The organism is Nocardia sp. NPDC050175 (assembly GCF_044459885.1).
Taxonomy (GTDB): domain Bacteria; phylum Actinomycetota; class Actinomycetes; order Mycobacteriales; family Mycobacteriaceae; genus Nocardia.
Map to the genome: position 1 here is coordinate 57,672 of NZ_JBITJI010000004.1, position 110,034 is coordinate 167,705.

At 65.9% G+C, this 110,034-nt stretch carries 124 protein-coding genes, 1 tRNA gene and 1 pseudogene (2 of these 126 running past the window's edge); 56 read left to right on the forward strand and 70 right to left on the reverse strand.

The features are described 5' to 3' along the window. Both ACIBK2_RS14655 and ACIBK2_RS14660 read right to left on the reverse strand, forming a co-directional pair. Positions 1-334 carry the 5' portion of a winged helix-turn-helix domain-containing protein gene (locus tag ACIBK2_RS14655; RefSeq protein ID WP_396967339.1) on the reverse strand. Its footprint begins 116 nt before the window's first position, so the window shows 334 of its 450 coding nt (coding positions 1-334); it begins with the start codon at positions 332-334; its stop codon lies off the left edge, out of view. 286 nt (positions 335-620) lie between these two features. Beyond that, positions 621-1,181: an MFS transporter gene (locus ACIBK2_RS14660; RefSeq protein WP_396967341.1), complete on the reverse strand. Its 561-nt coding sequence runs from the start codon at positions 1,179-1,181 to the stop codon at positions 621-623. A gap of 16 nt (positions 1,182-1,197) precedes the next feature. On the opposite strand from ACIBK2_RS14660, the gene ACIBK2_RS14665 reads away from it, so the two are divergent. Next, positions 1,198-1,353, forward strand: a complete 156-nt coding sequence (locus tag ACIBK2_RS14665; RefSeq protein ID WP_396967343.1) for a hypothetical protein — start codon at positions 1,198-1,200, stop codon at positions 1,351-1,353. Between the two features lie 4 nt (positions 1,354-1,357). On the opposite strand, the gene ACIBK2_RS14670 is transcribed toward ACIBK2_RS14665, so the two are convergent. From ACIBK2_RS14670 to ACIBK2_RS14680, 3 genes are read right to left on the reverse strand one after another with little or no spacing between them, the layout of a single operon-like run. Next, on the reverse strand, positions 1,358-1,918 hold the full coding sequence (locus ACIBK2_RS14670; protein ID WP_396967345.1) for a tetratricopeptide repeat protein: 561 nt from the start codon (positions 1,916-1,918) through the stop codon (positions 1,358-1,360). Between the two features lie 55 nt (positions 1,919-1,973). Next, positions 1,974-2,333: a hypothetical protein gene (locus ACIBK2_RS14675; RefSeq protein WP_396967347.1), complete on the reverse strand. Its 360-nt coding sequence runs from the start codon at positions 2,331-2,333 to the stop codon at positions 1,974-1,976. Next, a complete protein-coding gene (locus tag ACIBK2_RS14680) occupies positions 2,330-2,713 on the reverse strand; it encodes a hypothetical protein (protein ID WP_396967349.1) in 384 nt (127 codons plus the stop codon). Before ACIBK2_RS14680 ends, ACIBK2_RS14675 begins: the two co-directional genes overlap by 4 nt. 263 nt (positions 2,714-2,976) lie before the next feature. Here ACIBK2_RS14680 and ACIBK2_RS14685 point away from each other — a divergent pair, with 263 nt between their 5' ends. Beyond that, positions 2,977-3,951, forward strand: a complete 975-nt coding sequence (locus ACIBK2_RS14685; protein WP_396967351.1) for a hypothetical protein — start codon at positions 2,977-2,979, stop codon at positions 3,949-3,951. Here the strand turns inward: ACIBK2_RS14685 and ACIBK2_RS14690 are convergent. Together ACIBK2_RS14690 and ACIBK2_RS14695 are read right to left on the reverse strand one after the other, a co-directional pair. Continuing rightward, entirely contained in the window at positions 3,948-4,643 is a 696-nt protein-coding gene (locus tag ACIBK2_RS14690; RefSeq protein WP_396967353.1) for a class I SAM-dependent methyltransferase, read from the reverse strand. The genes ACIBK2_RS14685 and ACIBK2_RS14690 overlap by 4 nt on opposite strands. Positions 4,644-4,807: 164 nt before the next feature. Then, positions 4,808-5,362 carry a hypothetical protein gene (locus ACIBK2_RS14695; RefSeq protein WP_396967355.1) on the reverse strand — a complete coding sequence of 185 codons (555 nt, stop codon included), beginning with the start codon at positions 5,360-5,362 and terminating at the stop codon, positions 4,808-4,810. Between the two features lie 835 nt (positions 5,363-6,197). Here ACIBK2_RS14695 and ACIBK2_RS14700 point away from each other — a divergent pair. Genes ACIBK2_RS14700 through ACIBK2_RS14710 form a run of 3 tightly spaced genes read left to right on the forward strand, consistent with a single transcriptional unit; the run spans position 6,198 to position 7,874 of the window. Then, positions 6,198-6,527, forward strand: coding sequence for a hypothetical protein (locus ACIBK2_RS14700; RefSeq protein ID WP_396967357.1), 330 nt, complete (start codon positions 6,198-6,200; stop codon positions 6,525-6,527). Beyond that, entirely contained in the window at positions 6,508-7,026 is a 519-nt protein-coding gene (locus ACIBK2_RS14705) for a DUF6879 family protein (protein ID WP_396967359.1), read from the forward strand. Before ACIBK2_RS14700 ends, ACIBK2_RS14705 begins: the two co-directional genes overlap by 20 nt. An 8-nt stretch (positions 7,027-7,034) precedes the next feature. Then, complete coding sequence (locus tag ACIBK2_RS14710) at positions 7,035-7,874, forward strand: helix-turn-helix domain-containing protein (protein ID WP_396967361.1); 840 nt, start codon at positions 7,035-7,037, stop codon at positions 7,872-7,874. Positions 7,875-8,036: 162 nt separating this feature from the next. On the opposite strand, the gene ACIBK2_RS14715 is transcribed toward ACIBK2_RS14710, so the two are convergent. The 4 genes from ACIBK2_RS14715 to ACIBK2_RS14730 are packed head-to-tail and all read right to left on the reverse strand — an operon-like array spanning position 8,037 to position 10,189. Continuing rightward, entirely contained in the window at positions 8,037-8,606 is a 570-nt protein-coding gene (locus tag ACIBK2_RS14715; protein WP_396967365.1) for a hypothetical protein, read from the reverse strand. Positions 8,607-8,647: 41 nt separating this feature from the next. Next, the gene (locus ACIBK2_RS14720) at positions 8,648-9,145 is read right to left on the reverse strand and encodes a hypothetical protein (protein WP_396967367.1); all 498 of its coding nucleotides are present in this window, start codon (positions 9,143-9,145) and stop codon (positions 8,648-8,650) included. A gap of 1 nt (position 9,146) precedes the next feature. Further along, on the reverse strand, positions 9,147-9,869 hold the full coding sequence (locus ACIBK2_RS14725) for a hypothetical protein (RefSeq protein WP_396967369.1): 723 nt from the start codon (positions 9,867-9,869) through the stop codon (positions 9,147-9,149). After that, a complete protein-coding gene (locus tag ACIBK2_RS14730) occupies positions 9,866-10,189 on the reverse strand; it encodes a type VII secretion target (protein WP_396967371.1) in 324 nt (107 codons plus the stop codon). Before ACIBK2_RS14730 ends, ACIBK2_RS14725 begins: the two co-directional genes overlap by 4 nt. 891 nt (positions 10,190-11,080) lie before the next feature. Here ACIBK2_RS14730 and ACIBK2_RS14735 point away from each other — a divergent pair. Then, on the forward strand, positions 11,081-11,362 hold the full coding sequence (locus tag ACIBK2_RS14735) for a hypothetical protein (protein WP_396967373.1): 282 nt from the start codon (positions 11,081-11,083) through the stop codon (positions 11,360-11,362). Between the two features lie 850 nt (positions 11,363-12,212). Here the strand turns inward: ACIBK2_RS14735 and ACIBK2_RS14740 are convergent. Together ACIBK2_RS14740 and ACIBK2_RS14745 are read right to left on the reverse strand one after the other, a co-directional pair. After that, positions 12,213-12,695 carry an HIT family protein gene (locus ACIBK2_RS14740; protein WP_396967375.1) on the reverse strand — a complete coding sequence of 161 codons (483 nt, stop codon included), beginning with the start codon at positions 12,693-12,695 and terminating at the stop codon, positions 12,213-12,215. Then, positions 12,692-13,459, reverse strand: a complete 768-nt coding sequence (locus tag ACIBK2_RS14745; RefSeq protein ID WP_396967377.1) for a GntR family transcriptional regulator — start codon at positions 13,457-13,459, stop codon at positions 12,692-12,694. The genes ACIBK2_RS14740 and ACIBK2_RS14745 overlap by 4 nt, the downstream gene beginning before the upstream one ends. Positions 13,460-13,594: 135 nt before the next feature. Between ACIBK2_RS14745 and ACIBK2_RS14750 the strand changes: the two genes are divergently transcribed. From ACIBK2_RS14750 to xerC, 16 genes are read left to right on the forward strand one after another with little or no spacing between them, the layout of a single operon-like run. Beyond that, entirely contained in the window at positions 13,595-14,074 is a 480-nt protein-coding gene (locus tag ACIBK2_RS14750) for a hypothetical protein (protein ID WP_396967379.1), read from the forward strand. Next, positions 14,074-14,814: a DUF2637 domain-containing protein gene (locus ACIBK2_RS14755; RefSeq protein ID WP_396967381.1), complete on the forward strand. Its 741-nt coding sequence runs from the start codon at positions 14,074-14,076 to the stop codon at positions 14,812-14,814. The genes ACIBK2_RS14750 and ACIBK2_RS14755 overlap by 1 nt, the downstream gene beginning before the upstream one ends. 13 nt (positions 14,815-14,827) lie before the next feature. Next, positions 14,828-15,082, forward strand: a complete 255-nt coding sequence (locus ACIBK2_RS14760; protein WP_396967383.1) for a hypothetical protein — start codon at positions 14,828-14,830, stop codon at positions 15,080-15,082. Next, entirely contained in the window at positions 15,082-15,429 is a 348-nt protein-coding gene (locus ACIBK2_RS14765) for a hypothetical protein (RefSeq protein ID WP_396967385.1), read from the forward strand. Before ACIBK2_RS14760 ends, ACIBK2_RS14765 begins: the two co-directional genes overlap by 1 nt. Continuing rightward, positions 15,429-15,716, forward strand: coding sequence for a hypothetical protein (locus tag ACIBK2_RS14770; protein ID WP_396967387.1), 288 nt, complete (start codon positions 15,429-15,431; stop codon positions 15,714-15,716). Before ACIBK2_RS14765 ends, ACIBK2_RS14770 begins: the two co-directional genes overlap by 1 nt. Next, positions 15,716-15,934 carry a hypothetical protein gene (locus ACIBK2_RS14775; RefSeq protein WP_396967389.1) on the forward strand — a complete coding sequence of 73 codons (219 nt, stop codon included), beginning with the start codon at positions 15,716-15,718 and terminating at the stop codon, positions 15,932-15,934. The genes ACIBK2_RS14770 and ACIBK2_RS14775 overlap by 1 nt, the downstream gene beginning before the upstream one ends. Then, positions 15,934-17,238, forward strand: a complete 1,305-nt coding sequence (locus ACIBK2_RS14780) for an FtsK/SpoIIIE domain-containing protein (RefSeq protein ID WP_396967391.1) — start codon at positions 15,934-15,936, stop codon at positions 17,236-17,238. The genes ACIBK2_RS14775 and ACIBK2_RS14780 overlap by 1 nt, the downstream gene beginning before the upstream one ends. Next, positions 17,235-17,468 (forward strand): hypothetical protein, encoded by a 234-nt coding sequence (locus ACIBK2_RS14785; protein WP_396967393.1) that lies wholly within the window; start codon positions 17,235-17,237, stop codon positions 17,466-17,468. Before ACIBK2_RS14780 ends, ACIBK2_RS14785 begins: the two co-directional genes overlap by 4 nt. A 20-nt stretch (positions 17,469-17,488) precedes the next feature. After that, positions 17,489-17,800 (forward strand): hypothetical protein, encoded by a 312-nt coding sequence (locus ACIBK2_RS14790; protein ID WP_396967395.1) that lies wholly within the window; start codon positions 17,489-17,491, stop codon positions 17,798-17,800. After that, positions 17,797-18,021 carry a hypothetical protein gene (locus tag ACIBK2_RS14795; protein WP_396967397.1) on the forward strand — a complete coding sequence of 75 codons (225 nt, stop codon included), beginning with the start codon at positions 17,797-17,799 and terminating at the stop codon, positions 18,019-18,021. The genes ACIBK2_RS14790 and ACIBK2_RS14795 overlap by 4 nt, the downstream gene beginning before the upstream one ends. Further along, a complete protein-coding gene (locus ACIBK2_RS14800) occupies positions 18,018-18,221 on the forward strand; it encodes a hypothetical protein (RefSeq protein WP_396967399.1) in 204 nt (67 codons plus the stop codon). The genes ACIBK2_RS14795 and ACIBK2_RS14800 overlap by 4 nt, the downstream gene beginning before the upstream one ends. Continuing rightward, positions 18,218-18,460, forward strand: a complete 243-nt coding sequence (locus tag ACIBK2_RS14805; protein WP_396967401.1) for a hypothetical protein — start codon at positions 18,218-18,220, stop codon at positions 18,458-18,460. Before ACIBK2_RS14800 ends, ACIBK2_RS14805 begins: the two co-directional genes overlap by 4 nt. Then, positions 18,460-19,089, forward strand: coding sequence for a hypothetical protein (locus ACIBK2_RS14810; RefSeq protein ID WP_396967403.1), 630 nt, complete (start codon positions 18,460-18,462; stop codon positions 19,087-19,089). Before ACIBK2_RS14805 ends, ACIBK2_RS14810 begins: the two co-directional genes overlap by 1 nt. Further along, positions 19,089-20,780, forward strand: a complete 1,692-nt coding sequence (locus tag ACIBK2_RS14815) for a replication initiator (RefSeq protein WP_396967405.1) — start codon at positions 19,089-19,091, stop codon at positions 20,778-20,780. Before ACIBK2_RS14810 ends, ACIBK2_RS14815 begins: the two co-directional genes overlap by 1 nt. Before the next feature lie 15 nt (positions 20,781-20,795). Further along, the gene (locus ACIBK2_RS14820; RefSeq protein ID WP_396967407.1) at positions 20,796-20,969 is read left to right on the forward strand and encodes an excisionase; all 174 of its coding nucleotides are present in this window, start codon (positions 20,796-20,798) and stop codon (positions 20,967-20,969) included. After that, positions 20,969-22,132 carry a tyrosine recombinase XerC gene (gene xerC / locus ACIBK2_RS14825; protein ID WP_396967409.1) on the forward strand — a complete coding sequence of 388 codons (1,164 nt, stop codon included), beginning with the start codon at positions 20,969-20,971 and terminating at the stop codon, positions 22,130-22,132. Before ACIBK2_RS14820 ends, xerC begins: the two co-directional genes overlap by 1 nt. A 98-nt stretch (positions 22,133-22,230) precedes the next feature. Here the strand turns inward: xerC and ACIBK2_RS14830 are convergent. Then, a tRNA-Asn gene (locus ACIBK2_RS14830) sits at positions 22,231-22,303 on the reverse strand. 78 nt (positions 22,304-22,381) lie between these two features. Next, positions 22,382-23,284, reverse strand: a complete 903-nt coding sequence (locus ACIBK2_RS14835) for an endonuclease/exonuclease/phosphatase family protein (protein WP_396967411.1) — start codon at positions 23,282-23,284, stop codon at positions 22,382-22,384. A 179-nt stretch (positions 23,285-23,463) separates the two neighbouring features. Here ACIBK2_RS14835 and ACIBK2_RS14840 point away from each other — a divergent pair, with 179 nt between their 5' ends. Continuing rightward, complete coding sequence (locus tag ACIBK2_RS14840; protein WP_396967413.1) at positions 23,464-23,604, forward strand: hypothetical protein; 141 nt, start codon at positions 23,464-23,466, stop codon at positions 23,602-23,604. Between the two features lie 62 nt (positions 23,605-23,666). On the opposite strand, the gene ACIBK2_RS14845 is transcribed toward ACIBK2_RS14840, so the two are convergent. After that, positions 23,667-24,494, reverse strand: coding sequence for a hypothetical protein (locus tag ACIBK2_RS14845; RefSeq protein WP_396967415.1), 828 nt, complete (start codon positions 24,492-24,494; stop codon positions 23,667-23,669). 165 nt (positions 24,495-24,659) lie between these two features. Between ACIBK2_RS14845 and ACIBK2_RS14850 the strand changes: the two genes are divergently transcribed. Together ACIBK2_RS14850 and ACIBK2_RS14855 are read left to right on the forward strand one after the other, a co-directional pair. Beyond that, the gene (locus ACIBK2_RS14850) at positions 24,660-24,905 is read left to right on the forward strand and encodes a hypothetical protein (RefSeq protein ID WP_396967417.1); all 246 of its coding nucleotides are present in this window, start codon (positions 24,660-24,662) and stop codon (positions 24,903-24,905) included. A gap of 89 nt (positions 24,906-24,994) precedes the next feature. Further along, positions 24,995-25,174: pseudogene (locus ACIBK2_RS14855) on the forward strand (hypothetical protein); the annotation flags it as partial. A 10-nt stretch (positions 25,175-25,184) separates the two neighbouring features. Here the strand turns inward: ACIBK2_RS14855 and dnaG are convergent. After that, positions 25,185-27,113, reverse strand: a complete 1,929-nt coding sequence (gene dnaG, locus ACIBK2_RS14860) for a DNA primase (RefSeq protein ID WP_396967419.1) — start codon at positions 27,111-27,113, stop codon at positions 25,185-25,187. A 39-nt stretch (positions 27,114-27,152) separates the two neighbouring features. Between dnaG and ACIBK2_RS14865 the strand changes: the two genes are divergently transcribed. Then, positions 27,153-27,287 carry a hypothetical protein gene (locus tag ACIBK2_RS14865; protein WP_396967421.1) on the forward strand — a complete coding sequence of 45 codons (135 nt, stop codon included), beginning with the start codon at positions 27,153-27,155 and terminating at the stop codon, positions 27,285-27,287. A 29-nt stretch (positions 27,288-27,316) separates the two neighbouring features. Here ACIBK2_RS14865 and ACIBK2_RS14870 read toward each other — a convergent pair whose 3' ends face one another. The 3 genes from ACIBK2_RS14870 to ACIBK2_RS14880 all read right to left on the reverse strand — a co-directional run bounded on the left by ACIBK2_RS14870 (position 27,317) and on the right by ACIBK2_RS14880 (position 30,026). After that, complete coding sequence (locus tag ACIBK2_RS14870; RefSeq protein WP_396967423.1) at positions 27,317-28,576, reverse strand: deoxyguanosinetriphosphate triphosphohydrolase; 1,260 nt, start codon at positions 28,574-28,576, stop codon at positions 27,317-27,319. Continuing rightward, a complete protein-coding gene (locus tag ACIBK2_RS14875; protein WP_396968454.1) occupies positions 28,576-29,154 on the reverse strand; it encodes a YdcF family protein in 579 nt (192 codons plus the stop codon). Before ACIBK2_RS14875 ends, ACIBK2_RS14870 begins: the two co-directional genes overlap by 1 nt. A 194-nt stretch (positions 29,155-29,348) precedes the next feature. Next, a complete protein-coding gene (locus ACIBK2_RS14880) occupies positions 29,349-30,026 on the reverse strand; it encodes an MBL fold metallo-hydrolase (RefSeq protein WP_396967425.1) in 678 nt (225 codons plus the stop codon). Between the two features lie 207 nt (positions 30,027-30,233). On the opposite strand from ACIBK2_RS14880, the gene ACIBK2_RS14885 reads away from it, so the two are divergent. Next, positions 30,234-31,082: a TPM domain-containing protein gene (locus tag ACIBK2_RS14885; RefSeq protein WP_396967427.1), complete on the forward strand. Its 849-nt coding sequence runs from the start codon at positions 30,234-30,236 to the stop codon at positions 31,080-31,082. Between the two features lie 1,173 nt (positions 31,083-32,255). Then, positions 32,256-33,074, forward strand: coding sequence for a MerR family transcriptional regulator (locus tag ACIBK2_RS14890; protein WP_396967429.1), 819 nt, complete (start codon positions 32,256-32,258; stop codon positions 33,072-33,074). 114 nt (positions 33,075-33,188) lie between these two features. Here ACIBK2_RS14890 and ACIBK2_RS14895 read toward each other — a convergent pair whose 3' ends face one another. Both ACIBK2_RS14895 and ACIBK2_RS14900 read right to left on the reverse strand, forming a co-directional pair. After that, complete coding sequence (locus ACIBK2_RS14895; RefSeq protein ID WP_396967431.1) at positions 33,189-34,628, reverse strand: molybdopterin-dependent oxidoreductase; 1,440 nt, start codon at positions 34,626-34,628, stop codon at positions 33,189-33,191. Positions 34,629-34,890: 262 nt separating this feature from the next. Next, on the reverse strand, positions 34,891-36,177 hold the full coding sequence (locus ACIBK2_RS14900) for an acyltransferase (RefSeq protein ID WP_396967433.1): 1,287 nt from the start codon (positions 36,175-36,177) through the stop codon (positions 34,891-34,893). 63 nt (positions 36,178-36,240) lie between these two features. Here ACIBK2_RS14900 and ACIBK2_RS14905 point away from each other — a divergent pair, with 63 nt between their 5' ends. Further along, positions 36,241-36,858 (forward strand): TenA family protein, encoded by a 618-nt coding sequence (locus ACIBK2_RS14905; RefSeq protein WP_396967435.1) that lies wholly within the window; start codon positions 36,241-36,243, stop codon positions 36,856-36,858. Between the two features lie 130 nt (positions 36,859-36,988). On the opposite strand, the gene ACIBK2_RS14910 is transcribed toward ACIBK2_RS14905, so the two are convergent. Beyond that, complete coding sequence (locus ACIBK2_RS14910; RefSeq protein WP_396967437.1) at positions 36,989-37,909, reverse strand: NADP-dependent oxidoreductase; 921 nt, start codon at positions 37,907-37,909, stop codon at positions 36,989-36,991. 202 nt (positions 37,910-38,111) lie between these two features. On the opposite strand from ACIBK2_RS14910, the gene ACIBK2_RS14915 reads away from it, so the two are divergent. Next, positions 38,112-38,837 carry a DUF899 domain-containing protein gene (locus ACIBK2_RS14915; protein WP_396967439.1) on the forward strand — a complete coding sequence of 242 codons (726 nt, stop codon included), beginning with the start codon at positions 38,112-38,114 and terminating at the stop codon, positions 38,835-38,837. Between the two features lie 55 nt (positions 38,838-38,892). Continuing rightward, positions 38,893-39,342: a DUF1707 domain-containing protein gene (locus ACIBK2_RS14920; protein WP_396967441.1), complete on the forward strand. Its 450-nt coding sequence runs from the start codon at positions 38,893-38,895 to the stop codon at positions 39,340-39,342. 57 nt (positions 39,343-39,399) lie between these two features. Here the strand turns inward: ACIBK2_RS14920 and ACIBK2_RS14925 are convergent, their stop codons facing one another. Next, positions 39,400-40,791: a glycine--tRNA ligase gene (locus tag ACIBK2_RS14925; RefSeq protein WP_379282597.1), complete on the reverse strand. Its 1,392-nt coding sequence runs from the start codon at positions 40,789-40,791 to the stop codon at positions 39,400-39,402. Between the two features lie 217 nt (positions 40,792-41,008). Here ACIBK2_RS14925 and ACIBK2_RS14930 point away from each other — a divergent pair, with 217 nt between their 5' ends. From ACIBK2_RS14930 to ACIBK2_RS14945, 4 genes are all read left to right on the forward strand, one after another. Then, positions 41,009-41,896, forward strand: coding sequence for a hypothetical protein (locus tag ACIBK2_RS14930; RefSeq protein ID WP_396967443.1), 888 nt, complete (start codon positions 41,009-41,011; stop codon positions 41,894-41,896). An 83-nt stretch (positions 41,897-41,979) separates the two neighbouring features. Further along, positions 41,980-42,330, forward strand: a complete 351-nt coding sequence (locus tag ACIBK2_RS14935) for a metalloregulator ArsR/SmtB family transcription factor (protein WP_328410690.1) — start codon at positions 41,980-41,982, stop codon at positions 42,328-42,330. A 3-nt stretch (positions 42,331-42,333) separates the two neighbouring features. Continuing rightward, complete coding sequence (locus ACIBK2_RS14940) at positions 42,334-42,780, forward strand: Fur family transcriptional regulator (RefSeq protein ID WP_396967446.1); 447 nt, start codon at positions 42,334-42,336, stop codon at positions 42,778-42,780. A 138-nt stretch (positions 42,781-42,918) separates the two neighbouring features. Continuing rightward, positions 42,919-43,899, forward strand: a complete 981-nt coding sequence (locus ACIBK2_RS14945; protein WP_396967448.1) for a hypothetical protein — start codon at positions 42,919-42,921, stop codon at positions 43,897-43,899. 99 nt (positions 43,900-43,998) lie between these two features. Here the strand turns inward: ACIBK2_RS14945 and ACIBK2_RS14950 are convergent, their stop codons facing one another. Then, the gene (locus ACIBK2_RS14950) at positions 43,999-44,139 is read right to left on the reverse strand and encodes a hypothetical protein (RefSeq protein ID WP_396967450.1); all 141 of its coding nucleotides are present in this window, start codon (positions 44,137-44,139) and stop codon (positions 43,999-44,001) included. Between the two features lie 27 nt (positions 44,140-44,166). Here ACIBK2_RS14950 and ACIBK2_RS14955 point away from each other — a divergent pair, with 27 nt between their 5' ends. Further along, positions 44,167-44,928 (forward strand): hypothetical protein, encoded by a 762-nt coding sequence (locus ACIBK2_RS14955; protein ID WP_396967452.1) that lies wholly within the window; start codon positions 44,167-44,169, stop codon positions 44,926-44,928. Between the two features lie 77 nt (positions 44,929-45,005). On the opposite strand, the gene ACIBK2_RS14960 is transcribed toward ACIBK2_RS14955, so the two are convergent. Next, on the reverse strand, positions 45,006-45,980 hold the full coding sequence (locus ACIBK2_RS14960; RefSeq protein WP_396967454.1) for a hypothetical protein: 975 nt from the start codon (positions 45,978-45,980) through the stop codon (positions 45,006-45,008). A 102-nt stretch (positions 45,981-46,082) separates the two neighbouring features. Here ACIBK2_RS14960 and ACIBK2_RS14965 point away from each other — a divergent pair, with 102 nt between their 5' ends. Next, entirely contained in the window at positions 46,083-46,685 is a 603-nt protein-coding gene (locus ACIBK2_RS14965; protein WP_396967456.1) for a TetR/AcrR family transcriptional regulator, read from the forward strand. Between the two features lie 150 nt (positions 46,686-46,835). Here ACIBK2_RS14965 and ACIBK2_RS14970 read toward each other — a convergent pair whose 3' ends face one another. Together ACIBK2_RS14970 and ACIBK2_RS14975 are read right to left on the reverse strand one after the other, a co-directional pair. Further along, a complete protein-coding gene (locus ACIBK2_RS14970) occupies positions 46,836-47,111 on the reverse strand; it encodes a YggT family protein (RefSeq protein ID WP_396967458.1) in 276 nt (91 codons plus the stop codon). Between the two features lie 120 nt (positions 47,112-47,231). Beyond that, complete coding sequence (locus ACIBK2_RS14975; protein ID WP_396967460.1) at positions 47,232-47,807, reverse strand: methyltransferase family protein; 576 nt, start codon at positions 47,805-47,807, stop codon at positions 47,232-47,234. A 247-nt stretch (positions 47,808-48,054) separates the two neighbouring features. On the opposite strand from ACIBK2_RS14975, the gene ACIBK2_RS14980 reads away from it, so the two are divergent. Then, on the forward strand, positions 48,055-48,483 hold the full coding sequence (locus ACIBK2_RS14980) for a hypothetical protein (protein WP_396967462.1): 429 nt from the start codon (positions 48,055-48,057) through the stop codon (positions 48,481-48,483). Between the two features lie 391 nt (positions 48,484-48,874). Beyond that, the gene (locus ACIBK2_RS14985) at positions 48,875-49,039 is read left to right on the forward strand and encodes a hypothetical protein (protein WP_396967464.1); all 165 of its coding nucleotides are present in this window, start codon (positions 48,875-48,877) and stop codon (positions 49,037-49,039) included. Between the two features lie 220 nt (positions 49,040-49,259). Here the strand turns inward: ACIBK2_RS14985 and ACIBK2_RS14990 are convergent, their stop codons facing one another. The 8 genes from ACIBK2_RS14990 to recO form a co-directional block, all read right to left on the reverse strand. Then, the gene (locus ACIBK2_RS14990; protein ID WP_396967466.1) at positions 49,260-49,865 is read right to left on the reverse strand and encodes a response regulator; all 606 of its coding nucleotides are present in this window, start codon (positions 49,863-49,865) and stop codon (positions 49,260-49,262) included. A 45-nt stretch (positions 49,866-49,910) separates the two neighbouring features. Beyond that, positions 49,911-51,086: a sensor histidine kinase gene (locus tag ACIBK2_RS14995; RefSeq protein ID WP_396967468.1), complete on the reverse strand. Its 1,176-nt coding sequence runs from the start codon at positions 51,084-51,086 to the stop codon at positions 49,911-49,913. Further along, positions 51,077-51,355 carry a hypothetical protein gene (locus tag ACIBK2_RS15000; RefSeq protein ID WP_396967470.1) on the reverse strand — a complete coding sequence of 93 codons (279 nt, stop codon included), beginning with the start codon at positions 51,353-51,355 and terminating at the stop codon, positions 51,077-51,079. The genes ACIBK2_RS14995 and ACIBK2_RS15000 overlap by 10 nt, the downstream gene beginning before the upstream one ends. After that, positions 51,339-52,124 carry an ABC transporter permease gene (locus ACIBK2_RS15005; RefSeq protein WP_396967472.1) on the reverse strand — a complete coding sequence of 262 codons (786 nt, stop codon included), beginning with the start codon at positions 52,122-52,124 and terminating at the stop codon, positions 51,339-51,341. Before ACIBK2_RS15005 ends, ACIBK2_RS15000 begins: the two co-directional genes overlap by 17 nt. Position 52,125: 1 nt before the next feature. Next, positions 52,126-53,103: an ABC transporter ATP-binding protein gene (locus tag ACIBK2_RS15010; RefSeq protein WP_396967474.1), complete on the reverse strand. Its 978-nt coding sequence runs from the start codon at positions 53,101-53,103 to the stop codon at positions 52,126-52,128. 85 nt (positions 53,104-53,188) lie between these two features. Then, positions 53,189-53,620 carry a YbjN domain-containing protein gene (locus ACIBK2_RS15015; RefSeq protein ID WP_396967476.1) on the reverse strand — a complete coding sequence of 144 codons (432 nt, stop codon included), beginning with the start codon at positions 53,618-53,620 and terminating at the stop codon, positions 53,189-53,191. After that, positions 53,617-54,426 (reverse strand): isoprenyl transferase, encoded by an 810-nt coding sequence (locus tag ACIBK2_RS15020; protein ID WP_379282579.1) that lies wholly within the window; start codon positions 54,424-54,426, stop codon positions 53,617-53,619. Before ACIBK2_RS15020 ends, ACIBK2_RS15015 begins: the two co-directional genes overlap by 4 nt. Positions 54,427-54,486: 60 nt before the next feature. Further along, a complete protein-coding gene (gene recO / locus ACIBK2_RS15025) occupies positions 54,487-55,239 on the reverse strand; it encodes a DNA repair protein RecO (RefSeq protein ID WP_396967479.1) in 753 nt (250 codons plus the stop codon). A 78-nt stretch (positions 55,240-55,317) separates the two neighbouring features. Here recO and ACIBK2_RS15030 point away from each other — a divergent pair, with 78 nt between their 5' ends. Continuing rightward, positions 55,318-55,761 (forward strand): DUF1870 family protein, encoded by a 444-nt coding sequence (locus ACIBK2_RS15030; protein WP_396967481.1) that lies wholly within the window; start codon positions 55,318-55,320, stop codon positions 55,759-55,761. A 1-nt stretch (position 55,762) separates the two neighbouring features. Here the strand turns inward: ACIBK2_RS15030 and ACIBK2_RS15035 are convergent, their stop codons facing one another. Genes ACIBK2_RS15035 through ACIBK2_RS15045 form a run of 3 tightly spaced genes read right to left on the reverse strand, consistent with a single transcriptional unit; the run spans position 55,763 to position 57,729 of the window. Further along, positions 55,763-56,221 carry a hypothetical protein gene (locus ACIBK2_RS15035; protein ID WP_396967483.1) on the reverse strand — a complete coding sequence of 153 codons (459 nt, stop codon included), beginning with the start codon at positions 56,219-56,221 and terminating at the stop codon, positions 55,763-55,765. Positions 56,222-56,276: 55 nt separating this feature from the next. Next, on the reverse strand, positions 56,277-56,876 hold the full coding sequence (locus ACIBK2_RS15040; protein WP_396967485.1) for a TetR/AcrR family transcriptional regulator: 600 nt from the start codon (positions 56,874-56,876) through the stop codon (positions 56,277-56,279). Continuing rightward, positions 56,863-57,729 carry an alpha/beta fold hydrolase gene (locus ACIBK2_RS15045; protein ID WP_396967487.1) on the reverse strand — a complete coding sequence of 289 codons (867 nt, stop codon included), beginning with the start codon at positions 57,727-57,729 and terminating at the stop codon, positions 56,863-56,865. Before ACIBK2_RS15045 ends, ACIBK2_RS15040 begins: the two co-directional genes overlap by 14 nt. 202 nt (positions 57,730-57,931) lie before the next feature. Here ACIBK2_RS15045 and ACIBK2_RS15050 point away from each other — a divergent pair, with 202 nt between their 5' ends. Continuing rightward, positions 57,932-59,371, forward strand: coding sequence for an amidase (locus tag ACIBK2_RS15050; protein WP_396967489.1), 1,440 nt, complete (start codon positions 57,932-57,934; stop codon positions 59,369-59,371). An 8-nt stretch (positions 59,372-59,379) separates the two neighbouring features. Here the strand turns inward: ACIBK2_RS15050 and ACIBK2_RS15055 are convergent, their stop codons facing one another. Beyond that, complete coding sequence (locus ACIBK2_RS15055) at positions 59,380-60,027, reverse strand: hypothetical protein (RefSeq protein ID WP_396967491.1); 648 nt, start codon at positions 60,025-60,027, stop codon at positions 59,380-59,382. Positions 60,028-60,107: 80 nt separating this feature from the next. Here ACIBK2_RS15055 and ACIBK2_RS15060 point away from each other — a divergent pair, with 80 nt between their 5' ends. Next, positions 60,108-60,992, forward strand: a complete 885-nt coding sequence (locus ACIBK2_RS15060; protein ID WP_396967493.1) for a hypothetical protein — start codon at positions 60,108-60,110, stop codon at positions 60,990-60,992. Here the strand turns inward: ACIBK2_RS15060 and era are convergent. The 6 genes from era to ACIBK2_RS15090 form a co-directional block, all read right to left on the reverse strand. After that, a complete protein-coding gene (era, locus tag ACIBK2_RS15065) occupies positions 60,989-61,894 on the reverse strand; it encodes a GTPase Era (protein WP_396967495.1) in 906 nt (301 codons plus the stop codon). The genes ACIBK2_RS15060 and era overlap by 4 nt on opposite strands. After that, the gene (locus tag ACIBK2_RS15070; RefSeq protein ID WP_379282571.1) at positions 61,887-62,267 is read right to left on the reverse strand and encodes a cytidine deaminase; all 381 of its coding nucleotides are present in this window, start codon (positions 62,265-62,267) and stop codon (positions 61,887-61,889) included. Before ACIBK2_RS15070 ends, era begins: the two co-directional genes overlap by 8 nt. Then, a complete protein-coding gene (locus tag ACIBK2_RS15075) occupies positions 62,264-63,610 on the reverse strand; it encodes a hemolysin family protein (RefSeq protein WP_396967498.1) in 1,347 nt (448 codons plus the stop codon). The genes ACIBK2_RS15070 and ACIBK2_RS15075 overlap by 4 nt, the downstream gene beginning before the upstream one ends. Then, positions 63,607-64,161 (reverse strand): rRNA maturation RNase YbeY, encoded by a 555-nt coding sequence (gene ybeY / locus ACIBK2_RS15080; RefSeq protein ID WP_396967500.1) that lies wholly within the window; start codon positions 64,159-64,161, stop codon positions 63,607-63,609. Before ybeY ends, ACIBK2_RS15075 begins: the two co-directional genes overlap by 4 nt. Positions 64,162-64,235: 74 nt before the next feature. Continuing rightward, entirely contained in the window at positions 64,236-65,255 is a 1,020-nt protein-coding gene (locus ACIBK2_RS15085) for a PhoH family protein (RefSeq protein WP_396967502.1), read from the reverse strand. 243 nt (positions 65,256-65,498) lie between these two features. After that, on the reverse strand, positions 65,499-66,434 hold the full coding sequence (locus tag ACIBK2_RS15090) for a LysR family transcriptional regulator (protein WP_357382842.1): 936 nt from the start codon (positions 66,432-66,434) through the stop codon (positions 65,499-65,501). Between the two features lie 148 nt (positions 66,435-66,582). Here ACIBK2_RS15090 and ACIBK2_RS15095 point away from each other — a divergent pair, with 148 nt between their 5' ends. Beyond that, a complete protein-coding gene (locus ACIBK2_RS15095; RefSeq protein WP_396967505.1) occupies positions 66,583-67,818 on the forward strand; it encodes an MFS transporter in 1,236 nt (411 codons plus the stop codon). A 13-nt stretch (positions 67,819-67,831) separates the two neighbouring features. On the opposite strand, the gene ACIBK2_RS15100 is transcribed toward ACIBK2_RS15095, so the two are convergent. The 4 genes from ACIBK2_RS15100 to ACIBK2_RS15115 all read right to left on the reverse strand — a co-directional run bounded on the left by ACIBK2_RS15100 (position 67,832) and on the right by ACIBK2_RS15115 (position 72,298). Beyond that, complete coding sequence (locus tag ACIBK2_RS15100; RefSeq protein ID WP_396967507.1) at positions 67,832-68,572, reverse strand: 16S rRNA (uracil(1498)-N(3))-methyltransferase; 741 nt, start codon at positions 68,570-68,572, stop codon at positions 67,832-67,834. Beyond that, a complete protein-coding gene (gene dnaJ, locus ACIBK2_RS15105; protein WP_396967509.1) occupies positions 68,573-69,727 on the reverse strand; it encodes a molecular chaperone DnaJ in 1,155 nt (384 codons plus the stop codon). Between the two features lie 141 nt (positions 69,728-69,868). After that, positions 69,869-70,900 (reverse strand): heat-inducible transcriptional repressor HrcA, encoded by a 1,032-nt coding sequence (gene hrcA, locus ACIBK2_RS15110; protein WP_396967511.1) that lies wholly within the window; start codon positions 70,898-70,900, stop codon positions 69,869-69,871. Between the two features lie 219 nt (positions 70,901-71,119). Further along, positions 71,120-72,298: a DUF3558 family protein gene (locus tag ACIBK2_RS15115; protein WP_396967513.1), complete on the reverse strand. Its 1,179-nt coding sequence runs from the start codon at positions 72,296-72,298 to the stop codon at positions 71,120-71,122. Between the two features lie 866 nt (positions 72,299-73,164). Between ACIBK2_RS15115 and ACIBK2_RS15120 the strand changes: the two genes are divergently transcribed. After that, entirely contained in the window at positions 73,165-74,037 is an 873-nt protein-coding gene (locus tag ACIBK2_RS15120; RefSeq protein WP_396968456.1) for a helix-turn-helix domain-containing protein, read from the forward strand. Positions 74,038-74,190: 153 nt separating this feature from the next. Here ACIBK2_RS15120 and ACIBK2_RS15125 read toward each other — a convergent pair whose 3' ends face one another. Next, on the reverse strand, positions 74,191-75,267 hold the full coding sequence (locus ACIBK2_RS15125) for a DMT family transporter (RefSeq protein WP_396967515.1): 1,077 nt from the start codon (positions 75,265-75,267) through the stop codon (positions 74,191-74,193). A 1,202-nt stretch (positions 75,268-76,469) separates the two neighbouring features. Here ACIBK2_RS15125 and ACIBK2_RS15130 point away from each other — a divergent pair. After that, positions 76,470-77,747 carry a helix-turn-helix domain-containing protein gene (locus ACIBK2_RS15130; RefSeq protein ID WP_396967517.1) on the forward strand — a complete coding sequence of 426 codons (1,278 nt, stop codon included), beginning with the start codon at positions 76,470-76,472 and terminating at the stop codon, positions 77,745-77,747. 1 nt (position 77,748) lies between these two features. On the opposite strand, the gene ACIBK2_RS15135 is transcribed toward ACIBK2_RS15130, so the two are convergent. From ACIBK2_RS15135 to hemW, 6 genes are all read right to left on the reverse strand, one after another. After that, a complete protein-coding gene (locus ACIBK2_RS15135; RefSeq protein ID WP_396967519.1) occupies positions 77,749-79,113 on the reverse strand; it encodes a serine hydrolase domain-containing protein in 1,365 nt (454 codons plus the stop codon). 123 nt (positions 79,114-79,236) lie between these two features. Further along, a complete protein-coding gene (locus ACIBK2_RS15140) occupies positions 79,237-79,983 on the reverse strand; it encodes a histidine phosphatase family protein (RefSeq protein WP_396967521.1) in 747 nt (248 codons plus the stop codon). 171 nt (positions 79,984-80,154) lie between these two features. Then, positions 80,155-80,958, reverse strand: a complete 804-nt coding sequence (locus ACIBK2_RS15145; protein ID WP_396967523.1) for an alpha/beta fold hydrolase — start codon at positions 80,956-80,958, stop codon at positions 80,155-80,157. 246 nt (positions 80,959-81,204) lie between these two features. Beyond that, positions 81,205-82,023 carry an alpha/beta hydrolase gene (locus tag ACIBK2_RS15150; RefSeq protein ID WP_396967525.1) on the reverse strand — a complete coding sequence of 273 codons (819 nt, stop codon included), beginning with the start codon at positions 82,021-82,023 and terminating at the stop codon, positions 81,205-81,207. Between the two features lie 224 nt (positions 82,024-82,247). Next, positions 82,248-82,457 carry a hypothetical protein gene (locus tag ACIBK2_RS15155; protein WP_107654883.1) on the reverse strand — a complete coding sequence of 70 codons (210 nt, stop codon included), beginning with the start codon at positions 82,455-82,457 and terminating at the stop codon, positions 82,248-82,250. A gap of 354 nt (positions 82,458-82,811) precedes the next feature. Further along, complete coding sequence (hemW, locus tag ACIBK2_RS15160) at positions 82,812-83,987, reverse strand: radical SAM family heme chaperone HemW (protein ID WP_396968458.1); 1,176 nt, start codon at positions 83,985-83,987, stop codon at positions 82,812-82,814. Between the two features lie 417 nt (positions 83,988-84,404). On the opposite strand from hemW, the gene ACIBK2_RS15165 reads away from it, so the two are divergent. The 6 genes from ACIBK2_RS15165 to ACIBK2_RS15190 all read left to right on the forward strand — a co-directional run bounded on the left by ACIBK2_RS15165 (position 84,405) and on the right by ACIBK2_RS15190 (position 90,503). Continuing rightward, positions 84,405-84,497 carry an Ms4527A family Cys-rich leader peptide gene (locus tag ACIBK2_RS15165; protein ID WP_357382870.1) on the forward strand — a complete coding sequence of 31 codons (93 nt, stop codon included), beginning with the start codon at positions 84,405-84,407 and terminating at the stop codon, positions 84,495-84,497. Between the two features lie 177 nt (positions 84,498-84,674). After that, positions 84,675-86,489 (forward strand): nitrite/sulfite reductase, encoded by a 1,815-nt coding sequence (locus ACIBK2_RS15170; protein ID WP_396967528.1) that lies wholly within the window; start codon positions 84,675-84,677, stop codon positions 86,487-86,489. 37 nt (positions 86,490-86,526) lie between these two features. After that, positions 86,527-87,246, forward strand: a complete 720-nt coding sequence (locus ACIBK2_RS15175; protein ID WP_396967530.1) for a phosphoadenylyl-sulfate reductase — start codon at positions 86,527-86,529, stop codon at positions 87,244-87,246. Further along, entirely contained in the window at positions 87,243-88,205 is a 963-nt protein-coding gene (gene cysD / locus ACIBK2_RS15180; protein WP_396967532.1) for a sulfate adenylyltransferase subunit CysD, read from the forward strand. Before ACIBK2_RS15175 ends, cysD begins: the two co-directional genes overlap by 4 nt. Further along, complete coding sequence (locus ACIBK2_RS15185; RefSeq protein WP_396967534.1) at positions 88,205-89,500, forward strand: sulfate adenylyltransferase subunit 1; 1,296 nt, start codon at positions 88,205-88,207, stop codon at positions 89,498-89,500. Before cysD ends, ACIBK2_RS15185 begins: the two co-directional genes overlap by 1 nt. Before the next feature lie 259 nt (positions 89,501-89,759). Next, on the forward strand, positions 89,760-90,503 hold the full coding sequence (locus ACIBK2_RS15190; RefSeq protein ID WP_396968460.1) for a sirohydrochlorin chelatase: 744 nt from the start codon (positions 89,760-89,762) through the stop codon (positions 90,501-90,503). Positions 90,504-90,606: 103 nt separating this feature from the next. Here ACIBK2_RS15190 and ACIBK2_RS15195 read toward each other — a convergent pair whose 3' ends face one another. The 3 genes from ACIBK2_RS15195 to ACIBK2_RS15205 form a co-directional block, all read right to left on the reverse strand. Then, positions 90,607-91,230, reverse strand: a complete 624-nt coding sequence (locus ACIBK2_RS15195; RefSeq protein WP_396967536.1) for a TetR/AcrR family transcriptional regulator — start codon at positions 91,228-91,230, stop codon at positions 90,607-90,609. Positions 91,231-91,303: 73 nt separating this feature from the next. Beyond that, positions 91,304-91,834 (reverse strand): hypothetical protein, encoded by a 531-nt coding sequence (locus tag ACIBK2_RS15200; protein WP_396967538.1) that lies wholly within the window; start codon positions 91,832-91,834, stop codon positions 91,304-91,306. Between the two features lie 50 nt (positions 91,835-91,884). Continuing rightward, positions 91,885-93,126, reverse strand: coding sequence for a cytochrome P450 (locus ACIBK2_RS15205; protein ID WP_396967540.1), 1,242 nt, complete (start codon positions 93,124-93,126; stop codon positions 91,885-91,887). Between the two features lie 140 nt (positions 93,127-93,266). On the opposite strand from ACIBK2_RS15205, the gene ACIBK2_RS15210 reads away from it, so the two are divergent. Continuing rightward, a complete protein-coding gene (locus tag ACIBK2_RS15210) occupies positions 93,267-94,088 on the forward strand; it encodes a hypothetical protein (RefSeq protein ID WP_396967542.1) in 822 nt (273 codons plus the stop codon). Between the two features lie 27 nt (positions 94,089-94,115). Here ACIBK2_RS15210 and ACIBK2_RS15215 read toward each other — a convergent pair whose 3' ends face one another. Continuing rightward, positions 94,116-95,060, reverse strand: coding sequence for a helix-turn-helix transcriptional regulator (locus ACIBK2_RS15215; protein WP_396967544.1), 945 nt, complete (start codon positions 95,058-95,060; stop codon positions 94,116-94,118). 96 nt (positions 95,061-95,156) lie between these two features. Here ACIBK2_RS15215 and ACIBK2_RS15220 point away from each other — a divergent pair, with 96 nt between their 5' ends. The 3 genes from ACIBK2_RS15220 (at position 95,157) to ACIBK2_RS15230 (ending at position 97,248) form a co-directional block, all read left to right on the forward strand. Next, on the forward strand, positions 95,157-95,567 hold the full coding sequence (locus tag ACIBK2_RS15220; protein ID WP_396967546.1) for a VOC family protein: 411 nt from the start codon (positions 95,157-95,159) through the stop codon (positions 95,565-95,567). A 284-nt stretch (positions 95,568-95,851) separates the two neighbouring features. Continuing rightward, a complete protein-coding gene (gene sigK / locus ACIBK2_RS15225) occupies positions 95,852-96,457 on the forward strand; it encodes an ECF RNA polymerase sigma factor SigK (protein ID WP_396967548.1) in 606 nt (201 codons plus the stop codon). Next, on the forward strand, positions 96,454-97,248 hold the full coding sequence (locus ACIBK2_RS15230) for an anti-sigma factor domain-containing protein (protein WP_396967550.1): 795 nt from the start codon (positions 96,454-96,456) through the stop codon (positions 97,246-97,248). Before sigK ends, ACIBK2_RS15230 begins: the two co-directional genes overlap by 4 nt. Before the next feature lies 1 nt (position 97,249). Here the strand turns inward: ACIBK2_RS15230 and ACIBK2_RS15235 are convergent, their stop codons facing one another. From ACIBK2_RS15235 to ACIBK2_RS15250, 4 genes are all read right to left on the reverse strand, one after another. Then, a complete protein-coding gene (locus ACIBK2_RS15235) occupies positions 97,250-98,122 on the reverse strand; it encodes a cyclopropane mycolic acid synthase family methyltransferase (protein WP_396967552.1) in 873 nt (290 codons plus the stop codon). 369 nt (positions 98,123-98,491) lie between these two features. Further along, complete coding sequence (locus ACIBK2_RS15240) at positions 98,492-99,286, reverse strand: HAD family hydrolase (protein WP_396967554.1); 795 nt, start codon at positions 99,284-99,286, stop codon at positions 98,492-98,494. Positions 99,287-99,499: 213 nt separating this feature from the next. Further along, positions 99,500-100,093: a chloramphenicol phosphotransferase CPT family protein gene (locus ACIBK2_RS15245; protein WP_396967556.1), complete on the reverse strand. Its 594-nt coding sequence runs from the start codon at positions 100,091-100,093 to the stop codon at positions 99,500-99,502. A gap of 251 nt (positions 100,094-100,344) precedes the next feature. Further along, complete coding sequence (locus ACIBK2_RS15250) at positions 100,345-102,330, reverse strand: Hsp70 family protein (RefSeq protein ID WP_396967558.1); 1,986 nt, start codon at positions 102,328-102,330, stop codon at positions 100,345-100,347. A 573-nt stretch (positions 102,331-102,903) separates the two neighbouring features. Here ACIBK2_RS15250 and ACIBK2_RS15255 point away from each other — a divergent pair. Beyond that, positions 102,904-103,665 carry an SDR family NAD(P)-dependent oxidoreductase gene (locus tag ACIBK2_RS15255; RefSeq protein ID WP_396967560.1) on the forward strand — a complete coding sequence of 254 codons (762 nt, stop codon included), beginning with the start codon at positions 102,904-102,906 and terminating at the stop codon, positions 103,663-103,665. A gap of 351 nt (positions 103,666-104,016) precedes the next feature. Here the strand turns inward: ACIBK2_RS15255 and ACIBK2_RS15260 are convergent, their stop codons facing one another. From ACIBK2_RS15260 to cysW, 5 genes are all read right to left on the reverse strand, one after another. After that, positions 104,017-105,600, reverse strand: coding sequence for an FAD-dependent oxidoreductase (locus tag ACIBK2_RS15260; protein WP_396967562.1), 1,584 nt, complete (start codon positions 105,598-105,600; stop codon positions 104,017-104,019). 1 nt (position 105,601) lies between these two features. Next, positions 105,602-106,606: a diiron oxygenase gene (locus ACIBK2_RS15265; protein WP_396967564.1), complete on the reverse strand. Its 1,005-nt coding sequence runs from the start codon at positions 106,604-106,606 to the stop codon at positions 105,602-105,604. Between the two features lie 248 nt (positions 106,607-106,854). Beyond that, positions 106,855-108,024, reverse strand: a complete 1,170-nt coding sequence (locus tag ACIBK2_RS15270) for an Hsp70 family protein (RefSeq protein WP_396967566.1) — start codon at positions 108,022-108,024, stop codon at positions 106,855-106,857. A gap of 818 nt (positions 108,025-108,842) precedes the next feature. Then, positions 108,843-109,838, reverse strand: coding sequence for a sulfate/molybdate ABC transporter ATP-binding protein (locus tag ACIBK2_RS15275; RefSeq protein WP_396967568.1), 996 nt, complete (start codon positions 109,836-109,838; stop codon positions 108,843-108,845). Further along, a protein-coding gene (gene cysW / locus ACIBK2_RS15280) for a sulfate ABC transporter permease subunit CysW (RefSeq protein WP_396967570.1) crosses the window boundary here: on the reverse strand, positions 109,835-110,034 show its end. Its footprint extends 607 nt past the window's final position; only the last 200 of its 807 coding nucleotides appear in the window; its start codon lies beyond the right edge, outside the window — the gene reads right to left on this strand; the stop codon is at positions 109,835-109,837. The genes ACIBK2_RS15275 and cysW overlap by 4 nt, the downstream gene beginning before the upstream one ends.

The window sequence follows — 110,034 nt, forward strand, 5'->3', positions numbered from 1 at the left end:
GGAGTTGGTAGTGGGTGATGAGGTTGCCTGCGAGTTGGGCGCGTCGGATGGGGTGCGCGACGGAGCGGATCTCGTCGACGTCGTCGTCCAACTGGACGGGGTCGGGCTGACGGGCCGGCGACTGACCGACGACGAAGGTGCCGCGCCGCGGGACGGTCCGCACAAGTTGCTGATTGGCCAGCAATTGGATTGCCTGCCGGATCACCGAACGCGATACGCCGTGCCGCTCGGCCAGCTCGGCATGGCTGGGTAGCTGAGCATCGCCGGAGAGCGTCCCGTTGCGAATCCGTCGTGCGTAGTCGTCCGCGATGGTGAGGTAAGCCGCTTCGGCCATCGCGTCGATCCCTTCGTCTGCAGTAACTGCGTTCGAGGGTACGGCGACGAATGCGATCACGTCGGGGTCACCAATGGGAGCTGTTGCGTTTCAACGGTTCCTAGAGGTCTAGGTACCTACGCAAGCGTGGATCGTCGCGAATATCACCAATGCGAACCGTCCGACCGCCCGCCTCAGCGCGGTGGGACGACCACGCAGCGCCATGGCAGCCGGGGCAAGCGCCGCTCGATCGAGTGCGGCCCCCGACCGAAAGAGTCAGGGGCCGCACGCTGCCAACAGGATCGGCTCAGCCAGCGGCGACCAGTGCCTCGTCCGGCACCGGATCGGCGGCCTTCCGGCGAGTGCTGAGCGTGCGGAGCAGCGACGCCGCGGTCAGCGCCACACCGAACCAGAACACACTTCGGACACCCAGGTGATCCGCGAACAGTCCACCGAAGAGTGCGCCGAGGGCGATAGATGTGTTGTAGCCCAAGGTATTCAGCGACATGGCGGCTTCGAAGGTGTCCGGCGCGGCGGCGAGCGTCATGTTGATCTGGCACAGGTTCATCGCGCCGAAGGACACTCCCCAGAGGGCCAGCGAGATGATCAGCCCGACCGGTCCGTGACCGATGGTGAGCAGCAACAGCAAGGAAGCCACGAGTCCCGCACAGGCGACGATGAAGCTGGCTCGCAGATTTTTGGTGACCGTATATCCGGCGATGAAGTTTCCGGCCGCACCGCCTGCACCATAAATGATCAACAATCCGGTGATGTAGGCGGGCGTGATGGACGAATTATCTTCCAGGAACGGGCGAATGAAGGTGTACGCCCCGAAATAGCCGAGCACATACAATATTACGGTAACCATCACCAAACGCAGCTGAATGTTTTTGAGCGGCCGCGACGTCATCGACAAGGCGTTCGAACACCACTTGCGCAACGAGACGCGGCTACTCTCCGGCCTGACCACCGACGAGCAACAAACCCTGATCCCCCTGCTGCGCAAACTGATCCAGACGCTGCCACCGAAGGGACAGTGAGCCGCTAGCTACATTCGGCCCGTCCACGCCAGTAGTCGGCCTCGTCGCGCTGACCGCGGTCGGCAAGCAGCCCGCTCAGGCAGTCCATCGCGCGCGGGTGGTTGCCGCAGGCCGCCCAGCGGAACCAGGATTCGGCCTCGTCTGTCTCGCCGCGCTCGGCGTGCATGGTGGCCACGGTGGTCATTGCCTCGAGGTGGCCGGCGTAGGCGAGCTGGCGATACCAGAATTCGGCGTCGCGTTCCTCGAATCGCCCGGCCCGCATGATATTCAGATTGATCATCGCGTCCGGGTGGCCGGTGGCGGCGGCTTGACGGAACCAGTATTCGGCGCTCCGCGTGGCGCCACGCTCGGCGAGGAAGAGGGCGAGGATGTTCATCGCCCAGGAGTCGTCGGCGTTCGCGGCCCGGCGGAACCAGTTCTCCGCCTCCGGTATCTCACCGCGCTCAGCATGCAGGATGCCGAGGGTGCACATGGCGCGGGGTTGCTCGGCGGCGACCCGGCGACACCAATATTCGGGCTCCGGAGTTTCGCGACGCAATGCGAGCAGGATGCCCAGGTCCGTCATCGTCGTCTCCCGCGCAGTGCGCCCGCCGCTCGACTAACGTTCGGCCGCAAATCAATCAAGGCTTCTGTTGCAGCAGATCGAATTTGTTCAGTTCGCGCTCCATTGCCCGTGCGGCGGACCGACATCCATTGGCGCGCAGTGCCGCGATCCGCGCCACCACCGCATCGGGACCATAGGCGGCAATGATGTCGAGCAGACTGATCCGATCGCCTAGCCGCACATTCATGGTTGCCGGAAATGCACTGATAGTCATGTTCTCCCCCAAAACGGAAATAACAGCCGAATCGTTGCGGTGCCTGGTGCCGAACACCTGCCGGTTGTCGACCAGGCCGCCCTGATCCTTGGCTCGATCCCCTCTGTCGAGCCAAGGATCAGGCGTAGCCCGTACATCCCGGCACTCTCTGGTGAACCTCATTCATCGATATCCGAAGTACTTGTCGTACTTGTCCAATCGGCCAGGCAAGCTGTGGATCTACCTGCCCAGTTGTGGGTTTCGAGGGCGAGCGCCGCAGCCAGCACCTGGGCGAGGCCAAGGGCACCGGCAGGGTCGAGTTCGCCGTCGCTGCCGATTCCGGTATCGACGACATAGCTCATCGGTTCGCGCTCGATACCGGCACGGCCGAGGCACTCGGTAACAAGCACCATGAAGCTGCCGTGATCGGTGCCGGGAATGGGGAAGGTGTGTCGGTGAACCCTCATCAGTTCACCGAATGCCGCGCCGTCTTCCCAGCCATGGCCGTCCGGACGCTCGCACCAGTACGGGCAACGTTCCAGCGATGTCATCGCCCCGCGCACAGTTGTCTCCCCAGACAATGCCGCGTGTCGTAGATGATGCTGCACTCCCATTGCTAATGAGGCCCCTCCCATCAGACGCGACCGAAAGCTATCCCCAACGTAAGAGGATGTCTGCTTCCGGGCGTGGGAGTCACTCACCAGCCGGTGCGCCCAATACTCTAACATCACCGGCCATCGGCGGCGACTGTCATAAGCTGACGTTTCGTGCCGGACTCCGCAGTAGCTGTTCTTAGTTCGGCTCGAAATGACTACGCTGCCTCGGTATGCAGCTGCCTAGACGTTGGTTCAGCGTCGACGTCATCGCCACCCTCCTGCACGAGCAGATCGTCATCCATTCCTCGGACGGACATCGGGTGGCCCGGCCGTTACGCCGCGTCGCATCGCAGCTGGGGTTCGACCGTCAGGGTGAAGCGCTGTTCACCGGTGTCATCAAGGACATCATGGCCGGTCCGCAGGTGGACCATGTGCGAGCAGACGGCGGCATCGAATGCCATACGCACTGGATCGAGGCTCCCGACGGCCAGGCAGTCGGGCTGGTCGTCTGGATAGCGGCCCCGCCCACGACGCCTCGTCCGGTCTACAACTCGTGGATTCTCGATTTGCAGAAGGTGGCCACGCGTAGCGCCGGTGACAACCTCAGCATCATCGGCGACGGCCGTAAGGTCGGGGAGGAACGGGCGATCCGGCACCTGCTGCGGCACATGATCCCCGACGACGCGGGCGAGTTCTTGGCGTTGTACTACGGCGCCCAGAACGGCAAAGAGGGCAGGCTCACCGAGGCTTCCTGGTCGGTACGTCGCCCCGACGATCCCGGGCAGTGGGTGCATTTCTGGTCCTCCACAACGGCTTTGGGCGCGTCCGGCGATCGTGATCGCACCGTGTACGGACTCACCGCGCAACTGCGTCATCGTGAGATGGACACCCGCATGAGCACCCTTGTCCGCTACACCAACTCGACGCTGCTGATGGTGGACGCCCGCTCCGGGTTCATCGTGAGCACCACGGGCGAACTGGCCCCGGCTTTCGACAGCGACGAACAGTTGCTCCGGCGGGTGCTCGAGCAGATCGACATGAAACGGATCGCCCCGGCGGCGTCGCACGAAACCGTTGTGGAGCAGACGATTTCGATCGAGGGGTCCCGGTTCAATGTCGCCACGTTCGCGGTGCCGAGCGCTCGGTCAGCCGCTGAGGTTCCGTTGGCGATTCTGCTCGTGCCCGCGACCAGCAAGGCCGGCTAGCCGTCGGTGGTGCCCGGCTGGTCCGTGCGGCGCGGCCGGCGGGCGGTCCACAGCGCGAACGAGCCGATGGTGTTCACCTCGACCGCGGCGAACGCCCGCTCCAACGCGTCGACCAGGCCGGTGAGATCGTCATCTTGGTTATGGAACCCGTTGCGGCGTTGGAAGTTTCTGGAGGTGGCACGACTGAGCGCCGTGCTCGGGACACCGTGCGACAAGGCGGTTACGCCGAAGAAAACCCCATCATCGGTGGTCGCATCGGCGATGTGCCGGAAAGCGATGCCTTTGCTGTCCCAGTTGCCCGGCACACAGTGCATGAGCAAACTCGCTGCGACGGAGTCGTATTGGCGATCGACTGGCAACGGATGCAGCACACTGCCGACATGGCTGGCGGGTTCGATGCCGCGCTTGCGAAGCCGATGGGCGGTCATCTCCATCGGATGCTGATTCAGGTCGACCAGGGTGACCTTCGGATCTGCGACGGGGTACTTGGCATGGCTCAACTGCCAACCGGTTCCGGGGCCGATGTCGAGGTGATCGCCGGAGATGTTGCCGTCGTACAGCCGCCTTAGATGCTTTGTGGGACAACGCCACACGAACCGGTTGTTGAAACCCAGCACGTAAAGATCGTAGACGCGAAGCATCGTCGGCGAGTACGGGCGCGCGCCATCCAACTCCGCCTGACTGATTTCCATAACCGGACTCCCGTTCGAACCGAAAGGCACCCGAGCAGCTACCCCCGACAGCACTCTTGCTCCAGGCTCGGGAGTCGCTCACCGACCGCAGCGCCGTAATCATAACGGGATTTGCCAAGTGTGGCAACGGATCTGCAAACGATCCGGTGCCGAGCAAGCCTCGATCAGCAGGTCCGCCAATACGCCCATTCCGGACACCTGGCGATCGTGTCGACCCGACCGTCGATCAGCCCGGCCAGCTCCTGCGCATGCTCGGGTTCGATGAACCCGATCGCACTGACCCCGACCACATCGACTGCCCACGTGCCCGCCGCGGGCGCCCGCCCGTCCCGCAACCAACCCGGATTCCACAACCCGAGGTGCACACAGGCGGCCGGCCGCAGCCCAGCGGCCTCCAGCCGCTCCCAGATAACGCGCAGCTGCCCCGTCGTCGGCGAAGGATGCAACAGACTAGCCACGGCCACCTCCTCGATGGCCTCGTGCCAACGAATCGGTGCATGCACCTCACAAAGCGCCTCCCCCACCGGTGGCACATCGATCCCGTACGCCTCGGGCACCCACCGACGAGGCAGCTGCGACCACGGCTCGATCACCCGCCACAACGACTCCGGCATCTCCGCCCGCACCCGACGAATAAACGTCCCCAGATGATCTGGGGACGCGGTCGGGCGATTCTCTACCGACATATCCCACCCACTGCCGGAGGCATAGACAGTCACCCGGCAAGGGTATATTTCAGCACCCGAAATTCGGCTGTACAACGCCGAACCTTGATCAGCTGCTGTGGCGTTCCAATGTGGCGTGCAGATTTTCTGGCGCAATCCCACACCGATCCGACCCGCACACGACCTCAATGATGTAGGTCCGATCTACATAAATCCCATCTACGTAGATTCAGCCCACATAGGAGCGGCAGTGGCATCAGGGTTTGTCGGCCGCAGTGTCGAGCTGGGTCTTCCGCAGACCCGCTCGCAGCCCTCGTACGCGACGCACTCGAACTGAGCGCGCCCGTGGGAGCGCCGCCTCGGCAGGGCGGCACCACGGTCGGCGGCTGGCAGAACCACTAGCCGCTAGGCGGGGTGCGGAGCGGTAGCGGACCAGCATGAATCCAAGTACGAATGCCCCGACTACGGCGATACTGAAGACGGTCACGTCCATAGCGATTCACAGGGCAAGTGCGGCATATCGTCGCGGACTTCATCGTCTATCAGGACGGGAACGCCGAGCCATTCCCCCACGTCCTTCGCGTACAGAATCGCTGCTTGCCTCGCTGCGCAGTAGTCGAGCACATGAGGCCCGAATCGAATGCGTACGTGGCACTGATCGTCTTGCACGCCAGAACCTTTCGTCGAACGATTGGTTCCGGGTCGAGTGAACGACAAGGACAGCCCACCCGACCCGTTGCAATCGAACCTAAGAAACTGAGTGCCGAAATCTGAACAGGTTTGCTACAGTTTGCGAGCAGAGGCGGTTTTCATTGACTGATTGCTCCTGGTCACTGACGATTAACGTGCGTAAGAAAATACGCGCAACTCCTCACGAAGGACAGAACCCATGAAGTTATGGTTCCTCGGAAACAACACAAACAAGAACGGTTGCCCGTCCCTGTTCCTGACTGATCGGGGCACGTACATCGTTCAAGGCTGGCGGGTTCGGGGACGCAGCGACGTACTGGAGATCCCACACCCGCTGCTCGCGTACCTCGAACCGGGGACGTGCCTGGGTGTGTTGCTTCAGGACACAGGTCACGGAACGTTCTTGCTGTCCGGCGACGTAGTGACCGACCCGGAAGCGTTGTCGCAGATGGATATACCGGACCACGAAACCTGCTTCGAGGTTCCCGTTGGACAGGAGATCAGGGGCGATGCAGCTCTTACAAGGTGAGGCGTTCGACGAGTTCTTCCACACGTTCGAGCGCACCGCATACCACCTCGAAGTACTCGACACCTATGAGACACCGGAAGAGTCCGAACCGTTCCAGCAGTTTTTGACCGGCGAGCCCGACGATTACGAGTGGTTCAAGGACTGGGCCGACGAGGTGCACGCGATCACTTCCAGCGGCAAGCAGATGCGACGTGCCCGCGTTATCACCGAGCCACACACTGACTACAGCAGGTGGGGCCTTGTCGTCGCCGAACAGAACATCGCTGCGGGCGAAGAAATCCGCTATCTGGCTCGACACCTGATCGACTCATCCGAGCTGACGACGGATGACTTCTGGCTGTTCGATGACAACCTCGTGGCGTTCACCGTCTTCGAGCCGTCAGGCCAGTTCGTGGGCGGTGCGTTCACGCAAGACCCGGTGATCGTTGATCACCTCCGGGCGGTGTGGAATCGAGTGTGGGACAAGGCAGTACCCCACGCTGATTACATCAAGGCGTGACTACTACTGTGACAGAGGCGCGTGAGGCGTTCGGTGAGCGCCTGCGCAACCTCCGTAGGGATGCCGGGCTGACCGGTAGGCAACTCGCTGAGCTTGCCGGTTGGCACAGTTCCAAGGTTTCGAAAATCGAGTACGGCAAACAGACGCCGACCGATGACGACGTGCGCCTCTGGTGTATCCACACCCGCAGCGCCGATCAAGTACCCGACCTCATCGCCAACCTGCGCAATGTCGAGACTTCGTATCTCGAGCAGAAGCGAATGCGCTTGCCGCACAGGCAGAAACAATCCATTGTCACGGAGGCGCAAACCAGCCTCATGCGGTGGTACGAGCCCGTCGTGGTCCCCGGACTATTGCAGACACCGCCCTACGCTGAAGCGCTGCTCGCTATGGTCCTCGACTTCTACGACGACCCACCCACCGACCTCGAACCCGGGCTAGCCGCGCGCCTCGAACGTCAGCAAGTCCTGTACCGGGGCAATCACCGCTTCTTCTTCCTCATCGGCGAACAGGTCCTGCACTCCCGCGTAGGCACCGCGGCCACGATGCTGGAACAGATGGATCGCTTGCTCACAGCGATGTCACTGCCGCGTGTGGTGCTGGGCATCGTGCCGACGAGCAGCGACTACCGCACCCCTGTGATGAACAACTTCATCATGTTCGACACTCGTATGGTGCAGGTCGAGACGACCTCGGCTGAGCTGACGATCACCCAGCCTAGTGAGATTGCATTGTACGACAAGGCATTTCACCGACTCAAGGATCAAGCCATTCATGGGCAGGGTGCACGCGCCATGATCACCGCAGCCATGGACAGCTTGCGGTCTGATCATGACCCACACACATAGCTTCCGGGTGTTCATCTGTTCACGGCAACGTCCCCGACCGGCCGCGAGTACGCGATAACAGTCACATCGAACGCTGATGGCATTTTCCGACTCGGTGTCTGGAGACGAGTTCGGCTCCGACGCAATCCGCGTGCCATGGACGTGGCGTGACACCTGTGCGCTTTAGCGGACGTTGCTCTGGGCCGCAACAGCCGCAGCGAAGTTCGGGTGCGCGCGGATCAACACCATCGTGCTGTCCACGATCGGCCGAATACGTACGTACCGGGTCGCTCGACCAAATGCACTGACGGCCACGACAAGACCCCCTGGAAGCCAACCGGGAAAGAATAGTAGAACCGCCAGCATCGATATTTCGTCGACAGCTCCCGCCTGGGCGGCCATCCACAACACGACTATGGCAACTATGCCGGACAATGCAAAAACGTAGCCGATCAGGCGAAGCACTCGGGACTGCCAGACACAGTATTTGCATACCGGCCAATCACCGTGGAGTTCGGTGTTGCCATCCGGCGTGCGCCGATAATGCAGGAGGCCCCAGAAAAAGTTTGTCGCCCAGGTACTTTGCACTCGACCGTGTGTTCCCTCGTGGAAACGAACCACTCCTGGCCGTCGCTCGACCGCAGGCTGCCCGTGTCGACCGCATACATCGGGCAGCGGTCGACTCAGTTCCAGCGTCAGGTAGCCCGGCACGGCACTTCGACCGGCCCTCGCCTGAAACTCCAGCGCGGTCATCGAGCCGGTGCTGGTTCGAACCGCTACGGGTACGTCTTGCTTCACACCATCCATCCACGCTGTCGGCGTTCCCGGAAATACAGATCGTCCTCGTCCGGGTCGTCGGGCGCAACGACCCGGTCGCGGTCGGGCTTACGCGTGCCTGCAACGACATGTCCCGACCCAGGACTCGGCTCCTGCTGAAATTTCGGTTGATCATCGATCGACGTCGAAGGTGGCGCGGGCGCCGCTGCCGCGGCCTGTTCGCGATATCGTTCCAGTTCCGCCCGGCCCTGCTCGGCCAGGCGAGCCCGATCCTCGTCCGACATGGCAGCGAAACGTTGCAATGCAGTAGGCATTACGCGGTCGAGTGTTCGACTGAACGCCTCGGTACGCGCGAAGTCACGTACGCCGAGCTTCCCGGCGAGGACGCCGCGAATCTGTTCCTTCACGGCCGGATCGGAGGTGTTTGCGGCGAGGGTACGCAGCGCGTCGGATAGCCGGCGCGACACGGCGACATCGCCGCGGGCAACGTCGAAAATCGGTTCGGGTGTGTTCATCTCATGCTCCGGGGTGGTCGTAACCGGTGCCGGGCAACTGCGGGATCTCCTTCGAACGCACTGTCGCCACACCGTCGAGGATCGCGGCGACAGCGGTCTCACCGGCCGTAGCAAAGGTCGCGTACTTGGTCAGCGCCTGGTTCCACAGACCGACCATCTTCACCATGTCGTAGACGACCGCTGCTTCCAATCCGGCCGACGCGATGGCACCGACCCCGGTGGTCGCGGCTGCTGCGGCAGCCGCCTCCTCGATAAGCGCGATGACCGCGGTGTCGATGATCGACTGGATCAGAAACGAAATCCCTTGCGCCGCATAGTATGCGGATAGGGCGAAGGTATCAATGTCCTGCGCGATGTTCTTCAGCGGGGCGATCTGATTGTTGATCGCATCTCGGAAATCATCGAAATACGATCGGGCTGAATCGGCGGCATTTCCATGCCACGAATCCACTTCCTTGACTGCGGAATGGACTGTACGAGCATAACTGTCGTTGTATTTTGAGAGGTTCCTTATTGCCGCGCCAGCTTTTTGGATCTGCGCCCAGTCCCCCGCGAACTCGGTTGTCGCCCAGGCCAGCGGGTCTTTGCCGATAACCTGAACGATGAACTGATCGACCCAATACGTCAGCGAATACACGTTATTGTTGAGAAATAGCTCGACCGGATCAGACACTGGATCCTGGACTTCCGGCTCCGTCAGCTGATCCACGGGCGCGTCGCTCATCGCCGACCGCCGGGATACGTCCGGTCCACCGCGGCCGCGGTGGCGTGATCGGTGGTGCGATACATCTGCGCGGCTTTCGCCACCTCGTCACCCGACTGGGTCGTGAGCCGCCCCAACTTCTCATAGTTCGACGCCAAGTCCGCACGCAGCTGCTGGATCGTGTCGGCAACCCGGCCGAAAATCACCCCGGCTTGATCTCGCGACAGATCGACATGCTCCTTCAGGTATGCCTCCGACTGCGCGTTGTCGGTTCCGAGTTGCCGCAACTTCGTGGACAAGCCATCGAGCGTGGCTGGTTCCACAGTAAGGTCGTCTGCCATCAGAGTCCTGTCGTCGCTAGTCCGTCAAAGCTTTGACGCACCACGCCCGGCTTCGGTTCCGTCGGCATTCGACGTGACTCCCCCTTCGGCCACCCCGATACGAGTTCGGCCCCTGACCGGAGTGGGTAACTCCTGGTCAGGGGCCGTACAGGCTCCCCCATCTGGACTCGAACCAGAAACCTGCCGGTTCTCTCGGCGGTCTATGGCTGTCCGCTGCCGTTCTTACAATCCCGCGACTACCAGTGCGTTTCTCGAAAGACGCTACGCGGCTGTATGCCGTTGTTTGCCGGGATCGCGGGGCGTTTGTAGCGGGAAAGTAGTGGTGGGGTCACGCGGACCTCGCTTCCCTAGGGCCTCATACCGGAGGGACCGCGTCCGCCTGAAAAGCGGAAGGTCACCGGTTCGATCCCGGCCCTGGCCACAAAATCCCCCCGACATATCACCAGGTCGGGGGGATTCTTCATGTCCATACCCAGCAGGGGCATCGTGCAGTCCTTGACCCTGGTTGACCGCCGAATACCGTGGCTTAGGGCACGCGGGGGGCACGGCTTGTCCTGTGACTTCACCTCCCCCTGCTTCCTCGTACTGGCCATCCCTGAGCGGAGGGAGGTCGTGTCAAGGGCGCTCTTTCCCTTGACACGACCGAGTGAGGTCAGACAATTGGGCCATGAGGAGGCAGGGATCTACGCAATCCCTGACCGATCACCTCACCGCGGGGTGCCGACGGTCCGGTGTGTCCCATCCAAGGTTGCCGGTGGTTCCGAATAGGTCGCCATAGGGTGGAGCGGATCGGCTGTTCCGCCTCGAGGGTTGGGAGCTGTTGTGGGTTGTGCTCGTGCACGTCTGACTGCTGTCGTTGCGGTGTTCGGTGTGGCAGTCGGAGGATGGGTGGTGGCCGCTCCGGTAGCCAGCGCGGCGTCTCCGACGTATTCGTGCAAGAAGGTCAATGCGCGTGACACCGGCCGGGTTCGCGTGTTCGACCTTGTTGCTGAGGACTGTAAGGCGTCGGGTGGTGCGCCCACGGAGAAGACCAGCAGCGTGGAGAATGGGAGGATCCGCCGCGTCAACGGCGGCAGAAAGTATAAGTGTGAGTTGGTGAGGGTCAACTATCAGAACGCGAACGTCATCGAGGGATACGACTGCGAGGCGTATGTAGAGAAGAGCCCCAACTGAACGGCAGCGCCTCTGGCCATTGCGGTCGGAGGCGCTGGGTGTTTGAGGGGTCCCCATATCGTTCGGCGGGTTCGTCGCTTCGGGCATTTGGTGGTGACCACAGCCAGTCACCCCGTGCGGCGCCGGGCGATTCGTGCTCGGCTGCGGAGGTAGGTCGGGGACGGCTCACGTCGTGCCCACACTTACTCGGATATGCCCAAAGCGACCAAGAGTGTCATGGAGTGGCAGTTGTGAACGCAAGCGCGGTTACCGACGTGCCGACGCGCCCGCCTGCCGCAGCTTGCGGAGGCCGGCGGTCGCGCGGCGCGGCGCGGCGGTAGCCGCGCTGGCGGCGCGCAGCGCCGCTCTTGATCCTCAATGGCGGAATTCGGCAACAACCGACGCGATCCGCTGACGCGATCCGCGACGCGATCCGCGTTCGGTAGTGAGCGAACCTAAGTCGGGAATGTCCGCCACGGGAGTGTCCGCCACGGACATCTAGCGAGATTGCGGAACTCGCTGCGTTTCAACGGTTCCGGTGCTTAGGGTGGTGAAACCTCCCCTCAAGGGACGGTGCGGCAGCTGGTCCAGGCCGCATCGTGCCGAGGAAGGAGGTGGTGGGTTTGGCGAAACATCGCCGGAAAAAGCAAGAGGCTCCGGTCGACTACGGCATCATCTTTGCGGGAGTTGCCGTAATCGCCGGAGCACTCGTCTTGGTCCGCTGGCTGCGAGCTAGGTAACCCACCAGGTGAGGCGTCGGCTGGAACCGGCGTCTCACCACCCAGCATCACTTGCGTGACCACTCGATGATAGTTGATTCGTAACGGCCTGAGTAGACAAATCGGCCTGGCGGTCGTCGCTGCGGAGGGGGCTAGGCAGTGTCGCCCAGTGCCTTCCGCAATGCACGAGCTTGTTCCCAGAGCTCATCGTCAGGGACTTTTGCCTCGGAGCCATCTTGTGGCAATAGAGGGAAGGGGCGACCGGGGGCGGGGTCTTTAATGTATCTCGGAACTAGATGCGTATGAAGATGCGGAACGGAGTTCCCGAGCGTTTCATAATTCATTTTGAGTGGCTGGTAGTAATTCATGAGCGCTTTGGCCACATGCATTACAGATCGCCAGTAGTCCGACGATTCAGCGTCGGTCAACTCGTAGGGCTCCGTGATGTGTCGTCCGCGCCAGATAATCAACGTGTAGCCTCGCTGGATACCTGCCCGCTGGAGAACGGCGTCAACGTTATTTGTGGAAAATATGCGTACACCATATTTATCGGAGTCGGGACGGCTTGAGTTGCACATTTCGCAACCGATCCCCTGCGTGAGATTGGCCCAATCGACCGGCCAGCTAATGCTCATCGCTTGATGTCCCCTTCGGACCACTCGTATGAAAATTCATGCCGATCGCCAGCATAGATATCACTTGCGACCTGCAATGTTCGACCTTCCTCGTCGTAGTCGACATCCCACATGCGAACGATGGGGACACCGATCGGAAGACGAAGTAGCTCAGCTTCTTCGGGCGTCGGCATTCGCGCCTGGAAGACCTCGACGCCGCGCACGAACCGGTGCCCAAGGGACTCGATGAGTTCGTCGGGTCCCTCGGGAAGCGCCTCCGGCGATTCGAGTCGAGTGCCAGCAGCAACCCACAAAGGGTAATAGCTCGTGGAGATCACGGCAGGCTCGCCGTCTAAAAGTTGAAGGCGGCGACGGACTACAACCTCTTCGCCCGATGCAATCTGTAGCCAGGGTGCCGCATCGACTGGAGTCGGCGTTCGCCCAATCTCAAGCATCCGCCGTGACGGCACCTGGCCTTGGTCAATGGCCATGGTATCGAAGATCGGTTTTCCCGATGAACGATGCTCGGCATGACGACGTGCAGCTGACACGCGCCGAATGGGCGGACGTTTGCGGACAAATGTCCCGCGCCCGAATTGTGAATCGAGCAGACCCTCGGACCGTAGCAACGCGATTGCCTTGTTGGCCGTGCTTTTCGAGGTGTTGTACTGCTCGATCAACTCCCGCTCAGAAGGTAGCAGCGTCCCTGGTGCCCGCTCTCCGGACAGGATTGATTGACGCAGGTCCGCTGCGATCTTCTTGCTGAGCGGTTGACCATCTGCCACCGGACGCACCTCCTGGCACCAGCGTAGCAACCACCCTAGTGAGACCTCCCTTGACAGCCTCCCCAGGGATGTTCATGCTGAAGTAACCCCTAGGGAGATCACCCTAGGGAGGCGATAGAATTCGAAGGAGCATCGATGGCGATCAGCAAGGGGCATAAGTTCTCGATCGAGTCGGCGGCTGCGTTCCCTAAGCGTTTGTTGCTGATGGGTGGGATCGGTCCGGCGATCAAGTACAACCCGGACCGCAACGCGCTGCCGGAGCAGAAGTTCGATATCGACCCGAAGAACCCTGACGTGGGCACGGGTCTGCCGCTGTGGACGGCCACGGTCACTGATCCGCATGAGGCCAGTGACGGTAAGGGCAAGCGGGCCTCGTTCGAGATCACGTTCGTCTCGCGTCATCAGCCGATCCCGGCCGGTGAGCAGGTCACCGACGACATCTGGTTCATCGAGGTGGAGGGCCTGACCGCTGAGCCGAAGGTGATGGGTCAGGGCGAGTTCAAGTACCTCGGGTACACCTACCGCGCAACGGGCATCAAGGGTGACACCTCCGGTGCCAAGCAGCCGCCGAACGATCCGGGTGCGTCGCGGCCCGCGGCTTCTAAGGCGGCGTGATGAGGACGGCGGATCAGTCGGCGGGGATGGTTTGGGCGCGCTGGTCCGCCGTGGTCATCATCGTCATCATCGGGACGGCCGCGTTCGTACTGTCCTTCGCTGCGTTGCGTGATCTGGCGATTCTTGCCAACACTCCGAGGCAGTGGGCGTGGCTGTTCCCGGTGATCGTCGACGGCACCATCATCCAAGCAACCATCTCCGCCTTGGTGCTGGCGGCCAGTCCCGAACGACGCTGGTTCCTGTGGGTCCTCGGCACCGGCGCCATGGTGTCGATCGCGGGCAACTCACTGCACGCGGTCGCCGCTGGCCGAATCCTGCCCTGGTGGGCCTCAGCCCTGGTCGCGGCCATCGCGCCAATCTCACTACTGGTCGACACTCACGGCCTGGCGGTGTTGTTCCGTGCTGCCCAACAAGATTCGGTCCCTGAGCCTGTCACGGTAAGCGAACCAGCACCGGTAAAGGCTCCGGCTCGTCGTAAGGCGGTCAAGCGTCGTGATCCGAACCTGATCGCTCGGGCGGTAGCGATGCACGCTGCTGGCGAGTCATTCGCCGAAATCGGTAGGGCACTGGGCGTTTCAGCCCGCACGGCGGCGAACTACGCAACGTCGGCCGCGCTGACCCCGGCACGCGCTGCGGTGGCTACTCCGGCACCGGTAGCGCCCTCCCCCGCACCCGTGGTGGTGCGTCCTATTCATCCCGTGCGGCCAGTGCAGCAGACGCTGCCGCTCACGGTGTCCTGACAAGGAGTCTCTGATGTCTGAGAAGTTCTATTCCACTCACAGTTCCGGTGTGGATGACGGTGTGGCGTTGTGCCACAGCACATTCGGATCGTTCACAGTGCGGCAAAGCAAAGGTCGCCTGCACGTCGGTATCGGTAGCGCGTTCATGATCCTGAGCCAGGAAAACGCGGTGCTGCTGCGCGATCTACTCGACGCTGGGATTGCCGATGCGGTCGAGTACCTGGCGTCGTCGGCTTACCGCGTCGATCTGGTGAAGGCGGCGGCGTGATGTCGGAATTGATGCACCAGTGCGAGAACTACTGGGTCACCCGGAACATGTCGGATCGAACGTCGATGGAGATGGCACGCGGCGGGGTGCGTCTCGTGGGTGACGGTGCGATTGGTGCCCGCTACGACAAGTGCCGCGCTGCGGTCATGGTCACCCTCGGTGGAACCGGGTCAGGGTGTCAGGGCTTGTGGAGCGGGTTGTATCTGCGACCGGAAGACCTTCCCGGCGTTATCGCTGTCCTCGAGGCTGCCTACCGGGATGCGTTGATCGCCAATGGCGCTGGCTTGCCACCGATTCCGTACGTGGATATCACCCTGCGGGCGCGTGAGAACAGCGAGGTGGCGTGATGTCCACGACTACCAAACACGTTGTCCACCCGTCGTTCCTGGTGGCCATACTCGGTGTCCCTGCGGTCACGATCATGGCGACAGCGGTACTGCTGACCGCCGACCGCTCACCGGCCCCGGTGGCCTATCACACCACCGTCCGCGCTGACGGCTGCGTGATGTTCTGCGAAGACGTGCCGAAGCCATCATTCCGCGACGCCAACTGCCCCGACGGGCCGCCGTTGATCGGTTTCACGCTGTGGACGTGCGCACCCACCGGCACCCCGAAACCGGAGGGGAAACGGTGATGAGCACTCCGATCATGGGTGAGCTGCGGAACGTGAAATACGTTGCGGCATCACCGTTTCAACCGGTCCAGTCCGCGGCTCGGATGTCGTTCCTCGTCGGCCGTACCGAAATCCGGCTGAGCCTCGATGATGCTCGCGTGCTGGCCGAGGTGCTGCCGAACGTGCTCGCTGAGCGTTCGGTGTCGCTGTCGTTCGAGCCGTTGCGGGGGTTGGTGTGATGGCGCTGACTGAACTCACGGTCGCTGGTGGTGCCGTCCTTGGTACGGGCGGGTTGGTGTGGCTGCGTCACCTCGGTGCGGGTACTCGCCCGAAGACTGCGCAGGACATCGCCGCGGATGCCCCGCTCGAATTGCGCACCGCCGTCTCTATTCTGGCCGATCCCCTGCAAACCAATCTGATGTTGGCCGCCCTGGATCTGGGTTCGGTGCAGGGCGGGTTCCCCAAGCTCGAACGCTACGACTACTCGCGCTTCGGGCTCGAGGTCGACGTGCTCATGCTCGGCGGTCAGTCGCTCAAGGACTGGGCAGGCGACGAGACCTTGAACCAGTTCGCCACTTATCTCGGGGTGCCGAAGGTGACAGCGTCGTCACCGGAACCGTCCTGGGTCCGTCTCCAGGTGCGGGTGTTCGACACCCTCGTCGCCCCGGCAACGACGCCGGGAACGGTCCCCAACGCGGTGGACCTGGAGGCGGTCCCGGTCGGGATCACCGAGGACTACGACACCTGGCGGCTGAAGGTCCTCTACTCCCACATCCTTCTTGCCGGTGCCACAGGGTCGGGGAAGGGCTCGGTGATCTGGTCGATCCTGGCTGGTCTCGGTGTGGCGATCCTGGCGGGCCTGGTGGATGTCCGCCTGGCCGATCCGAAGGGCGGTGCGGAGTTCGGCCGCGGCGAGGATCGGTTGTTCACCCGGTTCGCTGTCGACACCGACTCCATTCTCGCGATGCTCAAAGAAGCCGTCGCGGAGATGGATGAGCGGCTGGTCCGGATGCGTCGTGCCGGTCTGCGCAAGCTCGTCCCTACCACCGATGAACCGCTGATCCTGATCATCATCGACGAGGCTGCCTCGCTCTCGTCCTATGCCGACCGCGCCCAGCAAGAGGAGTTCCGTCAGCAGACCGGGCTACTGCTGTCCAAAGGTCGTGCGGCAGGTGTGTCGGTGATCGCGGCCCTGCAGGACCCGTCGAAAGAGACGATGCCCAACCGGCAGCTGTTCCCGACCCGGATCGGGCTGCGCCTGGACGAGCCGAACCAAACCACCATGGTCCACGGCCAGGGTGCACGTGATCGTGGTGCGCGCTGCGACGAGATCAACGAACACACCCCCGGTGTCGGCTACGTCGGCGAAGACGGCACCACCGGATTCGTGCGGGTGCGTGCCTTCTGGGTCAACGACGAAGCCGCCGACGCGATCGTGGATCAGTTCTCTCCGGCGCCGGTAATCACCGGTCCCACTGAGGATTACAGCGGTTTCAACCCCGATGACCTCGGCGACGGCAACGAAGACGGGGTCGCGGCATGACCAGCATGCGAGACATCCCGGCCCGCCCGGTGGTGAGCCTGCGTCTGAGCGGGTCAGCGACCTTCGTCAACGACGTGCTGGCGTTGCTGGAAGCCCTCGGTTTCGACCTCACCGTGGAAAGCAACTACCTGGCCCGCCACACCCACCGCGACGTACGCATCTACGCCTCGATCAAACCGCGCTCACTGCGTCCACTGCGGTGGCTTCCTATCGACTCCGAAAGGCGGTGAGCACCATGAAACGAGGGTTCGTGACCGAAACCCACGTCGTCGTCTACTGCGACATGTGCGGCGACATCTACACCGAAAACACCGGCGAATCAATCTGTTTCGACTCCACCCAGCAAGCCGTGGACTACATCCAAGCCCGCTCGGCCGGTGTCGGCTGGCTCTACGACGGTGACCGGATCTGGTGCGACGGCTGCATCGCCGCTGACCACTGCGACCGTACCGGCCACCGATACCCCGACACCTGGCAGACCACTAAACGCCTGCTCGGTATCTCCACCCGTCTACGCACCTGCATCGTGTGCGGCATCCCTGAAATCGAGGCCCTGTCATGACCATTCACCACCTCCACCCCGCCGACGACTTCGACCGCGACGACATCGACGCCGCGATCCACCTTCGTTCAGCGCGTCGCTGCCACCTCGAACGCGGCGGGTTGGACTCGATCGCTATCGCGGTGCGCCTGCTCGCCGAAACCGGTGAGGCTCCCGGCTGGGACGACGCCCTGGACGACACCGACACCGACGACACCGACGGTTGGGACTGGGCAGCATGAGCGCCGATGAGGGGGAGATCTGCTGCGGGGAACCGATGTCCATCGAGCGGGCCAACGTGTGGGACGGCCAGATCATGCACTGCTACGAGTGCGGGCACTGGGAACCCTACGAGACCGACGAAAACGGCCATTACTGCGGCGATCCCGAGTGCGAAGACTGCGGTACCTGGAAGCCCAATGATCGCGGCCCGGCTCGATGAGTGCAGACCGCAAACGGGTGCAGTGGGGCGTGCTGATCGGTCAAGCAGTGCGCCCCCTGCCCAAGGCCCGCAACGTCACCGACGCGACCCTCTACGTCTGCAATCTCGAGGTCGCCAAGAAGACGAAAGCCGCTGTCGTGTACCGGAACTCGGATTCCGAGTCGTGGCGCAGATGGAGCGATGAAACCCCAGTGCCGACACAGCTGGCACTGGATCTATACGACAAGGAGGCTCAGTAATGGCCACGAAAACCACTGACACCCACAAACAACCGGCCGAGGTCATCACCGAAGCCTTCCTGATGCTGCTGTGGCAGATCCTCAAGGCTGCCATGGTGACGGCCTGGTGGGCGGTGCTGTTCCCCATGGTCTCGATCCCGGTCGCCGGTGCTGTCGCGGCCGGCCTCTTCATCGGGTGGCCGTGGGCGGTCGTGGTGGTCGGGGTGTCCATCGCGGGGATGGTGCTCTGGCGTGCGAAGCATCCGGAGACCTTCGAGCGCTGGCTCACCGGACGCGCACGTGCCCGTTTCCTTCGCTGGTGGCGCTACCGGCTTCGCTGGGACAAGCGACTAGAAGCCTGCAAACTCACCGTGCCCGGCAAGGCGTCGACGTTCATTCCTCAGCTTCGCAAGGCCCAGATCGGCCACAGCATGGACCGGGTACAGGTGCGGATGCTCGACGGCCAGTGCCCCGCCGACTACGAAAACCGTGTCGATCGCCTGGCCCACACCTTCGGAGCTCTCGAATGCCGCGCCCATATCGTCGGCCCCGGTGTTGTCGAGCTGGTGTTCCGCTACGCCGATGCCCTCGCCGAACCGGTCACAGTGCCCTCTCTCGACGCCGCTCGCTTGCGGAAGGACGCTGCCTGATGAACGACACCATCAACGAACTCAAGGCAGGGGGAACAGCGGCTCAGCGCCGTGCCCTACCCAACCTGTACGAGGTCGCCCAGGCTGCCGCTGATCAGTACGAGGTGTGCAAACGACCGATCGCGATGCGGGTGGAAGATCCCAAGACCGGCACCGTCACCTACGAGGGTTCCCCGTGTAAGTCCACGATCGAATCGGTGTGCCCGGCGTGTGCGAAAGCGAATCGGCTGCTGCGTATCGCCCAGTGTCGCGAAGGTTGGCACGCCGCTTCCGAACCGGTCGAGCCCACTAGCGACCCGACTGCTCGGCAGGTCGAATTGCTCACCGACAGAGCCGATCTCGTCGCCCAGTACCGCCAAGCCGTCGCCGACGCGGACGAAGATCTCGCCGTCAGTCTGCGTGAGGTGATCCGGGCTCTGGACGAGGATCTGCGCGAGACCGGTCTGCGTGGTCGCCTCCCGGCCCTGGACGCTACGGGCAAGGACCGGCGTCGGCGCTCCACTCGTCGGCGTCAGGACGTGCCGGACCTGCCTCGCCGCAAGGTCACCAAACGCACTGTCGGCAAGGCGATCGGCGGTCACCTGTCCTCGATGTTCGTCACGCTGACCATGCCTGGCTACGGCCACATCAACCGTGACGGCGCGATCAACGAAAAGGGCCAACCCTGCTCCGACGGCTCCCCGATCGACCCCGATAGCTACGACTACCCCACTGCTGCACGCGATATCGTGTTCTTCTCCCGGCTGGTCGATCGCTGGATTCAGAACCTGCGCCGCTGTGTCGGCTACGACGTGCAGTACTTCGCCACGGTCGAACCACAGCGCCGGGGAGCTCCGCACCTGCACATTCTGATCCGGGGCGTGGTCTCGCGCGAGATCCTGAAGCAGGTCACCGCGGCGACCTATCACCAGGTGTGGTGGCCTCGTTTCGACGCCGAGAACCAGGTCTACGGCGGCAAGCATCTGCCGGTGTGGGATCACAAGAAGGCGACGTTCGTAGACCCGGAAACCGGTCGGGCACTTACGTATTGGGATGACGCCCTGGACATCCTCGACACTGTGGACGATCTGACACCGGCGCATACGGTGCGGTTCGGGTCGCAGATGGACCGCAAGCAGATCACCGGCATCGCTGCCGGGACCGAAAAGGCCGGCCGGACCATCGGCTACGTCACCAAGTATCTGGTCAAGTCGATCGCCGAAATCGTCGAGCCCCGATCCGATCGTGCCGCAGAGCATTACGACCGCCTGCATGCTCAGTTGCAGCACACCCCGTGCTCGCCTCGCTGCGCGGTCTGGCTGAAATACGGCATCGTCCCCCAGGGCGCCAGCGACAAGACCGTGCCCGGACGCTGCCGGGGCAAAGCACACCGGCGAGACACTCTCGGCCTGCCCGGCCGTCGGGTGCTGGTCTCGCGCAAATGGTCCGGCAAGACCCTGCCCGATCACAAGCAAGACCGCGTCGAGTTTGTTCGGCAACTGCTCGCCGACGCCGGAATCGTCAAGCCAGACACCAGTCACCTGAAGGTCACACCGGTCGAACCCGGCGACAAGTCCCGGCCTTTGCGTGAGTACCTGATCATGGGCGCCATCGCCAAACGCACCACCTGGCGGGCGCAACTCCTCAAAGCCCAGCTGGCTGCCGGTCCACCGGAGCCGCCAGAAACTTCGGCAACTCAGAAAGCGGCATAGAAGGGACCAGGGGAAATGTCGAAGCTATTGAACGAACAGGAAGTTCGGAAGCTGATTCCGATCGGCCACAGCAAGTACTACGAGCTGATTGGCTCCGGTGCGCTGCGCTCGGTCACGATCGGCCGTCGTCGTTTCGTCACCGAACAGGCCGTCATCGACTACATCGCCCAACTCGACCAGGCCGCCTGATGCCACGACAGAGGATGGCCCCCGGCGAGTGGGGAAAGATCACCGTCAAGCAGACCGGTCCGGGCCAATTCACTGCCTACACCTACGTGCGCGACGAGGACGGCCAGCGTCGCAAGCTCGAACGCAGCGGTGCCAGCGAAGAGGCTGCACGTCGAAATATGCTGCGGCACTTGAAGACACGCACGGCACCGCTTGCCGATGCCGTGATCACCGATCGCACGTCGTTGGCCGATCTGTTCCCGATCTGGCTCGCGACCAAAACCAAACTCAAGCCGCAATCGCGCGACGTGTACGAACAGGCATGGAATCGTCACGGGCACAAGCAGCTCGGTGCACTGCGTATCCGGGAGCTGCCCACCAGCCGCGCCGAAACACACCTCGGCAAGATTGCTGCCAACTCGGAGTCGAACGCCAAGACGTTTCGGGTGGTGCTGCTCGGCATGTTCGCTCTGGCCGTGCGATACGACGTGCTGGCGGTGAATCCGATTCGGGAGACCAGCCGAACCGGCGGCAAGCAATCCGGCGGCCGTGCCCTGACTCCTGAGGAGTTCGCAAAGGTGCGGGAGGCGGTCCGTGCTTACCGTGACCGCAAGAAGGGTTTCGGGCCGCGGCCCGGTCGCCAGCTCCCCGAGTTCATTGACGTGCTGGTTTCGACAGGGTGCCGACCGAATGAGGTGCTGTCGCTGCGTTGGTCCGATATCGATTTGCTGGCCGACCCGCCGACGATGACGGCCACCGGAACCATGATCGACCATGGCGCGGTCAAGGGTGAACCGCTGCACCGACAGGACGAGCGGAAAGGGGATGCACCTGATCACACGGTGATCCTGCCCAAGCTCGCGGTGGAAGCCCTGGCGAACCTGTTCGGTGATGCCGCTGGTCCCGACAGCCCGGTATTCACCAACCGAGACGGCGGGTGGATGAGCCTGGCGAACCTGCGTCGGTCACTGCGGGCCGCTCTGCCTGAGGAACTGAGGTGGGTCACCCCGCGCAGCTTCCGGCCGACTGTCGCGACGGTGGTCCGTGACGACCTCGGTCCGGCCGAAGCTCAGGCCCAGCTGTCACATGCAAAACTCGCGACGACCGAGCGGCACTACCTCGCACGGCGAACTGTCGGACCGGACGCGAGGAAGGCCCTCGACGAGTTCACGAAGGGAAAGTAGTGGATCGTTTGTAGTGGGAAAGTAGTGGATTTGGGGAGATTTCCCCGGACAATCGAAAAGCCCTCCACCTGCTTGCGCTGGTAGAGGGCTTTTCACTGCTCCCCCATCTGGACTCGAACCAGAAACCTGCCGATTAACAGTCGGCTGCTCTGCCAATTGAGCTATAGGGGACTATCCTCGGCTCGTCTGTGCTAGGCGGGCCGAGGAGAAACTTTAGCGTATGGGCGGGCGCCCGCCCAAATCGCGTCGTTACCTGCTGATTTGTGGGGTGGGGGCGAGGGTGGCGGTGGCGGCGCGATGGTCGCTGCCGGTGGTTCGGCGGACGGTTGCGTCAAAGGGGGTGAAGCCTCGGGTGAGGATGTGGTCGGGGCGGGTGAGGGGGAAGTCGGCGGGCCAGGTGAAGGCGAGACCGGTGCGGACGTCTTGGAGGGTTTGGGTGAGCGGGGCGAATTCGGGGTCGGTGGAGGCTGTGTTGAGGTCGCCGAGGATGAGTAGGCGGTCTGCGGGGTCGCGAGCTACCAGGTTGGTGAGGGTGCGCAGGGTGCGGTTGCGGGATTCGGTTTCGCCGAATCGGACGGAACCGAGGTGGACGGCGTAGACGGTGATGTCGCCGGTGGGAGTTTCGATTCGGGCGCGTAGGGCGCGGGCCCAGCCTTGGCCTAGGTCGAGGCGTTCGACGTCGTCGAGGGGGTAGCGGCTCCACAGTCCGATGGTGCCGACCGTGGCGACGTGCGGGTGGTCTCGATCCAAGGCGGCCGCGACGGCGGGGCGGTTGCGATCGGTGAGTTCCTGGACCGAAATTATTGCGGCGTCGGTCAATTCGGTGGCGGTGCCGTGTGCGCCCAGGTTTTGCGTGGCGACACGTAACACGCCGATGGATGACCCGCCGTAGGGCTGTTCGACGATTTGCGGCACGAAGAGCACCGACCACGCCAGGAGCGGTGCCACGACAGCGGCGAGACCGATCTTGGAGCCGGTGGCCAGTGCGACCGTAGCGAGCAGTAGCACCGGGACTAGCAACCAGGGCAGAAAACTGCCGACTACCTGGCGAATCCCGCCGATTTCCGGCAGGACTCGATGGGCAACGAGCAGCCCACCCAGGAGCGCGGCGGCCGCGGCGAGGGTCACATCTCGGAAAGTCCCGTGCAGCATGCCGCCAACGGTGGCTGCGCTAGATGAGAGGTTCATGAAACCGGGCGTGTTCGACCGTTCTCACATGGAAGTAACGGTACGGCCACCATCGGGGGCGAGTATGAATACATAGACGCTGAGCGCGTGGCGAAGTGGGCACTCCTCAGCAACCCGCTGAGCAAAGGAACGAGGAGGCCGACATGAACGAGTTCACATGCGGCGATTGCTGGCGCAACGAGAATCTGACATTCGCGCAACGATTGGACCCGGCGCTCATCCGCCGGAGCACGCGACAGCTGTGCGAGGAGCATCGGGCCAAGCGAGAAGAACTCGCCGCCTGAGCAACGTCCGGTCTCGACCCCTGGTCGGGTCACTCCAGGTAACCCGGCCAGGCCGACACCGTCTACTGGCGGCGGATCCACCCCTGCGCGATATCGCCGAGGTTCCACCACGAAACATGGTGCGGGTCTTGCTTTTCCAGTGCCCAAGCGGTGGTGAGCTGATCAAAGAACGCGTCGTCGCCCGTCTTGCCGCCCTTCGGCTCGCCGATGAAGATCAGCCGTTCACCACCCGCCGCCGCGAAGTCGCGCAGCGCACGAGAGGCCATCGGGTCGCCCCAGCCGGGCGGCCAGCACAGGAAAAGTACGCACTCCGACTTGGGCGCATCGGCGTACTCGGCCGCATCACCGACGCCATGCCACACGTCCAGCTGGCCCGGTGCTCCTGGAAATGACAGGTTCTCGGACTTGTCCGGCGGTTCCGAATCGAATGCCGCGACATCGACGCCGAGCCGCGCGAGCTGCCGTGCCCAGTATCCGCGACCGGCACCGAGCTCCAGCACTCGTCTCCCCTCCGCGAATCGCTGCACCCAGCTCAGTGTTTCCGGCGACGGCACCGCATAGGCGTACACCGACTGCAAGATCGTCTGCGCATACCCCAGACGCGCGCTCCCGTTGGACCGCCCACCATTCACCACCCGACGATCACCATCCATCCCCACGGACGGCCCGACGATGTCCCAGTACGGATCCGCGGACTCCCCACCCGTCATGAAATGCACAAACCGCAGATCGAATGCAGCGTCCGCGCCGGCATCGCCGGTACCGCCCAGCATCGGCGCGGTATCGAGATAGTCCGCCACCCTCGGATACTCGGCGCGAAGTCGTTGATCGTCATCCAGCAGCGCCGCCAGCTCGTTCCGGCGCTCGGTCGTCAGCGAGAGGCCAGTCATGTGCTCGATTCTCGCTGGCCCCTACCGCTTTCCGTGATCGGTTGCCGAATTCAACCACCCAGGGCGCGCGTGCGAGCTGCCCTGAGCCACCATCCGGATCGACACGGCCACCGCGCGTCGGGCAGGATAGAGCCGCGAACAGGCAACTGGGAGGAGCACATCGAGATGCTGCGGTTGATCATCGGCGTGGCGGCCGGGTATGTACTCGGCAGCAAGGCCGGGCGGGCTCGCTACGAGCAGATCAGCGCCGCGACCCGTGCGCTGTCGGAAAGCCCGGTGACCCGCAAGTTGGTGCTGGTCGGCAGGCAGAAGTTGTCGGACAGGCTCAGCACCAAGCCGCGGCTGGAACCGATGGAGCCACTGGACGAGCGCACCACCATCCTGGTGCCCCAGGATCAGCTGCGCCGCTGACCACGGTGCGCAACGCCGACGCCAAGGCGACGCTCGCGCACGAGACCATCGAGTGGCAGGAATGTGGCAGCTGAGCGACCGACGGACCGGTCGTGTTGATGGACTCGGTCTATCCCGGCCTCGACCTGTCCACGGCAAACCCAGATGGCGTGCTGCCGGACCAAGCGCTCATTCCACTCGGGCCCGGTCGCTGGACGGTTCGTGCCGCGCGTATCGAACACGAGAGCAACGGGATGGACCTGATCCAGCTTCTCCCGGCCGATTCGTAATCGCGAGTTACTAAGCCCCGGTGGCGAAGTCGTTGTGATTACCCATCGCCTGCGTCAACAGACTCTTGCGGTACTGCTCCAACGCCACCAGATCCCCGAACAACGCCATATAGGCGTCAGGCTGCTCCGTGGACGACACCCGCTGCAGCTTCGACTTCAGCTCGGCGATCTGGCGCCCTACCCACGCCTCCTGCGTCCGCGCCAGCACCCCGGCGACGAACCGTGGAATACCGGCCGCGTTCTTCACCGGCAACGGCTCGTTCGCCAACTCGGACAGCAACGCATGCATGGTCAGATCGTCGGTGCGATCCGCAACGGCATTGACCCACTCGGCACCGCCGAGCCCGGTGCCGGTACCGCCCGCCTCGAAGATCAGCAACCGGACCGCCGCGTAAGCGGGATGCGTGAAGGCGTCCGCCTCCAGCGAGTCGAACACCGACCCGGCCATCGCCGGGTACTGCAGCGCCGCCGCGAGCACCTGCCGCTGCGGCATGAGCGTCGGATCGTTCGGATTGGGCCGCGCCGCAGGATGTTCGGCGACCACCTCGGCCTGCCGTGCGGGCGGCGCCTGCCGCCCACCGGCGCTGCTACCGCCGCCCATTCGGTTGCGTTTGGCCTCGTCGCCGACCCGGCGGACGACGGTCTGAATATCGTCCCAGCCGATCCACCCGGCCAGCTTCGTCGCGTACGCCTTGCGCAACGCGTTGTCCTTGATCTGCGCGACCACCGGAATCGCCCGGCGCAGCGACTCGACCTGGCCCTCGGCGGTGTCCAGGTTGTGATCGGCGAGCAGTCCACGAATCACGAACTCGTACAACGGCGTACGCCGCGCCACCAGATCACGAACGGCGCCGTCACCGGAGTGCTGGCGTAGCTCGCACGGGTCCTGCCCGTCGGGCGCCACCGCGATGTAGGTCTGCCCGGCCAGCTTCTGGTCGCCCGCAAAGGCTTTCAGCGCCGCTGCCTGGCCCGCCGCGTCACCGTCGAAGGTGTAGATGATCTCGCCGCGCCAGAAGTTGTCGTCGAGCAGCAGCCTGCGCAGCAGCGCGAGGTGCTCGTCGCCGAAGGCGGTGCCACAGGAGGCGACAGCGGTCTTCACGCCGGCCAGGTGCATGGCCATCACGTCGGTGTAGCCCTCGACCACGACGGCCTGATGTCCCTTGGCGATGTCCCGCTTGGCCAGGTCGAGGCCGAACAGCACCTGAGACTTCTTGTACAGGATCGTTTCCGGGGTATTGATGTACTTGCCCGGCATGGTGTCGTCATCGAAGAGCTTGCGCGCGCCGAACCCGATGACGTCGCCGCCGAGGTTGCGGATCGGCCAGAGCAGCCGCCGGTGGAACCGGTCGATCGGACCACGCTGGCCCTGCCGGGACAGACCGGCGCCCTCCAGCTCCTTGAACTCGAAACCCTTGCGCAGCAGATGTTTGGTCAGCGTGTCCCAACCCGCAGGCGCGTAACCGCAGCCGAACTGCTCCGCCGCGGCGGCATCGAAATTGCGGTCGGTGAGGAACTTGCGGGCCGTCTCCGCGCCGGGCTCACGCAACTGAGCCATGTAGAACTCGTGCGCGGCGGCATTGGCGGCGACCAACCGGGAACGGGTGCCACGATCGCGCTGCACCGAGGTGCCGCCGCCCTCGTAGTTGATCTGATAGCCGATCCGGTCGGCCATCTGCTCGACCGCTTCGACGAAGCCGACGTGGTCGATCTTCTGCAGGAACGCGAAGACGTCGCCGCCTTCACCGCAGCCGAAGCAGTGGAAGAGGCCGTGATTCGGCCGCACGTGGAACGACGGTGACTTCTCGTCGTGGAAGGGGCACAGCCCCTTCATGGAGTCGGCACCCCCGCGCTTCAGCGCGACGTACTCCCCCACAATATCTTCGATGCGGACGCGGTCACGTATCGCCGCGATATCGCGATCAGGGAGTCGTCCGGGCACGGCAGTGAGCGTACCCGCCGGGACCGACGTTCTGCACCGATGGCTGCTTGCTCGAGCCGGATCGATGACTCCAATGTTGTCGAACAGCGTGTCGGCGGGCTGGTGACCCGCAGCGCACATCCCACCGACCGCCGCGTCATCCTCGTCACACTCGACGACGCGGGCGTCGCGTAGGCACGCACGCGCAAACTGCGCGACGCCGATCAGTGACCGAACGACGCTGCGACCCGCTCCAGCCTGCTCTCGGTGTAGGACGCGATCTGGTCCACGATCACCCGCACCCGCGCGGTGTCGTCGGCGGCGGCGTCCCACCACGGCAGCAGCAGCGGATCGAGACGCTGTGGCGCGGCGGCGAGCAGGCCCTCGGCGACGGCGTGGATGCGGTCACGTTGGGCGGCTTGGCGGAGTTTGTGGTCAGGATCGGACATGACGTACCGGAGGGCGACGGTTTTCAGCACGGCCACCTCGGCGGCGACCACATGCGGGACTTCCAGGTCGGCGCTGTAGCGGGAGAGGTTGTCGCTGCCTGCGGTCTCGCGGGTGGCGAGGATGGCGGCGGTGGCGAAGCGGCCGACCAGTTCGCTCGTAAGTCGTTTGAGCGCAACAGAACTGGTGAGGGTGCCGTCGTAAACGGTCACCGCGGCAACGACGGGTAGCTCTGAAAGTCGTTGGGCCGCAGCCACCAACTCGTCCGCCGACAGAGAGTAGTGCTTGTGCCTGCCGAGGCTGGCCAGCGCGTCCTGCTCGGCGGGATCGGCCAATGCACGCAGGTCGATACGGCCCGCGATCACACCGTCCTCGACATCGTGCACGGAGTACGCGACATCGTCGGACCAGTCCATGATCTGACATTCCAGGCTGCGGCGGCGCTCGGGCGCGCCCTTGCGGATCCAGTCGAGACGATCGGTGTCGATGTCGTAGGCGCCGAACTTGGTGGCGGGACCCGTTCTGCCCCAAGGGTATTTGAGAGCCGCGTCGAGGGAGGCGCGGGTCAGATTGAGGCCCGCGCTGACACCGTCGGCGTCGAGCACCTTCGGTTCGAGGCGGGTGAGGATGCGCAGGTTCTGCGCGTTGCCCTCGAAACCGCCGTGCGCGTCGGCGAAGACGTCGAGGGCCTTCTCGCCGTTGTGGCCGTAGGGCGGGTGGCCGATGTCGTGGGCCAGCCCGGCCAGGTCGACCAGGTCCGCGTCGCAGCCGAGGCCGTCGGCGATGCTGCGGCCGATCTGGGCGACCTCGATCGAATGGGTGAGCCGGGTGCGCGGGGTGTCGCCGTCGCGCGGGCCCATCACCTGGGTCTTGTCCGCGAGGCGGCGCAGTGCCGCGGAGTGCAGCACCCTGGCTCGGTCGCGGGCGAATTCGGTGCGGTGACCGGACTCGAATTCGCTGCGCGGCGGCCCGAGTCCGGCGGTCTTGGCGCGCTCGACGACGAGCCGCTCGTAATCGTGTTCGGTATAGCCGTCCACTACTGTCCTGCCGTATATCGGAAGTCCGCTGCGAAATGGGTGAGCTGATACCAGAGCAAAGCGCCTGTCTCCCTGGCGATTCCGTGCGCCTGCGACTCGCGGGTGTAGACCGCGGGCCCGGTCCTGGTCGGCGCGGTCCACGCGTCGAGGCCCTCGTCGCGGGCCATGGTTCGGGTGCGCAGCGAATGCCACGGATCGCTCACCAGCACCGCCGAGCCCATATCGCGGGCCTGCATGGCCGTAGCGACCGCCTCGATGCTGCGCAACGTGTCCGAGCCGGTCTCGACGGCCAGGATCTTGTCGCTCGGCACCCCGCGCGCCTGCAGATAGTTCTTGCCGGACGCCGCCTCGGTGTACAGATCACCTTCCTGCTTGCCGCCGACGGTGATCACCCGCGGCGCCACGCCCAGCCGGAACAGCCGGTAAGCCTGATCGAGTCGCGCCTCGAACACCGACGACGGTGTGCCGGAGTATTGCGCGGCACCGAGCACCACGATGGCGTCGGCCGTCGCGTAGTCGTCGATCCGCGCGACCTGCCATACCCGCAGCGCCGTCCCGCCGACCAGCACCAACCCCATCAACACCGACCCGACAACGAGTCGGCGAATCCACCGCAACGCCCCGGCGCCGTAGCCGCGCGGCGGGACGGGACCGGGCGCCGCATCGGCTCGAGCGCGCATCGTTGGCGAATCCACTCCCCAAGTCTGCCAGTACGGGTGCTTCGCCCGGGTTGTTCGGGGATCTACCCGAGTCGGGCAGGTCCGGATCCCGGCTACCAGCCGCGTTCCCGCCACTCGGGCAGGTGCGGGCGTTCGGTGCCGAGGGTGGTGTCGTCGCCGTGGCCGGGGTAGACGACGGTGTCGTCGGGGTAGCGGGCGAAGAGTTTGCCGGTGACGTCGCGGTAGAGCGAGTCGAAGTCCGCCGGGCTGGTGGTGCGGCCGAGGCCGCCGGGGAACAGGGAGTCGCCGGTGAACAGGTGGACTCGTTGGTCGCCGTCGGTGAGGGCCAGGGTGACCGAGCCCGGAGTGTGGCCGCGCAGGTGGATGACCTCGAAGGTCAGCTCGCCGATGTGGATGTGGTCGCCGTCTTCGAGCAGACGATCCGGTCGGACCGGGAGCGGGTCGGCGTCGAGTTCGTGTGCGGCGGTGGGCGCCCCGGTGGCAGCGGTCGTCTGCTTCAGCGCCTGCCAGTGGTCAGGATGCTGATGTGTCGTGACGATGACGCCGATCTGACCCGGCGCCACGAAATCGATGAGTTCCGCGACGCGCTCGGCCTCGTTGGCGGCATCGATGAGTAGCGCCGCGCCGGTGGCCGTGCATTGCACGAGGTAGCAGTTGTTGTCCATGCCGCCGACGGACATCTTGATGATGCGGGCACCCGGAACGTCATGCTGCTGCGGATCGGAACCCGGCGAGACATGACCGGTATACGGGCGATCGATGTTGATCACACCGTCGATGCTATCGACCGGCGCGATCGGCTGCCATTCCGCGAGTTCCCCAGCTGGTCGGCAGCGTTCAGGTCGGCCGAGCACAGCTTCGTTCGCGGCATGCGATGGCTCGTGATCCACACGGTATGCACGTGCGTCCAGCCCGGAACTTCCGGTTGCGGCGTTGACCAGCAGCCCGATGACGGGGTCGCGCGATAGATTCGTGCCATGTCGCTGCCGAATCGTGTTGCCCGCTGGACTTCCTGGGTGGTGCTCAGCGTGCTGTTCGCCGGGGCCGCGCTGGTCGGTGCGCCGACGGGGACGGCGGAGGCGCCGCTGCGGATGGACACCTACGTCGTCGATTCCGCGCAGGCGCTGAACGGCGGGCAGCTCGATCAGGTGCGGTCGGCGGTGGATCAGCTGTACGCCGATCAGCAGGTGCGGCTGTGGGTGGTCTACGTGCGCGATTTCGGTGGGCTCGGGCCGGAGGTGTGGGCGCAGCGCACGGCGTCGCAGTCCGGGTTCGGCGATCGCGACCTGTTGCTCGCGGTCGCCACGCAGGATCGCTCGTACTGGTTCTATGGGGAATTGCCCAGCGGCGTCAGCGATTCCAAGTTGAACAGCCTGCTGACCCGCGACGTGGAGCCCGCGCTGCGAGACGGTCGGTGGGCGGATGCGGGTGTCGCGACGGCGGATGGTCTGAAGTCGGCGATGCGGGGCGGCGGCGTGAATGTCGGCTTCCTGCTCGTCATCGGTGTGCTGGTCGTGCTCGTCGTGGGCGGGTTCGTACTGTTCGCGCGCAAGCGGCGGCGCGACCGCGCGAAGGCCGAGCTCGCGGTGGCGCGAGGTGGACCCGGACAACACCGCCGCGCTGGGCGCACTTCCGCTGGAGGCGCTGCACGCGCGCTCGCGGGAGGCGCTTGTCGAGATCGACAATGCGATCCGCACCAGCGCCGAGGAATTGGAGCTGGCGACCGGCGAGTTCGGCACGACCGCCGCGCTGCCCTTCAACACGGCGCTCGATCATGCGAAAACGGCTGCCTCCAAAGCCTTCTCGATCAGGCAGCGACTCGATGACGACATCCCGGAGACGCCGGACGAACAGCGCATGCTCCTGGTCGACCTGATCGGCACGGTCGGACGGGCCGATCGCGAACTCGACGCCCAGGTCGCCGAATTCGACGCCATGCGCAATCTGCTGATCAACGCCGCCGACCGATTGGACGGGCTGACAAGGGATCTCGTCGAGCTGAAGAGTCGCCTGCCCGCGTCTGAGGCGGAACTGACCCGGCTCACCGCCGCGCATCCCGCCAGCGTGCTCGCCCCGATCCACGACAACGCGACCATGGCGCGCGAACGAATCACCTTCGCGGAGCAGAACATCGACGCGGGTCGCGCGGCGCTCACCCAGCCGGTGGGCAAGCAGGGCGGCGCGGTCGCCGCGATCCGCGCGGCGGAGGCGGCGGTCGGCCAGGCCCGTACCCTGCTCGACGGAATCGACAACGCGTCCGCCAACATTCAGCAGGCACGCGACGGCCTGGCCGCGGTACTGGATGAACTGCGCCGCGATATCGCCTCCGCCACCGAGCTTTCCGGTTACGGCGGCCCAGAGCTGGCCGCCGCGACAGCGACCGCGCAGACCACCCTCGACAAGGCCGCGGCCGCCGCGACCGCCGACCCACTCGACGCCTTCCACGACGCGGTAGCCGCCGACGGCGAACTGGACCGCGCCATCGCCGCCGCCACCGATCGCAAACTCGCCGCCGAGGATCTGCGGCGCAGGCTCGACCAGGCGGTGACCGACGCCCGCTCCCGCGTGAGCGCCGCGTCGGACTACATCACCACCCGGCGCGGCGGCATCGACGCCGAGGCACGCACCCGGCTGTCCGAGGCACAACGCAATCTCGATGCGGCGCAACAACTCGGCGCCACCGATCCCGCGCGGGCCCTGACCAGCGCCCAGGCCGCCGCCGACCTCGGCGGACGGGCGCTGCAGGCCGCGCAGGCAAGCGTGCGGGCCTGGGAAACGGCCCAACCGGTGTCGGGAACGTCGCAGGCCGGAGCGGTGCTCGGCGGCATCCTGATCGACGGACTGCTGCGCGGAGCGGCGAGCGGCGGCCGTCGCTCCGGGTCGGGCGGCTGGAGCGCGGGCTCCTACGGCGGTTCCACGGGTTCGCGGCGGATCAGCCGCGGCGGCCGGTTCTGAGGCTTGACCCTGACACCGTGTGAGGACATAGACCAGGAGTCGTTATGTTCACCATCGGAGACTTCGCCAGACACGGCCGGGTGTCGGTACGCATGCTGCGCCACTACGACGCGCTCGGGCTGCTCCGCCCGGATCGGGTCGACGAGCACAGCGGCTACCGCTTCTACTCCGGCGGGCAGCTGGCCCGACTCAATCGCCTTGTCGCACTGAAGGATCTCGGCTTCACGCTGGAGCAGGTCGGCCAGATCCTGGACGACCAGGTGAGCGGCGCGGAACTGCGCGGCATGCTCACCCTGCGCCGCGCCGAACTCGAACAGCGCATCGCGAGCGACCGGGCCCGGCTCGTCCAGGTCGAAACGAGGCTCCGCATCATCGAGAAAGAGGGCGCCATGCCTGTCCACGACGTGATCATCAAGTCCATTCCGGCGGTCCGGGTAGCCGAATTGACCGCTGTCGCCGCCGGTTTCGAGCCCGAAGCGATCAGCCCGGTCATCGGCCCACTCTTCGAGGACATCTGCAGACGGCTGGAAAAAGCCAGCGTGCCGATCATCGGTTGCGCCATCGCGTACTACGACCAGCGCGAAGACGGCACGGTACTCGCACATGCCGCCGTGCCGGTCGACCTCGCCCCGAGCGACGCCCACGATTTCACCGTCGTCGACCTGCCCGCCGTCCCGCAGGCCGCCACGATAGTCCACCGCGGCAGCATGAACGAGGTGCTCGAACCCTGGCAGGCCCTCGGCCGCTGGGTCGACGAAAACGGCTACCGCCTGAGCGGCCCCAGCCGCGAAGTAACCCTGGTCTACACCGAAGACCCGAACGGCTGGGTCACCGAACTACAGGAACCGATCGTCCCGAAGTAGCCCGAGCCCCGCCCATCGAAATCCGCACTCTCTCTCGGGATCAGCACTCGAAATAGGGCCCTACATTGGGTGCAGATCCCGAGAGTGAGTGCGGCTGTTGCTGATAGCGGCAGCTCAGGCCCGGACGGTGATCGTGTGGTAGCCGGACGGGCCGGTGGGGAATGGGGGGCGGTGGCGGCCTTCCTGCACTTCGCCGGAGCGGCTGGTGGCCCTGGCCTGGATCCGGTGGTCTCCTGGTGGCAGTTCCACGGCGATGCGCCAGCGGCGCCAGGCGGCGGGAGCTAGTTCGGTGGCGAGATCGGTTGGGCGCCAGTCTCCTTCGTCGATGCGGACCTCCACGTCGGCGACGCCGTGCGGCGGGGCCCAGGCGACTCCGGCGATCGTGGTGGTGCCCGCGGCGGCGCGGCCGGGGGCGGTGACGTCGATGCGGGCCTGTGGCGTTACCGGGAGGGGGCCTGCGGGCCAGCCGCGGCGCCACCAGTAGTCGACGTGGGTGTCGTCGGTGAGTTCCAGTTCGCCAAGCCATTTCGCGCCGGTGTATTGACCGTAGAGGCCGGGGACGAAGACGCGGGCGGGGAAGCCGTGGGCGGGGGTGAGCGGTTCGCCGTTCATGCCGATCACCACGTAGGCGGGCCATTCGCCGGAGCGCAGCGGGTCGAGCGGCAGTGAGATCGTGTAGCCGTCGACGGCCCTGGTGACCAGGCGGGTGGCGTCGGATTCCGGGATGGTGTGTTTCAGCAGATCGGCCAGCGGCACGCCGAACCAGCGGCCGTTGCCCACCCGGCCCTCGCCGGGATGGTTGTGCAGGCACACCATGACGGCGTCGAATTCCACTGCGTCATCGGCCAATTCGTTCAGCGACAAGCGCAGCGGGTGCGCGACCTTGCCGGTGACGGACAGCCGCCAGTGGGCCGGATCGATCCTGGGTGGTCGCAGGTTGACATCTGCGACGTACATTCGGTGCGCCGCGGTGACCAGCGGCGACAGCCTCGGCTCGTCCTCGAGCCCGTCCTGTGGGACCACGCCCAGCGCGCCCATCGGGCCGATCCGGCGAATGTCGTTGTCCTGCTTACGGTCCAGATCGTGCTGCAAAGTGTGCGCGGCCACGAGCATCCCGGCGCCCGTCGCCAGCCAGGTCAGCGCGCCGAGTCCGCGCGGCCGCCTGCGCAGGCCGGCGGCCAGCACTCCGGAGGCTGCGACCGCACCGGCGACGGTGGACGTCGAGCGGGTCGGCAGTCGCGTCGCCAACGCGGCCGCACCGGCCCCCGCCGCCACCGCGACGGGTGTGCGCAGCCGTTCCGGCAAGGCACCGAGCCCGAGCGCGCCGGCGACCACACCCGCGGCGACACCCAACCGGGTGACGGTCTTGTCGTGCCGACCGGACATCGCGACGGCGGCCTCGACCACCGGCACCGGCGCGACATCGATGAGCGCACGTCCCAGGGTGTCGATCAGCGAGCCACCCCGGGTCGCGGCGATCGCCTCGCCGACCCCGAGCGCCGCCACCCCGACCGCGGCCGCTGCGACCCCGCTCCGGTCTCCGTTCGTCACCACCGCCGGCACACCCGCTTCCAACCCGATCGTCCGCTGTCACCAAGCATTCTGCCCGAACGGCAGCACCGGCCAGCCGCTTTCCCCCGCCGCAGGTGCTCCCCCGACAGCTACGCCGACCTGCGCACCCGAGCACCAGCGACTCGCACCACCAGCGGCGACCCGCAGGTCACGCCGATCTCGTACTGCTGACACGGCGGACAGACCTACCCGCCGGTCGCCGACCATCTCCGCCGCGTCGTGCTGGTTATGCGACCCAAACGCGTCAGCTACCAGTAGCGGCCAGCTCGATTGTCTCCTCGGACAGCGCGGTCAGTTCTTTGCCGACCGCGGCGAGCAGCCGGTCCGCGTCGGCACCGCCGCCGAGCAGCCCGACGGTCAGTTGACCGTGGAACGTGTAGAGCAGGAAAGTGACCGCGGCGGAAGCACCTGCCGACGGCCTGGGGTGGGCGGAGAGATAGACGATTTCGTAGTCGGTGAGCACGAGTCCGACGGGTGTCCTGAACGGTGGCACAGCGCCGGTATTGGTGATCGCGACGTGCTCGGCCAAGGCGTGCGTCCGGTTGGTTCCGTAGAAGTCGGGGAAGTGCAGTACCGACTGTTGCACGATGCCGTCGGCCAGGTCGTCGCGAAGTCGTTCCGAAATCCGTTGGGCCAGTTCGAGAACACTGCCCGAGAGATCGATCCCGGCGGCGAACGACGCGAGTCCGGCCATGTTGGTGCCCGCGGCGGGTGCCACCCTCGGGTCCAGCCGCGACCGCATATCCACCGGGTACAGACAGCGCACCGGCACCGGACCGCTTGTGGCATCTGATGTTTCGGACGCGTAGGCGCGCAGCAGTGCGGCGGTGACCAACCCGTTGACGCTGACGCCCCGATGATGGCCGAGTCCGACGATCCGCGCCGTCGCCGCCTGATCCAGCCGAGCGCGCCTGGGCCGGACCAGCGAGCTAGGTGCCGGATCACCAACGGAGACAGGCGCTACCGTCGGCGGTAGCGGCCGCGTCACGCTCTCGAAGCCGGACACCCGGCCCTCGGTAATGCCATGACGTGCCGTATGCCACTCCAGTGACTGCGGATAGTCCTGCGGCACAACACTTATCGGCGTGGACTCGACGATATCGGTATAGAAGCCCCAGAACCGCGACAGCAGTTCGACGCAGTGCCCGGCATCCGCGATGCTGTGATGCGCGAACAGCGTGACCCGCCATCGACCGGCGCCGGACATCACCGCGTCCAGATACGCCAGCTGTGTTGCGGGGTCCACCGGGGTGGCCGGCAAACTCACAGTCTCCACGTCGCCCACAGTGACCGAGGCGCCGACTCGCGAATCTCCTGGGGGCAGTAGATAACCCGATCCCGCCGCATCTTCCTCGATCCGGCACATCACTACCGGAAACGCCAGCTGCAATGCGGCGAAAGCCTCCTTCAACGCTGCCGGATCGAGTTCTCCCGATACCGACACCGACCGGCCCGTGTAGGTGCCGTGCCGTACAAATCGCTGTTCCGATGGTGCCAATGCGCGCACCACGTCGTCCTCATCCCGCCACACATCGCAAGCGTGCGGCAACACCGGCTCGAGGCGCAAATGAACGAATGAGGAACACTGGACGACATGAGTCTCGCCGCGCATCTGGAAGAACTCGGCCGTCCCTTGGTCGAGCATCAGCTCGACCATCCGACCGTGGCGGGCATCGCCAAGGGCGACCTGCCCGAGCCGATCTTCCGTTCCTGGCTGGAGCAGGACTATCTCTTCCTGCTCGACTACGTCCGGGTGTTCAGCCGGCTGGCCTGGCAGGCCCCGGCGGACCACCTCGGCGACCTGGTGGATCTGGCGCACGCCACGTATCACGACGAGCTCACACTGCACCGTTCCCTGGCCGCGGAGTTCGGCGCCGACCTCGGCGGTGTCACCAAAGGTGTTGCCTGCGAGGAGTATACGAAGTTCCTGCTCGACTCGGCCGCCAACTACGCGGAGGGTCTGGTCGCCATGTACCCGTGCATGTGGGGCTACTCCACCCTGGGTGCACGCCTCGCCGAGAACCCGCCCGCCGAACCGCGCTACCGCCGCTGGGTCGACACCTACGCCGACCCCGCCTTCGCCGCCCTCACCCGCCGCTGCGCCCAGATGATCGACGATGCGGGCGCCGACCCGGACCGCGCGGAACAGCTCTTCCGCGAAGGCATGCGCCACGAGCTCGCCTTCTGGGACGTCCCGGCGCACGCCTCTTGATTCCCGCGCCGGGAATCGCATGGGATTTCAGGACGGATTCAGGGAGTCATTGCAACGCCGTTCAGCAGGGAGTGTTGTGGTGACTCCCCGAATCCGCTCAGGTGCGGAAATCAGGAAGCGTGCACGCCAATCAGGGGCGCAGCACGATCTTGCCGCGAGTGTGCCGCTGCTCCAGCTCGCGGTACGCCTCTTGCACCTTGTCGAGCGGATACACACCGGCAATCGGCACCTCTACAGTGCCGGCCGCCGCTAGATCGGCCAACTCGGTGAGCACATCGATGGTGCCCGCAGCAGCATTGCCGTCCGCCTTCACGCCGTACTTCTCCGCGGCGGCAAAGTTGATGATGGTGTCGATGCGCTCCACCGGAACACCCAGTTCAACAGCGATATCCACATAATCTGCACCGAACGTATCGATGAACGCGTCCACACCATCCGGCGCGGCGTCCCGGAGCCGGTCGATCAGCCCGTCCCCGTACGCAACCGGTGTCACCCCGACCTTCCGCAGCCATTCATGATTGCCGTCACTCGCGATACCGATCACCTCGGCCCCGCGCGCACGCAACAGTTGCACCGCGATCGAGCCGACACCGCCGGCCGCACCGGATACGACGACCGTGTCGCCCTCGTTGGCCTTCACCGCCCGTATCGCCGCGAAAGCCGTTGTGCCAGCGACATATAACGCACCGGCGACATCCCAGTCCAACCCGGCAGGCTTGGGCGTCACCTGCGCAACGGGCACCACAACATGCGTCGCATGACTGGCCCGGTCATCGGTGAACCCGAGCACCTCGTCCCCGACCTCGATACCACCGACCTCCGCGCCGATCTCCACGATCCGCCCCGCGAAATCGGTGCCCTCGCCCGATGGAAACGTCGAGGGCCACCGATCATGCAGTGCCCCGCTACGGATGTACGCCTCACCCGGATTGATGCCCGCCGCGACCACCGCGACGACCACCTGCCCAGTCCCGGCGGTCGGCGTCGCAACCTCGACCACCCGCAACTCCTCGATCCCGCCATACCGATCGAACTTCACCGCTCTTGCCATGCTGAGCTCCTCGCTTCGGTGACTTAAGGCACATCGAGCGTCAACGGCCCACCCGGCCCGGTTAATTCCCGCGCTGACAAGTCCGAAAACGCAGCTCACGTCAATCCCGCTGAACACACTCCTGCCCTATCGACCGATGTATTCGCCCCAACCATCCGGTCTACACACACGGATCACTGTGCCCGAATCAAGGGAGAACCTCATGAACCGTCCGGCCGTAGCAACCCACGACGAATGGCTTGCGGCCCGCAAGACCCTGCTGGCCGAGGAGAAGGCGCTCACCCGCCGACAAGACGAGCTGGCGGCCGCGCGCCGCGCCCTGCCGATGGTCGCGATCGACAAGGAGTACGTATTCGAAGGCGCGACAGGCAAACTCACGCTGAGCGAGCTGTTCGAGCACCGCCGCCAGCTCATCGTCTATCACATGATGTGGCGCTGGGACCTGAACGCGGGCTGCCCCAGTTGCGCGTTCCTGCTGGACAGCGTCGGGCACCTCGCCCACCTGCACCACCAGAACACCTCGTTCGCGGTGGTGTCGCGCGGACCGTGGGACGTGCTGCAGGGCTATCAGGAACGCATGGGCTGGACCTTCCCCATGTATTCCTCGCACGGCAGCGATTTCAACTACGACTACCACGCCACCCAGGACGAGTCCGTCACCCCGATCGAATACAACTTCCGCACCAAGGCCGAGATCGAGGCCAGCGGGCAGACCTGGCAGCTCGACGGTGAACAGCCGGGCACCAGCGTCTTCTGGCGCGACGACGACGATGCCATCTTCCATACCTACTCGTCCTACGCCCGCGGCGGCGACGTCCACATCGGCACCCACAACTACCTGGACCTCACCCCGCTCGGCAGGCAGCGGCATGTCGGCGAGGCCGTGCACCACGACAGCTACGACGCGGACGTGCCGCACTGCCACTGAAAGTCTGGGCGCAATTGAAGCGCGGATCACCCAAAACCGCCCTACGCTGGCACTCGTGGGTGCGGAGAATGTGCGGGCGTCTGATGCGGACCGCGAGAAGATCGTCGAACAGCTGCGGCACGCGATGAACGAGGGCAGGCTGACGCTGCACGAGTACGACGACCGGCTGCAGCAGGTGTACAGCGCCAAGACCTACGGGGAACTGACGCCGGTGCTGGCCGACCTTCCGGCCCAACGCGACTCGCGCGCGCCGGTGTCGAAGCGGGTGCCGCAGTGGGTCGTCATCATGTGGACCCCGTGGGTCTTCGTGAACATGCTGACCCTGTTGATCTGGGTGGCCACCGGCGCGGGCTACTTCTGGCCGTTCTGGGTGGCGGTGCCGTGGGGCATGGCGTTGCTCATCCCGACCGCGATCGGAATCACCGTGCAGGGCAACAGTTCCGGCTCGGAGCGTCCGCAATTACCGCCGACGCCACCGACTCCGCCGCTGCCGCCGGGGCACTGAAAACAACGAACGACCCGCACCGATCACTCGGCGCGGGTCGTTTCGTTTCGCGAAGTCCTACGATCCAAGCAGGTGCTGCGCCAGGTAGCCCTCGACCTTGTCCAGTGCGATCCGCTCCTGCGTCATCGTGTCGCGCTCGCGGATGGTCACCGCCTGATCGTCGAGGGTATCGAAGTCGACGGTGATGCAGAACGGGGTGCCGATCTCGTCCTGCCGACGGTAGCGACGGCCGATCGCGCCCGCGTCGTCGAACTCCACGTTCCAGTTCCGGCGCAGTTGCGCCGCAAGGTCTTTCGCCTTCGGCGTCAGATCCGCGTTGCGCGACAACGGAAGTACCGCCGCCTTGACCGGCGCGAGCCTGCGGTCCAGCCGCAGCACGGTGCGAGTGTCCACGCCGCCCTTGGCATTCGGCGCCTCGTCCTCGGCGTAGGCGTCGACCAGGAACGCCATCAGCGAGCGGGTCAGGCCGGCCGCGGGCTCGATCACGTAGGGCACGTAGCGCTCGTTGGTGGTCTGGTCGAAGAAGCTGAGCTCGGTGCCCGAGTGCTCGGAGTGCGTCTTGAGGTCGAAGTCGGTGCGGTTGGCCACGCCCTCGAGCTCACCCCACTCGTTGCCCTGGAAGCCGAAGCGGTACTCGATGTCGGTGGTGCCCGCCGAGTAGTGCGACAGCTTTTCCTTCGGGTGCTCGTAGAGCCGCAGGTTGTCCGGGTTGATGCCGAGGTCGGTGTACCAGGCGAAGCGGGTCTCGATCCAGTACTTGTGCCACTGCTCGTCCTCGCCGGGCTTGACGAAGAACTCCATCTCCATCTGCTCGAACTCGCGGGTGCGGAAGATGAAGTTGCCGGGGGTGATCTCGTTGCGGAAGCTCTTGCCGATCTGGGCGATGCCGAACGGGGGCTTCTTGCGCGCGGTGGTCATCACGTTGGCGAAGTTGACGAAGATGCCCTGCGCGGTCTCGGGCCGCAGGTAGTGCATGCCCTCCTCGGACTCGATCGGGCCGAGGTAGGTCTTGAGCATCATGTTGAAGTCGCGCGGCTCGGTCCACTTGCCGACGGTGCCGCAGCTGGTGCAGGCGATCAGCTCCATCGAGACCGTATCCGGGTCGTCGATCTTGTGCTTGAGCGCGTAGGCCTCCTGCAGGTGGTCCTGCCGGAAGCGGTGGTGGCAGTTCAGGCACTCCACCAGCGGATCGTTGAAGACACCGACGTGACCCGAGGCCACCCACACCTGGCGCGGCAGGATCACCGACGAGTCGAGGCCGACGATGTCCTCGCGGCTAGTGACCATGGACCGCCACCACTGCCGCTTGATGTTCTCCTTGAGCTCGACGCCCAGCGGACCGTAGTCCCAGGCCGACTTGGTGCCTCCGTAGATCTCACCGCTCGGGTACACCAGACCCCGGCGCTTGGCGAGGTTGGCAACGGTGTCCACCTTCGACTTGGGTGCCACTCGAGAATTCTCCATCCACTACGAGTCGGATTCATTCGGTCCGATCAGACCTCGCCCACAGACTATCGGCCCTGCCCAACCGAGTTTCCACCGCACGGGCAACCTCGCCTGTGTCACTGGCAGCTTCTTGGTATTGCGGCCTTGACCGCCGGCAGGCAGCATCGTGGGGACACCGGTGCGATGCCTTGCCCGGCAAGAGCGTTTCCGGGGGTAGGCGATGTATCAGTATCCGCCAGACGAATTCGACCATCAGCGGTTCGACCGTGCGAGACGGCTCCGCATTATCGGGATCGTCGTCGGGATCATCGTGGTTGTCCTGGTGGTCGGCTATCTGGTCCTGAGGAACGCGCCGTCGCCGTCACATTCGACCGCACGGGTCACCCCGGCGGTGGACAACCGCGCCAAGGTCGACGCGAGTCACCCCTTCGAGCACACACCGGCGGCGATCTGGCCCGAGGGCGCGGCCGGCATCATGCCGCCACCCGCCCAACCGGTCGGCGGCCACCCGGCCGATCAGGTGGCCGACATCATGGACAAGGTGCGACAGCTGATCATCACCGCGCGACTGGATCGGCATGTGCTGCAGACCCACGATCCGGAACCGGTGCTCGCCCAGCTCGCCGCGCATCAAGTCGAAGACATCCGCGGCCGACTCGGCGACGACGCGCTCACCTGGTGGGTCACCACCAAACTCGCCGACCGCTACCCACTGCTGCCAGCGCTCCCCCGCGTCACCGGTTCGATGACACCGACGCTCAACGACAAGGGCGAATTGACGATCAAGACCAATTACCTGGTCGCCTACGCCTTCAACGTCGGCACCACGATGGTGGACGGTCCGATGGACATCATGGCGGTCGACCGGCAGGAGGTCGACTACGTGTGGGTGGACGATCCGGCGTACGACGCGGGGTCGCAGGGCATGTGGTTCGGCGAGGTCAAGGGCTTCGTCTACGCGGCCAACTGCCCGCTGCATCGTCGCGGCTTGCTTGCGCCGAGCTACCCCACCCCACCCCGCTTCGCACCGGCCGCGCCGGCGGCACCGCACAGCGAAGCGGAATACTTCGATCCGACGGTGCCGATCCCACAGGAGAACGACTGCTGAATCACCAACTCCCGGCGCGCCCGTTTGACATGCGCAACTGTGCATATCAAAATGGGATCGCTTTCCAATAAGGAGTTGGTGCCATGACCGCCGAGACCGCCACCGCCCATCCGCACAACCCGTACCGCTCGCCCGCGCCCGCGGCGGTACCGGCGCGCACCGTCCTGGAGGACGCAGGCGAGCTGCTGCGTGCGCTGGCCGCACCGGTCCGCATCGCCATTGTGCTGCAGCTGCGCGAGTCGCCGCGCTGTGTGCACGAGCTGGTCGACGCGCTCGGGGTCACCCAGCCGCTGGTGAGCCAGCATCTGCGCATCCTCAAGTCCGCGGGCGTCGTCCACGGCGAGCGGTCCGGTCGCGAGGTGCTCTACGAACTCGTCGACGACCATCTCGCGCATATCGTGGTCGACGCCGTCGCGCACGCCGAGGAAGGGTAATTCGTGCCTGAGAACAGTGTCGTTCCGCAGAAGGCGGTCGGCATCCGCAGCACCAGACAGCGCAGTGCCATCGCCGCACTGCTCGGCGACATCGAGGAGTTCCGCTCCGCACAGGAGTTGCACGACGAGTTGCGCAAGCGCGGCGAGGGCATCGGCTTGACGACCGTCTATCGCACGCTGCAGTCGCTGGCCGACGCGGGCCTGGTCGACGTGCTGCGCACCGACTCCGGTGAGTCCGTCTACCGCCAGTGTTCCACCGGCCACCATCACCATCTGGTGTGTCGCACCTGCGGGCGCACGGTCGAGGTGGAGGGGCCGACCGTGGAGGCCTGGGCAGGCGCCATCGCGCGCGAGCACGGGTTCACCGAGGTCAGCCACACCATGGAAGTGTTCGGCACCTGTGCCTCGTGTGCCGCGGCGGGCAACGGCGACGGCCGCACCACGTTGTAGTCCACGCTTCGGTTCACTCAGCGGACCGAGCTCTGGTTAACACCGGGCCTCCCCGTGCAGATTTCAACGCGAACCCACGAACGCCCGGCCGACCCGGGTGTCGCGCTCTGGGGTTTGCACATTTCCGGGAGGCTCAGCGTGCGTACGACCCTGATTTCATCTGTAGTTCCGGCGCGTAGCCGCCGAATCCGCACCGCCGCGGGTGCGGTCGCGCTGCTCAGCGCGGCCGCGATGGTCCTGACCGCCTGCAACGACAAAGACGGTGCGGCAACGCCGGTCTCGGCGACACCGGCCACCAGCGTGGCCGCCAACGGCGCACCGGGCAGCAACAACGCGAGTCAGTCCACGGTGCGGACCGTCGGCAAGACCGGCTGGTACGAGGGCTTCGACATCACCGTCAACAAGGCGACCGTGGTGCCCGACGAATTCGGCGGCGCGAAGGTGTTGATCGACATCACCTACAAGAACACCACCCTCGAGAACAACACGATCAGCAACAACACCTCACTGCTGGTCGGCAGCGAGGTCGACGGCGGCGCCAGCTGGGACAACCCGACGGTACCCGGCGGCGGTTCGGCCGCGGGCAAGGTGACCACGTCGGTCAAGTCCGCCAAGGATGCCGAGCATCTGATCGACACGATGACCGTGGTGTACGGGCAGGCCGCGGACAACCAGACCAAGATTCCGCTCAGCGCCGCGGGCAAGGTGGACAGCGTGCAGCCGAAGACGCTGCCCGTCACCGGCACGCTGGTCCAGGACCAGACCACCATCGAGGTGACCGCGGGCAAGCTCAGCCCGAGCTACACCAAGAACGAGCACGGCAAGAACGAGCTCGCGCTGCACATCAAAATCATTGGTGGGTCCGGGGTTTCGGCGGGCGGCAGCAATATCTTCACCGAGTACTTCTCGCTGAAGACGCCGGACGGACAGAGCCTGGTCGCCGACGATCGCAGCCCCATCAACGAACTGCTCGGCGCGAACCAGACCATCGACAACGCGAAAGACTATGTCGTCTTCGTCGTTCCGACCCCCGCCACCGGCAACTACGTTCTGACCTACAACAGCCAGAAGGCAGACGGCGCGGCCACCGCACCCACGTTGGCGTTCACCGTCAGCTGATCCGCGCATAATCCAGAGCGCCGGAGGCCGAATACTTTTCGGCCTCCGGCGCTTTATGCTGTCCGGAGCGCCTGCCCGCCACAACCTCGGCCCTGCGCATCAGTATCGTTCCGACGCTTCCATCGAAAATTTTCTCGAACTGATACCGATCCGCGCGGGCGGCTGGTTCGAATACTCGATGTTGAAGGGGTCCCATGACATGGCGATCGCATCGAGCCCGGCATCAGCCGCCTCCTCCATGCATCGCACGCAACCGAGGAGGAATTGATGCTGTTCCGCACGGCCTGGCGACGGGCCTTCTTGATCGGAGTTTCCGGGTCGCTGATGCTCGGCGGCGCGGCGAGCCCCGCCACCGCCTCCCCGGCCTCCGAAGCTCGAGATCAGGTACTGGCGAGTTTTGTTACCGGTTTCATGTGCGCAGGTGGCGGCAAAACCGAGCGAAGCGCACGATGGTACGTCGAGTTTCCGAAAATCCAGGATTCGGCACCGTACGACACCGGGGGTATTCGAATATTTTCGACCGCAGCCGACGCGTTCAATAGGGATCCGATTCTCAAATCAGGGTACGTCAGTGTCAAAACCGACGGATCCGGAGCATTCAACCCTTATTCTCGACAAAGGATTTGCGAGGACTTACCCGCTTTCGTGGAAATGCTGGCGTTGGTTCGCACAGACCAGAAGGGAGATCTTACAACTGGCGAGACCGAGGACAGAATGACGGAATTCTTTGACCAGAAGGCCAAGAAACACAAAGACCTCGTCTTGCGTGAGGACCCGGAAGGCATCGAGGAAGCCATCTCCTATGCCGCCAAGTTACAGGCCGAGCAGAAGGCCGAGAAAAAATTGGCGGATATGAACGAAAACGAACGCGAGGATGCCGATAGGGACATCGAGAACTTCACTGCAATTATTCAAAATCAACTCGCCTTGACCCCAGAAATAATAGCGAGGGCGAAGGCCGACCAGCCCGAAGAATATAAGCTCAAGGTCCCGTGCAACCCAGATGCCAAGGGCAATTGCCGCGTATGAGGACCTAGCTCGATCGAACGGGACATGACAGCGCGGCTACTCGACGTCCGCCGCCGTCATGTCCCCTTCGGCGAATCTCAGCCGGTGGTAGCCGGAATGGGAGCGAAAGTGGCGGGTTCGACGGAAGGACGGGCGCGCAGCGCACCGACACCGAGGAGCACCAGTGCTGCGGCGGCCCAAATGAGTAGCACCACAAGCGGTTTCCCAGCACCCGCACCGTCGAAGAAGGCGACTGAGCGCAGCAGCGAGGCGGCGGCGCCCGGTGGGAGGAGTTGGCCGATCGCGCCCCACGGTTGCGGGAGCAGTTCGGGGGCCGAGGTGGCGGCCGAGAAGGGGTTGCCGATGAGCAGCATGGTCAGGGCGGCTATGCCGATGCCCGCTCGGCCGATTGCGGCGGAGAGACCGACCACCGCGCCCGAGACGGCGAACGAGACGAGGCCGGCGACGGCGGCGAGTTCGAGGTAGGCGCCCGGTACGACCGACATCCACCCCTGGATGATCTCCATGCTCACGAGACCGCCCACCACACCAAAGGTGACCAGTCCCAACGCTTTTCCGCCGACCGTCGGAATCAGCAGGCTGAGCAGGACGCCCGCCGCAATGCCTGACAACGCCAGCGGCAACACCATGGCGCCGAACGCGGTGCCGCGTGGATCATCGGAGTCGGCGGCGACCACATCGTCCACCCGCGCCGCCGGAACACCGGACAGCTGCTGGCCGATCTGCGTGAGTTGTTGTGCGACAGCCGGACTCGCGGCGGAGGCGATCAAGACGCGCGGCAGACCGTCGCCGGTGACGATGGCGCCGTACACCTCTCGGTCCTCGATGGCGGCGCGAGCGGCGGCCTCGTCGGCGGGGCGGGAGATGTCGAAGGCGTCGGGACTGTGCTCGGCCAGCTGGCCGACGACCAGGTCGGCCTTGGGGCCGGTGACCGCGATGGGTAGATCACGGGGGGCGATATTGGCGGCGGGCCAGGCGAAGGCGATCAGCATCAGGGCCTGGAGCAGAGCGGCGCCGACGCCGACGGCGAGCGCACGCTGCGTGGTATTCATGACGTTCTCCCGTAAATCGAATGACCGTTCTCTTTCGATGCGGATATCGTCACTCGCACCCACGAGCTTGTCAAGAACGAATGTTCGTTTTACTTTGGAGCCATGCCCAGAGTCAGCGAAGAGCACCTGGAACGCCGCAGGCAACAGATCCTCGACGCCGCCCGCCTGTGCTTCGCCCGCAAGGGCTTCCACGAGACCTCGATGCAGGACGTCTTCGCCGAATCGGAGCTGTCCGCCGGGGCCGTCTACCGCTACTTCAAGAGCAAGGACGAGATCATCGGGGCACTGGCCACCCAGACCACGGTCAGCCTGCGCGCACTGATGACCGAGTTGATCCGCGTCGACCCGCTGCCGCCGCCGGACCGGCTGGTCGAGTCCCTCGCCGAGCACCTGGTCGCGAACAGCGGACCGGAAAGCCCGCTACGACTAGTCCCGCAGGCCTGGGCGCTTGCGCTCGTAGATCCCGAAGCCGCCGAGTACGTCAAGGAGGCGATCCGCGGCATCCGCGACTGCTGGTACGAATACACCGAACGCATGCGCGACGCGGGGTGGCTGCCCGCCGACACCGATATCCACGCGGTAGCCACCGCCATCATGGGCGTGCTGCCGGGGTTCATCTTGCAGCACTTGATAATCGGCGACATCGACCCGCAAACCCTGGCCCGCGGCCTCCGCACGCTACTCCCCTACGGACCCGCCGCCTGACCCTCCGCGCACGTCATAATCCGCACTCTCTCTCGGGATCTGCACTGTCATTAGGGCCCTAAAGGCAGTGCAGATCCCGAGAGAGAGTGCGGCAGTTGTGGGCCCGGGTCCGCCGGGTCGCAGGCACGGTTCGACGTGTCCGCGTGGAGACTAGAGGCTGAAGGCGATTCCGCGTAGGACCAGCGCGACGATGAATACCACTGTGAAGGCGAGGTCGATCGAGAGACCGCCGGCACGGATCGGTTGCAGGACCCGGCGGACCGGCGCGATGACCGGTTCGGTCGCGGCGTGCGCCAGTTCGCGGGGACGGTTCGCCCAACTCGGGCTGTTGCCGAGTGCCAACATCCAGTCGAACACCATCCGCGCGAGCAGCAACACGATGAATATCGTCAGTGCGTAACCGATGACGGTCCCGATAAGGCTCATTCCGAACTCCTTCGTGGTGGCCGGGTTGGCCTTCTCACCAGTCTCAACGCACCGGGCCGCACCAAAGGTGTCCCGTTTGCCGGATTCTTAGATGACTATCAGCGAACTGACGACGATTGCTCACCACACGCCGGGGACGAGCCGTTTGGTACCGGCTCGGTATCTCTCGTACGGGCGGCCGATGGTCTCGACCAGTGCCCGCTCTTCGACGTCGATCCGCCTGCTCAAGGCGTAGACGGGCAGCGCGACGGCGATGAGCAGCGAGAGCCAGTTCCCCGCGGCGAGGCCCAAGCCGGTCGTGATCAGCAGGACGCCGGAGTAGGACGGATGGCGCACCCATCGGTACGGGCCCCGATCCACCACCGTCTGGTCCGTGTCGACCTCGACGGTCGTCCGGAACGAGCTGCCGAGCACGGTGATCGCCCAGATCCGCACGATCAGCCCAAGCCACATGATCGCGAGCCCGGCGATCTCCCACGGCAGGTGCGATCGGCCGGGCAGCTGGAACACGCTGGTCGCGGGCAGGACGGCCGCGACCGCCACGGCACCGTTGACGGCGACCGCGACGAGCAGCACGATGGTCAGCCGGGTGCCGCGGTCGTGCTCGGTAGATCCCTTGCTACGCAAGCGATCCCGCACCCGCAGGGCGACCTCGAACGCCAACCACACCCAGGTACTGACTATCGCAGCGTTCACGGCACTCGCTCCTTCGACTGATTCGTACGGCCAGTACAGCGAGCAAACCACCAAAAGCCGTGGCCGCACATCAGGGAACCTCCCTGATGCGATGACAGTGCACCACGAGTCAGCGGCAACTCACCGGCAGACCCCAAGGAACTACCGGCCCGTCGATCCGCGCCGGGCCATTGATCGCGGACACCGCCTGTGTCAGTGTCGGGGCGGCCCCTCGTGGGGAATTCGGTTTGTCGGAAGGGAATCTGCTGTGACCGTTTCAAAGAAGACTGCTGCCACGCTGACCACACTGGGCGCGCTGACCGCCGCGATCGCGCTAGCCGCACCGACCGCTGGGGCCGCGGTCACCCGCGTCGACGTCGCACCCGGACTGAGTTTCGGTAGCTCGGGTGGTGGCTACGGCACCGGCTGCTCCTACACGGTCACCGCGACCGCACGCCCCGGCGCCACCGTGACGTACCTCGACGACGTCGAGGGCGGCCGGACCATCGATACGTTCAAGCCGGTCACCCAGGTCGCCGACGCATCCGGCAAGGCAAGCACCACCTGGACCCCCGTCAAGAAGGGCAAGCACGACATCTGGGCCGCCGAGTACGTCCAAGGCGAGTCGTACATCATGACGACGGTGAACGTCGGGACGGGCCTCAACCTCGGCCCCGCCTGCGTCGTGCTGCCGTAATCGCTTAGCGCACGGCCACTGTCGGCAACAGACCCGCGTGTGGCTGATACGTCGAAAACGCTTACGCCAGAAGATCAGAGCAAGCATGTCCGGCTCACCACGCCGGGCGGCAGGCGGTCGTCGAGCCGTATTTGATTGCCTGCGTGCTGATCTCGTCCATCAAGTAGACAACGGCCGCGGCGACGAATACGCCGGCCAACCATCTCATCGCCGCAAGTCGCACGGCGGGCCGCCATTCGATATGGCGGCCCGCCGTGCCAATTGATCAGCGCGGTGCCGGTGCCGGAGTCGGACTCGGCGTGACGGACGGCTGCGTCGGCGCTCCGGGAGCGTTGCCGCCCGGCGCGCCGGGCAGGTCTCTGGGCCCGGGTCGGTCGCCGCGCTCGGACCGATGCATTCTCGGTCCGTCATCTCGCCCGGAACGATGGGCGGCGGCCATCTGGTGCCCGCCGTGGTGATGGCCATCGCCACCGCCGACGGCCAGCCCGGCGCCGAATCCGACGCCGCCGATCACCACGGCCACCAGCACCGCGCTCGCGATCCGCAATGGGCGTGATCCACGCCAGCGGGTCGCCAGCCGCGATGGCGGCTTGGGGGCGGCCGCTGTTGGGTTCGTACTCGGTACCGAGGGAGGTTCCCCGGTGCTTTCTGCTTCTGCCATTACTGCGCCTTATGTCTGGATTTTCCCGACCTGAGACTCCGACCGTACGAGCGAAGAGTGGGACGCCCCTGCGGATCTGTTGTGTAAGTCCTGTGGACGCGGGCTCGGCAGAACGTCAGAGCCAGCCGAGTCGTTCGGCGGCGCGGACGGCTTCGGCGCGGGTGGAGGTGCCGGTCTTACCGATGGCAGCCGAAAGATGGTTACGGACGGTGCCTTCGGAGAGGTGCAGCTGTTTGGCGATAGCGCCAGCGGTCGCGCCAGCGGCGGCGGCCGACAGGACCTCGCGTTCACGTTCGGTCAGCGGGGAGGTGCCCGCGGTGAGAGTTTCGGCGGCCAGGGCGGGATCGACCACGCGGAGGCCCATTTGGACCCGACGGACCGCGTCGGCCAATTCCCTTGCAGGGGTGTCCTTTACGACGAACCCGCTGGCACCCGCATCGATGGCGCGGCGAAGGTAACCGGGTCGGCCGAAGGTGGTCACCATCAGGACGCGTACGGCTGGATGGGCGGCGTGCAGCTGCGCGGCGACCGAGATGCCGTCCAGGCCGGGCATTTCCACATCGAGCAGCACCACGTCGGGGTTCGTGCGGGCGACGGCGTCGACCACCTCGTCACCGCGACCCACCTCACCGACCACCTCCAGGTCGGATTCCAGTCCGAGCAACGCCGCGAGCGCGCCGCGCACCAGCGCCTGGTCGTCGGCGAGCAACAGCCGGATCATCTGCCCCACTTCCTGTTTCGAAGAAAACTTCTGGTCGAGAATGCCCTACTCGGGAACCGAGGCGCGAACACGCACGCCCCCTTCCGCCGGAGCGGACAACGTCAAGGTCCCGCCCGCGGCCTTGACGCGGGCTCGGAGACCAGCAAGCCCCGAGCCGGACGCTGCGGCCGCACCGACCCCGCGCCCATCGTCGACCACCTCGATGCTCGACGGCGTCACCGTGACCGTGCAATGCCTAGCGGCGCTGTGCCGGATCACGTTGGTGATCGCCTCGCGCAGCACCCAGCCGAACAACTCGCTGTGCGGCGTGTCGTCGACCTCCGGCAGCTCGGCGACGATATCCGCGGCGGCCAATGCCGTTCGCGCATTGGCGAGTTCGCCATGCAACGTGACCTCCCGCAACCCGCCGACAGTGTCGCGCACCCCGGCCAGCGCCTCTCGCGCGAGCCGCTCGATATCGGCGAGCTCGGTCCTGGCCCGCGTCAGGTCGACATCGATGAGCCGTTGCGCGAGTTCGGTTTTCACCGTGATCACGGTCAACGAGTGGCCGAGGATATCGTGCACGTCGCGCGCCACTCGGTTGCGTTCCTCCACGATGTCGAGCTCGGCGCGCTGCCGCCGCGCGAGCTCCGCGAGCCGCTCACCACGCAGACCCAACTGCCTGGCCACCCAAATGACCACCGGGATGAGGCCCAGCCAGAACGGCACGCCCGACAGGTCCGGAATGGCCAGCGTTATGAGCAGCAGCACCAACGCGACCGCAAGGGTCACATAGCCGGACTCACGCGCAGGCATGTGGAAGATCGCGGTCACCGCGACGAACATCACAGTAGGCAGGGCGACCGGGCCGACCAGCCCGACCAGCGACACTGTGCATGCGACCATCGCGGCCAGAAAGGGCCACAGCCGAGGGTCGGCCGGCTGTTCCACCACCGATTCGCCCCGTCCGCGGCGACCGAAGGCTACAAACGAACCGATGACCAACATCGCGTATCCGAGCAACACCGCGGTCGCGGATGCGCCCCGCAGCGGTCCATCGTCGGACCAGCTCTGCGACACCGGCCCGATCATGTAGGACATCCAGCCGACCGCCATCACCGCGCCGAACCATCCACGCCGCCGGCGGCTGGTCGCCGTTGGCCCGCCCTCGGTGACCACGCTGTCGATAAACCCCAGCACCCCACCGGTGCGGAAGGACGCGAACCACGATGTCACACCCATGGCACACTCCCAGCACGCGACGGTTCGCGAGGGAGCTGTCGCGCGCGGTCGATCACGAAGACAAACGGTACCGAACCGTGCTCGGCATCCCAGCGAACACCGGGATCGGAAGGAGACTTCGCGTCGAGCATCAGCACCTCATCCCGGGACAAGCTCGGGATGACGAGGGACTCCGCAGCTCCGATGCCGAGGAACGCCGCAGCGCGGCCGTCCACCCCTCGGGGACGGCCGCGCCGCAGCGCACCGGATAGTTCAGCGAGACGTGTCACGACGGAACAGCATCGTCGAACCCCCGACGAACACCGTGGCCCACACGACCACGTTGAGCACCGCCAACGCGATCGATCCCACGCTGGTGTCGCCGAACGGCATCCGCGCCAGCGTGGCGACGCCGTTGGTCGGGAACACCTTCGACACCGTCCCGAACCAACCGTGCAGCGGAATGAACAGCCCACCCGCGAACGACAGCACCGCGAGCACCGGCCCGAGCAGCTGCATCACGTTCTCCGACGGCAGCAGGTAGCCGACGAACAAGCCGAACGCGGCGAACACCGCCGACGTGATCCAGGCGAGCAGGAAGCAGCTCACCCAGGCGACCGGCGTCAGCTGGGCACCGAGCGCGGCGCCGACCACGAAGACCGCGCTGACCGAGATCAGCCCGAGCACCATCGCGACGGTGACCTTGGTGGCGATGTAGGCGACGGGATGCAGTGGGGTGAGCCGCAATTGGCGACTCCAGCCCTGCGCACGTTCGATCGCCACCATGGCGCCGCCGCTGGTGTTGGCCAGCATCGCGCCGTAGACGGCCATCGACACCATGATGTAGCCGGTCACATTGCCGGTGCCGGCAGACTGTGTCCGGTAATCGGATTGCAGCCCGAAGATGACGAAGAACAGCGGCGGAATGACCAGCGTGAAGATCATCGTCCGGCGGTTGCGCAGCATCCTGCGCAGTTCCAAACGCAGGAATCCGGCGCTGAAACCACCGAGCGGGGTCGGCCGATGCTGGGTATCAGCCTGTGCGGCAAGGGTTGTCATGTCAATTGTCTCCGGTGGTGAGCGCCAGGAACGCGGATTCGAGGTTTTGCGAGGTGATTTCGAGGTCGATCGCGGTGGTCTCGGTGAGCAGGTAGCGGGCGACCGCGTCGGAGTCCTTGGTGTGCACGACGATTCGGTCGCCACGCACCTCGACGTCATCGACGCCGGGCATCGCGATCAGCCCGGTCGGCACGGCACCGGGCAGGGTGGCGCTGACCGAACGGCCCGAGGCCAGGTTCTTGATCTCGGCGGCACTGCCGTCCGCGACCACCCGCCCGGCCCGGACCAGCACGATCCGATCGGCGTAGGCGTCGGCCTCGTCCAGGTAGTGGGTGGCGAACAGGACGGTGCGGCCGCGCTCGGAGTCCTGGCGCATCGCGTTCCAGAAGTCCCGTCGCCCTTCGACATCCATGCCGGTGGTCGGCTCGTCGAGCACGATGAGGTCGGGATTGGGCAGCAGCGCGAGCGCGAACCGCAGCCGCTGACGTTGTCCGCCGGAGCATTTGCCGACCATCCGACCGGCGATATCGGCGATGCCCGCCCGGGCCAGCACCTCGTCGACCGGACGTACGTCGGCGTACAGCGTGCTGACGAGCCGGACGGTCTCGCCGACGGTGAGGTCGGGTAGCAGGCCACCGGACTGCAGCACCGCCGAAATCCGGCCCACCGCAAGCGCTTCGGTCGGCGTGCCGCCGAACACCTCGACGGTGCCGGAGTCCGGCTTCGCCAGGCCGAGCACCATGTCGAGGGTGGTGGTCTTGCCCGCGCCGTTGGGCCCGAGGAACGCGACGATCTCGCCCGGTTCGATGACCAGGTCCAGTCCGTCGACAGCCTGCACGGCGCCGCCCCCGGGCACCGCGAAGCTCTTACGCAGATCGTGCAGTTCGATCGCCGGTGTCGCCCGGTGGGCCCCCGAGCCCCGCTTCCCCGAACCGCCAGCCGCGGCGAAGTCGGCCGCGGTCGTCAGTGCTGATGTCATGCAGTAAACGTTCGCGCATCAGCGCCCCGAATACCCCGCACGCATGTCACGTGTCTGCCATGACAGTTGTCATGGCCGTGCCAATTCAGGGCAGCAACAAGCCCTGACGGGCGCGGCCGGCCCCGGACAGCACCAGCACCAGCATGGTGGCCAGCGCCTGATCATCGAGCCCGGCCGCCGGGAAGGTGTAGCGCAGGATGACGTCGGCGAGCTTCTCGCGCACGATCACGGTGAGCGAGCCGAACTGCAGCTCGTTGTTCCGCTCGGCGACCCGCTTGTGCAACTGCGCCTTCACCGGACGATCCCAGGCCAGCACGCAGGTCAGCGTCAGCACGTCGAGCCCGGGCGCGAGCCGCACCGCGCGCAACGAGCACAGCGAGCCCTCGTATTCGAAGCCGATCGAGCCCTCGGGGTCGACGCGCACGTCGATGTCGTAGATCGACAGGCAGGCACCGGCTCGCGCCTGCAGTTCGTGTTCCGGACTCACCGTTGATTCCATGTCCGTGCCGCCGTTCATTTGGTACCGCCGAACCGGCGGTCACGCGAAGCGTACTCGAGGCAGGCCTGCCAGAGGTTGCGCCGGTCGAAATCGGGAAACAGGGTGTCCTGGTAGACGAATTCGGCGTAGGCGGACTGCCAGATGAGGAAGTTCGAGCTGCGGAACTCGCCGGAGGGCCGCAGGAACAGGTCGACGTCCGGCATGTCCGGCTCGTCCAGATATTTCGCCACCGTCGCCTCGGTGACCTTCTCCGGGTCGATCTCGCCCGCCGCCACCCGGCGCGCGATTTCCCTTGCCGCATCGGCGATTTCGGCTCGGCCGCCGTAGTTGACACACATGGTGAGGGTCATCACCGTGTTGTCCTTGGTCAGCTCCTCGGCGACCTCGAGTTCGTTGATCACGCTGCGCCACAGCCGCGGTCGCCGCCCGGCCCAGCGCACCCGCACACCCATCTCGTGCATCTCGTCGCGACGACGCCGGATCACGTCGCGGTTGAAGCCCATCAGGAAGCGCACCTCCTCGGGGCTGCGCCGCCAGTTCTCGGTGGAGAAGGCATAGGCCGAGAGCCACTTCACGCCGATCTCGATGCAGCCCTCGACGGTGTCCATCAGCACGGCCTCGCCGCGTTCGTGGCCAGCGGTGCGCGGCAGTCCGCGTTCCTGTGCCCACCGGCCGTTGCCGTCCATCACCAGCGCGACATGCTTCGGTACCAGCACGGCCGGGATTTCCGGCGGACGAGCGCCCGAGGGGTGCTGCGAGGGCGGACGAACGGTGCGGGTAGCGCCCGACTTGGTCGCGGTGGAGGAGTCTCGGCGGAGGATCACGGCCCCTATCCTGCCTGATGGTTGTGGAGGCCTTGTGAAGGTCTCCACGGTCGCCGCGGATCAGGCGGGGGCGCGTACCGGGCTCGACCGCTCGATCAGCGGCAACGTGCGCAGCTGCCGTTCCAGATGCCACTGCAGATGCGCGGCGACCAGACCGCTGGCCTGCCTGCGCACCCCCTCCGGCACCGTCTCGACGTACTCCCACTCGCCGCGCAGCAGCGCGACCAGCAGATCGAGCACCCCGGGCGCCGGGGTCGCCGAGCCTGGCGGGCGGCAGTGCACGCACACCGCGCCGCCTGCCGCGACATGGAACGCCCGATGCGGGCCCGGCGTCGCGCACTTGGCGCATTCGTCCAGCGCGGGTGCCCAACCCGCGAAACCCATGGCGCGCAACAGGAATGCGTCCAGAATCAGTTCGTGTGGCCGCTGTTTGGCGGCGATGGCGCGCAACGCGCTCGCGGTGAGCGCGTGCAGCCGGGGAGCGGGCGCCCGCTCCTCACCGGCCAGCCGTTCGGCGGTTTCCAGCACCGCGCAGGCGGTGGTGTAGCGGCCGTAGTCGTCGATGATGTCGGAGGCGAACGCCTCCACCGTGTGCACCTGGGTCACCACGTCCAGCGTGCGACCGGGATGCAGCTGCACGTCGATGTAGGCGAACGGCTCCAGCCTGGCCCCGAACCGCGACTTGGTCCGGCGCACCCCCTTGGCCACCGCGCGCACCAAACCGTGCTGGCGGGTCAGCAACGTGACGATGCGGTCCGCCTCGCCCAGCTTGTGCTGGCGTACCACCACCGCCACATCCCGATACAAACGCACGCCTCATCCTCCCACGAAGACCCGACAGCCCCTGGCAGGCGCGGCACCCGCACTGCCACTTCCGGCGACGAATCCACCATGCCGGTCGGCGCGCTGACCTATCCTTTTCTCTACCGTACTGCTGGGGAGGGGCTTTCGGATTTGGACGACCTACTTGGTACCGGAACGGCCGCAGGCTTCCGCGCCACTCGCGAACTACTCGGATTGCCGGTGCCCTGGTGCGCCCGGCTCTTCGCCGTGGCCGAGCGCACCGTAGAACGCTGGGAGCGGGGAGCGTTCCAGATTCCGGACACCGCGGCCCGCGAGCTGGCCGAGATCGCCGACGAGACCGAGCAGGTGGTCGAGGCGATGGTCGACGCCATCGGCGCCGGTGAGATCTCGCCGCGCCTGCACACCTATCGGACCAACGACGACTACTGCAGGCACGAGCCGGACACGCGGTACCCGGCCACCTGGCATCGGGCCGTGTGCGCCCGGGTGATGGTCGAGCTACCGCAGGTGGAGCTGCAATTCGTGGAGTAATTCAGCGGTACAGCATCGGTTCGATGACGAGTTGGAAGAGCGGGGTGTCTACCCGTACGGGAGTCAGTGCGGTCGCGCCGAGCTTGGCCGGCTCGGCGCCGGGCCCGTCGAACAGGCAGTGCCCGTTCGGATTGATGACCAGCGCACGACCGTCGGCCGCGCCGGGCAGGGTGACGCGGGCCGCGCCCTGTACCTCGACGGCTGTATTCGGCGCGATCGGGACGAGGTTGTGCACCCACGGCGCGAGGTAGGGGTGCGCGACGATGGTCGTCGCGTCGGGGCCGCGCTGCACCTCGGTCGTCGGCACCTGGATCGGCGAGATCGCGGGCGTGAGTGCCGGATCAGTGACACCGACGCCGTTCGGGGCCTGTGTGTAATCGGGAGTGAGCGGCTGTGCCTGTGCTATTCCGGCCAGACCGAAGCCGACCGCGAGGCCGACACCTATCGCTACGAGCTTCATCTCGCCGATTCTGGGTGCCCGCACGATCGGGCACGACTATTGCGCTCGAGCTGATTCAGGTCCTTACGATGCCGGAGATCAGCTGCAGTATCGCCTGCTGTGCTTCGGCGCGGGCGCGGTCCGGGTCCTCGGCATGGGCGACGATCAGGGCCGCCTCGTTGAGGGCGCTGATTATCAGTTGCGCAAGCACCTGGATGGGGCCGTCGGCGATCAGGCCGGCGGCGCGCGCGCGTTCCAGCTGAGCGATGGTCATGCCGAGGGCGTGCCTGCTTTCGAATTCGCGCCAGGCCTGCCAGCCCATCACGGCGGGCGCGTCGGTGAGGGCGATACGCAACATCGCGGGACGCTGGCAGATCTCCAGGAAGACACCGAGACCGACCGCCATGCCCGCCATCACATCGTCGGGATCGACGGTGGCGATGGCGTTTTCGATCTCTTCGGTGGTCTCCACCTCGATCTGTTCCAAGACCGCGAGGAACAGTCCGCGCTTGTCGCCGTAGTGATGATGCAAGGCGCCTCGGGTGACCCCGGCCTCGGTGACGAGTTCCTCGGCCGACGTCGCCGCGAAGCCGCGCTCGGTGAACAGCCGACGTCCGGCCTGTTCGAGCGCGGCCCTGGTGGTGCGGGAGCGATCCTCCTGGCTACGGCGTGGCATGCAGCCGAGTGAACTCCAGGATCGACTCGGTGAGCAACTCGGGCTGGTCTTCCGGGATGAATGTGTAGGAGTCGTCGATGATCTTCAGCGTCGCGTGCGGCAGATCCCTGGTCAGCCGTTCGGCGTAGGACATCGGGAAGATCTTGTCCTCGCGGGCCCACACCACCAGCACCGGGATCTCGACCGACCCGAAATGCGAGGCGGCTTCCAGCGTGTAGCGGCTCTTGGCGTTCTTCAGGAACAGTCGCAGGTTCTTACGAATGGCGCCGGACTCGCGGCTGGCCACCAGGTAGGAGTCGGCGATCTCCGGTGGCAGCGGGCGCTTGGCGATCGAGCCGAACACCAGTGGCGTCGAATGCAGCGCGCGAATGCGCGCCACCTCGGTCACCGGGCGCATCGAGCCCGGGATCTTGGCCAGCAAGGGGAACACGTTGAACGGTGGCGGCATGAAGGCCTCGTAGCTGTCGACCGCGGCGAGCACCACGCGGCCGATCCTGGCCGGATGACTGGTCATCAAGACCTGGGTGAGTGCACCGCCGGTGTCGTTGGCGACCACGGTGACATCGGTCAGGTCCAGTCGTTCGAGGAACGACGCGATGAGGTCGACGACGCCCGGCACGGTCAGGCTCGCGTCCGGCACCGGGATCTGGTGCGAGCCGAGCGGCCAGTCCGGGGTCAGGCAGCGGTAGCCCGCGGCGGCGATGCCGGGGACGACCTTGCGCCACAGGTCCGCGTTGACGAGGAGGCCGTGCACGAAAAGGACCGGCGAGCCCTCGCCTATGTCGTGGTATCGGATGCGGCCGCCAGGCAGGTCGATCTCGTGTGTGCGGCCGAGTTCGGTGCTGATTCCCATCGTTCCTCCAGTGCGTTGCGGTCCGAACACTGTTACATACATTCGGTATGTATGTCTATAGATCGGCCGGTAGAACTGCGGAAATCAACAACCCGACGGTCGCGAGACGGGGTGCCGCGAGGGCTAGATGCCGGAGGCGAACTAGTCGCTTGACCAGTTGCGCGCTAACGTCTTCCGGAAGCACGAAGAGACGGAGCTCACAATGGCGGACACCACTCGGCAAACCTCCGAGACGCAGACCGGCGACCTCGGGCTGGCCGACCATGCCGCCGCCATCGCGCGGGGCACGATCAGCTCCGTCGCCGCCGTCGGTGCCGCCCTCGATCGCATCGAGGGATCTCAGTCGACGCTCAATGCGTTCCGAATCGTGCGTCGTGAGCGGGCACTAGCCGAGGCGGCCGAGGCCGACCGGCGCCTCGCGGCGGGTGAACGTCCGCCGCTGCTCGGAGTGCCGATCGCGGTGAAAGACGACACCGATATCGCCGGTGAGCCAACAGCATTCGGCTGCGGTGGCGACTTCCCGCCGAAAACCGAAGACGCCGAATCGGTTCGACGGTTGCGCGCGGCAGGCGCGGTGATCGTCGGCAAGACCAATACCTGCGAGCTCGGCCAGTTGCCGTTCACGAGCGCGGCCTCCTTCGGATACACCCGCAACCCGTGGGCCGCCGACCACACACCGGGCGGCTCCTCCGGCGGCTCGGCGGCGGCGGTCGCGGCCGGATTGGTCCCCGCCGCACTGGGTTCCGACGGCGCGGGCTCCGTCCGCATCCCGGCGTCGTGGACCAATCTCGTCGGCATCAAGCCGCAGCGCGGCCGGATCTCCACCTGGCCGCACGCCGAAGCGTTCTACGGACTCACCGTCAACGGCCCGCTGGCGCGCACTGTCGCCGACGCCGCCCTACTCCTCGACGTAGCCGCCGGACCACATCAGGGCGATCTACACACTCCCCCAACAATTTCCGCCACCGAGGCAGTCGGCCGCGATCCCGGCCGACTGCGCATCGCCCTCTCACTGAACACCCCGTTCACCGCGACAAGGACCGCACTCGACCCCGAAATCGCCGCCGCAGTGCGCCGCATCGGCGACACCCTGCGCAAGCTAGGCCACACCGTAACCGTCGCCGACCTGCACTACGGCCTCATGATCGGCGCATCATTCCTTCCCCGATCCATGGCCGGCATCCGCGCAGCCCACCAGAAATTCCCTGGCGCCCAAGTAGATCCACGCACCATCGCCAACACCCGCCTCGGCCGCCTCCTCGACGGCCCCGCCCTCTTCGCCGCCCGCCGAGCAGAACCCTTACTACACAAGCGCATCGGCAACTTCTTCCACAACTACGACCTAGTCCTCGCCCCCACCACCGCAACCCCTCCCCCACGCGCCGAAGACATCGACAACATCGGGGTCCACGCCACCAACAACCTCATCACCGCCGCCTGCCCCTACACCTGGCCCTGGAACGTCCTCGGCTGGCCAAGCGTGAACGTCCCCGCCGGATTCACCGACACTGGCCTACCCGTCGGCGCCCAACTGATGGGCACAACGTCCACCGAACCGCTTCTGATTTCGGTTGCCGCACAACTGGAGTCGGAATTGCATTGGGAACGTGAACGCCCTGACCCGTGGTGGCTATCTCACTGAATCGGTTTCTATGAGTCTCCCCGATCCTTGGCGGCCTTTTTCACGGCCTCCTGCAAAATAGCCATCTTTTTGTCATACAAGGCGAGAATAGCACCATCGGTACCGAAGTCTTTCCCCAGCTTTGGTTTCATTTCCGTGTCCGCTACCTTGAGCGCGTTGTCGTAGGCCGCCTTGAAATCATCGACCTCGCAGACCAAATACCGCCAAAACCGCAGCCTATCATCGTCTTTCCAGCCGACGACCGGCGGCGAAAAATCTACCTCTTCTTCCGTCGTCCTCGCCTGCTTCCCCTTTCCCGAATTCTTCTTTATGGTAAGTTTTGTCATCGTATACTTTCGAGCGTAATCTACCGGGTCGTCTCCCTTGTCGTACTCCAGTGGACTGAGGCGATACCCCTTGTCGTACAGCTCGATCGCTTCGTCGCTGAACTGCCGTTTCGATCCCTCTAAATCCTTGCGAGGATCGATGGCTCCATCGCAGAAATCGTTGGCGATCTGTTTCCATTCTTCTTCATTCTTCGCGGCTTGCTTTTCTTCCAGCTCAGCGGATCTCTCAGCCGGGCTGTCGTCCGCATGTGCTATCTGCGGCGAAGCCACACCTGAGATCAGCAGCGCCGAGAACCCGGCCGTGAACAGTGCGGACAATCGTGTACCCACAAATTCCTCCTCGGTGATTCCCCATCGATGACGGTGAAACGCATGGAACTGCTAGATATTCGGTGCCGCCGAGCACATGGATGGCCCAGATCACCACCACTGGCCACGCGCCGACTCACGTCTACGCGAAATCTGCACTCTCTCTCGGGATCAGCACTCGCTCTAGGGCCCTAAAGTCGGTGCCGATCCCGAGACAGGGTGCAGATTTTAAGGGCTGGGCATCGATTGTCCGCACTTTGCTCGGGGCCACGAGGGGCGATCGGACAGTGCTTGCCTTGCGACAGGGGAAACATGAGTGCGGAACTCGTTGCGGTCAGGCTCGGTACCGCGCTGGCCGGTCGGGCCGCGCATCTCCTGTTGGCGAAGCAGCAGGGGAGCAAGAGCGGCGGTCCGACATGGCCGGGCTGATCAGGCGCTACATCCCTGGCGTTCGACCGCAGCGCAGCGTCAAACGGCAGTTCGAGCAGATCGCCGATGCGGTGGCCGAATCGATCGGGCTCGGCACGATCGCGGCGGAATACGATCTGGGATCGGTGGTCGAGCACGAACTGGACAGCCTCAGGCTCTCTGGCAGAGGGGCACCGACTGCCCTCGTATCGGCGCGGTGCGCACCCCGACTCGAGCACCTGACGCTGACCGACTGTGATCTCACCGCAGCGTTACCAGCACTGATCTCGGCCGTGCCCGGGCTCCGATCGCTGTATCCGCAATTCGTCGAACTTCCCGACGACCTCACCCATTGCCGGCCTGCCAGCGCTGGAGAAGATTCAGTTGCTCGAGTGCACCGGACCGGCAAACGGCCCGATCAATGTGGCATCTATCCCCCCGCCCGATTCGCCACGGCAATTGGTCGTCAACGTCGACGCCGCCACGCGAACCGTCGGGGCGATAGCATCGACTACCGGCATTGTGTTCGATCGGACCCCAGCAGAGTGATCCGCCGACGGCACACAACCACGCCCTAGAACCCCAACTTGCCCAACTGTTTCGGGTCCCGCTGCCAATCCTTGGCGACCTTCACGTGCAGGTTCAGGTAGATGCGGGTCCCGAGGATGTTCTCGATTTGGTGGCGGGCGTTGGTGCCTACCTCTTTGAGGCGGGCGCCGCCCTTGCCGATGATGATCGACTTCTGGCTGGGGCGTTCGACATACAGGATGGCGTGCACGTCGAGCATTTCCTCGTTCTGCTCGTACGGCAGGATCTCCTCGATTACCACGGCCAGCGAGTGCGGGAGTTCGTCGCGGACACCTTCGAGGGCCGCCTCGCGAATGAGCTCGGCCATGAGGGTTTCCTCTGGCTCGTCGGTCAGTTCACCGTCCGGGTAAAACGCTGGCCCCTCAGGCATTTTCGAGGCGATGACATCGATGAGAACCTCGATCTGCTCACCCTTGACCGCGGACACCGGCACCACATCGCAGTCAGGTCCGAGCAGGTTCGACAACGCGAGCAGCTGCTCGCCGATCTGATCCCGGCTCACCTTGTCGATCTTGGTGACCACACCGAGCAACGTCGTCTTGGGCGCCATCTGCTTGATCTGCTGCACGATCCACTTGTCGCCCGGCCCGATCTTCTCGTCGGCGGGGATGCACAGCGTGATCACGTCGACTTCCGAATACGTATCGCGCACAAGGTCGTTCAGCCGCTGTCCGAGCAGGGTGCGTGGGCGGTGCAGGCCGGGAGTGTCGACCAGGATGAGCTGGGTATGGTCGCGGTGCACGATGCCGCGGATGGTGTGCCTGGTGGTCTGCGGGCGCGAGGAGGTGATCGCGATCTTCTGGCCGACCAGGGCATTGGTCAGCGTCGACTTGCCGGTGTTCGGCCGGCCGACGAAACAGACGAAACCGGAACGGAATTCGCCGTCAGCCACCGCGCACCTCGCTGGCCTGCGCCGCGTCGACGGCAAGCTGGGAGTCGTCGACGATCTCGAATACCGCGCCGTCCCGATCGGTGAAGATGATCTTGGCTGCGGGCGACACCTCGCGCACCGCCGCGACCCCGAAGTCCGACAACCGGCCGCCGACCACCACGGCCGCCTCGAATCCCTCTGCGCCACTGGAGATCGCGGCCGCGACGGCCGACTGCAGCGCGGTCAACCGCAGCGCCGTCAGGGTCACCTCGCCGGCCGCGTAGGTGCGGCCGTCGGTGTCGCGCACCGCCGCGCCGCTGGCGCCGCCCACGCGACCCATCGCCCCGCGCGCCAGCACCAGCAGTTTGTTGTCCTCGGGATCCAATTCGGTCATTCGGTGTCTCCGTCCTCGTGTCGACCGGCCGGGGTCTCCCGATCCGCGCCATTGCCTTTGCGTTTGCCGTTCGACTTCTCGCCGTCGGCGTCCTTCACCTTGCGCACCACCACGGTGTGCACCCGCACCCGCCCGCGCGTGTCCGCACCGCCCTCACCACGCAGCATCAGCCCGTGCACCGCGACCTTCGACCCGGGCAGCGGCACACGGCCGAGCTCGTGTGCCATCAGCCCACCGACCGTGTCGACGTCCTCCTCCTCGATGTCGAGCCCGTACAGCTCGCCGAGGTCTTCCACCGGCAGTCGCGCGGATACGCGGTAGCGGCCGTCGCCGAGGTCTTCGATGGGCGGCGTCTCGTCGGTGTCGTATTCGTCGGCGATCTCGCCGACGATCTCCTCGAGCACGTCCTCGATGGTGACCAGCCCGGCGATGCCGCCGTATTCGTCGACGAGCAGCGCCATGTGGTTGCGCCTACGCTGCATCTCGTCGAGCAGGCTGTCGAGAGGTTTGGAGTCGGGCATGAACACGGCCGGGCGCATGACCTCGCGCACCAGCACTTTGCGGCCCCGTTCCGTATAGGGCACAAGGTCTTTCAGGTACACCACGCCGAGAATGTCGTCGACGTTCTCGCCGACCACCGGAATGCGCGAGTGCCCCGACCGTACGGCGAGCGACATCGCCTGTGCCGCAGTCTTATCCGCTTCGATCCAGACCATCTCGGTGCGCGGCACCATCACCGCGCGGGCGGCGGTGTCGCCGAGTTCGAAGACGGACTGGATCATTCGGCGTTCCTCGTCGGCCACCACGCCGCGCTCGCTGGCCATCTCGACCACTTCGCGCAGCTCGATCTCGGAGGCGAACGGGCCGTTGCGGAAACCCTTACCCGGCGTGATCGCGTTACCGAGCAGGATGAGCAGCCTGGACAACGGGCCGAGCAGCGCGCCGATGAACTGCAACGGCAGCGCCGCGGCCAGCGCGATCGAATAGGCGTGCTGGCGGCCCAACGTACGCGGGCCGACCCCGATCACCACGTAGGACACCAGCACCATGACGACGGCGGTGACCAGCAGCGCCCAGTCGTCTTCCCAGACCGCGATCAGTGCCGCGGCCAGCAGCACGGTGGCGCCGATTTCGCACAGAATGCGCAGCAGCACCATGAGATTCACGTACCGGGCGCGGTCGCCGACGATCTTGCTCAGCCGCACCGCGCCGGGCCGGTCGGCCCGCACCAGATCGTCGACGCGGGCTTGCGAGATGGTGTTCAACGCCGAATCGATGGCCGCGAACAGTCCCCCCACGGGGACGAGCAGGACGGCAAGCACTATCAGGGTCAGCGAATTCACGCGGGTCCTAATGCGTCACCCGGTGTGGTGAAGCCCGCCTTCCCCAGCAACCTGGCGTCTCGGGCGGCGAGCTCGGCCCGACGCTGTGCTTCGCGCAGGCTCTCGTACCACTCTTCGAGCAGCCGGGCCTGCAGCGCGAACATTTCCTTCTCCTCCTCCGGCTCGGCATGGTCGTAGCCGAGTAGGTGGAGCACGCCGTGCACGGTGAGCAGCGCGAGTTCGTGGTCGAGCGAGTGACCCACCTTGCGGGCCTGACCCGCGGCGAACTCGGGGCACAGCACGATGTCGCCGAGCATGGACGGGCCGGGTTCGGGGCTGTCGGGGCGCCCGCCCGGCTCGAGTTCGTCCATCGGAAAGGACATGACGTCGGTCGGGCCGGGTAGGTCCATCCAGCGCATGTGCAGGTCGGCCATGGTGTCGAGATCGACAAGAACCATCGACAGTTCCGCGGCGGGGTGCACATCCATCCGGGTGATCACGAAGCGCGCGACACTGACCAGATCTTCTTCGGGCACGTCGATACCCGACTCGTTGGCGATCTCGATACTCACCCGGTCAGCCTAATGCCGCAGGTCGACACCCAACGCCGTTGGGTGTCGACCAAATGACCGACATTGTGCGCAACTCAGTGTCGATCGCCTCGACTCGCGGCCCGACGCTGCGCCCGGTTGCCCGGATAATGCGCGCCGACCTGCGGCGTACGCTCCGACTCGGCCCGATCGTAGGCGTCGACGATGTCGGCGACCAACCGGTGCCGGACCACGTCGCTGCTGGTCAGGTACGAGAAGTGGATGTCGTCGATGTCGGTGAGGATCTCACTGGCCGCGCGCAGCCCCGATCGCGCTCCGGTCGGCAGGTCGACCTGGCTGACGTCACCGGTCACCACGATCTTCGAACCGAACCCGAGCCGGGTGAGGAACATCTTCATCTGCTCGGCCGTGGTGTTCTGCGCCTCGTCGAGCACGATGAACGAATCGTTCAAAGTTCTACCCCGCATGTATGCCAGCGGCGCGACCTCGATGACTCCGGCCGCCATCAACTTCGGGATGGCCTCGGGATCCATCATGTCGTGCAGTGCGTCGTAGAGCGGGCGCAGGTACGGGTCGATCTTCTCGTTGAGCGTGCCGGGCAGGAAGCCGAGCCGCTCGCCCGCCTCCACCGCGGGGCGGGTGAGGATGATCCGGGTGACCTGCTTGGTCTGCAACGCCTGCACGGCCTTGGCCATCGCCAGATACGTCTTGCCGGTGCCCGCGGGGCCGATGCCGAACACGATGGTGTTGGCGTCGATCGCGTCGACGTAGCGCTTCTGGTTGAGTGTCTTGGGCCGGACGGTCTTGCCGCGCCGGGACAGGATGTCCAGGCTGAGCACCTCGGCCGGGGACTCGGAGGAGCCCTCCGTGAGCATCGAAACGGTGTGCCGCACCGCTTCCGGGGTCACCACTCGGTTCCGGCCGGTGAGCGCGACGAGCTGTTCGATCACTCGCTCGGCGAGGGCGACGTCGGCCGCCTTGCCGGTGAGGGTGACGGAATTGCCGCGGACGTGAATGTCCGCGTCGAGCAACTCTTCGAGTTCACGCAGGTTCTGGTCGGCCGAACCGAGAAACGGGAACACGGATTCGGGAGCGAGTTCGATACTGGAACGCACGGTGCGTGCTGCGGGACCCGAGGTGTTGTCGTCAGCCGTCCCGGGGGTGGCAGCCGACGAAGTCGGCGGGGCGGGTAAGCGCGAGCCTGCTGCGGAGGTTGTCGGGTCGCCGATCTCGCCTTGTGTTCTCAAAAGTGGCTATAGCCTGCTTTCCGGTCTCGACGTGCTGCTGTGTTGATGAAAGTTTAACGCGCCCCACCGACACCGCCCAGTGAATAAGCCGCTAACGGGAGGACCGGATGATCAGGGGATTCCCCGGCGTCGCTGCGCCCAATCCTCGGTGAAATCACGAAAGCGTCGCGCGGCCCCCGGCGCCGACGTCTGCGCCGACCACACCAGCCCGACCTCGCGGGTGGCGCCCGCGTCCGCGAGCGGGATCAGCACCGGCCCCGGCAGCCGCACATCCGCCTTCACACCGGCGACGCGCGGCGAGCTCGCCGGGCCGATGTCCTCCTCCGGCAGCACTCCGACGCCAAGACCTGCGGCGACCAGGCCCGCGACGGTGATCAGGTCGCTGGCCTCGAAGGCGATGCGCGGGCGCAGGTCGGCGGCGGCGCACAGTTCGTCGACGATGCGGCGCATGCCGAAGCCGGGATGCATGGCGATGAAGTCCTCGTCGGCGACCTCGTCGAGGCGCACCTGCCTGCGGCCGGCCAGCCGGTGATCGGCGGGCACGGCCAGCGCGAGCCGCTGCCGGAGCAGGCCGCGCCAGCCGATGCCCGCCATGGTCGGGCGCGGCGAGACGATACCCAGATCCGAGGTCCCGTCGAGCACATCGGTGGCCACCATCTCGGCGGGACCCTGGCGTAGCGCGAAAGTGATTCTGGCCGAACCACGACGGAATTCGCCGACCAGTTGCGGAACCAGCCAGCCGCCGAAGGAATGCAGAAAGGACAGGCGCACAACGCCGTTGGCAGGGTTGTTCAGATCGTCGATGGACTTGGCGGCGGTGTCGAGTTCGGCTTGGGCGCGGCGGGCGTGTTCGTAATAGATGCGGCCGAACTCGTTGAGGGTGATGCGTTTGCCGTGGCGGTCGAACAGTTCGACGCCGAGCCTGCGCTCGAGCCTGCCGAGCATGCGGGACAGGGTCGGCTGGGCGATGTGCAGGCGTTCGGCGGCGGCGCCGACGCGTTCCAGTTGGGCGAGCGTGGTGAACCACTCGAGGTCCTCGCTCAGCATGGGTGCCCACTCTCCTCGATCCTAGTGACGAGCCTCACAGTGCAGGTCGGAGCGGCCGCGACTGGTCTGCCTATATGCGTTCGGTGCATGAACTCCGCCATTATTATTCATTTCCCTTCGGAAGGGGTGGCGAGCGATTCTGAAGGCCATGACCTCGACGAAGACCCGGCCTGTCGCCGGGGGCCGGACCACGCACGAGCGCCGGATCACCACCGCGCTGTTCGCGGCGGGCTTGGCCACCTTCGCGACCATGTACAGCGCGCAGGCGCTGCTGCCGAGCCTGTCCGCCGCGTTCGGTGCGACGCCTGCCCATGCGGCGCTTGCGGTTTCGCTGACCACCGGGGTCGTCGCGCTGGCGATCATTCCGGTGAGCGCGCTGTCCTCGCGGTTCGGTCGCACGCGAGTGATGACGGTGTCGGCGGTGAGTTCGGCTGTTATCGGCGTGCTGCTGCCGTTCAGCCCGACGCTGGATGTGCTGCTGACCGGGCGGGCGCTCCAAGGGCTCACCCTGGCCGGGGTGCCTGCCGTGGCGATGGCCTATCTGGCCGAGGAGATCGGACCCGACGGGCTCGGCGCGGCGATGGGCGTCTACATCGCGGGCACCACCTTCGGCGGCTTGGCCGGACGCGTGATTCCGGCGTTCACCCTGAGCGTGGCCTCGTGGCGGTGGGCCGAGGCGACCATCTCGATCGCGGCCGCGGTGTGCACCGTGTGGTTCGTCCGCGGTCTGCCGCCCTCGCGCAGTTTCGTCGCCAGACCTGCCGGAATCCGCACAGTACTCGGCGATCTCGCCGCGCAGCTACGCCACCGCGGTCTGCTCACCCTGTTCGCGCTGATCTTCGTATTGATCGGCGGTTTCGTCTCGCTCTACAACTTCCTCGGCTACCGCCTCACCCGGCCACCGTTCGAATTGCCCGAGGCCGTGGCCGGTTTGGTGTTCGTCCTCTACCTCGCGGGATCGGCGGCCGCGGCGATTACCGGTCGCGTCGCCGACCGCGTCGGGCGACTCCGAGTCCTCGCCACCGCCGTGGCGATCATGGCCGTCGGGCTGGCCATGACCATCCCCGACAACCTCGTCACCCTCGTCATCGGCATGTCCCTGTGCACCGCAGGCTTTTTCGGCGCCCACACGGTGGCAGGAGCCTGGGTCGGTGCCATGGCGAATGGAAACCGAGGCGCCGCATCCTCGCTGTACCTCTTCGCGTTCTACTTGGGCAGCTCCATAATCGGCGGAGCCGGCGGCATCGCCTACGTCCACTACGGCTGGCCCGGCCTGGTCCTCGGCGTAGCAGTACTGCTCGTCATCGCCGCAATCCTGGTCGGCACCTTGACGATTCACGCGAAATCCCGTTCGGGTGCGGAGCAGATGACAGTAGGGATCTAGTCGCGGAACGTTGCTACCAGCGCGACGTCAGCGCGCCGAGGGCACCGAGGGCGACGGCGGCAGCGGTCGAGGTGCGGAGCACGGTGGGGCCCAGTAGAACCGCTTCGGCACCGGCTTCGGTGAGGGCAGCCAGTTCGGAGTTGTCGAGGCCGCCTTCCGGGCCGACTATCAGGATGACTTCGGGGGCTGCGGCGAACGGGAGTTCGGTGAAACGCCCCGTGCCGGATTCGTGCAGGGCGGCGACGATCGCGCCGTCCGCCTTGGACTTTCGGATCAGCTCGACGAGGTCGCGGGTGCGGTGTAGGTCCGCTACCTCGGGGATGTAGGGGCGGCGGGATTGGCGGGCGGCCGAGCGGGCGGCGGCGCGCCACTTGTCGACGGCCTTGCCCGCCTTGCCTTCCCAGTTGGCGATGCAGCGGGCGGCCTGCCACGGGACGATGGTGTCGGCGCCCGCCTCGGTCATCAGCTCGACGGCCAGTTCCGAGCGGTCCGACTTCGGCAGCGCTTGAACGACCGTCACACGCGGTGAAACCGGTTGTGCCACAGCACGATTCAGTACCCGCAGGTCCAGCCGGTCACGTTGCGCCGCAACGACTTCCGATTCGGCGAGCACACCGCGCCCGTCCGACAACGTGATCGGCTCGCCGACCCGGATGCGGCGCACCGTGGCGGCGTGCCTGCCCTCCTGGCCGTCGAGCACGGCGATGGCGCCCGGTTCGGGCACCTCGTCGAGGTAGAAGACCGTCGCGGCCAATTAGCGCCCGCTGAACGAGGCCCGCAGCCTGGCGAACAGGCCACTGTTGTGCTCGGACTGGGTGGACATGACCTCGGCGCGCTCGCTCGGGCGCATGCCCTTGTACTTGCGCAGCAGTTCGGTCTGCTTGCCGTCCAACTTGGCGGGGATCACGATGTCCAGGTGCGCGAGCAGGTCACCGCGCGCGCCGGAGCGCAGCCGCGGCATGCCGTGCCCGCGCAGCACCGAGACCTCGCCCGGCTGGGTGCCCGGCGCGATGGTCAGTTCGGTGGGGCCGTCCAGGATGGTGTCGATCACCACGGTGGTGCCCAGGGTGGCGTCGACCATCGGGACGCGGATGGTGCAGTGCAGGTCGTCGCCGTCGCGGACGAACACATCGTGCGGCTGCTCGACGATCTCCACATACAGGTCACCGGCGTGCCCGCCGCCGGGACCGACCTCGCCCTGCGCGGCGAGCCGCACCCGCATGCCGTTCGCGACACCGGCCGGGATCGGCGCGGCGATCTCGCGACGCGCACGCACCCGGCCGTCGCCACCACACTTGTGGCACGGATCGGGGATGGTCTCCCCCGCGCCGCGGCAGGTCGGGCAGGGGCGCGAGGTGAGCACCTGGCCGAGGAACGAACGCTGCACGGATTGCACTTCGCCTGCGCCGCCGCAGGTTTCGCAGCGCACCGGCTTGGACTTGCCGTTGGTGCCCGCGCCGGTACACACGTCGCACAGGATCGCGGTGTCCACCGTCAGATGCTTGGTCACGCCGACCGCGCATTCGGCCAGGCTGAGCCGGGTCCGCAGCAGCGAGTCCGCGCCGGGCTGCACCCGGCCGCGTGGCTTGCGCGCGCCACCCGAGGCGTTCATGCCGCCGAAGAACGCCTCGAAGACGTCGCCGAGGCCGCCGAAGCCCGCGCCCGAGAAGCCGCCGCCACCACCGCCACCGGACTCCAGCGGGTCACCGCCGAGGTCGACGATGCGCCGCTTCTCCGGATCCGACAACACCTCGTAGGCGGCCGACACTTCCTTGAACTTGGCCTGCGCCGTCTCATCCGGGTTGATGTCGGGATGGAGTTCCCGCGCCAACTTGCGATAGGCGCGCTTGATCTCCTGGTCGGTCGCGTTCTTCGCGACGCCGAGCAGTCCGTAGTAGTCCCGTGCCACTTGAGTTCTCTAGTCCTTGGTCGTTCTCGAAGGTGCCGACGGTGCTTCACCGCTCCAACCGCATGCTGATGGCCAGCATTAGTCGGATGCACTCAACTTTATCCGGCCGGAAGTACGAGGGTATCAGCGGCATCGGAGCCGTCAGCGTTCGGCGAGGACCTCGCCGATATACCTGGCAACGGCCGCCACCGAGGCGATGGTTCCCGGATAGTCCATCCGAGTGGGACCGAGCACACCCATGCCGCCGAGGATCGCGCCGGAGGTGCCGTAGCCGGTCGACACCACCGAGGTGCCGCGCATCTGCTCGACCTGGGTCTCCTCGCCGATGCGCACGGTCACCGTGCCCGGCTGTTGCGCGGCGGCCAGCAGCTTGAGCACGATCACCTGCTCCTCCAGCGCCTCCAGCACGTCACGCAGCGAACCGGGGAAGCCGAAATCGGCAGCGTTGCGGGTCAGGTTGGCAGTGCCGCCGAGCACCAGGCGTTCCTCGGGATGCTCGACCAGCGTCTCGACCAACACCGTCGACACCCGGATCAACACGTCGCGCAGGCGCAGCGGCGCCCGCTCGGGTAGCTCCGCGACCGCCGCCGATGCGTGCGCCAGCCGCTTGCCGTCCATCGCGCCGCCGAGCATGCCGCGCAGGGCGGCCAGATCCTCGTCATCGATCAGCGCGCCGAGTTCCACCAGGCGCTGATCGACCCGGCCGGTGTCGGTGATCACCACGAGCAGCAGCCGCGCGGGATTCAACGCGACCACCTCGATGTGCCGCACCGTCGACGCGGACACCGACGGGTACTGCACGACCGCGACCTGCCTGGTCAGCTGGGCCAGCAGCCGGACACCGCGGCGCAGCACGTCATCGAGGTCGACGCCCGATTCCAGGAATTCCATGATCGCGCGCCGCTCCGCACTCGACAGGGGCTTCACCTCGGCGATCCGGTCCACGAACTGCCGGTAACCCTTGTCGGTGGGGATGCGCCCGGAACTGGTGTGCGGCTGCGTGATGTAGCCCTCCGCCTCCAGCACCGCCATGTCGTTGCGCACGGTCGCGCTCGAAACACCCAGATTGTGCCGCTCGACCAGGCTCTTCGACCCGATCGGCTCCTTGGTCGCGACGTAGTCCGCGACGATCGCGCGCAGGACCTCGAAGCGCCTGTCCTCGGTGCTCGACATCGGCCCCACCTCCTCGCTTCGTCCTCGGGTACGCCGCCGCTCATCGCACAACACCATGCGAATCCCGGCCTGTCTGCTCAACCAGTCTAATTGCCTATACCTGAATCGCCCCCTTGCAGCGCTGGGGAGGGGGCGCGACCGGAATCGATGGAACTGATCGTGATCGCTTCGTAGTTCGGGCCCCGGCCTGTCGGACAGCCGTCAGATGGCTTGTCGACGTCAGGGGATCGCGTGCAGCACCGACGGGGTGATCTGGGCGGCTTGGGTGCAGGCGTCGAAGGGGAAGGGTGGGGTGGCGGGCGCCAGATTCACCGAAACCGTGAGCAGATGCGCGTTGTTGGCGGTCGGTGGGTCGGCCCGGCGGTAGTTCAACGTTATTGCGCAGCTGGAGTTTTGGCGGGTGGGGTCGGTGGACTGGACCGTGCGCAGCTCTATGCCGGTGAGTCCCTCCACGTTCGTGTGCCGCGCGTATTGGATGGACTGGCCGCCGTCGAGGCCCGACGGTAAGCGCAGCACCTCGCCCGTCTTGACCATCTGCTCGCTGGTTTGGTCGAACGAGATCTCGACGGTGGTGCGGTTCGCGCCGCCCGGCTGGACCAGGGTGATCGCGCACTTGTAGGCCTCGGGCCAGCCGACCGAGGTCATCTGCCAGGCGGAGAACTGTGCGGTGATCTGCGCGGTGGCCGCACAGGGGTTGCGCTGCAGCAGTGACCGTCCGCCCTGATCGTCGATCACGTGTGGCGGCAATGCCAGCAGACCGTCGATGGTTGCGGCCAGGTATTCCCTGGTGAAGCTGCAGGGCTGCGACCATGGGACGGGCGTCTTCGCCGAGCCTGCCAACTTGGCGACGCTGAGGAAGTGCGCGAATCCGGTGTCCCCGGCCGGGATTCGGTAATCGCAGCTGTACGCGTCGGGTCTGTCGTCGCTGCTCGCGCTGCGATACACGGTGTGGCCGTTGATCTGTTCGGTCTTGTCCGCCGCGCGTTTGTCCGAGGTGTAGAGCTTGTCGAGTTGCAGGTTGAACGAGTAGTAAGCGTCATCGGGGGCGCTGAGTATCAATCCGCAGCCGGTCCAGCCGCTGCCGCGGTCCATGCCCGGACTGCGGTCGAAGCGCTGGAATACGCCGAGGCGCTCGGCGTATTCGCGGTTCAACAGCGCGCACGGGTCGGTGGCGCGGATCCGGGCCATCAGGTCGGGCGTGCCGGGCGCGATGGCGGCCAGTTCCGCCGAACCCGGCGTCCCTACCTGCGCTTTCGCCGCCCGCGGTGCGGTGGACTCGGCGGTGGATCGCACCGTCGACTCCTTGGAGGTGGTGCCGCATCCGCCCAGCGCGATGGCGACCGTGGCAATCGCTACCACGGCCGCCCAGCGCCGACTGCCGCCCACTATCAACGGCAACTCCCTCGGCTTATCGAACGATCCACGGCAGGTTAACCCAATAATGAGCGCTCTCTTGTTAATTCTCGAATACCCGGCGAATCGTGACCCAATCAATGCCGGAATCCGTGCCAGGCGAACAAAACTCATGATCAACCGGGGTGGGCGGCGGCGACCCGGTGGTCGGTTCAGCGATCGGATCCTCATAGCCAACGGCTAATTTCGCGAGGCGTTCCCCGGCGAACCGGAGGTTCAAGTCCGGTTCGCCGGAGCAGCGCGTAGCAACGGATGGTCGGCGGTCCGCTACGACAGGCTTGCAGCACTTGGCTTCTCGGCGGCAACGAGCCGCACCTGACCGCACATCCGTTGTGGCGGTCGGGTGCTCGCTGCGAGCGTCTCGTAGCGACGTGCATGCCCCATGAGGGCGCGCACGAAATCGCCGGCCGATGTGTGCGGCCCGCGAAACGGTGCGCGGGGTGGGCGGCTGCCGGGTGCTGAGCTCGGCGGACGGCTGGTGGATACCGGGCGGAGAGGGCGGCTGGCGGACGCCGATAGGGCTGCGGCAGTTGACTTCTCGGCGATTCGGAGCGCTCACCGGGTGGGCCGCCTGGTGGTACAGACACAGCGGCAATGATGCACCTCATCCGAGTGGACCTGAACCCGCTCTCGCAGATAAGGTTTCAGTACTTCGATGACACGGACCGGGGCACGCCTTCAGTAACGCACCGGAAATTATCGGCGGGGAACGTTCCCAGTGGTGGAACCAGGGCAGAATTCGCCAGGTTCCAAGGATTCCCGTCATGCGGTTCCAGTTGCATACCTGGCCAATAGCGAGGCTACGAAAGGGAATTGCCGTGACCCCCACCGGATCGACCCTCCCGCGACGCATGCTGGCACGTCAGCTACGCGAGCTCCGGGAGCATTCAGGAGTCAGCGCGGAATTCGCCCGGCAGGCGATAGGCGTTGGCAAGCAAACACTCTGGCGAATGGAAACCGGGCAACCCGTCCGATTGAATCCGTTGTTCATCGAGCGGCTGTGCGCGGTATACGGCGCGCGCGACGACGTGACGCGGACGCTGCTCGGGTTGGCGGAGGAGTCGCATCGCACCGGATGGTGGCAGGCGTATGGGGATGCCATTCCGAAGCACTTCGATTCGTTTGTCGGATTGGCAGAGGCGGCGAAGCGGATTGTTTCGTATCAGACGGTGCTGCTGCCGGGGTTGTTGCAGACCGATGCCTATCGGCGCGCGATGACCCGCGTGCACTCCCCCACAATGCCGACCACCGAAGTCGAACGGCGCATCGAACTGTTCGCTCGCAGAAAGGCTCGGCTGACCGATGCCGACAACCCGTTGACCGTCGAGGCCATCCTGGACGAATGCGTCCTACGTCGCGCGATCGGCGGTCCGGCCGTGATGGTGGATCAGCTCGATCACCTTGCCCGAGTTGGTGAACTGCCCAACGTCTCGGTGCGGGTGGTCCCGCTCGACGCGGAGGCCTACGACGGACTGGCCGTGGGCCCGTTCGTGCTGCTCGAATTCCCAAGGCACCCAACAGCACATCTCACCGAGCCGCCGGTTGTCTACCTGCAGAGCCACACCAGCGCGCGCTACCTCGACAAGCCCGACGAGGTGAACCAGTACCAGCAAGCACACGTCGACCTGCAGCGTTCCGCATTGACCGAGCGCCGCACCCGCACCCTCATCCGCAAAATCGCAAAAGAATACGCAGCGCACACAGCCCTATCCCCGGCCGTCTGACCCCACGACCACGCACCAGCCGCAGTCAGGGCTGAGTAGAGGCGGTAAACAACGACTTGACGTAGGAAACGCGCTCTTGACGCAAGCTGCAGCATGCGTCAAAAGCGTGCAACATGCGTCAAGTGGCACTGGGTATGCGTGTGCGGACCGCGGTCAGCTGGCGGCGCTGCGTTGGGCTCGGTCGTTAGTTGGGTCGTTGGTCCATGCTCCGATCCAGGACTGGCTGGCCGCCAGTTCCTCTTCGCGTTGGGTGCGGGAGTGGTCGCCATCGTCGGATCGGTACATCCGGAGCACCGGCGGTGCGGGTTCGGCGGGGGCGAGGGTGGCGAACTCCGGTTCTCGTCGGGGGATGGGGATCGGCACGGGCTCATCGGCTTCGGGTTCGGCCTCGGCGGGGGCGGTGCGGCCGTCGAGCAGGTTGAGCGCGAGTGCGCACAGCACGATCACCGCCCCACCTAGGATTCCACTCCAGGTGGGCACCTGACCGAAGAAGACCAGCCCGAACAGCAAACCCCACACGCATTCGACGGTCAGCATGTTGCCGCTGAGCACCGCGTCGACGCGGTCGAACGAATAGTTGATGAGAAAGACATTCAGTACGCTGAGCACACCGGCGAGACCGACTGCGGCCCATAGCATTACCGCTGATGTGTGCGACGGAATATGCGGAATGCTGTCTCCCTGTACAACAGAAGTCAGCACCACACCTACCGCGCCGACGCCGAGGGTCAATGCGGTGAGCTCGTGATTGTTCAAAGTGCCGTCGTGCCAACCTCGTCCGAGATAACCCAGCGACATTGCCACCATGGCGACCAGGGCAAGCAGGTTGCCATAGTTCAGTGAACTCGCGGCACTACCGCCGAATCCCGACAGGATTGCGACACCAACCGCGGAGCCGCCGACGAAGATAATCCGGACGGCGGAGACGCGCACGCTACGCAACAGCATCCCGAGCGCGGAGACCAGCGGGAGGGCGGCGATGAACGAAATGTCGCTCACCGCCGTCATTCCCGCGGCCTTGGAAAATATTGTGGTCCCTACGACGTACAGCAGGACGGTGCGTCCGACGATGACACACCATTCCCGCATGCGGATCCGCAGTATGGTGCGCCAACGGATCCACCGACTGAATACGACTATCGCGATGAAGAACGCCAGGCCCGTGCGAAGATAGACCTGCTGGGCGGGAGTGAAACCGCTACCGAGATAACGGGACAGCACCGTGAGCATGGCGAAAGACGCGGTTAACAGGACCAGCGCTCCGATACCGCGCAGGTCAGTTGACTGTCTGCTTTGTACGATCGCGGACCCGTTGATGTCGCTCACATTACCGATATGATCGACACCCGGAACCGTACTCCCGGGTATTTTTTACATGATTGCCGCAGCTACAACGGTATGGGGCTGAACAAGTCCCGCTGCGGCATCACGTGCCCGTGCGTGCCTCAGTTATGTGGCATTTCGACTAGGCGGAACCCCCTGCGGCATGGTGTAACCGAAGATGCCGCCGGTCTGTGCGGCAGTTGCATCGCCGTCCGCGGGCCAGCCATCCGGCCAGGATCCACGCGGCGGCCAATACCGTCACAGCCACGGTGTTCATTGCCGAGGCGCAGGTCACGAAGGTGGCCAGTGCGGTCACCGCTGTCGCGATAGGCGTCATTACATGCACCATCTTGTGGGCGAATGACACTGGGTCATCCTCGTCGGCGGTGCACTCCGGGTCTGCCAGGACCCTACCGACGATGACGATTCTTTTCATGCCCCCAGGGTGCCGCTGATCGCTACGACCGGCCAGAGATTGCCCCGCCCTTGCGCGCCAGGCGTGCAGAACGCGCTGTTTATGGACGAAAGACCAGTACACGGATACGGTCGGAAGCACGGACAACGCAGATCCGTGCGCTCGTCCGGGTTAGTTCAACAGTGATCTGGAGATGTTGTGAGCGAGCGACAGCGAGCGAACCGACAAAACAGTGCGCTCTCGCGCATGACGGAGCCGAGCGCCAGCGAGGTGCAGTCATGAGCGAGCGACAGCGAGCGAACCGACACGAAGCGCCCTCGCGCGTGACAGAACTCAGGGCTTAGCAGGGTAAGCCGTGAGTATGCAGCGTGAGCAAGCGATCCGACAACACAGTGCACCTTCGCGCACGAGGGAGCTCAGGGCTAGCAGGGTGAGCCGTGAGCGAGCGAATGGAGAACATAGTGCGCCCTCGCGCATGACCGAGCTCGACGCCAGCAGGGTGAGCCGAGAGCGGACTGCGCGAGCGAAACAACACGATGCGCCTTCGCGCACGCGCTCAGGGCTAGCAGGGTGAGCCATGGGTCCACGTGAGCGAGCGAACCAGCAGTACAACGCGCCTTGGCGCAGCGCACCTACCGACAACACAGCGTGCGTCCGCGTAATGCTGAGGTGAGGGCAGCAAGGGGGAATTGGAATGAACGGGCCGCACAGCATCGCGTGCGGAAGACGGGTGGTCCGCGAGTACGAGGCCGCCGGTGGATCGACCTGGGACCAGGTACACGCGGTCCGGTCGCACTGCGGCGTCTCGTTGCTGCGGGCCCATCGCATCGCGTACGGGTTCACTCTCGTCGATGTCGCGCACCGATTGCAGGAGATCGTCACGGCTGACGGGTCGTCGTGCCGAGGACTGTCGCATCAGAGCGTGTCCCGCTGGGAAACCGGCTTGGATATGCCGTCGTATCAGTTCCTCGACGCGTTGTGCCGGTTGTATCGCACCCGGCCGGACCGGCTCGGCTTCGGTCACGACTACACCGACGACGAACCTCCGCCCGCGCCACCTCCGAGTCGCTTGATCGTCACTCCCGCTTCGCAAGTCGGCTCCACCGCGCGAGATACCGTGCGCGCGTTGGAGGAAGGTCTCGAACTCAGCGGCTATCTCGTCTACGTCCAGCCGCCTTCGGAATACATCCCGGCGCGGATGCGCGATCTGGCCCAGGTCCAGCAGGTGAAGCTGACGGACCACTCCGCGGATCTGCGTCGCCGGCTGCACCGGATCGAGGCAATTATTGCCGGGCTCATCGCTTTTCGGCTCAACGACGTCGCCGATCTGCACGACACCTTCATGTGGTTCGCCAAGGCACGCCGCGCCGCGAGGCAAGCTGGCGACCCGACGCTCGAGGCCTGGCTGGCCGGACACATGGCGCACACCCACGAGTGCTATCGGCATGCGCTCGATCAGGGTTTGGCCGCAGCTCGTTCGGCGCAGGCGGCCAGCGGCCGCGGTCCGACGGCGGCGGGTGTGTTCGGCCTGCTGGCCGAGGCGGGCATCCAGGCCAGGATCGGGCGGCGCCGGGATGCCCTGGAGGCGGTCAACGCGGCGGATCGGATGTTCGCCGCGCTGCCCGACACGGCGACGACCGACGACAACCTCGGCACGTCCGAATACATTCTGCGCTGGCATCAATCGCATGCGCTGAGTTCGATCGGTGACTGGCGGGCGGCCGAGTCGATCCGTGATCGGATGCTCGAATTGCCGATGGCCGAGAAGGATCAGGTCGGGCGGGCGCTGCTCGATCTCGACATGGCCACCCTGTGGACCAGGCAGGGTGAGCTGGACCATGCGCGCGAACAGATCCGGCAGGTCTGGCAGTCGTTGCCGCCGGAGCTGCGGGTGGGTCAGGTTCGCCGGAACGTCTCGCAACTCGTGGTCAGCCTTCCACAGGGCATGCGGGACAACATCATCGAGCGTTGATCTACGGGCCCACTCGGTTGAAGAGCCTGCCCGCGAGGTCTGCTCCGGTGATGTGGCCGTGTTCGTCGCGTGTGAAGAAGCCGCGCTGACCGGCCAGGGCACCGGAGGTCAGGATGTAGTCGTCGCCGGGGAGCAGCCCGAGCTCGAAGGGCGAATAGTCCGGGGGCAGTTCGATTTCCGAGGCGGCACGGACCTCCGGTTTGATGACGACCTCGAGGGTGACTGCGGTGCCGTCGGTGTCGATGGTCAGCGCCATGGTGCTGTATTCGTAGGTGCCGAAGATTTCCTGGGCGCGGGTCTCGTCGTAGGGCAGCGGCTCTGGATCTCGATCAGTCACTCCCACATACGTTTCCAGGACCCAGCGGAGAACGGCCTTGTTGCAGGGGATGCCTTCGGGGCCTGCGTTGGCCATCACGATGACGGCGAAGTTTCGTTCGGGGATCAGCAGCAGGTCGGCGAATTGGCCGTTCGATGAGCCGCCGTGGCCGACCGTGCGGACACCGTCGACCTCGCGCAGGAACCAGCCGATGCCGATGGCGTCGCCGAGGGTACTGCCGCGCAACGCGATTGTCTGCTCTTGCATTCGGGTGAGCGCATCGGTGGGCAGTAGTTCGGCACCGCTCTCGGTGCGGCCGTCGCCGAGATGGAAACGGGCCCAGCGGAGTTGATCGGCGACCGTAGAGGCGAGGCCGCCGCCCGGGTGGTCGGCGCGGGTGTCTTTCCACGGACGTGCGACAGCGAGTGAGCCGTCCTCGCCTGGGTTGTGTCCGACGGCGAAGCGGCGGGTCATGATGTCGTCGGGCAGGTAGTGGCTGTCGGATAGGCCGAGTGGTTCGAGAACCAGTGTGGCGACAGCTTTTTCGTAGGTCAGGCCGGTGACCTTCTCGATGATTCGGCCGGCCAGGTTGAAACCTACCTGGCTGTACGAGGCTCGGGCGCCGACCGGCGCGATCTGTTCCAGGGCGGCCATTTCTGCGACGTAACGGGCCAGGGCGTCGTCGCCCGCACCGGTGTCGATGATCATCCTCGCGTCCAGGCCAGCAGTGTGGTTGAGCAGGTTCAGCACGGTGATTTCGGTGGCGGCCTGCTGGTCGGCGAGGGCGAGTTCGGGGACATAGCGGTGGACCGGGGCGTTCAGCTCGACGCGGCCGTCGGCGACCAGGCGCATCAGTGCGGTCGCGGTGTAGGTCTTGGTGATCGAGCCGAGCAGGTACAGGGTGTCTTTCGTGATAGGCAGCGGGTTGTCCAGGCTGGTCACGCCGTGGCAGGCGAAGGTTGCTTGGCCGTCGGCCCATACTCCGACAGCGACGCCGGGTATGCCGAACTTTGTGGCTGTTGCCTCGACGAAGTCGGTCAGTTGTGTCATGTGGTGCCCCTTGTGGATTCGGTGCGTCGGCTGATGGGCATGACGATGCCGAGCACCCCTGACACGGCGCTGATACGGGGCTTGGTCGACAAACCGGCCTGCTGGTGGAGCCACGGTTGGTGTTCAGGCTGGCGGCAGGTGGGTGCGCTGGTCGTAGGCCAGGAGGTGGTAGCCGTCGGCGGTGCGTTGCCAGCTGGTGATCGAGCCGTTGCCTGCCAAGCCCGCTTCGGCGAGAGCGAGAACCGCTGTGTCGGTGAGGTTTTCAAGGAGTTGACGGAGGAACAGGACTATCGCGTCATGCGCCACGATCAGCACGCGGCGATGGCGGTGGTCGGCCGCGAGATCGGCGACGACTCCGCGTAGCCGGTCCGCGACGTCTCGGAACGACTCGCCGCCGGGCGGCCGGTAGCCGAGCGGGTCGCGGGCTTCCTTCGCGGGTTCCTCGGGGAAGCGCTCGCGCACGACGACGGGCGCGAGGTGATTGAATTCGCCGCGGTGCCGGTCATAGAGGCGCTGGTCGATGTGGTGACACGGCAGATCACGGTTCGCGGCGCGCAATTCCCGCTCGGCGAGTTGCCAGGTCTGCACGGCTCGCAGGTACGGCGAGCACAGCACCAGGTCGGGCAGTTGGTCCGAGTCGACGGCGGCGAACCACCGGCCGACGGCGGTCGCCTGCCGCTTACCCAGATCGGTGAGAGCGATGGACATGTCGTCGGACTCGAATGGTGTATTCGTGGCGAAAGCTACATTCGCGGTGCTTTGCCCGTGCCGGACCGCGTACAGCAGATCGACAGATCCGGAGCCCTTCGGGTGCGGGCAAGATGCCTCGAATTCACGCTGCTCCCAAGCGCTTTCAGAATCAGATCGCACGCCTCCCCCTTCGTGATCACCCCGAATTATGCGCCCTCCCCCGCCCCAGATGCGCCGTGCTGCCCCTTCCGGGCGGGGCGAAGCGCCCATGGGAAACCGGGGCGGTGCGGCCTTCGCTGCGCCGCACGGAGCGCGGGTGCGGCGCGGCGAAGGTCCGGGTCTAGGCCTTGGTCAGCGTGGGACGGCTGCCGCTACTACCGCGGCGACCTCGGCGGGGTGGGAGACCAGCGAGGCGTGCGACGAGTCCACCTCGCTCGTGTGGGCGCCCATGCGGTTCGCCATAAACCGTTGGGAGGCAGGGGGAATCACTCGGTCGGCGGCGGAGACGAGGTACCAGCTGGGCGTACCGGACCAGGCGGGTGCGCCGGAGGGTTCGAGGTTGGCCGCGATCGCGATGGAGTGCTGGTGCGCGATCATGTCGGCGGCGGTGGCCGGGCTGACGTCCTGGGCGAAGACGGCATTGAAGCTGTCGGGCGCGACGAAGCCGTCGAGGTTCTTGCCCGCGATGCCGGTGGGGTCGTCGACGATGCCGAGTTGCAGGACCGGCGGGAGCAATTGGCTGCCGGGGAAGCGGATCGGGTCGAGCAGCAGCTGGGCGGGCTCACCCTGCACCGGAGCGAAAGCCGCTATGTAGACCAGGGATTCGACCTTCGGGTCGTGCACGTTGCTGATCACGGCACCGCCGTACGAATGGCCGACCAGCACAACGGGTCCGGAGATGGTGTCGAGGGTGCGTTGGATGGCGGCCGCGTCGTAGGCCGGACCGCGCAGCGGATTGTCCGGTGTCACAACGCGATAGCCCTGCTCACGCAAAGCGGCGGCGACGCCGTTCCAGCTGGTGGCGTCGGCGAAGGCGCCGTGCACGAGCACGATGGTCGGGAGCGGTGCGGCATCGGCGGGAATGGCCGCCAAGGTCGTCGCGGCAGTGATCGCCACCGCCGCCACGGCTGCCCGCAGAGTGCGAGTGAGGTGCATGGTTGTCCTGTCGGGTCGGGTTTCGCGGCCGGTCGGTGCGCGAGGAGGTCCAGCAGGTCGGCAATGGACGTCTGCTCGAACTCGCCGCGCAGGCCGTGCGATGCGTCAGCGTAGACGTTCGGCTGAGATTTCGGCAGGTCTACGCGCTGTTGGGGACCCCATCCGGGATGCGGGCCGCGCCGAATGCTGCGATCGGCGTGAGCTGATCATGTCACCGTGCGCGACAAGCACCGCGATCTCGATCGGCTAGGCGGTGAGACTGGCGGGGAGGTTCTGCTTGGTCAGGAAATCCAGTGCGGTGTCGGCGATTTCGTGCCAACCGTGGTCGGCGGGCATGGAGTGGCCACGATCGGCGAACACGACCAGTTCGGTGACGCCGGGATTCTTGCGCTGAATTTTGTATTCGGAGCGGACTGTCGCTTCCGGCACCAGGCGGTCGCGGCCGCCGGCCAGCATGAGCAGAGGGCCGCGCTCACGTTTGGTGTCGACACCCGCCTCGCTGTTCGGCGCGAAATTGGCCAGGCCCGCCTGGAACAGGGGGCGGGCCGGAGCGGGGATGCCGTGGGTGGCGAACAGTTTGTCCGATTCCTCGCGGGGGATCGCGTTGGCGAAGGTGCGGTGGTAGCTCTCCGGCGTGTGTGACCACGTCTTGCCACGCAGCCAGGGCTTGCTCAGCACCGGTAGCACGCTCTTGACCTGGGCCAACGGCAAGGTCAGCACGCCGCGGAACTGGGCGGGGTTGATCGCGACGCATCCGGCGGCCGAACCCGAGCCGAGCAGTTTCTGCGCGATCAGGCCGCCGAAGGAATGGCCGATGACCACGGGTGGCGTCGGCAAGTCGGCGATGAATTTCGCATAATGCTCGGTGACTTCGCCGATGCCGCGATTGTTCAGCGCGTCCGGGTTCTTGCGGGTGGCGTCGGCGGTTTCGGCGTCACCCGGCCAGCCCGGCGCGAAGGTCTGATAGCCCGCGCGGTCGAACGCGTCGAGCCAGGCGCCCCAACTACTGCTGTGCATCCATAGTCCGTGAATGAACACGACCGGACGTGCGGTGGGATTCGACACGAAAACCTCCTGGGACGGCGCTGTACACGATCTGCGCGACTGCGGCGGGCAGTGGAATGATCAGTCAGCGGCTGGAGCGGGTCCGGACCAGCTGACGCGTCCGGACAGCAGACACCGCACGATCTCAATGATCGCGCGGCGCTGGGATTTTCGTGACCCGTTCGCACCCGGCGCTCGCGCACCGCGGACGGGCGGTCTCCCCGCGAATGGCGGGGAGGTTTCTACTAGTCGCAGACCCTGGCTTGCTTGCCGGCGAGTGCGTCCAAGCCGAGCATCGCCAATAGGGACTGGCAATCATCGGCATTTTGTGAATAGCTGGCAACGGTGCGTGCGGCCACCGCGCTCTGTCGCGCAGTTTCGGCCTTTTCATTTGCCCGCGCCTCGGCGAATTCGCCCGGTTCGTGGATGAGGGTGATGTGTCGTGCCGGGGACATGAATCTCCTTGGGGTTGATCGAAGCCTACAAGGCGGGCTCGCTCCGCGACAGCCGAACCAACCCAGCAGTTCGCTGAACAGGGTCGGTCGGGCGGCGCAGACCCGGCAACCGAGCGGCCGGCCCGGCGGGTCGACCGGGGGATAGCTGGGACACTCGCCCCGGTGGTGGGGCGGTTGCGGACGCCCCGGAGGAGCCGAGCCCACTTGACGCCGACGGAAGTTGCGGTGATCGTCTCGCGTCCGGCCGCGGCACCGTGGCGACCCAGCCGGTGTGCGATGAGCGTTGCGTCACATGCGCGCGGGAACGAGTCGCCCGGCACTCCCGCACGACCGATCCCGTCGTAATTTTTCCGGTCAGGGGACGAGGAGCTGGCGTACGACACCGTCGGCCAGGAGTCGGCCGCGGTCGGTGAGGACTAGGTGGTCCGCTGTGCGGGTTGCCAGGCCGTCGGCGATGACTCGGTCGGCGGCGGCCAGGCCGATGGGGTCGAGGTCGGTGAGGGGTAGGCCGGTGCGGAGGCGGACGGCGAGCATGACGCGTTCGGTGTAGCGCTCGTCGGGGGTGAGGGTTTCCCAGCCCGCGGCGGGGAGGCCGCCGTCGGTGACGCGGTCTGCGTAGCGGGCGGGGTGTTTGATGTTCCACCAGCGGACGCCGCCGACGTGGCTGTGCGCGCCGGGCCCGGCGCCGAGCCAGTCGCCGCCATCCCAGTAGCCGAGGTTGTGCCGACAGGCCGCGGCCTCGCTTGCGGCCCAATTGGATACCTCGTACCAGGTCAAGCCTGCGGCGGCGAGGCGCGCGTCGATGCGTTCGTAGCGGGCGGCGAGTACGTCGTCGTCGGGGGCGGGCAGTTCGCCGCGGCGCACGCGGCGGGCCAGTGCGGTGCCGTCCTCGACGATCAGGGAGTAAGCGGAGACGTGGTCGACGCCCGCGTCGAGCACCGCGTCGAGGCTGGCGTCGAGGTCGCCGTCGCGTTCGCCCGGGGTGCCGTAGATCAGGTCGAGGTTCACGTGATCGAACCCTGCGGCGCGGGCTTCCTTCGCAGCCGCGACTGCGCGACCGGGAGTGTGCGTGCGGTCGAGCACTTTCAGCACGTGGGCGGCGGCAGATTGCATGCCAAGCGAGATTCGGGTGAAGCCGGCCGCGCGGAGTCGCTCGAAGAACTCCGGCGAGGTGGATTCCGGATTGGACTCGGTGGTCACCTCGGCGCCGGCGGCGAGAGTGAAGTTCGCGCGCACAGCGTCGAGCACCGCGGCCAGCCCGTCACCGCCGAGCAGCGAGGGTGTACCGCCGCCGACGAAGATCGTCGCGACCTCGGGCGTCGCCGACGGTAGCGCCGCGAACTGCTGTGCCGCCGTGGCCAACTCACCCCGCAGCGCTTCGAGCCAGGACTGCGGCGACGCGGAGGTGCCGAGTTCGCCCGCCGTGTAGGTGTTGAAATCGCAGTATCCGCATCGTGTCGCGCAGAACGGCACGTGCACATAGATCCCGAACGGACCGCCCCCGAAGTCACCGAGCACCGGTCCGGACATCTCGGTGCCGACAGGGATAGTCGCAGGTGAACTCACCCCTCTAGTGTGCAGGTCCCCCTCCACCCACCCGCCCCCGGGCGACCCACCGCCGCGATGGGGCTGGACGAATGATCCCGCAGCCGAGGGCAGGCGCCGCAGCCGAAATCTGCGCTCTCCAACACCGACCAGCTTCGGACAACCCGCTGCCGCGATGTGATCTGGACGAACGATCACCGGGCAGGACCTCGGCGATGGCCGCGCGGCCGAACGTGGCGCGTCTCACTTCGGCTGGATTCGGCCTATCAACCGCCACCCTCGCGGGGTGATCTATGACTGGCGTCACATATCAGGTCAACGGTCCAGGGGATTTCCCGCAAAAGTGCGGAAAATACGGACACCCCGTCGGAAGGCCGCCGCTGAGGTGGCACAATAGGCTCCATGCGCGCATCGGGAGTACGACTTGTGGCACGTCGCCACGTCGACTACAAGCGCGTCTGTAGTGCCTGCTGTCTGACCGAATCCCCTCGGTAGCTCAGCGACGCCCATCCCCGGGTCTTTCCCGGCGATCCCGATATTCGACTTCATCGGTCCGCTGACACCGCAGGTGCGAGTCAGCCCAGCGCCTACCCACCCCGCTGGCTCCGCCAGCTGCCGTCCCCCTTGGCGCCACCAGCACGGATATCAATAACCCCCGCAGGAGCGACCCCTATGACGTCGAGTACCGACGCCGGTGCGACCGACCAGTCCGGCCCCGAATCCCGGCCCGGCCACCACACGCGCCCCGACCGGCCCGCCTCCGAGCGCCGCGTCCGCCCCGACCGCCCGCGCGCCGAAGCCGCAGCGACCGCGCCGCGCGCCCGCAGCACCAAGCCGGTGCGCCGCAAGGCGGAGGGCCAGTGGGCACTCGGCTATCGCGAACCGCTGAACCCGAACGAGCAGTCCAAGAAGGACGACAACCCGCTCAACGTCCGCGCCCGGATCGAGAACATCTACTCGAAGCAGGGTTTCGACAGCATCGACAAGGGCGATCTGCGCGGCCGGTTCCGCTGGTGGGGTCTCTACACCCAGCGCGAGCAGGGCTACGACGGCAGCTGGACCGGCGACGAGAACCTGGACCTGCTCGAGGCCAAGTACTTCATGATGCGCATCCGCTGCGACGCGGGCGCGTTGACCGTCGAGCAGCTGCGCACCCTCGGCCAGATCTCCACCGAGTTCGGCCGCGACACCGCGGACCTCTCCGACCGCGAGAACGTGCAGTACCACTGGATCGAGGTGGAGAACGTTCCGGAGATCTGGAAGCGGATCGAAGCGGTCGGGCTCAAGACCACCGAGGCGTGCGGCGACTGCCCGCGGGTGGTGCTCGGTTCGCCGCTGGCTGGTGAATCGCTGCACGAGATCATCGATCCGACGCCCGCGATCGACGAGATCGTGCGCCGCTACATCGGTAAGAAGGAGTACTCCAACCTGCCGCGCAAGTTCAAGACCGCGATCTCGGGCCAGCAGGACGTGGTGCACGAGATCAACGACATCGCGTTCGTCGGGGTGAACCATCCCGAGCACGGGCCGGGCCTGGACCTGTGGGTCGGCGGCGGGCTTTCGACGAATCCGATGCTGGCGCAACGGGTCGGCGCGTGGGTGCCGCTCGACGAGGTGCCGGATGTGTGGGAAGCCGTGGTGTCGCTCTACCGCGACTACGGCTACCGCCGCCTGCGCACCAAGGCGCGACTGAAGTTCCTGGTCAAGGACTGGGGCATCGAGAAGTTCCGCGAGGTGCTCGAGGAGAAGTACCTGAAGCGCAAGCTGATCGACGGCCCCGCGCCGGAGCAGCCGACCAAGCCGATCGATCACGTCGGCGTGCAGCGGCTGAAGAACGGGCTCAACGCGGTCGGGTTCTCCCCCATCGCGGGCCGGGTGTCGGGCACCATCCTGACCAAGGTCGCCGACGCGGTCGAGCGGATCGGGTCGGACCGGATCCGGTTCACGCCGTACCAGAAGCTGATCGTGCTCGACGTCGCCGACGACAAGGTCGACGCGCTGATCGACGAGCTGGCACCCCTTGGGCTGCAGGCCCGTCCGTCGCTGTGGCGGCGAAACCTGATGGCCTGCTCGGGCATCGAGTTCTGCAAGCTGTCCTTCGCCGAGACGCGCAAGCGGTCGCAGGTGCTGGTGCCCGAACTCGAGGAGCGACTCGCGGATCTCAATGCGCAGCTGGACGTTCCGGTCACCATCAACATCAACGGCTGCCCGAACTCGTGCGCGCGGTCACAGATCGCCGACATCGGGTTCAAGGGCCAGCTGGTCGACGACGGCAGCGGGAATCACGTGGAGGGCTTCCAGGTTCACCTGGGTGGCAGCCTCGGCTTCGACAGCGCCTTCGGGCGAAAGCTGCGTCAGCACAAGGTGACCAGCGACGAGCTCGGTGACTACATCGAGCGGGTGGTGCGCAACTTCACCAAGCACCGCGAGGATGGCGAACGGTTCGCACAGTGGGCCGTTCGTGCCGACGAGGCCGATTTGAAATGAGCCTCGATTGCGCCGGGCACGTGATGGGAGATCAACTGTGACAACCGAACTGGTGGCGAAACTGGCCGAGGACGAGCTCCGGGCCATCGCGGAAAAGGGCGCCGCCGACCTCGGGACGGACGCGTCCGCGCTCGAGCTGCTGCAGTGGACCGAAGAGCATTTCGGGTCCGGATACATCGTCGCCTCGAACATGCAGGACGGCGTGCTGGTTCATCTGGCCGCGCAGGTCCATGCGGGTGTGGACGTGCTGTTCCTGGATACCGGCTATCACTTCGCCGAGACCATGGGCACCCGGGACGCCGTCGAGGCGGTGTACGGGGTGAACGTGATCAACGTTCGACCGGAACACACTGTCGCCGAACAGGATCAGTTGCTCGGCAAGGACTTGTTCGGACGTGATCCGGGCGAGTGCTGCAGGCTGCGCAAGGTTGTTCCGTTGCAGAAGTCGCTGGCCGGATACAACGCGTGGGTCACCGGCATCCGCCGGGTCGAGTCGCCGACGCGGGCCAACGCGCCGCTCATCTCGTTCGACGAGGCGTTCGGGCTGGTGAAGATCAATCCGATCGCGGCCTGGTCCGACGACGAGATGCAGGACTACATCGAACAGCACGGCATCCTCGTCAATCCCCTGGTGGAGGAGGGGTATCCGTCGATCGGCTGCGCGCCGTGCACGCGGAAGCCGGAGCCGGGAGCCGATCCACGAAGCGGGCGTTGGGCCGGCCTCGCCAAGACCGAATGCGGGTTGCACCAGTCATGACGGAGACCATTGTGAGTGAACTTCTGGGCGAGTCCTCGAATACGACCGAGCGTGCTTTCGGCATTACGGATTTCGACACTCTGGCCGCGCTGGAGTCGGAGTCGATCCACATCTTCCGTGAGGTGGCAGGGGAATTCGAGCGGCCGGTGATTCTGTTCTCCGGCGGCAAGGATTCGACTGTGCTGCTGCACCTGGCGCTCAAGGCTTTCTGGCCCGCGCCGCTGCCGTTCTCGCTGCTGCATGTCGATACCGGGCACAATCTGCCTGAGGTACTGGCGTTCCGGGACAAGATCGTCGAGCGGTACGGGCTGCGGCTGCATGTCGCCAAGGTGGAGGACTACCTCGCCGACGGCAGACTCACCGAGCGGCCGGACGGCATTCGTAACCCGCTGCAGACCGTGCCGCTGCTGGACGCGATCAGCGAGCATCGCTTCGACGCGGTGTTCGGTGGCGGCCGCCGTGACGAGGAGCGATCCCGGGCGAAGGAGCGAATCTTCTCGCTGCGCAACGCCTTCGGGCAGTGGGATCCGAAGCGGCAGCGGCCCGAGCTGTGGAACCTGTACAACGGGCGGCATGCGCCGGGCGAGCATGTCCGGGTGTTCCCGCTGAGCAACTGGACCGAGCTGGACATCTGGCGCTACATCGCCCGTGAGGACATCGATCTGGCGAGCATCTACTACGCGCACCAGCGGCCGGTGTACCAGCGTGACGGTATGTGGATGACGCCCGGTGTGTGGGGCGGCCCGCGGGAAGACGAAGCGCTGGAAACGCTTTCGGTGCGGTATCGCACCGTCGGCGATGGATCGTCCACCGGTGCCGTGCTTTCCGATGCGGCCGACAATGCGGCGATTCTCGCCGAGGTGGCCGCGTCTCGATTGACCGAACGTGGCGCTACCCGTGGTGACGACCGGGTGTCGGAGGCCGCGATGGAAGACCGTAAGCGAGAGGGATATTTCTGATGTCCGACCTATTGAGGCTGGCTACCGCCGGTTCTGTCGACGACGGTAAGTCCACTCTGGTCGGGCGTCTGTTGTACGACACGAAATCCGTGCTGGCCGACCAGATCGACGCCGTTACTCGCGCGTCGGTGGACAAAGGTCTTGCCACGCCGGATCTTTCGTTGCTCGTGGATGGGCTGCGTGCGGAGCGGGAGCAGGGCATCACCATCGATGTCGCCTACCGCTATTTCGCTACGCCGCAGCGCTCTTTCGTGCTCGCGGATACGCCGGGGCACGTGCAGTACACGCGGAACACGGTGTCGGGTGCGTCGACCGCGCAGCTGGTGATCCTGCTCGTCGACGCGCGCAAGGGTGTTATCGAGCAGACCCGCAGGCACGCAGCGGTGCTCGCGCTGCTCGGGGTGCCGAAGCTGGTGCTCGCGGTGAACAAGATCGACCTCGTCGACGACGCGGCGACCGTGTTCGCGGAGATCTCCGCCGAATTCAACGGGCTCACCCGGACACTCGGCTGGTCCGACGACGACGTGCTGGAGATTCCGGTCTCCGCGCTGCACGGCGACAACATCGCCACCCGCTCGGACAGCACCCCGTACTACAGCGGCCCCTCGCTGATCGAGCACCTCGAGTCGGTGCCGGTCGACGCCGACAGCACCGGCAATCACACACTGGGACTTCGCTTTCCGGTGCAGTACGTGATCCGGCCGCGCACCGCCGAATACCCCGACTACCGCGGTTACGCCGGCCAGATCGCCGCCGGTGCGGTCGCGCCGGGCGACGAAGTGGTGGTGCTGCCCTCCGGGATTCGCACCACCGTCGAGCGGATCGATACTCCGGACGGTGAACTCGCGGTCGCGCAGACCGGCCGCAGCGTCACGCTGATCCTGGCCGACGACGTCGACATCTCCCGCGGCGACACCATCGCCTCGGTCGCCGACGCCCCCGAGCCCATCGACACCTTCGACGCCACCGTCTGCTGGCTCGGCGACAAGCCGCTGCACCCCGGTGCACGTCTACTCCTCAAGCACGGCACCCGCACCACCCAGGCCATCGTCGGCACCCTCCTCGAACGCTTCGACGAACAGCGCCTGATCGCCGCCCCCAACCCGGACTCCTTGGCCCTCAACGACATCGGCCGCATCTCCCTCCGTGTAGCCGAGCCCCTCGCGGTCGACGACTACCGAGTGAACCGCCACACCGGCAGCTTCCTGCTCATCGATCCGTCCGGTGGCAACACCCTCGCCGCCGGCTTGGTCGGCGACGTGCTGTCGGCCGTAGAAGTCGGCACCGGAGTCTGACATGACGGAACCGTTCGGCATCGCGACGCGGCCCGTCGCCGCGCAGGCGGTGCCGGGCGGGGTGATGGAGTCACAGGTAATCGAGGCCACGCCGGGCAGCGGCGCTGACGCACTGCCGACGGCGGCGGTTTCGGCGCGTGACATCGTGCCAGTGGCCGCGAGCATCGCGGCGCAGCCGGCCGTTCCGGCAGCAGTGCTGCCGCATGCGCCCGCTTTGCTGAACATCGTGGGTGCATCGCTCGGCTTCGAGGTTGCACCGATGCACGGCAGGACTGCGTTGATCGCGGTGGCGCACGGTAGTCGGGATCCGCGGTCAGCGGCGACGGTGGCGGCGGTTGTCGCGGGCCTTGCGGCTGCGCGGCCGGGGGTTGATGTGCGGTTGGCGTTTCTTGATCTCAATGCGCCATCGGTTGAGCAGGTTGTGGATGCTATTGCGGCACAGGGGCATACCCATGCTGTGGTCGTGCCGCTGTTGCTGGGTAACGCGTTCCATGCTCGGGTGGATCTGCCTGGTCTGCTGACTGCCGCTCATGGCAGGCATCCGCAGTTGCACCTGACTCAAGCAGATGTGCTCGGCCCTGATGCTCGACTGATCGCGGCGCTGCGAGATCGCGTGTCGGAAGCGTCCACCTCGATGCGAGAGCCGTTGGGCCGCCTGGGTATCGCCGTTGCCGCCGTCGGCTCCTCCGCCCCCGCCGCCAACGCCCGCACCGCCGACGTGGCCCGCCGCCTTGCCAGACTCACCGGTCACCTCACCGAGATCTGCTTCGCGACCACCGAACCGTCACTACCCCAGGCTATTTCCCGCCTGCGCACCCGCGGGGCCGACGACATCCTCGTCGCACCGTGGTTCCTGGCGCCTGGCCTACTCACCGACCGTCTCGTGACCGCGGCCCCGGGCGTAGTTCACGCCGACGTCATCGGCCCGCACTCGGCGCTCACCGACATCGTCTGGGACCGCTACGACGCCGCGATCTCGAACGCGCTCACACTGTCGGCCTGACCGCACGTAGCTGGACGGGTACCCGTCCTACACGGACACTTTCAAGCCAACACTGCCAGGAACCCGGGCACACAGGGCGAAAAGTGTCCGCAGAGACCGACACTCAGCTCAACAGGTTGTCGACGATGGCGCGAGCCGTCGCCACCCCCCACTCGTCACCCATCTGGTGAGACGTGTGGGCGGCACCGATCACGGCAGCAAGCTCGAAAGCGATCACGTCGGCATTGCGTTCACCGAGGTGGCCTTGCTCCTGGGCACGCCGGATTTCATTGGCCAGGAAGGTGAGAAAGTCGCGATTGTCCGCCGAGATGGCGTCACGGACGGGGCCAGGACGACTGTCGAACTCGGCGATGGTGGCCACCCGGAAGCAGCCGCCGGGAAAGGCGGGCTCGACAACCTGGCCGAACCAGCGATCGATGAGGACGCGCAGACGAGGCATGCCGCTGTCCTCGTCCAGGCTCGGCGTGATGACCTGGTCCAGAAACACATCACGCGCCGCCTTGACCGCGGCCAACTGCAGGCTCTCCTTGCTGCCGAACAAGGTCGCGATGCCACTCTTGCTGAGCCCGAGGTCGGCGGCCAGCCTGCCGATACTCACCCCGGTCAGTCCCTCGACGGACGCCACATCGGCGGCATGGCGGGCAATCGAAGCCCGCGATCGCGCCCCTTTGGCCAAACGCTGGTCAGTGCCTTGCTGCCGGTCAGCAGCGGTAGTGGACTCGGACATCTCCCCATTCTTCCACGAAATCCCGCGAATACGAACGTACGGTCGTACTTGAATGAACAACCGGGGCACGCCCTCATTCCCTGACCCCACCTCCCACAACGGCCCGCCCCCAGGTATTCGAGGAAGTGCCCCGCAGCGCTCGCAGTGACCGCCGACGGGTTACCTCCAACAGCAGCAGGTTCGCGAAGAGCTCCGCTTCATCCTCCCGGCAACTCTGCACATCAGTGCGCCCGAGTACTCGCCCGACAACTGCGGGATCAATGTTCGGCAGCAGCCGGTGGCCCCCGATCGACCCCGCCCCCGCAGCAGCCTTATCGAGCAACATATGGCCGATTTCGTGCGCGATGATCTGATCGGCGTGATATTCGGTAGTTCTGGCGTCGTAGGCGATCACGTCCGAATCGCCGCAGTTCAACCAGACCCCGGACAGTGTTCCGTGGCCAGGCGCTCCGGCTACCGATACAGCCGGCAAGGGCACCAGGTAGATCGGGCGCCCTCGCACATTGCTCAGTGCGTCCAAGAACTGGCCGCGATGCCAAGGGCGAGGAATCAGCGGCAGGACAGAATCCCTGGCCGCGACCACCCGCCGAGCGCTGTCGTCCATCGGCGTTCACCCCCCATCTCGTGCGCTCCCCTGCTTCCTCTAGACGGCCGTCAGGGGCGTAGACGCACTGGTAACGCGGTCAGCCCGCGGATGGCAAAGCTTGTGCGCCACTCGGGTTCGGAGTGCGGCGAAAGTTCCAGATCCGGATACCGCTGCAGCAGGCGAGCCAGTCCGATGCAGCCCTCCATGCGGGCCAGGGGCGCTCCGATGCAGTAGTGGATGCCGTGGCCGAAGGCGAGGTGACCGTTGTCGGATCGGTCTATGTCGATGCTCTCCGGATCGGCGAATCGACGAGGATCGCGGCCTGTTGCCGCCACCGACAAGACGATCAGCTCCCCGGCAGGGATGTCGATGCCGCCGAGGGTGATCGCGGTAGTCGTGTAGCGGAAGGTGGTTTCACTCGTCGGTGACCGATGCCTGAGCACCTCCTCGATGAACGCGGGAATTCGCTCGGGGTCGCTGTGTAGCCGCTGGTGCGAGTCGATGTCGGACAACAGCGTGACCACCGCGTTGCCGATGAGGTTCGCAGCCGTCTCGAAACCGGCGACCAGCAGGACGAGAACCATGCTGCGCAGTTCGCGGGCAGTGAGCCGGTCGCCGTCCGCCTCTGCCACGATGAGCTCGGAGAGCAGGTCAGCGCCCGGTTCGGTAGTCCGCTCGGCGATGAGATGATCGATGTACGCGACGAACTCGGCGGCGGCCGTCATCCGCTCGCGCGGCGCGTGCTCGCCGGACACGATGACCGTCGACCAACGCTGAAATCTCCCACGATCTTCGTCGGGCACTCCGAGAAGCTCACAGATCACCGACATCGACAGCGGCACCGCGTAGCCGTCCAACAGGTCGACGACATCATCGGCGGCGGCCAGCTCCGTCAGTAACGCATCGGCGAGCTCAGCCACGCGCGGTGCCAGCCCGCGCACGGCTCGGGTGCCGAACGCTCCGCTGAGCAAGGTCCTTAGCCGGGTGTGCTCGGGCGGGTCGTAGAAGACCAGCATGTGTTCGAATGGACCGCTTTGGACCTGGTGGCCCGCATTGTTGGCCGCGAGGGCCGACCGCGCGCCGTCCGCGCCGAGGCGCTTGCTGATACCGGGATGCGTGAACGCCTCTTTTACTTCGGCGTAGCCAGTGATCAGCCATCCGGTGCTGCGATCAGGAAACACCATTCGGTTGACCGGTCCCCGCTCCCGCAGCGCGCGGTAGGCGACCTGCGGGTCACGGTAGAAATCGGAGGTCAACACGAACGCCGAGTTCACTGATCCGTCGGCGGCAGAAGCGGTTTCGATCTCCATGTGGTGAAGCTATCAGCGCGGCGGCGACCACTGTCCAGGGAACAACATGCACTGTTAGTGCATGTCTGCGCTCCGTACTATCTTGGCAGCGGGCGGAGCGGACGCAGCAGCCGGCCGCATCAGATGGGGGAATCACAAACATGCTCGACCCCGATATCACCACCTTGGGGCAGGCGCTCACCCGCCTTCGACGGCGCGAGCAAGCCCGCCGACGTCAGGTCGGGATGTTGTTGCCTGCAACGATATTCAGTCGTGAGATGGCGGCCGAGGAAGCACATATCTCCGCCAGCTACCTGACCCAGCTAGAGCGGGACACTGCCGCTGGTCAGGTTGGCGTGGGAATCCTGCGCCAACTGATCGACACCTATCACGCCAGTGAAAACGACTGGCAGTACGTGTGCGACTTGGCAGGCCACCAGGCACCGTATCCAGGCTTGGCGGGAATGAGCCCGACGATGGACATCCCCTCGCTGGAACAGCACCTACAGGCACTGACCCCGATGATGCGCGCCGAGATGGACGAGGCCGCAACCGATCTCGTGTCCTACTACACCAGCCCGCAGCGCAGGTTACTGGCCGCCAACCGTGCGTACTTCGACGTCTTCCCCGACCAGCGACCGGGCCTGTACATGCTCGAGTGGGCCTTCGACAGCCCGGCCGCCCGCGACGTGATGATCACCTGGGAAACCGATGCTCGTCTCGGCGTCGCCTGGCATCGCGGAATCATGGGCCGCTATGGCAAAACCGAGTGGGCCCAGCAATCGCATCGACGACTATGGCAGTACCCCGAATTCCGTGACATGTGGGAGGCCGGGGACGTCACGTATGCGATGGCCAAGGACTATGCGGCGCAGGTGCGCTTCGATGGCCATCCCTACGGCATGACCATGGAGAACTGGCACCTGTACAGCGTCAGCGACGCACCGATCCTCCGGTCCAGAGGACGGCTGTACCCCCTCTGAACGCTACGCCGGTGGAGATTTTCCGGGTCAGGCCTGGTAGCGGTCGATGAGTTCGGTGCCTATTCGGGCTAGTTCGGTGCGGACTTCCGGTGGGTCCAGGACTTCGATGGAGGCGCCCCAGCCGGCCAGTTGCTGGGCAAGCATCCAGGCGGTGGGGGCGGTGACTCGGACTCGGATGCGGCCGTCGTCGATCGGGCCGTCGACGACGCAGTGGCGGCCCTGTTGGTTGCGCAGGATCGGGAGTAGGCGGTCGGCGATGAGGACGGTGGCGGCGGTGGCGGCTCGGCGTTGTTCCAGTTCGTCCACTACCTCGTTCCAGGTGGCGGAGAGGTCGAAATCGGTTGGGCGGTGGGCGGGTTCGGCGGTGACGGTGGCTTCGGTGACGCGGTCGATGCGGAAGGTGCGTTGGCCGTGGTCGGTGCCGGCGATGAGGTACCAGATGGCGTCCTTGTCGATGAGGCCCCATGGATCGACGAGGCGCTCGGTGTGTTCGCCCTTCTTGCTGGCGTAGCGCAGCCGAACCTTGTTGCGCTGCACCACGGCTCGCTGTAGCAGCGCGACGACCGGTGGCAGTTCCCGGTCCGTCTGGCCCCATCGGGCCGGGTCGATCACCACCGCGTCGGCGGCCGCGGCGGCGTCGGTGCGGAAGGGCTGAGGTAGGGCTCGAACCAGTTTGCGCAGCGCCGATTTCACCTCCGGTACCGCGTTGGCCGACGGGCCGGCCAGCAGGAAAAACGCCCGCGCCTCCCCCGCGGTCAAGCCGGTGAGGTCGGTGCGTGCGCCGCCGACCAGCGACCACCCACCGCCGCGACCCGGCTGCGGGTACACCGGGACACCCGCCGTCGACAACGCCTCGAGGTCACGGCGCGCGGTGGCGACCGACGTTTCCAGTTCCTCGGCGACTTCGGCGGCGGTCACCCGTCCGCGCGTCTGCATCATCAGCAGGATCGCCACCAATCTGTCCGCTCGCATGCGCACAATTCTGCCGGAAAAAGTGCTCATTCGGTGAGCACTTTAAGGCGGAGGATGGTTTCTACACGTAAGGCACGAACCGAAAAGGAGATCGACATGCTGCGAGGAATGGCGACGAGCACGTTCTACGCCGACGACCTGGAGGCCGCGAAGGATTGGTACCGCGAGTTCCTCGGCGTCGAGCCCTACTTCACCGTCCCCGGCGGCTACTACGAGTTCCGGATCGGCGACTACCTGGCCGAATTCGGCATCGTCAACCGCGCCTACGCACCGGAGGGCGCCCGCAACACACCCGGCGGCGCCATCGTCAACTGGCACGTCGACGACCTGCGGACCACCTTCGACCGGCTGCTGGAACTCGGTGCCGAGGAGTACGACCCGATCACCGAACGCGGCGAAGGCACCGGCTTCGTGACCGCCGCCGTCATCGACCCCTTCGGCAACATCCTCGGTCTCATGTCGAACCCGCACTACCTCGACGTGCTCGCCAAAACCGGCCCGGCCTAGCCTCGAAAACCAAAGACATGGTGCCGGACGGGACTCGTTCGTCCGGCACCATGCCCCGCGGCGTGTCCCGGCCGGTCGCCTCGGCCGGGACACCGCGCGAGCCGCCGCTGGCAGGCAGGCTCTGCCCAGTAGTCGAAGCCAGAGGGCGCGCGGATTGGTCTGGATTTCGGCGGCGCGCGGGGTAGCGAGGGCGTTGCGGCGATCGGGTCGTCATATGATCTGGCCCACATCCCGCCGTTGCCCCGCGCACGGCTTCCGGCTTGGTCAGGCTTGGAAGGACATCTATGGTCAGCCGCGCCCGAGCACTACCCGGCGCCCGCACCCCCGACGGCGTGACCGATCCAGCGAACACTCCGGAACTATTGCTGCGCCGCGTCGGCCGCGGCGACGAGCAAGCCTTCGCCGCGCTGTATGACATCGTGGCGGGCCCGGTGCTCGGCATCGTTACCGGCGTACTGCGCGACCACGCGCAGTCCGAAGAGGTCGCGCAGGAGGTGCTGCTCGAGATTTGGCTCAAGGCAGCGCAATTCGACGAGCACGGACGCAGCGCCTTGGCGTGGGTGCTGACCATCGCGCACCGTCGCGCCGTCGACCGGGTGCGCTACCAGCACGCCAACATCGAACGGGAAAACCGCGCAGGACTATTGGAGCCGCGCCACGGATTCGACGAGGTGGTGGAGGCGACGCTGGACAAGATGGAGCACGAGGCGGTCCGGCAGGCTCTAGCTGATCTCACCGACCTGCAACGCCGATCGATCGTCCTCGCCTACTACGGCGGCCGCACCTATCGCGAGGTCTCCGAGGCCCTCGACAAGCCGGTCGGCACGATCAAGACCCGGATGCGCGACGGACTCCTCCGTCTGCGGGAGAGTTTGGGAGACCGCTCGTGACAACCGACCTGCACAACCTCACCGGCGCTTATGTGTTGGATGCGCTGTCCACCGCGGAGCGCGTCGTCTTCGAGCAGCACCTGGCCGACTGCCCGGCCTGCCGCACCGAGGTCGACGAGCTGAGCGAGGTCGCCGTACACCTGGCCATCGCGGTCCCGCCGCTGCCCGCAGCGGGCATGAAGGAGCGGGTGCTCGCCGACATCCGTGCGCGGCCACAGCGGCGACTCGATGACGCGCTCGGGCAGACGCAGTTGTTGCCCGCGCTGGACGCGCTCGGCCGCACCGACATCATGCCTGCATTGAATGGGTTGTCGGACAACCACTTTCCGCCTCCGCGCCGCGAGTGGATCATCCGGGTCGCGGTCGGCGTCGCGGCCGCGGTCGCGGTGGTAGCCGTGCTGATCACCGGGCTCACGATGGTCGGCGGTGAGCACGGCGGCGATGTGGTCGCGGCGGATCAGGTGCGCGATGCGCGCGACGCGGTCACCAGGAATGGCGTGCTTACGGTGGCGGATGGTGCTGCGACGGCAGTGTTTTCGGCCAGTGTCGGCAAGGTGGTGGTCACCACCACCGGACTGCCGACGCCGGACAACGAACACGGCTACCAGCTGTGGACCATCCCGGCCGACGGCACGCCGCGGTCGGCCGGGATGATGCACGTTTCCGGTGGCCGCGCCGAATTGACCGCGGACCTCGCCCAAGACACCGCGCTGCTGGCTATCACGGCTGAACCGAGCAATGGGTCGGTTCAGCCGACGACGCCCATCGTGGCGCGAATTCCGTTGAACTGAGCTACTTCACACAGGTGAACTGCATGACGTCGATGTGGCCCGCCCGGAAGTGCTGGGCGCATCCCGTCAAATATCGCATGTACGTCTGATAGGTGTCCGGACCACACAGGGCTTCCGCCTCGTCGCGCCGCTCGGCCAGCGCGGCTGCCCAGTAGTCGAGAGTTTTCGCGTAGTGCAGTTGCAGCGGGTGGATCCGTTCGACGGTGAAGCCCGCGTTCTGCGCGTACTGGCGGACGCCCGGCGGAAATTTGCTGCTATGAAAGGGTAATTGGCCGCCGGGAAAGATGACGTCACGGATGAAGCGGAAGAAGTCGATATCGGAGCGGTCGAGCTTGATGCCGCGCTCGCGCAGGTACGTGAGGCCGTAGATGACGATGCTGTGCAACAACATTCGGCCGTTTTCGGGCAACGTGCGGTAGGCGAAGTCGAAGAACTCGGTGTACCGCTCGTGCCGAAAGTGTTCGAACGCACCGATACTGACGATGCGGTCGACCTTGCCGTCGAACTCCTCCCAGCCCTGCAGGCGGACTTCGGCTCGGGCGCCGTAGCCGGCCTCGTCCAGCATGCCCTGCACGTAGCTGTGCTGGTTCTTGCTGAGCGTCAGCCCGATCACGTCGACGTCGTAGCACTCCAACGCGCGCATCATCGTCGAACCCCAGCCGCAGCCGATATCGAGCAGGGTCATGCCGGGCTGTAGATCGCACTTACCTAGGGCGAGATCAATTTTCGCGCGCTGCGCCTGTTCCAGGGTGTAGTCGTCCTGCTCGAAGTACGCGCAACTGTAGGTGCGAGTCGGGTCGAGAAACAGGGCGAAGAATTCGTCGGACAGGTCGTAATGGGTCTGCACCTCCGCATAGAACGGCGTGCGGGTCATGTCGATAACCTCCGTCGAGTCCATCGATGGTCGACCGATCGCAAGTGGCGACCGGGCGATGAACAGGCGATCGAACTACGGCGACAGGCGCCGTGACGTCACGCAGCGGCGATGCTTGGCCAGGCGACGGTCCTGACATCAGCTACGAACATCAGTGTTCACAATAGCGCAAGGACATCAGTCGCCGACAGGGGGCGGTCGAGGTCGGGGCCAAAGCTCCGGCGCGGGGCTCAGTCACGGCCGAAACCAACACCCCGGCACCATGACGACCGGGCACCAGGCTGGGGCAGAACTTGCTCCACGGCGGTGACAACCGCGCTCAGTCAGGAGCGAAATCAACGCTCCAGCACGGTGGCGACCAGGCTCCAGTTACGGCCGGAACCAACGCTCCAGGATGGTGGCGACGCCGTCTTGCTGGACGTCGCCGGTGACCTCGTCGGCCAGGTTTCTGACCTCGGCGGGTGCGTTGGCCATGGCGACGGAATGTGCTGCCCAGCGGAACATTTCGCGGTCGTTGTAGCCGTCGCCGATGGCCAGGGTGGCGGTGCGGGGAACGCCGAGGGAGCGGCGGAGGCGTTCGAGGGCCCAGCCTTTGGAGACGCCTTGGCGGGAGACGGTGAGCCAAGGACCGAATTCGCCGTGCACCCAGCTGGCGCCGGGGACGTGGAGTTTGTGCAGCAGGCGACGCATTTCTTCCAGCGAACCCTCTGGCCACCAGCCGTTGAGCCGTGGAGTCGGCTCGCTGCTCAGAGCACTGTGGTCGACGAGCAGATATTCGCCGAGCGAGTACCCACCGGGGCTGACGCCGGTAGCCCAGTAGCCGACACCGACCTTCTCAACGGCGAACACCATCTCTGGGATCAGCGCCCGCAACGCGACGACCGCAGGCGCCGGATCGAACTCCTGCACGGTCAACGGCTGCCCCTTGGCCACGTCGACATGCACCGCCCCGTTGGAGCACAGCGCGTGCCCTTCGATCAACCCGAGCTCCGCCAACACCGGACGAGTAACCAGCACAGTCCGCCCGGTCGTCACCACCACATGCGCACCCGCCGCTACTGCCGCACGCACAGCCATAGCCACGCGCTCACTAACCGGACTGCCGGTCTCGAGCAGCGTCCCATCTACATCCAGCGCGATCAGCTGGGGTCCCCCGGTTGCCACCAGCCCATTGTGCCCCGCTGGCACAGTGCTCGTCCGCGGTTCAATCGCACCGAGACTGTCACTCACGTCTGACGATTCAGCCTGGTCGCCGAGACCGGTGTGCTGACCGCACCGCACAGCGTCGAGATCATGCGCCCCAGACGCACGCCGGCACCAACGATCGTCCGAATCTGCACTGTCCCGAGAGACAGTGCAGATTTCGAGGGCAGCGGGCTACTGACGCTCTCGTCGGAGTACGGCTCTGGCCAATTCGGCGGGCGAGCCGGTGGTGGTGTCGATGATCAGGTCGTAGGTCGCGCCGTGGTCATGGACGGAGTGGAAGTGGCCGCGGGCCAAGCCGATCTCGTTGCCGCGCGCTAGCTCTCGCTGTTCCGCGACGGGCAGCGGACAGGCGACGGCCACCAGCTGAATGTCCAGGCCCGCGAGGGCGGTCTGCCACATCGGGAGCAGATCCGGAGTCAGCAGCATCTCATCGATGACCAGGTGATCACCGCCGTGCGCGAACGCGGCGGCAGCCGTGCACGCGGATTGCAGCATCCGACGGCCCACCGCGCCGTAGCGGACAACCAGCAGTGGGTGGCCGTCGTCGTCGCGGCCAGTGCGGTCATACCAGAACCCCGCACGACTCAGCGGACCATCGCGACCGCCACCCCAGTTCGGCGGCACCAAGCCGAAGAGGGTGTCGATTCCCCAGTAGACGAACGGCACATCGCTCTCGTCCTGGATGCTCCGAGCCAACGTCGTCTTGCCCGCACTGGATGTCCCGTTGAGGAAGATGACCTGGCCTGGGCAGTCGGCACTCCGCATCCGACCACCCTATCGAGTTGGCCTCGAACAACCCTATGCAGCAACCACCACGGCTGCACTGCTCGAGACCGTCCGCTCGGCCACCTTCACAACCGATGAGGGATATTCAGCCACCGCATCGGTTCTCGGGACCACCCGAGTCGTCACCGCGCTACCCGCTCAGCATGCCTCGCAACCGATCAGGCACGTCTGTGTGTCCCCGGCCAAGGCATGCGCCCAACTCGGTCCAGGCGCCAGCGGCGGCAGGGCCGCTAGTGGGCCCCTACGCCGCCGCCGGTGGAACCGCCGGATGAACCGCCTGAGGAGGCACCGCCGGAAGTTGCACCGGCTGAGGTCGATCCGCCCGAGGTCGAACCGCCGGAAGTGGAACCGCCGGAAGTGGAACCGCCGGTAGCAGCTCCGGAGGTGCTGCCACCGGCGGAGACGCTGTTCGAGGTGCCGCCGGAGGTGCTGCCGCCAGCAGTGCTTTCGCTGGATGTGCTTCCGCCCGAAGAGGTTCCGCCTGCGGTCGAGCCGCCGGAGGAGGTGGATCCTGACGACGAGGTTTCGGAGGAGCCGCCGGTGGTGCCACCTGACGTGGAGCCGCCGGTGGAGGTTTCACCGGAGGACGTTCCGCCGGAAGAGGCGCCCGATGTTCCGCCGGACGATGTCCCGCCTGACGTCGATCCTCCGGTGGTTTCGGAAGCTGTTGTGCCGGTTGAGGTGCCGGTGGCCGAGGTCGGGGTGTCGACGACGCCACCGGTGGCCGGAGTGCTTGCGGCGGGTGCGGCGGCTACCGGGTCTGGGACTGCGGGAGCCGAATTAACCGGGGGCGCAGCAGGTATGGAGCCAGGGGCCGGTACCGCGGGGACACCTGCGATGGGGGCCGCAGGCTGGGCGGAGGTGCCTGGGGCCGGGGGTTGGCCCAGCGGCGGGATGAGTTGGCCGAAGGGCAGGGGGTTGATGAAGTAGGCCGGGTCGGCATAGGTGCCGCCGTGTGATGTGGTGGCGCCGGGGAGCCGGGGTTCGTTGTGCGAGCCGAGGCGGGATTCGGCGACGCTCGGGCCGAGTTTGGTCGTATGGGCCGCCGGGGTGATGAACAGGCCGTAGGCCGAGGGTCGCGGCATGGCCGCGGCAGCGGCGAGGGTTCGCGAGGTCGTCCAGCCGGCCGGTGTCGCCACCCAGGCGTCCCGGTGACTGGCCAGGTCGGCGCTGGAGTCGTAGAGCAGGGTGTCGGTGGTGGGTGCGTCGAGGCCGGGGAAATGTTCGAGCACCGGCGACGCACTGGGGACCGCAGGGCTGCCGAATACCGTCACCGCCGACATGGCTACTGCGGAAACGACAGCGGCACTGGAGAATACGGCCACGCGCGGCGCGTGCTGCTTGCCGCCGGACGCGGCGAGCGCCATCGTACGGGCGGCCATGAGGGCCGCGCCCGCGGCGACGATCTGACCGGGGTCGGCCGAAACCACCAGGGGGCGGCCGAGTTCGGCGAGGGTGCGGGCGACCTCGGCGGGGCGGGAGGCACCGCCGATCACCAGGATGCTGCTGATGTCGGACAGGGTGAGGTCGGCCGATCGGACGGCGGCGCGCACCACGTCGAGCGTGTCGTGCACGTGCGAGGTGCGCAGGCTGTCGATGTCGACCATTGACAGAGTCGACGTCGGTACGGTCGCGCCGGGCTTGGCGTCGTGGGCGTATCGCGCGATCATCGCGCCGAGCGGTCTGCCGCCGAAGTCGTAGGAGCGCAACGGCTTTCCTACCATCGGGTGGTTGTCCCAGTCCGGGCCGACGCGCACGACGGTGACGTCGAGGCTGGTCCCGCCGAGGTCGTAGACGAGGACGAAGCCGGGCTCCAGCGGGCCGTGTTCGTTCTCCAGCCATTCCGCCGCGGCGACCGGTTCCGGCACCAGCGCAACATCACTCGCGCCGGACAGGTCGAGTGCCTGCCGCAGCAACGACACCTCTTTGTCGGAATACGTTGCGGGATAGGTGGCTACGGCACCCGACTCGGACGCGGACGGCTCGGCGTCGCGCAGTCCGTTCACCACGGCGGCGACCAGGTTCGCGGGCGACCAGATGCGCCCGCCGACGATCATCGGCTCCGGGTCGGCGCTCAGGTCGGCGAAATCCGTTACGGCCATGCTGAATTGCGGGATGCCACCGATGCGTAGTCCGCCCGCGCTGTCGAAGGTCACTGCGGTGCGTCGACTGCGCACGACGGGCCGGGTACGTACACCGGTCGCCGAAGCAGTCATAGAGTTCACTGCGCCGATGCTGAAACCCAGACCTGTGGTCATATGCTATCCCGTCAACGTACCGAGACCACGTCCATCACACAGAGAACCATGTGGCCGCGGTCGTCTTCCAAACAGCCAGCACAGATTAGCTGTTCGGCTCGCTGGAAGGATGTGGAATAGACATGAACGGCTAGAGAATGGCGTGAAACGTTTAGCTCGCAACGGCAATGATCCGTGTCACCTGCAACTATGCTCCGGCAGCGGATTGTTCAGCCCTCTCGACGGCCGTCGATTCAATAGCGCACCATCCAATCCGGTTACCATGCAGCGATCCGGACAATGCTCCGATAGATGATCAACACCGCGAACTTCGCCGAGAATTACCCGTCACATAAAGACACTGACCGGTCGGTAACCAAACTATAGCCAGCCCCGGTGATTTCAGCACAGCTAAACCCGGCCCACCAGATACATGACGCATCAACTCAACGACCGTTTCCCGCCAGCACGGCCCACCCGCTCCGGCTTGACTTGGTTCTGCGACCGCACCACCCCGGTGAGATCGCAAGAACGAGAAGGGAAATGGAGACCATGGCGACACGGTTCGCGGAAAAGGTCGTACTGATCACGGGCGCCAGCTCGGGTGTCGGCAAGGCGGTAGCGCTGCGGGTGGCGAGTGAAGGTGCCGCTGTAGTACTCGGCGCGCGCGGCAAGGACGCGGGCGAGCAGGTCGCGGCCGATATCCGGGCGACAGGCGGGCGGGCGCTGTTCGTGCCGACCGACGTGACGGTAGCGGAAGACGTGGCGCGGCTCACCCAGGCCGCACTCACCGAATACGGGCGGCTCGACGCGGCCTTCAACAACGCGGGCGCGGTCAACGCCTTCGGTCCGATCGGCGAGATCGATGACGCAGGCTGGCGGGCCGACCTGGAACTCAACCTGACGAGTGTGTTCTACGGTCTGCGCCATCAGGTGCCCGCGCTGATCGCCAACGGCGGCGGCGCGATCCTCAACAACGCCTCGAACCTCGGGGTGGTCGGCATGGGCTCGGTCGCGCCGTACGTGGCGGCCAAGCACGGCGTTGTCGGCCTGACCAGAGCGGTCGCGCTGGAGTCGGCGAAGCAGGGCGTCCGGGTGAACACGATCGTGTCCGGCGCGATCGACACTCCCGCCTTCCGCAACTCGATGGGCGCGACCCCCGAGGGCGAAGCCGCCATCGCCGCACTGCACCCGCTGGGCCGGATCAGCCAGCCGGAGGAGACCGCGTCCTTCTGCGCATACCTGCTCAGCGACGAAGCCAGCTTCATCACCGGCGCCGCACTCGCGATCGACGGCGGCTTCACCGCGCAGTAATGCTCGGCAGCGCACGAATCAGTGCCCCGCGCACGAATCAGTCAGCGATTGTCAGCGCGGCGGGACGAAACGTGCGCGGCGATGAACCGCGCGGCGGACGGAGCGCAGAGTTCGGGCTGGAGCACACGCGGCGGCGCGATTCGGCGCAGCCGTGTGCTGCTCGGCAGCGCACGAATCAGTCCGCCGCGCACGAAACGGTCAGCAATTGCGGGCGCGGCGGCATGAAACGTGCGCGGCGGGGAGTTCGGGGCGTGGTCGCGCCCTCATCGCGCGACCTGGGCACCATCGACGGCGCCGTTGGCGTCGATGGTGGCGGCCTCGCGGGACCACGTAGTCCCGCGAGGGGTTCTGTCAGGAGCGGGTCAGGAGGCGGCGGACCGGGTTGCGGCGCTTGGTGGCGCCGGAGGTGCGGACCGCTGGCTGACGCTGGTGGATCAGGCGGTCGAATTCCGTTGCGGTACCGGCGGGTTCGGGGAGACGGCCGGCGTTGTAGTCGTCGGCCAACTGCTGCACGGTCTGCTGAGCACAGGACTTGTTGGTGCCGATGAAGCCGGTCGGGCCGCGCTTGATCCAGCCGGTGACATAGGTGCCCGGCAGGACGGCACCGTTGACGCGTTCGAGGACGCGGCCGTCTTGGTTCGGGATCACGCTGCCCGCGGCGTCGAACGGCAGGCCGGGTAGTGGCACGCCACGGTAGCCGACCGAGGTGAGCACCAGGCCCGCATCGAGACGTTCGGTGCTGCCGGTGGCGACCGCACGGGTGCGGCCGTCCGCATCGGTGACGAGTTCGTTGCGGCTCACCTCGAGGCCCGCGACCCGGTCGGTGCCGAGGATTTCGGTGGGAGAGGCGAGGTAGCGGAACACGATTCGCTTGCGTTCACCGAACGGCCGGGCGCGCACGGTGTGCAGCAACCGCAGCTTCTGCTCGACCTGATACGGCAGACCGTCGGTGACCTCGGGCAGCTCGCCGTCGATCGCGATGTCCACGTCGGCACCGAGCAGACCGACGAATTCCGGCACGGTGAAAGCGGATTCGAGCGGACCGCGGCGGCCGAGGATGACCACCTCCTCGATCTTGCTCTCCCGCAACGCCCGCAGCGCATACGGCGCAATGTCGGTGCCCGCCAACGCATCCGGATCGCTGGTCAGAATGCGCGCGACATCGAGGGCGACGTTGCCGTTGCCGACGATCACCGCCCGCTGCTGCGACAGATCGAAAATGCGGTCCACGTGATCGGGATGCCCGTTGTACCAGGCGACGAAGTCGGTGGCAGAGATATTGCCGGACAGTCCTTCACCGGGGATGTCGAGCTTGCGGTCGGCCGACGCACCGACGGCATAGATCACCGCGTGGAAGTGATCGAGCAGCTCCTCGTGCGAAACATGCCCGCCCACTTCGACATTCAGGTACGAACCGAAGCCGTGCTGGGCCGAGATGATGTCGAACAGCTCGCTGACCTTGCGGGTCTTGTCGTGATCCGGTGCGACACCGTGCCGGGCCAGCCCGTACGGAACCGGCAGCCGGTCGAACACGGTGACCGACACGTCGGGCTGGGTCAGCAGCTCGTCGGCCGCGTACATCGCCGACGGACCCGACCCGACGATCGCCACCCGCATCGGCTGACGCTCGGTCCGAATCTCGGCCGCGGGCACCGGCTTTGCCAGCAGCGGCCGCGGCCGAGCCTGCCGGTAGAAGTCGGCGTTGATCTCGATGAACGGCTTCTGCTCGTCGGTCAGCTTCTTCGCCGAGACGATCGCGTCGACCGGGCACGCGGTGGCGCAGGCGCCGCAGTCGACGCACGCCTGCGGGTCCACGTACAGCATGTCCGCGGTCAGGAAGTCGGGCTCATCCGGCGTGGGATGGATGCAGTTGACCGGGCAGGCGTACACGCAAGACGCGTCGCTGCAACAGGACTGCGTGACGATATAGGGCACGTCAGCCGGCCTTGGCCGAACGCAGCGGCTCCGAACGGTAGCGGGTGGTGTGGCCGTCGATCTTGAGCAGCTTCCAGACCGCCTTGGAGATCGGGTTCATCAGGCCGATGTCCTTGGCCAAAGTGCGCACGTCACCGAAGAAGTCACTGAACTCCTGCTTGGATTCCTTCGACCCGTAGAACAGTTCCTTGCGCACGTAATCCGGGATGTCGAATTCGCGCCAGAACGACCGCGGCGGGGTGAAGATCGAGCGGCCGAGGATGTACATGACGATCGGCATCGCGATGGACAGCACGAACTTGCTGCCCGGCTTCGCCTCCGGCACATGGATTTTCAGGAACTCGTGGGCGAAGGAGATGTGCCGCGCCTCTTCGGCCACGTGAATGGCCATGACGCCGCGCATGATCGGGTGCACGTCCTCGTCGGAGCGCAGGATCGCCTTCTGGATGTGGTCGATCGGCTCTTCACCGGCGAGCACGGCCATGAAGAACAGGTTGGGGAAGAGCGCGGCCACCGGGGCGCCGACGTACTTGAACTTCCGGACGAGCGGGCCCATGCCGGGCACGTCCTCGCCGATCCGGTTCACCATCTCCTGGAACATCAGGGTGTGGTTGTGCTCCTCGATCATCTCGTGGGAGCAGTAGCGGAATTCAGGGGAACCGTTGGGCAGGCCGAAGTTGTGCGTCACCATGCCGCTGATCAGGATCGTCTCGAACTGCAGGCCCACCTTGGCGACGTTGGCCTGGCGGTACTTGCCGATCGCGATCTTGCGCTCGTCGGTCTGCGCGAGGTACCACGGGTGGCGACCGAGCGGGTCGGCCGAGACCGGGAGGATCCAGCGCTCCGGGCCCGCGTCGGGGGCGAAGTCGGGGTTGTCCCAGTCGATGTCCTCGAATGGGTCGAAGTGCTTGTTGACCGAACCTTCGGAGAGCAGCAGCAGCTTCGAGGCGTACTCCTGCGCCTTCTCCAGATCGGCATCGATCGGGGGCGTCACGGCTGTAGACATCGTCGTCGCTGCCTCTCCTTGTAGGACGTTTATCTGTATCCCATAGTTACACCTATGGAGAGTCACGTCAAGGCACGAAGACGACACCTGGACGGTTGATCACGAGGAACTAGTGCTGGCGAACGCGAGAGGCCGCCGCCACCAGTTCCCCTCGTCGGGAAACGGTGGCTGCGGCCTCACTCGACGCAACCAGCTGATCAGGCGGATCCGGCGGCGGCCGCCCTCGTCACCACCGCCACCGGATCTCCTTAATGCAGCCCCAGCTGCGCCAATCCCACGACCACGCCGTCGGCGGGCAGCGCGAGCGCCATACCGACACCGGCGACGGACAGCCCGGCGGCCAGCGCGACTCTGCTCAGTCGCTGCTTGGTCCGCTGCGACAGCCCCATCGCCCTGGTGGCTGCCCGGCGGTGCGCGCCGGGGCGACGCTTGCCGTGGTGTTTGCCCGCCGCTTCCTCGGCGGCGACGGCGGCTCGGCGGCCGATGATCGCCGCTCCGTCCGCGATGGTGCGCTCCGGATCGGGCGCGGTGATCACCGGCCGGGCCAGCTCGCCCGCCAGCACCTGGGCCACCTCGACCGGTCGCGCCGCCCCGCCGACCACGACGACACAGTCGACATCGGCCATGGTGACGTCCGCGGCACGCAGGCATCGGTAGACGAGCGCCAAGGAGGCCCGCACATGTTTGGTGCGCAACTCGTCCGCAGTGGTGCCGGTGACCGAACCGGATATAGAGGCCGAGGGCAATCCGTGCCCGGCACGCGAGGCGACCAGCGCACCGAAGGCCCGGCCGCCGTATTCGGCGGAGTGCATCGGCTCGCCGACGATCGGATTGCTCGGACAGCCCGCACCGACCCGGACCAGCGTGATGTCGAGGCTTGCCCCACCTAGGTCATAGACCAGGGCGAGCCCGGGCATGAGCGGGCCGCGGTCGGCTTCCAGCCAGGTCGCCGCCGCGATGGGTTCGGCGACCAGCTGAACAGTGTCGAGTCCGATCGCGTCCAGCGAAGCGCGCAGATCCCCGATGTGCGTCTCGGTGTAGCGCGCCGGGTAGGTGAGCGCGATGCCGACGTCGCTGCTGTGCGCGTCGTAGTGCGGATGATCCAGCAGCGTCTCGGTGATCAGGCTCTCGGCGACCACCGCCACCAGGTCTGCGGGTGAGAGGGCACGGTGACCGACCCGCGCCGACATGATCGAACGTTGGGTGAGATCGGCGAATTCGATGATCGCGCGCCCGTGCCGCGGGATCATGCCGACCCGGGCCAAACCCGTGCTGTCGAAGGTGAGTGTCGTTCGGCGGGTGATGGATTGGGAGCGCTGGGCCCATCGGCGGCCCGGTGGAGCTTTCGCTGAACCCTCCTCCGCGAGCGCGGAAACCGTGTTCACCGTGCCGATGCTCAAACCGAGACCAACCGCCATCGCAATCCTCTGATCGCCGAGCCGATTTGCTTCGAACAACGTCCACGCAACCACTCCGCGACCGGCCTGCCAACCACCGGACACCCTGTTGTCCGCAGCCCGCCTGTTTTGGAACAGGTTGCATAGCACAAGCAGCGATCCTGGTCACCTGCCCTGGACGGCGGCGAATGCGACGGCGGCCGGATCGCGCTGCGACACGCCGATATTGGAGGGTGTCCCGTCCGTGTTTGCGGAGGCGCCGAACAACCGTCCAGACGTCGGGCAGCACCCGCGGATACACGTTCTCACATGCTGTGATAGCCCCTAACAATCCCCCGAAACCCGGACATGCGACCGCCGGAGGCGGATACTGTCTCGAATCGCCGGGGCGAGACGACGACACACCGCACCGCCCACACCTTGGACACTCGACCGGATGAGGTGTCAGCGCAACTCTGTACCCGATATCGTGGCGCCGCCCGATCGCCGGAACCGACGGATTTCCTTGCGCCAGCACAAGATCAGCAACGTCTCAGCAGCCGGATGATCTACCGACCGACGCCGCCTGAATCCGCGCCCTCCGACCGGTGATCCTCCGCCGGATCTACAGCACCAGGCTCCTGTCAGTGGACGTAGAGCGCCTGGCATTCGGCACCGATCACCGACACAGCCGGTACAGATAGTCCGGCGCACGAAAGAGCAAGGCGTCCAGGCATTTCAGATTCCCGCACCACGGATCGGTCATCCGTTCCGGCACAACCGCTTCCGACTTCAGACACTGAAGGCCAAGCCGAAAGCCATTGGTTTCGGCTGCGGCAGTGCAGAATTGACGGCCCTGCTCAGTGCGCGGGCAACTCCGGGATTCGGGTAGCCCGCGCATACACCGTTTCACCACCGGACAACCGCAGCGCCTCCGCGTCACCGCGAGTCACCTGAGCCGCGAACAGATCACCGGTCGCCGCGTTGCGCAGTTCGACCCGCACCTCGAACCCGAGGTGCACGACCCGCTCGACGGTCGCCCGGGTGACCCCCGCCGAGTCGGCGGTCCCCTCGTGCTCGGCCAGCGACATGCTCGGGTCACGGCCGACCCGAATGTCGTGCGGGCGCACCAGATGTCCGTTCAGCCGCGCCACCGCACCGAGAAACGACATGACGAACTCGTTGGCCGGCCGGTCGTACACGTCCTCCGGCGTACCGATCTGCTCGATGCGTCCCTTGTTCATCACCGCGATCCGGTCGGCCACGTCCAGGGCCTCCTCCTGATCGTGGGTGACCAGCACGGTGGTCACATGGACCTCCTCGTGCAACCTGCGCAGCCAGGTGCGCAGATCGGCGCGCACCTTGGCGTCCAGCGCACCGAACGGCTCGTCGAGCAGCAGCACCTGCGGGTCGACGGCGAGCGCGCGCGCCAGCGCCATCCGCTGCCGCTGGCCGCCCGAAAGCTGGGCTGGATAACGGTGCTGGAATCCGTCGAGCCCGACGATGCCGAGCAGTTCGTCGACGCGCTTGGCGATCTCGTTCTTGGGACGCTTGCGGATCTTCAGGCCGAACGCCACGTTGTCGCGCACGGTCATGTGCTTGAACGCGGCGTAATGCTGGAACACGAACCCGATGTCGCGCTTCTGCGGCGGCACCCTGGTCACGTCGTTCCCGGCGATCACCACGATGCCGGAGTCGAGCGATTCGAGTCCGGCGATCGAGCGCAGCAGCGTCGACTTGCCCGAACCCGAGGGCCCGAGCAACGCGGTCAGCTCGCCGGACGGGATATCGATGGTGACGTCGTCGAGCGCGGCGAACGAACCGTAGTTCTTCTTCGCATTGGTCACGGTGATCATTTAGTGCCCCGTTTGCGTTCGAGGAGGGTCATCAACAGGAGGGTCACGAGGGCCAGCGCCATCAGCAGGGTCGCGGCGGAGTAGGCGCCGAAGGTGTTGTGGTCGTTGATGTATCGGCCGTGCACCAGCAGCGTCAAGGTCTGCGACTTGCCGGGCTGCGCGGACGACACCATGATCACCGCACCGAATTCACCGA

Coding starts and splice junctions, on each gene's coding strand:
- ACIBK2_RS14660 (WP_396967341.1), bottom strand. CDS start 1,181: ATGGTTACCGTAATATTGTATGTGCTCGGCTATTTCGGGGCGTACACC.
- ACIBK2_RS14665 (WP_396967343.1), top strand. CDS start 1,198: ATGTTTTTGAGCGGCCGCGACGTCATCGACAAGGCGTTCGAACACCAC.
- ACIBK2_RS14670 (WP_396967345.1), bottom strand. CDS start 1,918: ATGACGGACCTGGGCATCCTGCTCGCATTGCGTCGCGAAACTCCGGAG.
- ACIBK2_RS14675 (WP_396967347.1), bottom strand. CDS start 2,333: ATGAGGTTCACCAGAGAGTGCCGGGATGTACGGGCTACGCCTGATCCT.
- ACIBK2_RS14685 (WP_396967351.1), top strand. CDS start 2,977: ATGCAGCTGCCTAGACGTTGGTTCAGCGTCGACGTCATCGCCACCCTC.
- ACIBK2_RS14690 (WP_396967353.1), bottom strand. CDS start 4,643: ATGGAAATCAGTCAGGCGGAGTTGGATGGCGCGCGCCCGTACTCGCCG.
- ACIBK2_RS14700 (WP_396967357.1), top strand. CDS start 6,198: ATGAAGTTATGGTTCCTCGGAAACAACACAAACAAGAACGGTTGCCCG.
- ACIBK2_RS14705 (WP_396967359.1), top strand. CDS start 6,508: ATGCAGCTCTTACAAGGTGAGGCGTTCGACGAGTTCTTCCACACGTTC.
- ACIBK2_RS14715 (WP_396967365.1), bottom strand. CDS start 8,606: ATGACCGCGCTGGAGTTTCAGGCGAGGGCCGGTCGAAGTGCCGTGCCG.
- ACIBK2_RS14720 (WP_396967367.1), bottom strand. CDS start 9,145: ATGAACACACCCGAACCGATTTTCGACGTTGCCCGCGGCGATGTCGCC.
- ACIBK2_RS14725 (WP_396967369.1), bottom strand. CDS start 9,869: ATGAGCGACGCGCCCGTGGATCAGCTGACGGAGCCGGAAGTCCAGGAT.
- ACIBK2_RS14730 (WP_396967371.1), bottom strand. CDS start 10,189: ATGGCAGACGACCTTACTGTGGAACCAGCCACGCTCGATGGCTTGTCC.
- ACIBK2_RS14740 (WP_396967375.1), bottom strand. CDS start 12,695: ATGAGCATTAGCTGGCCGGTCGATTGGGCCAATCTCACGCAGGGGATC.
- ACIBK2_RS14750 (WP_396967379.1), top strand. CDS start 13,595: ATGGCGATCAGCAAGGGGCATAAGTTCTCGATCGAGTCGGCGGCTGCG.
- ACIBK2_RS14755 (WP_396967381.1), top strand. CDS start 14,074: ATGAGGACGGCGGATCAGTCGGCGGGGATGGTTTGGGCGCGCTGGTCC.
- ACIBK2_RS14760 (WP_396967383.1), top strand. CDS start 14,828: ATGTCTGAGAAGTTCTATTCCACTCACAGTTCCGGTGTGGATGACGGT.
- ACIBK2_RS14765 (WP_396967385.1), top strand. CDS start 15,082: ATGTCGGAATTGATGCACCAGTGCGAGAACTACTGGGTCACCCGGAAC.
- ACIBK2_RS14770 (WP_396967387.1), top strand. CDS start 15,429: ATGTCCACGACTACCAAACACGTTGTCCACCCGTCGTTCCTGGTGGCC.
- ACIBK2_RS14775 (WP_396967389.1), top strand. CDS start 15,716: ATGAGCACTCCGATCATGGGTGAGCTGCGGAACGTGAAATACGTTGCG.
- ACIBK2_RS14780 (WP_396967391.1), top strand. CDS start 15,934: ATGGCGCTGACTGAACTCACGGTCGCTGGTGGTGCCGTCCTTGGTACG.
- ACIBK2_RS14785 (WP_396967393.1), top strand. CDS start 17,235: ATGACCAGCATGCGAGACATCCCGGCCCGCCCGGTGGTGAGCCTGCGT.
- ACIBK2_RS14795 (WP_396967397.1), top strand. CDS start 17,797: ATGACCATTCACCACCTCCACCCCGCCGACGACTTCGACCGCGACGAC.
- ACIBK2_RS14800 (WP_396967399.1), top strand. CDS start 18,018: ATGAGCGCCGATGAGGGGGAGATCTGCTGCGGGGAACCGATGTCCATC.
- ACIBK2_RS14805 (WP_396967401.1), top strand. CDS start 18,218: ATGAGTGCAGACCGCAAACGGGTGCAGTGGGGCGTGCTGATCGGTCAA.
- ACIBK2_RS14810 (WP_396967403.1), top strand. CDS start 18,460: ATGGCCACGAAAACCACTGACACCCACAAACAACCGGCCGAGGTCATC.
- ACIBK2_RS14815 (WP_396967405.1), top strand. CDS start 19,089: ATGAACGACACCATCAACGAACTCAAGGCAGGGGGAACAGCGGCTCAG.
- ACIBK2_RS14820 (WP_396967407.1), top strand. CDS start 20,796: ATGTCGAAGCTATTGAACGAACAGGAAGTTCGGAAGCTGATTCCGATC.
- xerC (WP_396967409.1), top strand. CDS start 20,969: ATGCCACGACAGAGGATGGCCCCCGGCGAGTGGGGAAAGATCACCGTC.
- ACIBK2_RS14835 (WP_396967411.1), bottom strand. CDS start 23,284: ATGCTGCACGGGACTTTCCGAGATGTGACCCTCGCCGCGGCCGCCGCG.
- ACIBK2_RS14840 (WP_396967413.1), top strand. CDS start 23,464: ATGAACGAGTTCACATGCGGCGATTGCTGGCGCAACGAGAATCTGACA.
- ACIBK2_RS14845 (WP_396967415.1), bottom strand. CDS start 24,494: ATGACTGGCCTCTCGCTGACGACCGAGCGCCGGAACGAGCTGGCGGCG.
- ACIBK2_RS14850 (WP_396967417.1), top strand. CDS start 24,660: ATGCTGCGGTTGATCATCGGCGTGGCGGCCGGGTATGTACTCGGCAGC.
- ACIBK2_RS14865 (WP_396967421.1), top strand. CDS start 27,153: ATGGCTGCTTGCTCGAGCCGGATCGATGACTCCAATGTTGTCGAACAG.
- ACIBK2_RS14875 (WP_396968454.1), bottom strand. CDS start 29,154: ATGGGGTTGGTGCTGGTCGGCGGGACGGCGCTGCGGGTATGGCAGGTC.
- ACIBK2_RS14885 (WP_396967427.1), top strand. CDS start 30,234: ATGTCGCTGCCGAATCGTGTTGCCCGCTGGACTTCCTGGGTGGTGCTC.
- ACIBK2_RS14890 (WP_396967429.1), top strand. CDS start 32,256: ATGTTCACCATCGGAGACTTCGCCAGACACGGCCGGGTGTCGGTACGC.
- ACIBK2_RS14905 (WP_396967435.1), top strand. CDS start 36,241: ATGAGTCTCGCCGCGCATCTGGAAGAACTCGGCCGTCCCTTGGTCGAG.
- ACIBK2_RS14910 (WP_396967437.1), bottom strand. CDS start 37,909: ATGGCAAGAGCGGTGAAGTTCGATCGGTATGGCGGGATCGAGGAGTTG.
- ACIBK2_RS14915 (WP_396967439.1), top strand. CDS start 38,112: ATGAACCGTCCGGCCGTAGCAACCCACGACGAATGGCTTGCGGCCCGC.
- ACIBK2_RS14930 (WP_396967443.1), top strand. CDS start 41,009: ATGTATCAGTATCCGCCAGACGAATTCGACCATCAGCGGTTCGACCGT.
- ACIBK2_RS14935 (WP_328410690.1), top strand. CDS start 41,980: ATGACCGCCGAGACCGCCACCGCCCATCCGCACAACCCGTACCGCTCG.
- ACIBK2_RS14950 (WP_396967450.1), bottom strand. CDS start 44,139: ATGGAGGAGGCGGCTGATGCCGGGCTCGATGCGATCGCCATGTCATGG.
- ACIBK2_RS14955 (WP_396967452.1), top strand. CDS start 44,167: ATGCTGTTCCGCACGGCCTGGCGACGGGCCTTCTTGATCGGAGTTTCC.
- ACIBK2_RS14960 (WP_396967454.1), bottom strand. CDS start 45,980: ATGAATACCACGCAGCGTGCGCTCGCCGTCGGCGTCGGCGCCGCTCTG.
- ACIBK2_RS14965 (WP_396967456.1), top strand. CDS start 46,083: ATGCCCAGAGTCAGCGAAGAGCACCTGGAACGCCGCAGGCAACAGATC.
- ACIBK2_RS14970 (WP_396967458.1), bottom strand. CDS start 47,111: ATGAGCCTTATCGGGACCGTCATCGGTTACGCACTGACGATATTCATC.
- ACIBK2_RS14985 (WP_396967464.1), top strand. CDS start 48,875: ATGCATTCTCGGTCCGTCATCTCGCCCGGAACGATGGGCGGCGGCCAT.
- ACIBK2_RS14990 (WP_396967466.1), bottom strand. CDS start 49,865: ATGATCCGGCTGTTGCTCGCCGACGACCAGGCGCTGGTGCGCGGCGCG.
- ACIBK2_RS14995 (WP_396967468.1), bottom strand. CDS start 51,086: ATGGGTGTGACATCGTGGTTCGCGTCCTTCCGCACCGGTGGGGTGCTG.
- ACIBK2_RS15005 (WP_396967472.1), bottom strand. CDS start 52,124: ATGACAACCCTTGCCGCACAGGCTGATACCCAGCATCGGCCGACCCCG.
- ACIBK2_RS15010 (WP_396967474.1), bottom strand. CDS start 53,103: ATGACATCAGCACTGACGACCGCGGCCGACTTCGCCGCGGCTGGCGGT.
- ACIBK2_RS15015 (WP_396967476.1), bottom strand. CDS start 53,620: ATGAACGGCGGCACGGACATGGAATCAACGGTGAGTCCGGAACACGAA.
- ACIBK2_RS15030 (WP_396967481.1), top strand. CDS start 55,318: ATGCCGGTCGGCGCGCTGACCTATCCTTTTCTCTACCGTACTGCTGGG.
- ACIBK2_RS15035 (WP_396967483.1), bottom strand. CDS start 56,221: ATGAAGCTCGTAGCGATAGGTGTCGGCCTCGCGGTCGGCTTCGGTCTG.
- ACIBK2_RS15040 (WP_396967485.1), bottom strand. CDS start 56,876: ATGCCACGCCGTAGCCAGGAGGATCGCTCCCGCACCACCAGGGCCGCG.
- ACIBK2_RS15045 (WP_396967487.1), bottom strand. CDS start 57,729: ATGGGAATCAGCACCGAACTCGGCCGCACACACGAGATCGACCTGCCT.
- ACIBK2_RS15050 (WP_396967489.1), top strand. CDS start 57,932: ATGGCGGACACCACTCGGCAAACCTCCGAGACGCAGACCGGCGACCTC.
- ACIBK2_RS15060 (WP_396967493.1), top strand. CDS start 60,108: ATGGCCCAGATCACCACCACTGGCCACGCGCCGACTCACGTCTACGCG.
- ACIBK2_RS15070 (WP_379282571.1), bottom strand. CDS start 62,267: ATGACCGAATTGGATCCCGAGGACAACAAACTGCTGGTGCTGGCGCGC.
- ACIBK2_RS15090 (WP_357382842.1), bottom strand. CDS start 66,434: ATGCTGAGCGAGGACCTCGAGTGGTTCACCACGCTCGCCCAACTGGAA.
- ACIBK2_RS15095 (WP_396967505.1), top strand. CDS start 66,583: ATGACCTCGACGAAGACCCGGCCTGTCGCCGGGGGCCGGACCACGCAC.
- hrcA (WP_396967511.1), bottom strand. CDS start 70,900: ATGTCGAGCACCGAGGACAGGCGCTTCGAGGTCCTGCGCGCGATCGTC.
- ACIBK2_RS15120 (WP_396968456.1), top strand. CDS start 73,165: ATGCTGGCACGTCAGCTACGCGAGCTCCGGGAGCATTCAGGAGTCAGC.
- ACIBK2_RS15125 (WP_396967515.1), bottom strand. CDS start 75,267: ATGCTCACGGTGCTGTCCCGTTATCTCGGTAGCGGTTTCACTCCCGCC.
- ACIBK2_RS15130 (WP_396967517.1), top strand. CDS start 76,470: ATGAACGGGCCGCACAGCATCGCGTGCGGAAGACGGGTGGTCCGCGAG.
- ACIBK2_RS15135 (WP_396967519.1), bottom strand. CDS start 79,113: ATGACACAACTGACCGACTTCGTCGAGGCAACAGCCACAAAGTTCGGC.
- ACIBK2_RS15145 (WP_396967523.1), bottom strand. CDS start 80,958: ATGCACCTCACTCGCACTCTGCGGGCAGCCGTGGCGGCGGTGGCGATC.
- ACIBK2_RS15155 (WP_107654883.1), bottom strand. CDS start 82,457: ATGTCCCCGGCACGACACATCACCCTCATCCACGAACCGGGCGAATTC.
- hemW (WP_396968458.1), bottom strand. CDS start 83,987: ATGTCCGGACCGGTGCTCGGTGACTTCGGGGGCGGTCCGTTCGGGATC.
- ACIBK2_RS15165 (WP_357382870.1), top strand. CDS start 84,405: ATGCGCGCATCGGGAGTACGACTTGTGGCACGTCGCCACGTCGACTAC.
- ACIBK2_RS15170 (WP_396967528.1), top strand. CDS start 84,675: ATGACGTCGAGTACCGACGCCGGTGCGACCGACCAGTCCGGCCCCGAA.
- cysD (WP_396967532.1), top strand. CDS start 87,243: ATGACGGAGACCATTGTGAGTGAACTTCTGGGCGAGTCCTCGAATACG.
- ACIBK2_RS15185 (WP_396967534.1), top strand. CDS start 88,205: ATGTCCGACCTATTGAGGCTGGCTACCGCCGGTTCTGTCGACGACGGT.
- ACIBK2_RS15190 (WP_396968460.1), top strand. CDS start 89,760: ATGCACGGCAGGACTGCGTTGATCGCGGTGGCGCACGGTAGTCGGGAT.
- ACIBK2_RS15195 (WP_396967536.1), bottom strand. CDS start 91,230: ATGTCCGAGTCCACTACCGCTGCTGACCGGCAGCAAGGCACTGACCAG.
- ACIBK2_RS15200 (WP_396967538.1), bottom strand. CDS start 91,834: ATGGACGACAGCGCTCGGCGGGTGGTCGCGGCCAGGGATTCTGTCCTG.
- ACIBK2_RS15205 (WP_396967540.1), bottom strand. CDS start 93,126: ATGGAGATCGAAACCGCTTCTGCCGCCGACGGATCAGTGAACTCGGCG.
- ACIBK2_RS15210 (WP_396967542.1), top strand. CDS start 93,267: ATGCTCGACCCCGATATCACCACCTTGGGGCAGGCGCTCACCCGCCTT.
- ACIBK2_RS15215 (WP_396967544.1), bottom strand. CDS start 95,060: ATGCGAGCGGACAGATTGGTGGCGATCCTGCTGATGATGCAGACGCGC.
- ACIBK2_RS15220 (WP_396967546.1), top strand. CDS start 95,157: ATGCTGCGAGGAATGGCGACGAGCACGTTCTACGCCGACGACCTGGAG.
- sigK (WP_396967548.1), top strand. CDS start 95,852: ATGGTCAGCCGCGCCCGAGCACTACCCGGCGCCCGCACCCCCGACGGC.
- ACIBK2_RS15235 (WP_396967552.1), bottom strand. CDS start 98,122: ATGACCCGCACGCCGTTCTATGCGGAGGTGCAGACCCATTACGACCTG.
- ACIBK2_RS15245 (WP_396967556.1), bottom strand. CDS start 100,093: ATGCGGAGTGCCGACTGCCCAGGCCAGGTCATCTTCCTCAACGGGACA.
- ACIBK2_RS15250 (WP_396967558.1), bottom strand. CDS start 102,330: ATGACTGCTTCGGCGACCGGTGTACGTACCCGGCCCGTCGTGCGCAGT.
- ACIBK2_RS15255 (WP_396967560.1), top strand. CDS start 102,904: ATGGCGACACGGTTCGCGGAAAAGGTCGTACTGATCACGGGCGCCAGC.
- ACIBK2_RS15265 (WP_396967564.1), bottom strand. CDS start 106,606: ATGTCTACAGCCGTGACGCCCCCGATCGATGCCGATCTGGAGAAGGCG.
- ACIBK2_RS15270 (WP_396967566.1), bottom strand. CDS start 108,024: ATGGCGGTTGGTCTCGGTTTGAGCATCGGCACGGTGAACACGGTTTCC.
- ACIBK2_RS15275 (WP_396967568.1), bottom strand. CDS start 109,838: ATGATCACCGTGACCAATGCGAAGAAGAACTACGGTTCGTTCGCCGCG.